Source organism: Amycolatopsis sp. NPDC057786 (assembly GCF_042797905.1).
Classification (GTDB): domain Bacteria; phylum Actinomycetota; class Actinomycetes; order Mycobacteriales; family Pseudonocardiaceae; genus Amycolatopsis.
This window is the reverse complement of record NZ_JBHVKW010000008.1, coordinates 1-112053: the sequence shown is the minus strand read 5'-3', so window position 1 is coordinate 112053 and position 112053 is coordinate 1. Positions and strand designations below refer to the sequence as shown.

Genomic DNA, 112053 nt, shown 5'->3' with positions numbered 1-112053 from the left:
CGGCGAGGTTCACCGCCGCGTAGTGGTTGATCGACAGCCCCGTGAACTGCTCGATCGTCCGGATCGTCAGTTTGGCGCCCGCCTCGTTGGCCTTGACCTCGAGCTGCGCGCCGGAGAGACCTTGCGCACGCAGCGAGCTCAAGGCGGCGTTCTTGCCACGGCTGTATGCCGAATTGATCTTGTGTTTGCCGAACCCGCCCGCGATGTCCACATAGGAATCGCGCGGGATCGAGATGGCCGTCGCGCCCGCTCCGCCCGCCGGGATGTGGACGACGATCATGGTGTCGGTGGTGTCACCGCCGTCGTCGCTGTCGCCGGCGTGCAACGCGTCGAGGACGTTCTGGGGCAACGGGTTCCCGTTCGCGTCGGTGCGGGAGTCGATTCCGACGAGAAGGATGTTCTGCGCCACCTTCAGCGGTTCGCCGGCCGGGCCCGCCGGCATCTGGGCGGAGGGCGCGATGACGTCGGCCGTGACGATCGCTTGGTCCAAACGGCTCAACTGGGTCCACGCGAAACCCGTGACACCCAGTACGGCCGTCGACACCAGGCCCAGTGCGACGCGGCCGCCGATCCGCCGTCCTCGCGACGTGAGCAGCACGACTTCTCCCCGCTTCCGTGGATGATCCCCCGCGATCGAGGATCACCGCGTTAGCTGGGAATTACCTGAGAAACGTGTCATAACCGGGTCTTAAAGCCCGTTCGGACCAGCCCGAGTGATCAAGGAGACAACCGGCCGCGACACCGCGTACCGGATCGACCGCGTAGCGCTCCCCTACCGGGGCATCCGGCGCCAGACCGCGCGTGGCACCACGCGCATCACCGAGAACACCAGCCTCAGAAGTCCCGGCACCCACACGGTTCCCTGCCGCTTCCGAAGCGCGGCGACGGTCGCGTCGGCGACCTGGTCCGGGGTGCTGGAGAACGGGGCGGGCGACATTCCCTCGGTCATCCGCCCGATGACGAACCCTGGCCGGACGAGGAGAAGATGCACGCCGGTGCCGGGCAGCGCGTCGGCCAGGCCGCTCGCGAAACCGTCTAGGCCCGCTTTCGCCGAGCCGTAGACGTAGTTCGCGCGCCGGACCCGCACCCCGGCGACCGACGAGAACACCACGAGGCTTCCGTTTCCTTGCTCACGAAGCACATTGGCCACGTGCGTCAGCACACTCACATGAGCCACATAGTCCGTGTGCACGATCGCGACGGCGTGGGCGGCGTCCGCTTCCGCGCGCGCCTGGTCGCCGAGGATCCCGAAAGCGGTGACGACGACGTCGAGCGGCCCGTGTTCCGAGACGACCTTCTCCAGGAACGGGCCGTGTCCGGCGAGGTCGTCGGCGTCGAACTCGACGGCTTCGACGGTTTCCGCCCCCGCGGCCAGTAGCCGCCGGGACTCCGCGCCGAGGTCCCCGCTCCTTCGCGCGGCCAGCACGATCCGGCGCGCCCCGCTCTTGGCGAGCCGTTCCGCGACCGCGAGGCCGATCTCGCTGCGTCCGCCCAGTACCAGCACCGTTCCGCTCACCCGCCGCAGTCTGCCAGGCGACCCGGTGCCGTACACCAGTGGCACGCTTCACAGACTGCAATTTTGCAGCATCTGCATCTTTGGGCGTATCGTGGTGCTCATGCCCGAACCCGTCAAAGGTCTCCGCGAGCGCAAGCGGCTGGAAACCCACCGCGCGCTGGCGACCACCGCCGTCCGGCTCGTCGCCGAACGCGGTCTCGACCAGGTGACGGTCGAGGACATCAGCGCGGCGGCGGGGGTTTCACCGCGCACCTTCTTCAACTACTTCGCGTCCAAAGAGGACGCTGTCGTCATCGCGCACGCCGACACCACCGAGCGGACCCAGCGCACCATCGACAAGTTCCTTGCCACACCGGAGGAAGTCAGCACTCCACGCGCTTTCGTCGACGCGTTGAAGGAAGACTTCGCCCAGGTCGACGAGAACCGCGAAGAGTGGCTCGGCCGCATGAAGGCCATTCAGGAGAACGCCACCCTGCATTCGCGTGCGGTGGCCACGAACCACGACAACATCGCGCCGCTGATCGAGGCGATCGCGCGCCGCACCGGCGCGGATCCCAAGACCGATCTGTACCCGGCGCTGCTGCTGTCCACGCTCGGCGGCGCGGTGAACGCCGTGCTCATGCACTGGTACCAGCACGACGGCCGGGTGTCCGCGCTCGACCTGCTGGACGACGCCGTCGAAACGCTTCTCGCCGGGCTCCCGGAGCCCGGCGGCCGCGCGCGCTGACGCGCCGGCACCACGGAACACGAAGGGGGACGACCATGTCCGTATCCATGACCGAACCACGGGAACCGGAGGCCCCGGCGGGCTCGATGGACCGCAAACAGGTCCTCGAAGCGATGTCGGGGCTGATGATGGGCATGTTCGTCGCCATCCTCGCCTCGACGGTGGTCGCGAACGCGTTGCCGCGGATCGTCTCCGAACTCGGCGGCTCGCAGGCCTCCTACACCTGGGTGGTCACCACCGAACTGCTCGCGATGACCGCGACGGTTCCGCTCTGGGGCAAACTTTCCGACCTGTACAACAAGAAACTGCTGATCCAGCTCTCGCTGGGCCTGTTCGTGGTCGGTTCGCTGGTCGCCGGGTTCGCGGGCAACATCGAGGTCCTGATCGGCAGCCGGGTCGCGCAGGGCATCGGCGCGGGCGGGCTCACCGCGCTCGCGCAGGTGATCATGGCCGCCATCGTCTCCCCGCGGGAACTCGGGAAGTACTCGGGCATCTTCGGTGCCGTGTTCGCCGTCGGGACCATCGCGGGCCCGCTGATCGGCGGCGTCATGGTGGACACCTCGTGGCTGGGCTGGCGCTGGTGCTTCTTCCTCGGTGTCCCGTTCGCGGTCGCGGCGATCCTGCTGCTGCAGCGCACCTTGAAGCTGCCGACGATCAAACGTGACGTGAAGGTCGACTACCTCGGCGCGTTCCTGATCATGGCGGGCGTTTCGACGCTGCTGGTCTGGTCGTCGCTGGCCGGGCACCAGTTCGCGTGGGGCTCCTGGTGGACGGTCGGCCTGGTGACCGCCGGCGTGGTCATCCTCGCCCTCGCGGTCTACGTCGAGTCGAAGGTGACCGAGCCGATCCTGCCGCTGGGCCTGTTCCGCAACCACACGGTCGCCCTGACCACCCTGGCGAGTTTCCTCGTCGGTGTCGCGATGTTCGGCGGCACGGTGTTCCTGTCGCAGTACTTCCAGCTGTCGCTCGGCAAGTCGCCGACGGTGGCCGGATTGCTGAGCCTGCCGATGATCTTCGGCATCCTCGTGTCCTCCACCGTCTCCGGCCAGCTGATCAGCCGGACCGGCAAGTGGAAGAGCCACCTGCTGCTCGGCGCGGCGCTGATGACCGCGGGCCTTGGCTTGCTGGGCACCATCGACGCGAAGACGAACCTCGTCGTCCTGGGCGCGTACATGGTGCTGCTGGGCGTGGGTGTCGGCATGCTGATGCAGAACCTGGTCCTGGTGTCCCAGAACGACGTCGACGCGCACGACCTCGGCACGGCGACCTCCACGCTGTCGTTCTTCCGCAGCCTCGGCGGCTCCATCGGGGTGAGCGCGCTGGGCGCGGTGCTCGCGAACCGGGTCCTCGCGCTGATGAGCGAGAAGCTCGGGCCGCTGCCCGGCGGCGGAGAAGGCGGCGCGGTGCCGAACATCGCCACGCTGCCCGAACCGTTCGCGAACGCCGTCCGCGAGGCCTACGGGGAGGCGACCAGCGAGCTGTTCCTGATCAGCGCGCCGATCGCGCTGCTGGTCATCGTCGCCGTCGCCTTCCTCAAGCACAAGCCGCTCAAGACCCAGTCGGGCAACGAGCGGCTGGCCGAGGAGACCGCCGCCGCCTGACCGCCACGACAGAGGGGCCCGGTTCACGGAACCGGACCCCTCTTTTTTCGCGCGCACGAAGAACACGTGGAAATTCGATAACACGATCGAACACATTCAGGCGGCAGAGCCGACGCGAATCACCTGGCGCCGCTCACTACCGGTCAGCCCGCCGAAAATTCCATGGGCCAACCCGTTTTCCACGGCGTGGGCCAGGCAGGCCGAAATGACCGGGCACCGTGCGCAGACGGCCTTCGCCCTGGCCGCCTGCCGCGCGCCGGGACCGGTTTCGGTGACCGGGAAGAACAGTTCGGGATCCTCACCGCGGCAAGCGGCCTCACCCAGGTCACCCGCCATCCTCGTTTCCATTTTCCTATCACCTCCTTTTTCCCGATTTTCCCTTCCTCGTCAAACGACTTCTCCCCGGCGCCGACCTTGACCCAATCGTTACACTCAGCGGCCCGCTCACTGCACCTGTCCTGTGAGGGCATTCGCGTCAGGCGGCTGAGAGCGGTGAGTGCGGGTGATGGGCCACGACGGGTTCGACGAGTTCTTCCACGCCGAATTTCCGCTGCTCACCGGCTTTCTTTGCAAGGCGGGCTTCGCGCTGGACCCGGCGCGGGACGCGGCGGCGGAGGCGATGCTCAACGCCTACGAGGGCTGGCCTGGCATCAGCCAGCCGAAGGCCTGGATCCGCCGGGTCGGGCACCGGCGGGCGAAGGAACAGACAGCGGTCCGGTCCGACTGGGCCTTCGACGACGCCGGCCGGGAGGACAAACTCACCATCCTCGCCGACGAGGCGTCGTCCGTCCTGACGATGCTGGGGAAGCTGCCGAAACGTCAGCAACTCGGCATGGCGTGGGCGCTGGACGGCTACTCGTCGCAGGAGATCGCCGGTGTCCTCGGCATCTCGGACGAGGCGGTCGGCACGACCCTTCGCCACGCGCGTGACCGTCTGGCGGAGCACGACTCCGGCTTCGTCGATCACCTGGACAGCGCCAACAGCGCCTTCATCGACGCACTGAGGATGGGTCTCGACGTCGACGACACGCTGTACCGGATCAAGAACCGCGCGATGATCAGGGAACTCGCGCTGGTGGCGCCGGGCGCCCCGGCGGAGTCGGAACCCGAACAGGTGACGCCGTCGCGCTGGTACACCCTCGACGAACCCGTCGCGGCCGCCGGACGAGGTGACCGGCGGGCCCTGAACCAGCTGCTGACCACCATCCGCCCGCTCGTGATCCGGTACTGCCGGTCGCGGATCGGCAGACAGGAACGGACCTACGCCTCGGCCGACGACGTCGCGCAGGAGGTCTGCGTGGCGATCCTCCGCGCGCTGCCGACCTATCGCGAACGGGGGCGGCCGTTCCTCGCGTTCGTCTACGGCATCGCCCACCACAAGGTCGCCGACGCCCGCCGCGCCGCCGCCCGCAACCGCACCGAACCCGTCGCCGAAGTCCCCGACGGGGTCTCGGAATCCGCCGGCCCGGAACAACAGGCGCTGCACAACGAACTGAGCGACCGGATGGGCGAACTGCTGCGGATCCTGCCGGACAAACAGCGGGAGATCGTCGTGTTGCGGATCGTCGTCGGCCTGTCCGCGGAGGAGACCGCCGGTGTGGTCGGCTCGACGGCCGGAGCCGTGCGAGTGGCGCAGCACCGGGCTTTGACGCGATTACGGAAAATCCTCACGGATACCTGATCGTTACGCTGTTTTCGTAACATCCGGCCGTTCCGATTCGCGCGAAAATCGCGAACGCCGGAACGTAACGCGGGAATACGTCACGCCGATCTCCACGCGAAGACATGCGAAAGGATCATCGTGACCACTCCCTCGCCGTACCCCCTATCAGGCACCTCCCGTCGCCACGCCTCCACGTAACGGATTGGGCACCGCGGGGTTCGTTCTCGGCCTCGTCGGCCTGTTGTTCTCCCCGATCCCGTTCGTCGGCGTCATCGCCTGGCCGCTCGTCATCGTCGGGCTCATCCTCGCCGGAATCGGTTTTTCTCGCGCGAAAAGCGGCGTCGCGACCAACAAGGGCCTCGCTCTCACCGGCATCATTCTGTCCGCGGTGGGCTTGGTCATCTGCATTCTCTGGACGGTCGTGTTCAGCAAGGCCGTCGTCGACGCGGCGAATTCGCTTCCGGCGGCGCCGATTTCCGCGCCCGGTGTCCCGCCGGGCAACGAAGCGGGAACTTCCGTGCCGGAACAGCCCGCCGAACAGCAGGCCACCGAGCGCACGGTGGTCTACCGGGTGACCGGGACCGGTGGGGCCAAGGCGGGCAACATCACCTACACGACCGACGGGATGACCACCAGCAACCAGGAAGCCAACGTCAAGCTCCCGTGGGAGAAGACGATCAAGCTGCCTGCCGGTGAGGCTCTGCAGATGGTCAGCATCCTGGCGCAGGGCAGCGGCAAGGGCTCGATCAAGGTCACCATCGAGGTCGACGGCAAGGTCATCAAGGAAGCCAGCGCCGAGGAGTACGGCATCGCGCACGCGAACGAGAACATCGGCTCGCTCGGCAACTGAGCCGGTCAGGCATCCGGCCGTCGGCCGGCGGGACTGCCCACCACCACGATCGCCGAACTGCTGCCCTGTATGGGTTCCGCGGGCGGGCGGCTCATCGCCGACTGCCCCGAGAACGCACGAGGCTCAAGGCCGCGATCGCCGAACTGACCACCGCCCGCAGCACTCTCGACCAGGTGATCGTCACCGCGCCGCCGTCCGCCGAGCACGAGGCCGCCCGGTTACGCGGCGTCGGCTAGACCGGGTTCACGGGCGGCAGCGTTCCGCGGTCGCCGCGGCCGTCTTCAGCTCGGGAGCCCCCAGGATCGCCGCGACCGGGTCGAGCGCGCCGTGCGTGTCCTTCTGGGCGGCGATGAGCCCGTCGACCGCACGGCCTTGCGCGGCGGTGTCGTTCTTTCCGGCCGCGTCCAGGTCCGCCTTCGCTTTCACGGTCCTGTCGCGCGCCGAGGTGTACTTCGCAAGGAAATCCTGCTTCGCCGCGTCTCCCGCGGGCACCGGCGCGGCGGGCAACGCGCCGAGGCCGTCGGCCGTCTTGGCCAGAATCGCCGCGTAATGCCCGAGCTGGTCACTCGTACTCTTCTTGATGGCCTCCACGGTCTCACCACTCGCCGACGGCATCCTGTTGTGGCCTTCGATGAAATCCTTGACCGCGCCGCAGAATCCGTTCATCCAGGCGACCGAGGCGGACGGCGCCGGATCGGGAGCGCAACCGGCCAGTACCGTCGCGGCCAGGGCGATTCCCGCGTTCCTGGCGAGTCTGTGGGCAGCGCACATGTCCGTTCCCCTCTCCGCCGGCCGGTGTTCCCGCCGGCGCGAGGACCTTGACATGGCGGAACACGCACGGTCTGCGTCATCTGACTCAGAACAATCGAGCTCGTAACGTTCGGAGCACGGCGTAACAAGGTGCCGACAGGGGACGAGTACCGCATTACCCCCGTTCGCATCGAGGGCACCCAGCCGAAGAGGTAGCACCATGGCCATCAAGATCATCGCGACGCGGCTCGAAGGTGGGAAGTTCCACGAGAACATCACGAAACTGCGGTGGGTCAACCCCGGCAGCGGCGAGACCGGGGAGAGCTTCGTTTCGGCGATCGTGGCGTGGATCGAGGACGACGACGGGAAAGCCTATGTGGACGAGGGCATCCGCCGGGTGGCCGTGGAGATCATCAAGCCGACCTTCGGCCCGGAGTTCCTCCGCACGCGCGCGGACGGGATCTGGAAGAACAACCTGCTGGAGCTTCCCCGCTTCTGAGACCCGGTAATTCCGATGACGTGGGCACGTGCGCTCTGTTAGCTTGGGCGAGCACTCCCGGTGCGCAGGTAGCGGCTACTTCCTCTTTCACCAGGTCATTTACGTCACCGTCACCGACTTTTTCTCGGGCCGCATCCGGAGCCGAAGCTCCCCTCGAACGAAAACGAGGGTCGAGGTGTCGAAGTTCAACACCGCCGGTACCCGCCCGGCGACCGGTTCACCGATCGCCGGTGAGCGTCGGCGAGAACACCTTCTACGAGCCGAGCGACGAGCGCGACGCGCGTTACGCCGACCTCGGCCGGAAGTGCCGCTGCCGGAGAACAACCAGTTCTCAGCGTGTCGACAGTGGACTTGCGGGCTACTCCCCTTCGGAACGAACCCGACGATCGCAGCCGCCATCGAGTTGCCGCAACCGTTTCCGTGTTCCCCGATTCGGCAAGAATCTCCTTGCGGGGCAAGGAAAACGGAAGATCGTCATGCCGAAAGCCATCGAATGGCGGCCCGCATAACTCCACTGCCTGCGTCAACGCCCTCTGCGCGCCCACGCCGGAGTCGCGCACTGAGGCGAGTCGGACCGTGGTCACCGGAATGGACCGCGCCGGCAAGTGCGACCGATCACACCCGGCCGGACGGCCGCCCAGTGACCGTGGAGTTGACCACGGCGAGCCTCTCCGGGCGCGCTGACTCAGTCCTCGACGGGGTAAGCCAGGCAGTCGCCAGCGACGCCGGCTATCAGCTGGGCACCCGGTTCCGGCAGGGTGTCGCCGGCGACGCGGGCGGTGATGCGCGGCCCGTCGGGCGCCACGCGGAGGCGAACCGATGCGTCGTGCCCGTAGAAGCTGATGTCTTCGACCACGACGGGGACCCCGTCTGCCGACGACGGCCCGCTGAGCAGGATTTGCTCGGGCCGTACGAGCAGTTGCGCTCGTCCGGGGCGGGCGTCCCGTACGGCCACAGAGCCGAGCGCGCAGCTCGCCCGGCCGTCGCGGACCTCGGCCGGGAGCAGGACGGCGTCGCCGACGAAGCGGGCGACGCCGGAGTCTCGCGGTGTGCGGTAGACCGCGGATGGCGTGTCCAGCTGGACGAGCCGCCCGGCCCGCATCACCGCGACCTGGTCGGCCAGCGACAACGCCTCCCCCTGGTCGTGAGTGACCAGGACGGCGGTCGCTCCGGTGGCGCGCAGGGCGGCCGCGACCGCGCGGCCGGTGCCTTCACGGAGGCCCGCGTCGAGCGACGAGAACGGTTCGTCGAGCAGGACGACCGCCGGGGACGGAGCCAGCGCGCGGGCGAGCGCGACGCGCTGCTGCTGGCCGCCGGACAGCTCATGCGGGTAGCGGCGGGCCACGGCGGCGTCCAGATCGACCAAGTCGAGCAGCTCCCGCAGCCGTGCGCCGTCCCGCCGGGCGGCCCGCGGCAGTCCGAAGACGATGTTCGCGGACACCGTTAGGTGCGGGAACAGCGCGCCTTCCTGGGGCACGAAGCCGACACGCCGGCGCTGCGGCGGCACCGGACGTCCACCACCGGCCACGACGGCGGTGCCGAACGCGATCGTGCCGCCGTCCGGGTCGGTGAACCCGGCGACCGTCCGCAACAGCGTGGTCTTGCCGCAGCCGGAAGGCCCCAGCACGGCGGTGATGCCGTGCGCGGGGACGTGCAGATCGATCCCGTCGAGCACGCGTGCGGCCCCGAACGCCTTGGTCAGCCCGGACACCGTGAGTGAGGTCATGGCGCGGAACTCCTCCGGATGTCGCGGGTCAGCAGGTAGGTCGCGGGCGCGGAGAGCAGCACCATCACCAGGGCGTAGGGTGCCGCCGCCGCGTAGGCGGCGCTGTCGCTGTCGGCCCAGAACTGGGTCGCCAGGGTCCGCGTGCCGATCGGGGAGAGCAGCAGCGTCGCGGTCAGCTCGGTCACGACCGCGATGAACACCAGCGCCCCGGCGGCGCCGAGCCCGGGAGCGGCCAGCGGGAGGGTGACCCGCAGCAGTGTGGGCAGCCTGCCCAGTCCCTGGCTGTGGGCGACATCTTCGAGCACCGGCGGTGCCTGGGCGAAAGCGGCGCGCACGTTCACCACGGCCCTGGGCAGGAAGAGGATCACGTAGGCGGCGACCAGCAGGACGATGGTCTGGTACCACATCGGCACCACCCGGATTCCCAGCGTGACCAGGGCGAGTGCCACGACGATGCCGGGCAGCGCGTTCCCGAAGTACGTGCTGCGTTCGAGCAGGGTGGCCAGCCTCCCGCGGTGGCGTTCGGCCAGCCAGGTCACCGGGACGGCCGCGATCACCGCGCAAAGGGCCGCGAGGGCGCCGAGGCCGAGCGACGTCCCGGTGGTCTCCAGCAGGAGATCCACCGTAACGCCGGACGATGTCCCGGTCACCAGCCAGTACGTCAAGCTGCCGAGCGGTACGCCCAGTGCCAGCACCGCGAGCGTGCCCAGCGCGACGAGGGCGGGCACCGTCCACGCGCCCAGCCGCACCCGGGCCGGCGGACGCGCGACGCCCGAACCGACCCTGGCGAACCGGGCGTTGCCCCGCAGCCGCGAGTCCCCCAGCAGCAACAGCAGACAGCACAGCACGAGTACGGCGGCGAGCATGTTCGCGGCCGGTCCGCTGAAGGACGACTGGTACTGGTCGTAGATCGCGGTCGTGAACGTCGGGAACCGCAGCAGCTGCAGGGCACCGAACTCCGCGAGCAGGTGCAGTGCGACCAGGAGGCACCCGCCGGCGAGTGCGGGACGCAACTGTGTCAGCACCACGCGCCGGAAGGTCCGGAATGGCCCGTCCCCCAGGCTGTAGGCCGTTTCCTCCAGCGCCGGATCCAGTCCGCGCAGCGCCGCGGCGACCGACAGGTAGACGAACGGGAAGTACGAAAGGGTCACGATGACCAGCGCGCCGCCGTATCCGCTCGCCGCGGGCATCAGCGACACCCACCCGTAGCTGTTCACGAACGCCGGGACCGCCAGCGGCGCCGCCATCAATACCGTCCACAAGCGGCGGCCCGGCAGCGTCGAGCGTTCGACCAGCCACGCCGCTCCGGTACCCAGTACCGCGCTCAGGAGGACGGCTCCGCCGGTGAGGCGCACCGTGTTCCACAGCAGTTCCAGGGTCCGCCCGCGCAGCACCAGCCGGCGTACTTCACCCCATCCAGCGTCCACTGTGGACCACACCACGAATCCGAGCGGGACCAGGGCGAGCAGGGCCACCCCGACGGCGGCCACGACCAGCCCGGCGGCAGGACGCCGGCGGCATACCCCTGTGGAGCGCGGTGCGGACACTCAGATCAGGCCCGCTTGCTGCATCAGTTCGACGACCTTGGGGCCGTTCAGCTTCGCCGGGTCGACCGACGGCGGATCCAGCTCGGTCAACGGCTTCAGCTTCGGGTTCGGCGTCACGTCCTTGCCGACCGCGTACTCCAGCGCCTTGCTGTCGGCCAGGATCTGCTGGCCGGAGCGGGCGGTCAGGTACGCGACGAACCGCTGCGCTTCGGCGGCGTGCTTGGCCCCCTTGAGCACACCCGCGCCGGAGATGCTCAGAAAACCGCCGGGATCCTTGCCACCGAAGAACTTCAGCTCGGTGTCCGCGCTGTTCGGTCCGGACGCCGCCCGGTCCTTGTACCAGTAGTAGTGGTAGATCACGCCGGCTTCGAGCTCGCCGGAGTTGACCGCCTTCATCACCGCGATGTTCCCAGGGTAGACCTTGCCGTTCGCCTTCAGGCCGGACAGCCATTGCCGCGTCACTTCCTCGCCCTTGACCGCCAGGACGGCGCTGACGATGGCCTGGAAGTCCGCGCCCGCCGCGGCGAACCCGATCTTGTCCTTCCACCGGGGTTGGGCCAGCTCCATCAGCGACGCGGGCAGCTGCTCGGCGGTGAGTTTCTTCGCGTTGTACGCCAGCACCGTCGATCGGGCGGCGAAGCCGATCCAGTTCCGGCTCGAGGGAATGAAATCGGCAGGCACCTGGCCTAGCGTCGGGTCGTCGATCTTGGCGAACAGCCCCTTGCCGTCCACCAGGCTCATCGCGGGAGAGTTCTCCGTGACGAAGACGTCCGCCGGACTCGCCGCGCCTTCCTGCACCAGCTGGTTCGCCAGCTCGAAGTCCTTGCCGTTGCGGATGTCGACCTTGATCCCGGTCTCGCGGGTGAACCCGTCCACCAGCGTCTTCACCAGATCCTCGTGCTGCGCGTTGTACAGCGTCAGCGAACCCCCGCCGGCCGCGTCATCGGCCCCGGCGCCGCACGCGCCCGCCGCGAGCGAAACGACAACGCCGACAACCGCCAGCGCCGAACGCCTGGTGAACCGCATGAAGACCACGCCTCCGAAAGTAAGCCTTAGCTTGGTTAGGACACCTTAAGCACACCAGGCCCGATCGGCAGCGTGATACCGGTTACTCCGAAGAAATGATCCTGAAAGCCGAGAAGTTCGTTGGTTTTCAACAGGAAAGTCTGGCCGAAATGAATCCATTTCGGATTTACCGTCCGCTAACCATCGTCTGTGGCGAAGACTACTTCACCCTTCGGTTTGGTTAGCCTATGCTTCGCCGAGGCCGCGCGCAGTCGCGTGGCCGTCGCGAGCGAGGACGAACAGAAATGACCCACGATTCGCTGATCTTGGCGCCGACACTGAAAAGTCTTCCCGAGCCGGCGTCCATAGTAGACAGTGAGGTGCGCTTCGCGCGGGATCTCGCCCGGCACGGAGACCGGCCCGCGATCGTCACCCCCGATGGCCGCGCGATCAGCTATCCCGACCTCGACCACCGCGTCGACAAGGTCGCCGAAGCACTCGGCGCCACCCGCCGTCTGGTGATGATCGAGGCCCGCAACAGCCTCGCGTCCGTGGTCGCCTATCTCGCCGCGTTGCGTGCTGGGCACGCGGCGCTGATCACCGCCGGCGACGCGCCGCGGGAACACACCGAAACGCTGCTCGCGCACTATGACCCCGATGTCGTGCTGAACGATTCTGGGCACGACATGCCGGAACAACGCTTCCGGCGCAACGGTTCCCGGCATGTCTTACACCCCGACCTCGCCCTCCTCCTGTCCACATCGGGCTCGACGGGGTCACCCAAGCTGGTCCGGATCGCCGCGGCCGGCGTACAGGCCAATGCCGACGCGATCGCCGGCTACCTCGGTATCAGGCCTACCGACCGCGCCGCGTTGTCGTTGCCGTTGCACTACTGCTATGGGCTTTCCATCGTCAACAGCAATCTCGCGGCAGGCGCCTCGCTCCTGCTGACCGAAGGATCGGTGACCGATCCCGGCTTCTGGGAGACGATGCGGCAGCAGCGTGCGACGAGCCTGCACGGCGTTCCGCACACGTTCGCGCTGCTGGATCAGGTCGGCTTCGACGAACACACTGTGCCGCACCTGCGCTACGTCACGCAGGCCGGAGGACGGCTCGCGCCCGAGACAGTGCGCCGCTACGCAAGAATGGGACGACGCGGCGGCTGGGACCTGTTCGTGATGTACGGCCAGACCGAAGCGACCGCCCGCATGGCTTATCTGCCCCCGGATCTGGCCGAATCACGGCCCGGTTCGATCGGGAGACCGATCGACGGCGGCAGCTTCACCATCGCCGATCCGGACGACTCCGGCGTCGGCGAACTCGTCTACCGGGGCCCGAACGTGATGATGGGATACGCCCGCACAACCGGCGATCTCGCGCTGGGGCGGACGATCGACGAGCTCCTTACCGGAGACCTCGGCCGCAGAACCGCCGACGGGCTCTACGAGGTGGTCGGACGACGCGGCCGGTTCGCGAAACCCTTCGGCAAGCGAATCTGCCTGGACGAGATCGAACTCCTCTTGTCGCGCAGCGGAATCGAGGGCGCCTGCACGGGCGGCGACGATATCCTCGATGTCCACGTCCCCGCGGACGCCGACCGCGCCCACAAGATCGTGTGCGCCGGGACCGGTCTGCCCGCGACCGGCGTCCGGGTGCACTCCGTCGCACGGATCCCCCGGCTCCCGACCGGAAAGACGGATTACCTCGCGCTCCGTCCGGCCGTCGCCGACGACCAGCCCGCGTCCTCCGTCCGCAAGGCGTTCCGGAAGATCTTGCCCCACCGCCGGATCACGGCCGACGACACCTTCGTCGGTCTGGGCGGAGACTCCCTCAGCTACGTGAAGATGTCGATCGCGCTCGGCGCGATCCTCGACCGCGTCCCGTCCACGTGGCCGACCATGTCCGTGCGCGAACTGGAATCGTTGCGCGTCCGAACGAACCGGCTGGCACATATCGACACCGGCATCGTCCTTCGCGCGGTCGCCATCCTGCTCGTGCTCGGCACGCACATCGGTCTCTTCGTCCTCCCCGGTGGCGCGCACCTGCTGCTGGCACTGTCCGGGTGGGCGTTCGCACGGTTCGCACTCGCGCCCTCGGACGGCACGAGCGGCCGGATCCTGCGCAGCGCTGCCGTCATCGCGGTACCAGCGATACTCTGGATCGGCTGGCGCGCCACGGCCAGCGACGCCGTCGGAATCGCCAACGTGCTGCTGGTCAACAACCTCGTGCACCGAGACGCCGCGATCGGTTATTGGTACGTCGAAGTCCTGGTATTGCTCCTGCTGGCCCTCGCCGCCGTCTTCGCCGTCCCCGCCATCCGCCGATTCGAACGCCGTCACGATTTCGCCACCGCGGCGGCGGCTCTCGCCCTCGCCCTGCTGATCGGCCTCGGCACGACCCGCACCGGTTCGTTCACCGATCTCGCGTTCAGCCTGCCCGGCACCGCCTGGTTCTTCGCCCTCGGCTGGCTGCTGCAACGAGCTTCGACGCCGGCCCACAAGGCGCTCGTCGTCGCCGCGATCGTCGCGTTGGTCCCGGGACAATTCGGTGACTTCGGCCGGGAAGCGATCATCATCGCCGGCCTGCTCCTGCTCCTCGCGATACCGCGGGTCGCGCTACCGAAAGCGCTCATCGCGCCCGCCGGCCTGATCGCCGACGCGTCGCTCTACATCTACCTCACCCACTACACGGTGTTCCCGGCCCTGCTGCACCACCTACCGCCGCTACCGACACTCCTGGCGTGCGTGGCCGTCGGAATCGCGGTGCGACAAGCAGTCCAGACCGGCCAGGAGCTCACTCGGAGGCAGCTTTCCGTCCGGACGAAGAAGACGACAGGCGCCGCCGGGTCAAGGGCGTCAGCGAGAAGCCATTAGGCCTCCGGTCGAGTCGCCGCCGGCCGTCTGAGAGGAGACAGTCCGGATGCCCCTCCACGAAGAAACCAGCGCGCCCGAAGCTTCCCGGCCACACCGACAGTGACCGATGACAGGCGAACTTGGCTGCTCGCGGTGACGAAACGTCTCGGTTCGCCCCGGCGGAGGGTGCAACGAACCCGGGGGCCGTGACGGCCTACGGGGCATGCAGCATTTCATCATCCCCGGTGCCGGCTTGAATGTGCCGCGAGGTCTGCGGCGGCACACTCAGCCCGGCTTCGTCGAGGCTGCGCAGGAAGTTGGGGTAGCGCCCCACATTTTCGCGCCCCGGCCCATCGTGTAGGCGGGGTGATGGTCGTCGTCGAACTTGTCGACCCCATCGGAAGCGGTCCGGTTGTCCACGACATCGTGCGTAGTACGCGGGGCTTCCACGTCCTACGACCTCAAACGCGCGACCGGCCGATCAGTGGGTTACTTCTGGACCTTCCACACGCGCAGTTGCACTCGGAGCCCAAACGGCTCGAGGAAGCCTGCCTCCTCGATCTCGACAAGGAGGACTCCGGACGTCGGCACAAGACGTGCTCGATCACCGTAACCGGCCTGAAAGTGCTGTGCGACTGGACGGCCGAGCCGGTCAACGAGCATTTCGAGACGTGGCGGAGATCAAGCTCTTCTTCGCTTGGGCATCCGATCCGGCGTGAGCGGGAACCGCGGGAACGAAACCGGCGCCGCTCTCACCCCGACCCGATGACAGCGACTTTCGCTCCGCTCACGGAGATTCGCCTTCTATGGCAAAGCCGACCCGTACCGAACCGAGTCCGGAGATTTCGGCCTGGAAGAAGTCGCCCGGCGCGGCGATGACCATCGGCCCGAGCGCGCCGGTCAACACGACGTCCCCCGCCCGTAGCGGGTCTCCTCGGCGGGCGAGCGTGGAGGCCAGCCAGAGCGCCGATTCGAGGGGGCTGCCGAGGCAGTCCGCGCCGCTGCCTTCCGAGACCACCGTGTCGTGGCGGGACAAGGTCATCCGTACTGTCCGCAGGTCCACTCGGTCGAGCGGCACTCGAGTACCGCCCAACACGAACAGGCCGGACGACGCGTTGTCCGCGACGGTGTCGACGATGGAGATGTCCCAGTCGCTGATCCGGCTGTCCACGATTTCCAGCGCGGCGACGGCGAACCCGGTGGCACGCACGAGTTCTGCCACGGTGCAGTCCGGGCCCGGAAGGTCGTCGGCCAGGACGAGTGCGACCTCGGCCTCGATCTTCGGCTGAATCAGCCGCCGGGCGGGCACCATCCCGCCGTCGGCCACCGCCATGTCAGTGAACAGTGCCCCGAAATCGGGCTGCGCGACACCGAGCTGGCGCTGGACGGCCGGCGAGGTCAAGCCGATCTTGCGGCCGGCGAGGCGTCGCCCTCCGGCCATCGCGCGCTCGGTGTTCAGCCTTTGCACCGAGTAGGCGGCTTCGATGTCGCCGAAGGTGAACAGGTCACGGACCGGCGGACACGGCTTACCGGTTTCGACGGCGTTCCGCAGCAGATCCGCGGCTTCGCGGACGGCGGCGCTCACGGCAGCCGCCGGAAGGGACGAGCGGGCATGGGACAACCTCCGGATTCAGGCGCTGGCAGGGAGGCCGAACGGGGTCAGGCAGAAGCCGGACCAGGCATCGGAATACTCCGAGTCGGCCGCCGGGCTCAGCAAATGACGGTAACGGCCGGCGTGGAACACGAGTGGCTCTCCAACGCTGTCGGTGAGGTGGCGCACCTCGCCGACGAACAACGTGTGGTCGCCCGCGGGGTGCGCGTCGACGATCTCGGCTCCCACCTGTGCCAGTGCACCCGCCACGAGGGGAACGTCGGCGTGGTCGTCGAACCGTGGCGCCAGGTCCGGGTCGGGCATACCACTGAAGTGCTTACTGATGGGCTCCTGATCCGCGGCGAGGACACTGACGCCGTAGACGCCGCTGGCCAGGAGGTAGTCGTGCATCTTCGCGCGTTTGGCGATGGACACCACGACGAGGGCGGGCTCGAGGGACACCGACATGAACCCGTTCGCGGTCATGCAGTGGGGTCCCGCCGGAGTCGGCGTGCTGAGGATCGTGATGCCGGTGGCGAACCGGCCCATGGCGTCGCGGAACCGCCGAGGGTCGACGCCGACCGCGGGAGCGGCGGTATCCATGAATACTCCTTGAGATTCTAGCGTCCACGTAAGGCGATGGGCACGGTGTCCGGCACCCGGCCCATCAGCTGGCGACCGCGCTCGAAGTCGCCAGCAACAGGTCCAGCAGCACCCCCTCGACGTTCGCGGTGACGACGGTGTCCACGAGACCGGAGAACCCGTCGGCCCAGGCGCCCGGGTCGACGACGACGATCCGGCCGGCGGCCTTGACCGCCTGGAGTGTGCCGAGGTCATGTCGCCCGAGTCCGAGGTAGACGGCGGGAGCGATACTGCGTGCCAGCGGCCCGATCTCGAGCTGCGGGGGCGCATCGCCCGCGGCCACGGCGGCCGACGTGGCGGCGAGCGCGATCCCCGGAGTCGCGGCGACGCGCTCGGCGACACGGCGTGCACCGGTGCCGAGGCCTGGCCCGAGGCCGATGACCATTCGGGCGGCCGCGAGCCGTGGGGCGTTCGGAACCTCGACCCGGCGCTCGACCGGGGTGCACAGGTCGCCGCCGATCCCCGCGCGGGTGGCGAACTCGACATCCGGTTCCCGTTGGTCACGAACGGCTCGCACCGCGAACGAACCGGGCCGCAGCGTACCCATCGACGGTGTGGAATGCGCGATCACCGGCGCGACCACAGCTGAGGACAGCGCCGGTTTGAGCCACAACAGGTCCGGCTCGTCGGTGTCCGCATCGCGGACCTCCAACGCGGTGAAGTCCCCTGTCAGACCGAGGCCGAGGCGCGCGGCGACACGCGGGGCGTAGTCGCGTCCCCGGGCGCTGAACGGCGCGATCACCGCGAACGGCGAATGCGTGGCGATTGCCGCGCTCAGCGCGTCGGTGACCAGGTCCGTGCGGTACTCCGCCGGTTCGGCTCCGCGCAGCACGAGCACCCGGTCGGCACCGTGCGCATAGAGCACGCGCGGCAGGTCGTGCGGCCGGTCGCACGGCAGCACCGCGACGATCGTGGCACGCAGGTCACCGGCGACCGACCGGGCGCAGGCCAGCGCCTCGAGACTCGCCGGATGCAGGCCGCCCCCTGGCAGCGGCTCGGCGACCGCCCAGATCTCGCGCGACGGTGTGGGCACGACGACTTCGGCTTCGTGCTCGACCGGCGAGAAAGCGGCCTCCAGCAGATCGGCGGCGTCAAAACCGGCGTCGACATACTTCGACGAGCGCTCGCGGGCGTCATGCCGGATCTCCGCGACGAAGGTCGGAGAGCCTCGAGTGCCGAAGTCCCGCGGTCCTCCCCCGAGTTCCTCGGCGGTGAGCATTTCGACGGCCGAGGGATCGGCCTCCGCCGTCGACGGCGGCTCGGCCCCCCGCCCCACGGAGACCACCGCGGGCAACGCCACGGTCCAGGCTTCGCGGCCGACGTCGGTTTCCACGTCCGCGGAGAGGACGCCGTCGCCGACCCTCAGGTTCGTGGCCTGGGTCAGCTGCGGCAAGGCGGCCAGCTCGGCGACCTGAGGGCCGACCTGCGCGGTGCCGCCGTCGAGCGTCCATCGGCCGGTGAGCACCAGGTCCGGGCGCTCCCGCGCCACGAGGCGGGCGAGCGCGCGGGCCGTCGCCAGGGTGTCCGCGCCGGCGAAGCGCCGGTCGACCAGGTGCACGGCGCGGTCGGCACCCCGGCGCAATGCGTCCAGCAGGGTCTCCTCGGCAGCCGGCGGCCCCATCGTCACGGCCACCACTTCCCAGCCGGTCTCCGCCCGCAGGGCCAGCGCCTGAGCCAGGGCATGCAGGTCCGGCGGATTGGTGACGGCCTGGTCGTCGTCACGGCGGAGGCGTTTGGTGCGTTCGTCGAAGGCACCCCGGCCCGGCGCCGGGATCTGCTTGAGACAGACGAGGATACGTCCCGGCGTGTTCAACCTTGGGCTCCCGCGTATGCGTCGTCCTCGACGTCGTACTCTTCACCCGGCGCGAGCATCCGGAACTCCTTCTTGCGCGCCCCGCACACCGGGCAGACCCAGTCTTCGGGGATGTCGTCGAACGGCGTACCGGGCTTGATGCCCCCTTCGGGGTCACCGAGGCGGGGGTCGTACACGTCCTGGCAGACATCGCAGATCCACAGTGCGGTGGCCGGTTCGGCCTGGGTCTCTTCGGTAGCCACCAGCGTCCTCATCGACGCCTCCTTTCAGGATGGAAAGGAGACGGCCTCGGAACCTCGGGGCTTCCGAGGCCGTCTCCCGCTTGGTGTGGTCGGGATCAGGGCTCGAGCCCCGCCATGCGCGTCATCCCGCGCACGCCGAGTCCGCCGTCGCTGTGGATGATCGTGCCGGTGACAGCGGGTGCGCGTTCCTTCGCGGCGAGGAACGCATAAGCCCAGGAGTGGTCGTCCGGCTCGGCGACGATGCCCAGCGGGTTGATCCCCTTGATCAGGCCCTCGATGTCCGGGACGTCCTTCAGCGACTGGCCTTCGCTGGCGAGCGCGGGGATGCCACGCAGATCCGTGATCGTGCCTCCGGGTGCCACCCCGTTGACCCTTACATGCGGCGAAAGTTCGTATGCCAGCTCGGTCACCAGGCCGCGGACGGCGAACTTCGACGACACGTAGAGCGGACCGCCGCCACCGGGATAGAACCCGGCGTTGGAGATGGTGAGGATGATCTGGCCGCGGTTCTCGATCAGCTGGTCCAGTGCTGCCTTCACAGTCAGCAGGTTGCTTTTCACGTTGACGGCGAAGAGCTGGTCGAACGCCTCGCCGATCTTGTCCTTCGGCAGCTGCGGAATCTCGGTGAAGTAGTCGAACACCCCCACCGCGCACACGAGTGTGGTCAGCGATCCGAACGCCTGCTTCACGTCCGCGACGGCGCGTTCGTTGTCCCACATCGAGGTCGCGTCGCCCTGCGTCACGACCACGGCGTCCTGGGGAAGTTTCTCCCGCAGATCCCGCGCCTTTTCCGGCGAGATCTCGAGGATCCCGACCTTGGCGCCCTCCCGTACGTACAGGTCGACCACGGCACGGCCGATACCCGATCCGCCGCCGGTGACCAGCGCCACTTTGCCGTCCAGGAATCCCAAGTGAATCAGTCCTTTCCGAGCAGGGCCGACAGCGGGCGCGCGTCGAGCTTCACGCCGGGGCCATAGGGGGTGTCGAGCAGCTTCGAATACATTTCCGGTGTCTGCCAGGTGAGGCTTTCCAGCTGCAGGGGGTCGAGCAGAGTTTGGAACCCGAGCCGGGGTGAACTGACCAGAAGGCGTTCGCGCTGGCCGGCGCTGGAGTAGCTGACCTGAATCACCGTGAACTCGTTGGCGATCTGGATGATCGGGTCCCGGCCCTCGTTGTGGATGATGGTCATCGAACTGCCTCCATCACATGATCAGGGCGAGGTTGTGAGTCATGACCGTGGTCTGGTCGAGCACGACCACCCGCTTGGCGAGCCGGTAGCCGCCCGTCACCCGGCGGAGCACGTCGTGGCGTTCGCCGGAAAGGATGTCGAACGTCGGGACGTCACCGCGGGTGCGGTAGAGCAGCAGATTCGACTTGACCGTCAGCTCGTCCTCCGAATCGCCGGCGGCGACCCGGATGTTGGTGACGAAATGCCGCGACCGCGACGGCGGGTCCTCCGCCCACGCGTACTCGGTCTCCAAACGCAGGACACGCATTTCCATCGAGTCCCAGTCGTCGTCCATGAGGGTCATTCCCTCGACGATGTCCGTTTCGGCCTCACGTTCGCGCGTGACGCGCAGCGGTACGACATACGACAGGTCCTCGGCTACCGATTCCAGCCATTCCCGGTACCTGCCCGCGTCGAGCAGTTCGGCTTCGGTGAAAAGCCACTCGGTGACTTCACGGACCGTGTTGTCGGTGATCTCCGTTGCGATGGTCATCGGCCCTACGCCTCCGCCCGCGTGAGCGCCTCGGTCGCGGCACCGTCGGCGACCTTGCCGTTACCGCTGTGCGGCGCCGGGTCCGTGACCATCAGCTGCATCCAGTACTCCATGAAGTTGCGCTGGTTGGCCTCGGCGTAGTCCATCGGGAACGCCTTGCCGGGACCGGGCCAGTCGGGGTCGGGCTCGTAGACGCCGCGGCCCATCTGATAGTTCAGCTCCATGGTCTTGGCGTACTGAGCACCCAGAACCCGCGTGATGCTGCGCCAGTTCTCGGCGTCATCCTGCTCGAAGGCACCGGAGATGCCGAAAGTGCGGACGTAGGCCTGGTAACTCTCTTCCTTGTACCAGTCCGGTGCTTCCTTTTCGACGAGGAAGAAGGACAAGATCTCCATCTTGTCCGGGCCGAGTGGGTGCCACAGTCGCAGCGTCAGGAACGACGTCGGCGGCGAGACGTGGTCCTTCGACATCAGGAAGTTGCCGATCGACAGGTTCGGGAACACGGTGCCGTGGATGAACGCGACCGGCCGGAAAACCTCGACCTGTTCCGGCGTAAGACGTCGCTGCAACTCCTCGACGATATTCTCCGGCATACCTAGGAATTCCGGCAGTGGGATACCCGGCGGCGGGCCGATGATGCCGAGACCATGCCCGTTCTCGGTGTGCACGTGCTCGCCGTACAGCGCGAACTGCGGGTCCGGCGGGGCGAGGCCCAGTTCCACCATGGACCTGTGCGTCATCATCGTGTGATAGGCGTCGCCGACGAAATTGTCCGCGCCGAGCTTCCAGTTCGCGTCCACGACCCAGCGCTGCGGGGCGCCGACGACCTCCAGACCGGCGTCACTGCGGTCCAGCACGATGTCGAGGTAGAACTTCATGTCGCCGAGATAGTCCTCGAGCGACTGGGCTTCCGGATCCAGGCAACCGAAGATCAAACCCTTGTAGGTTCCCAGTTTCGGAACCGGCTTCAGATGCCAAAGGGACTTGTCCAGCTTGTTGCCGTAGGCCTCTCGGCCGGCGGGCACGCCCACAAGGCTGCCCTTGTTGTTGTATGTCCAGCCGTGGTACGGGCAGCGGAAGTGCGACGTGTTCCCCATCTCGGCGCGACACACCTGCATACCGCGATGACGACAGCTGTTGAGATGACCTCGGACCTCACCGTCCTCGTCGCGGCAGACGATGAACTGATCCTCCGAGATGTACCGGACGACATAGTCGCCGCGTTCCGGGATTTCGCTTTCGTGGGCAAGGAAAACCCACGAACGGCCGAAAACGCGCTCACGCTCGGCATTGTGCATCTCGGGATCGTTGATGATCGCGGCCGGAACAGTCCAGTTTTCCTCTACTTCGTGCAAACCCTTCTCGAGAACCTGCCGGAGTTCGTCCCTCAACATGTGACCGCCTTGGCGTCAGACATCATTGTCTCCTCCGAAAGCGCGGGCCGGCGAGGAGCAGGACCGCGGTAACAGCTTGACTGGATTTCTAAGATACTAGTATCTTTACGGTCGTTGTCAAACCCCAGTCGCCTGCCACGCAAGCGAACCGAAGGAGAGCGCACCATGGGAACACCCGTCCTGTCGCCGGAGTGGATGAAGTCCTACGGCGAGATCTGGAACGCCACGGACGCGACGCGCGAGGGCCTCAAGAAGCTGAGCATGGTCGTCGAATACCGGCTCGCCGAGGACGAGAGGCGCGCAGGGCAGATCGAGGTCAACGCCGGGGAAGTCGTGCGCGCCGGCACTCCGGCCGAGGGCGTGAAGCCGGACTTCGTGCTGACAGCGAAGGTCGAGACCTGGCAACGCCTCGGCCAGGGCGAACTGCCCGCCGCCAAGGCGATGGTCACCCGAAAAGTCAAGTTCCGCGGGGCCATGTCGGTCGCCCTCGCCAACCTTCCCGGCCTCGAAGCCGCCATGCGGATGTTCGGCCAAGTCGACGACACCGATTGGTCGGTGGCCTGACCAAGGCCGAAGGGGCTCGCCTGGAGCCGGAGCCGGTCCGCCCCGGCTCCAGGACCGCCTTTCGCATGACCTCGCGGCCGCTGCGCGACCTGGCCGATAACGGCCGGGTTCACCCGCCTGCACCGGGAATCATCCTCAAGCGACACCTGGCACACTAGAATGGCTCTTCCCAGATGAGGGTGTAGGTCGGCCGGGCGCGTCGGTCCGCAGGTAGACGTCGAGGTCTCCCGACGATGGAGGTTCCTACGCCATCCATCCGAAAGACCTCGACGTGACCGACGCTACCCCGCCGGCCGGCTTCGGCCGCCCTGACCTGACCGCCTTCGCGGTCTCATCCCAATCGACCCTGATCGAGTCTGCTGACCCCCTCGACGAGAACGCAGCGACATCACAGCCACCCAACCCCGACCGTCCGGGAAGCCGGGACACGTCACATGGCCTGTGCTGCGGGCGTGTCGAGTGGGTCGTCCAGGGGCGACGCAGGAGCGTCGACGCGACGTGCTGAGAGGTGGTTCCAGTCGAGCACTAGGACACCGGCTACAGGCATGGCGATAGGTCAGGAACGGCGTCGCTCCCTACGCAGGAGGGAGCGCAGAGTCTCGGCGTTCGCGTAGCCGACCCGTAGCGCGATCTCGGCGGAGGTGAGGTCCGTGGTTGCTGAGAGGTGCCGAGCTCGTTCGATGCGAAGCCGTTGGACGAAGCCGAGCGGAGTGAGGTTGAGCGCCGCACGGACTCGTCGTTCGAGGGTGCGCCGGCTGGTGCCGAGCGACTGCGCGACGAAGGCGACGTTGAACGGTTCGTCCAGGCGGGCGCGCACGAAGCGTTCGAACTCGACGACGATCGGGTCCTCGTGCCGGAGATGTTCGTAGGCGACGAAGGCCGCCTGCGACGGACGCTCGTCGATGATGAGGAGCTTGGCGACATGTTGGGCCAGGTCGGGGCTGATCGATCGCACGAGTGAGAGCGCGAGGTCGATGTGGGCGAACGCGGCGCCGGCGGTGACGAGGTTCCCGTCGACCACGACCATGGTGTCGAGATCGAGGGCGACGGTCGGATAGCGCTTCAGGAACTCCGGCCCCAGGAACCAGCTGGTCGTCGCCCGCCGATGATGCATCCGTCCGGTCTCGGCGACAGCGAACACGCCGGTGCACGCCGCGGCGATCCGGGTGGTCGCGTCGTCGAGGCGCCCGAGCGAGGCGATGACCGAACGAGCATCTCGGCTCTGGAGGGCGTCGTTGGTAGCGGCAGCCGTGAGGGTTCCAAGCGCAGGGACGACGACCACGTCGAACTCTGCGGACTCCGACAGCGGGTGGTCCACCGACAGGGTCATCGATGCCGTCGTGGTCACTCTCCGTTTCGGTCCGAGGATGGCGAGTTCGATCGGGTCGATCCGCGGGTCGACATCGCCGCGGGCTCCGTCGGCCACCCGCACGATGTCGATGACCGATGCGACAGCCGAACCGAAGCAGCCGTCGATCGCGATCAGTCCGATACGCATGGCGCGAACAATAGCAATACTGCCGTATACGCCACTTCTCACATGCCCTTGCTCGTCATACGCTGAACTCGCTTCACCAAGAAACCTCGACACCTAGGAGAACCCCTCATGTCCACACCCGCATCACTTCCGTATGCCTTCGTCGCCAAGATCGTCGCGGCCGATGGACAGCACGACGCGCTCGCCGATCTGCTCGCCGGCGCTGTCGCGCTCGCCAACGAAGAAGTAGGAACGATTGTCTGGTTCGCGGTCAGGACCCACGCCGACACCTTCTGGATCTTCGATGCATTCCCCGACGAGGCCGCTCGCGACGCCCACGCCAACGGCGCCATCGTCGCAGCCCTGATGGCCAACCAGCACCTCCTCGGCGCAGCACCCGAGATCCTGGCGGCCGACGTCCTCGCGTCCAAGCTCCCGTAGTCCGCCAACGCACGAGACGATCGCGCCCGGCCGAGCCGTCGCCAGGTCGCGACGCAACGCCACGCTGCGTTGCCGAGCGGTGCGAGGCCTATCGGCACCCGGACAGGATGTCGGCCGCGAGCGCTCAGCCGGCGAGGGGTCCGTCGCAGAGGAGAGCGACGTCGGTGTCGGGCAGAGCCGTGAGGCCAGCGCATCGCGCGACCATCAGAACCGAACCGCCCCTGCCCTGCGTTTCCGCAGGTCAGGGGCTGTTCGCCGGAGCCGCCTGTCGGAATCGAACCGACGACCTAATCACGTCGGCTTTGCGTCTATCGCTTGATGCACCCACTGGGCGAACGAGCCGCTGACGTGCTCGCCTACTTCGAACGACCCGGCACCAGCAACGGGCCGACCGAGGCGCTCAACGGACGGCTCGAACACCTGCGCGGCTCCGCACTCGGGTTCCGCAACCTGACCAACTACATCGCCCGAAGCCTGCTCGAGACCGGCGGCTTCAGACCCCAACTCCTACACCCCCGATTGGGATGAGCCACTAGAATCTCTGCGTGATCACCACTACGCCAGCACCGACCTTCCCGCACCGAAGGGCCGGATAATCCCATGCCCATGATCGCGTCAGCGAACAAAACAGACCAGATCTACCTAGCACTGCTCTCTCAGCTTCTCGAGGGCCATTATCAGTTCGGAGAAATCCTCAGCACCTATGAACTGGCCGCCGAGTTCGGCGTGAGCCGGCGGCCGGTAATGGACGCGGTGATGCGGCTGGCCTCCGCCGGATTCATCTCGGTCATTCCGCAGGTCGGCTGCCAGGTGGCGATTCCGAACGAACGCAAGGTGCGCGACCACTTCGCGGTGGCGGGCATTCTCGAAGGGGCGAGCGCCCGGCTCGCGGCGATCAACGCCACGGACGCCCAACGAGCCGAGATCGACGACATGCTGGTGCGGGGCATCGGCCCGGCCAAGCGCAACGACGCACTCGCCTTCGCCGCGGCCAACCGGGACTTCCACTCGGCGGTCCTGGCGGCCAGCGGCAACCAGCGCCTGGCCGAACTGGCGATCGACACCTGGGACCTCAACGACTTCTACCTCCAGAAGAACCGGCTGAGCACCGACCTGGCGAAAGCACAGGCGGAGCACACAGAAATCGCGGAGGCGATCGAGCGCCGAGACGCGGACCGGGCGGGCACACTCATGGAGGAACACATTTCACGGTTCTGGAAGTTCGTGGAAGTGTAGCCTCTTACCTCACCCGATCGGATGTCATGCCCGACGGCGTGACATCCGATTTTCACATTCACCACATGGCGAAGACTTCGACGCAAAAGCGGGTTGCTCCTGAGATTCTAGTATGCCAATATGTGGGGACGGCGCAACAGAAAGGAACGTTGTGGAGCAGCACGTGAGTATCTGGGGCGACTTGGCCGACCTGGACCTTCGTCAGCGAACCGTGGACGCGGGCGGCATCGCCACCCGGGTGTTGGAGGCAGGAAGCGGGCCGGCACTGGTCATGGTGCACGGCACGGGCGGGCATCTGGAAGCGTATTCCCGCAATCTCCGCGACCTCGCCAGGGAATTCCGGGTCGTCCTCTACGACATGGCGGGACACGGGCATTCGGCCAAACCCGACCGCCCCTACACGATCGACTACCTCAGCGACCATTTGATCGCGACGCTGGACGCGCTGGAAATCGACAAAGCCCATCTCTCCGGAGAATCGCTGGGTGGCTGGGTGGCAGCGTGGGCCGCGGCGCACCATCCCGACCGGATCGATCGACTGGTGCTCAACACTCCCGGCAACGTGACCAACAAGCCGGACGTGATGGCACGGCTGAAGGAATCAAGCATGAAGGCGGTCCGCGAAGCGAGCCGTCAGACCGTGCGTACCAGAGTCGAATGGCTCTTCCATGACAAGAGCCTCGTCACCGACGAACTCGTTGAACTCCGGCTGCGAATCTACACCCAGCCGGGGTTCGAGGACGCGATGCGCAACATCCTCGCGGTGCAGGACTGGGAACATCGGCGTCCCTATGTCTGGTCCTCGCAGTGGTGCGGCCGAATCTCCGCGCCGACCCTGCTGCTGTGGACCGATCACGATCCGACGGCCTCCGTCGAGGAGGCCTCGCTACTCGAAGAGCTCATCCCCGGCAGCCGCCTCGAAGTCATCGAGGGCGCGGGCCATTGGCCGCAATGGGAGAAGCCGGACCAGTTCAACGAGACCCACATTAGGTTCCTGAAAGGAAAGTGATGACCGCACGAAACGGCGCCGCGTACCTCGACCGGTTGCGCGAACACAGCCCTGAGCTGTGGGTCGGGGCCGAGAAGATCACCGACGTGGCCGGACACAAGGCGACGTCCGGCGCCGCGGCCGAGATCGCCCGCCTCTACGACCTGCAGTTCAAGAACGACAGCCTGCTCTTCTCGCCCGACGGCGATGCCGCCAAGGCCGGTGTGCAGTTCCTGATGCCCCGCACCGCGGAGGACCTCGAACTCCGCCGTGTGATGCACAAGCAGTGGGCGGATTCCAGCCTCGGCATGATGGGCCGCAGCACGGATTTCGTCAGCGCGATGCTGGTGGCGTGGAACGCCAACGCCGAGTTCTTCGGGGAGGGCGCCGACCGGGTCCGCGCGTACTACAAGTATGTGCGGGACAACGACCTGTTCCTCTCGCACGCGCTGGCGGACCCACCGGTGGACCGCTCGAAGCCGCCGTCGCAGCAACCCGATCCCTACACCTACCTCGGCGTGAAACGCGAGACTCCGGACGGCATCATCGTGAGCGGCGCGAAGATGCTCGCTACTGCCGCACCGTACTCCGACGAGATCCTGGTCTGGCCGTTCTCACTCCGGAAGTACGCGGCCGAGGAAAAGCCCTACGCCATCGCGTTCGCCATCCCGACCGACGCGCCGGGTGTTCGGCTGATCTGTCGCGAACCGTTCGGTGGCGGGAACAGCTTCGACCATCCATTGTCCAGCCGGTTCGACGAGATGGACGCCGTCGTCGTGTTCGACGACGTGCTCGTCCCCTGGGAGCGGGTGTTCATCAACCAGGACTACGAGCGGGTCAACAACATCTGGGCGATCAACTCCAATGCCTTTACCGGTGTCCAGACCTCGGTCCGGCTGCTGGCGAAGCTCCAGTTCGTCGCCGGCATCGCCAAGCGCGCCACCGAGATCGTCAAGACCGACCAGTTCCCCCAGGTCCGAGACGCGCTCGGTGAGATCACGACGTACATCGAGCTGACGAGGGCGGCCGTTCTCGCCGCGGAGTCCGGCGCCCAGCACAACGACGAGGGCATTCTGTTCCCCGACGTGCGTCCGCTCTACGCGATCCGCAACTCCGGGAACCGCTGGTACCCGCGAGTCCGGGAGATCCTGCAGCAGATCCTCGCCGGCGGCCTGCTCTACCAGCCTGCCGACGTGAGCGCGTTCGGCTCGCCGATCGCCGAGGACATCGCCCGGTTCTACCGCGGCCCTGACACGAACAGCCTGGATCGCATCGCGATCTACAAGGTCGCCGCCGACCTCGCCGTCTCCGCTTTCGGTGGCCGCCACGAGCTCTACGAACGGTTCTACGCGGGCGACCCGCTGTTCCTCCGCGTCAACACCCAGTTCAACCAGTACGACTGGACCGAGCCGCTCGGCCTGATCGACGGGCTGCTGGCCACCTCGATCGGAGCGGCCGACGTTCTGCGCGGCAAGGCCGGGGAGGGTGCGGCGGCATGACGGCACACGGCCGCCGGGCGCTGGTGACCGCCGGGTCGAGCGGACTCGGCGCCGCGATCGCGACGTCGCTGCGCACCAGCGGGGCCGAGGTGTTCATCACGGGCACCGGCCCGCATACCGGCGAAGTCGCCCGCGAAATCGGCGCGGCGGGCTGGGCGATCGCGGACTTCACCGAGCCTGGGGCCGCGACCGCCGCGGCCGCCACCGCCCGCGAAACGCTCGGGGACATCGACATCCTGGTGTCCAACACCGGTGGCACCCGGGCGGCCGCGGCCGCCGATCTCTCGGTGCAAGACTGGGACTCGGCGTACCGGCTCCTGCTGGACAGCGCGATTTCCTTGACCCAGGCGGTGTTGCCCGCGATGTCGGCGGCCGGGTGGGGACGGCTGATCTACGTCACCTCGGTCGGCGTGGTGAAGCCGTTACCTCTGCTGCATCTGTCCAACGTGATGCGGGCCGGCGTGGCCGCACTGGCGCGGTCGCTGGCCGCCGAGGTGGCGCCACACGGGGTCACCACGCATGTCATAGCTCCCGCGCATGTCGACACCCCACGGCGGCGCTCCTTGGCCGCGGCGCGCGCGGCCGCCGCGGGTGTGCCGACCGAGGAATTGGAACGACAGCAGCTCGCGACCGAACTGCCCGTCGGCCGATGGGGACGCCCCGAGGAGATCGGCGAACTGGTGGCCCATCTCTGTTCCGAGCACGCCGGTTTCCAAACCGGGCAGACACACGTCATCGACGGCGGGATGACCTCGACCTAAGTGGAGAACCATGACGAATTTCGACCAGTGGATGCACAAACTCCACGAAATGAAGGACTACGACCCGGAACGGTCGATGCCGGAGCACATGGTCACCCGCTCGGAGAGCGCCCGGTGGCTCGAAGAGGACGTGACCGGCAACCCCAGCCGCGTCGGAGTGCTGGCCGATGTGCCGGCGAAATCGATGGAGTTCTACCTCCAGGAGATCCCGGCCGGTACCGCGACCGACCTCCAGCGCCATCTGCACGAGTCCGTGCACTGCGTGCTCGAGGGCGGCGGCTACTCCGAGATCGGGCCCGAAACCCTGCGGTGGTCCGCCGGGGACTTCGTTTACACCCCGCCGTGGGTCTGGCATCGGCATTACAACGACGGCACCGGGCTGGTCCGCATGATCCTGGTCGAGAACTCGCGCCAGCTCGACTCCCTCGGCATCAACCGGCGGGAAAGCGCCGGGAACATCCCGTACGACAAGATGGACAGGAGTTGACCCACCCATGGGTATTTCACAGGTGGCCCACGCCGAACTCGCCGTCGCCGATCTCGGTGAAGCGATCGGCTTCCACACTGACGTCCTCGGCATGCAGGAACTCGGCCGGTCCGGCGGTGCGGTGCGGCTCTCGGTCGGTATCGACGGCGGTTGCGATCTGGTGCTGACCGCCGGCGGGACCGGGGTCCGGAAGTTCGCGTTGCGTGTCGACGACATCGCCGACCTCGACCGCTACGCGAAACGGCTCGCCGAAGCCGGCGTCGCGACCGAGACCCGCACCGACGAACACCCCGGTGTGGTCCAGTCGCTGCAGTTCCAAGCGCCCTCCGGGCACGTCATGGAACTGGCACTGCTCTCGACCGGGCCGCAGTACCTCCACCCGTCGATGGCCCGCCACCGCGGCGGGATCCGCGCGCTGGACTTCGACCACATCACCGTGCAGGCACAGGACCCGAAGCCGCTGGTCGACTTCCTGGTCGAGCTGCTGGACTTCCAGGTCTCCGATGTTTTCGCCCCGGCCCCCGGGGTGATCGGAGCGGCCTGGTGCCGGGCCAGCACGTTGCACCACGACATCGCGATCATCTCCACACCAGAGGCCGGGAAGTCGCTGCACCACTACGCGCTCGGGATGGAGTCGTTCGACCACCTCAAGCTGGCCGCCGACGAGCTCGCCCGGCACGACGTGCCGATCGAGGTCGGGCCGGGCCGCCACGGCGTGGGCGGCAACGTCTACACCTATTTCTGGGCCGCGGGCAACCGCTACGAACTGTCGGCCGAGATGCCGCGGGTGCGCCGGGACGACCCCGTGGTGTGGGACGACTTCCCGAAGGCATTCAGCCCGTGGGGGCTGCAGCCGCCGGAGTCGTTCGGCCACGCGTCCTGAAGTTCCCCCAAGACCGATTCACCCGGCGTGTCAGGAAACCCCCCACCTGACCCGCCGGGTGAATCGCCTTTTCCCTGTGGACACGAAGGAGAGTCAAGTGGTGCAGAAATTCGGCGTCGACGACGTGCGCGGCGTCGTCGCCGTCGCCCCGACCCCGGCGCTCCCCGGTGCTGCCGGCCTCACCGCCCGCGACACCGTCGACCTCGGTGAGTCCGACCGGATGATCCGTGCGCTCGTCGCCGACGGCGTGGACGGGATCATCACCAACGGCACGCTCGGCGAGATGGCGACGCTGACACTCGACGAATGGAAGGCCTTCGCCGCCTGCGTCGCGGACGCCGTTTCGGACACCGCGCCGGACCTTCCGTTGTTCGTCGGGGCGACCACCCCGAACACCAGGGACACCCTCGACCGGATCCGGTTTTTGCGTGATCTCGGCGTACGCGGGGTGCTCCTCGGCCGTCCTATGTGGAGCGCGCTCGGCGCTGACGCCCTGCTCGCCTTCTACCGCGGTGTCGCGGACCTGTTCCCGGAAATGGCGATCGTCCTCTACGACAACCCTGAGGCGTTCAAGGGACCGATCCCGTCGGCGGTCTACGCCGAACTCGCCAAGTTGCCCCAGATCATCGGCGCGAAGTACATCGCGATCACCCCCAAATTCACCGCGGACGTGGCCGCGGTCGGCGGGCGGATCCGGTTGCTGCCGCTGGAGAGCGACTGGCTCGCGGCGCATACGCTCCACCCGGAAACGACACTCGGCTGTTGGAGCAGCAGCGCCCTCTGCGGACCACGACCCGTGCTCGCCCTGCGCGACGCGATCCGCTCCGGCGACGTCGACGCGGCACGGCACCTCACCCACCGTATTGAGTGGACCTACGAGCCTTTCCTCGCCAGGACGAACTTCCCTGAGTTCTCCAAATACAACATCAGCCTCGAGAAGCTCCGCTTCGACGAAGCCGGCTATGTCACCGCCGGCCCGGCGCGCCCGCCATACCACGTCGTTCCCGAGGCCTATGCCGAAGGCGCGCGGGAGAATGGTCGCCGCTGGCGCCTGCTCGTCGGCGAAGTCCGCCGTCCGGCCTCATGATCCTTGCCCGGACCACGCTTGGGTGTGGCTTGGCCCGGGCCCGCGGAACTGATGGTGCCGCCCCAACCAGCCGGGGCGGCACCATCAGTTCGTACACCGAGTTTCAGAGCGTGCGCAGGATTCCCCCCACTGTCTGCCCGACGGTCGTGACCACACCATCCAGTGGCGCGGGCACGCTGACCGGCGGTCCTGCGATCGGGCCGGGAACAGGACCAGGCGCCGGCGGCTCGGCGGGTTTGACGGGCTCGGCGGGTTCGGCGGGCTTGGGCCTCGATGGCACGGGCTCAGCCGCGCCACCGCCCGCTGCCGGCGCCGGGCGGGCCGCGGCGCGCTCGGCACTTCCGTCGCGTACCGGATCTTGATCGGCGTTTCCGGGCGCGTCCGGGACGGCGAACGATCCGGCGGAATACGCCCTCATCCAAGCCATGACCTTGTTCAAGTAATCCTCGGAGTTGTTGTAGCTGAGGATCGCACCGCGAAGTCCGTTCCCGGTATTCAGATCACGGCCGCCCGCGCAGAGATACCGGCCGGCCGACTCCGCGGAATCGTAGACGTTCTGCACATTCGCCCTGCCGTCACCGGATCCGTCCGCAGCCCACTTTTCCCAGGTCGACGGAATGAACTGCATCGGGCCGGCCGCACGAGCCCACTGCCCGCTCCGCCGGTCGACGATACTGGCGAATCCCGGCGAACCGTCGAGGGCGGGCCCGTAAATCGGGCGGACCAGCGTTCCCTGCGTGTCCACGTCACCACGGCGGGCGTGATTCGACTCGATCTTGCCGATGCCCGCGAGCAGTGCCCAGGTCAGGTGGCAACCTGGCTTCGCACCACCGAGCGAGGTCTCGGCCCGGCGGTAGGCATCGAGAACCGTGGCCGGGATACCCGAGGTCCCACCAAGTCCGGTCGCATCACCGAGCCGGTGGTCCACCGGTGCCGCGAGTGGCACCGGTGTTGGCGCCCCGGGAAGCATGGCGGGGAGCCCGGCCCCAGGCGCAGGGGTCCACACCGGTTCCGCCGGCGAAGCCGCCCTTGCTCGGTCTGTCGCGGTGGAGGGAAGAGTCCGCCCGTCGGCGACGGGTTCGACCACTACCCCGCCGACGACGACCGCGCTCGTCAGCGCGACCGCGGCGTACGCGGCGGTGCCGATCCGATGGCGTTTTCTCGCCGCCCTTCCCTTTCTCCGAGCGGCCCTGTGACTGCCTACGCTGCGATTCCCGATCGGCGCTGCCATGCCAGGTCCCTTTCTGTTGCATCATCGAAACCAGGGGGTTGGTATGCTAAGATTCTAGCATGTTTGTTGGCCGGAACAATGATGACAACGAAAGGATGGTGGGTCGATGCCCGTTGCCGTGTGCGCCCTGTCCCATTCGCCGCTGATCGGGTTCAACCAGCCACAGAAAGCCGTTGAACGGCGAGTCGAGTCGGCTTTCGAACAGGCGCGGAATTTCATCGCCGGATTCGACCCTGATCTCGTCGTACTCTTCGCGCCCGATCACTACAATGGCTTTTTTTACGACATGATGCCCCCATTCTGCATCGGAACACGGGCCATCGCGCTCGGAGACTACGACACCCCGGCGGGCGAGCTCTCGGTCGCGAAGTCCGCGCGGACACTGGCCAAAGACGTGCTGGCGGCCGGGATGGATATCGCGGTGTCCGAACGAATGTACGTCGACCACGGGTTTTCCCAGCCGCTGCAGATCCTTTTCGGCGGCCTCGACAAGGTCCCCGTCGTCCCTGTCTTCATCAACTCGGTCGCCGCGCCGCTCTGCCCCGTCGCCCGAGTCCGACAGCTCGGCACTGCGATCGGCCACGCGAGCACGCACCTCGACGAGCAGCGCGTGCTGTTCCTCGGCTCCGGTGGACTCTCGCACGATCCCCCTGTGCCGCAACTGAAAGACGCCACCGATGAGGTCGCCGCCCGACTGATCGACGGCCGCAACCCGACGCCCGAAGAGCGTGCCCGGCGGCAGGCCCGGGTGATCGCTTCGGGTCTGGATCTGGCCGCGGGTACGTCGTCGATGCGACCGATCAACCCGGAGTGGGACGGGCAGTTCCTCGACCTCATTTCGGCGGGCGAACTCCAGCGCGCCGACTCCTGGGACAACTCGTGGTTCGCCGAGCAGGCCGGGAACTCCTCGCACGAGGTGCGAACCTGGATCGCCGCGTATGCCGCGATGGCGGCTCGCGGGAGTTACGTGATGAATTACCGGTTCTACGAGCCGGTGCCGGAGTGGGTCGCGGGTTTCGCCGTCACCACTGCCATCTCCACCGACGCCTGATCCTCCGGGCACTGCTCGCCGGGCGCGTTCGAAGACGCGGTCGCCGAACGCGTCCGGCGACCGCGTGTCTCGTCCCGGCTTGAGAGGAAACCATGAAGTCGACGTTGACTCCGCCTCGGCTCGGCCGCGGGCACCGTATTCCCAAAGTCGTCCTGCGCGAGATCCGGATGGTCGCCGAACGAGCCCGCAAACTGTTCGGCGGTGACCCGGACACGGAAGTGACGGATGATTTCTCTGCCGCACAGGAGGTTCTGGCCGAAATCGCCGAACGCGTCGGCGAACTCGCCGCGGCCGGGCGAACCGGCGAGGTCCTCGATCTGTTCATCGACGTCTCCGACGTCCGAGAACGCCTGCGCCAGGCCCAGCTCGAGCTCCGAGTGAGCGTCCACACTCAGGTCCAGGAGACCTTGGCCCGGCTACAGGACGCGCCCTCGGTGGCCCGGCTCGTGGAGCGTGTGCCGGAGGCGGCGTGCCAGCTCGGCTTCGACCGAGCCCTGTTCTCAGAGATCCACGAATCCGTGTGGGTGCCCCAGTCCTGCATCGTGCTGGGTGACCCCACCTGGGCCGCGGAGATCCTGCGGATCGGCCGCGCTGAATCCCCAGTGCTGGACCGCACCGTCGTCGAAACCGAAGCGGTGCGGCGACGGCGTGCGCTGCTGGTCACGGACGCGCGGCGCGAAGCGCGTGGACTCACCTGCCTGGTCGAGGCCGCTCGGCTGGAGTCCTATGTGGTCGCCCCAGTGCTCGGCGACGACGGCGTTGTCGGGTTGGTCCACGCGGACCGCTACGTCCAGGGGCGTCAGGTCGACGAGTTCGACCGCGAGGTGTTCGGAACCTTCGCCCAGGGGCTCGGGATCGCGTTCCGGCGCACCGTGCTGGTCGAACGCGTCCAGTCGCTGCGAACCGAGGTCGGCCAGTTCACGACGAGCATCGCCAACGCCATGGACCGGATCCTGAGCACCGGCCTCCCGACAGCACCAATCATCGGTGACCCCGTGGTGCCGCCGCCCGGGCCGGTACCGGTTCGATCCTTTGTGGAGTCGGCGCTCACTCCGCGTCAGCTGGAAGTCCTTCGGCTCATGGGCGACGGGAAGACAAACGCGGGGATAGCCACCCGGTTGACCATCTCCGAGGACACCGCCAAGTCCCATGTCAAGCAGATCTTACGCAAGCTCGGCGCCGCGAACCGCGCTGAAGCGGTCTCACTCTTCCTGCGGACGCAGCAGGCCCGGAGTGCGCTCGATCTCTCCTGATCCTCACCAAAGGCTCCACACCGCGGCGAGCACGAACACGACACCCACGACCTGGAGCGCGTATCCACTCCGTCGCAGCTTCCCGATCCGCCTCAGACGCTCCGCTTTCGGCAGGGTCGGGCTGGTCCTTTCCGCCGCCGCACGGCAGCCCCACCGTCCGATCGCCACCAGTGCGGCACCCGCCGCCGCGAGCACGGCGAAGTCCGCGATCATCGCGACGGCCGGGGCTGTGCGGGCGCCTGTCCTGGCGCCTGGCCGGGCACCGACCAGCCGGGCGCTTGCTGCGGCGGTGCGGTCGGGTCGGCCGGACGGTATGCGTCGGCGTACCGGACATTCGCACCGGCGAGTTGCGACCCTAGCCATTCGCGCCATGTGGCGAGCGCCTTCTCCAGTACCAGCTGTTGCTTCAGCCGGTCTTTGACCTGGTCGAGGACGGCGGGCTGTGGCGGTAGGACCTGGCGGACCCAGCCTACGTTCCAGCCATTCTTGGTCTGTGTGGGACCGAACCGACCGCCGGCGGGTACCGCGAACGCCGCCTTCCCGTACTCGTCTTCCAGTTGCGCCGCCGTCACCTGGCCGAGGTCACCGCCTTTGCCGCGCGTGGCGCCGTCCAGACTCCGCTGGGCGACGAGGGTTTCGAACGGCGTTCCGGCGTTGAGGTCGGCGAGCACCCGGTCGGCGTCCTCCTTCGTCCGTACCACGATGTTGGCGATCTGCCGCCGTTCCGGATTGTCCAGTTGTGCCTTTCGCTGGGCGAACGCGTCCGCGACCTCGGCATCACTCACCGAGCTCCCCTTGGTGACCGAATCGAACAACTGCGAAACCGCGAGCTGGCGCTTGATCTCGTCGATCACCGCGTCCTCGGACGTCCCTGTGGTCCCGAGCGCCTGCACGAACTTGCTCCTCGCGTCCGGCCCTTCACCGATCTGCTGGGAGATGAACCGGGTCAGCACGTCACGCGCAGCCTTGTCCGCGATGACGATCCCGCGATCGCGCGCCGCGCCGTCGAGCACCATGCCCACTGCGACCGCCTTGGCCGTGTCCCGGCGAAACGTGTCCGATTTGGCGGTGTCCTGCGTGTCCGGCGGCTGTACCCCGTACAGCGCCTTCAGCGTCTGGATCCGGTCCTGCAACTGCTCGACCGTCTCGGTCTGATCGCCGTACGCGAAGACCACGCCGTCCGGCAGCTCGCCGGCGCGCGACGACCACCATCCGATCCCCGCGCCGCCGAGCAGCGCCACGAGCACCAACATGGTCAGGATTCGTCCGCGTCGGCTGCGGGGCAGCCGGACCTTGCCTGGCAGTGCGGTGAGTTTCATGAGGTGACTCCCACGAGTGGATCGGACGCTGGGGTGGTCTCGGACCCGGGTCCGGCCCGGGTGCGGCCGGGCGCGAGCCAGACCACGAGCCGCGCGGCGGCGATGGACAGCAGGACGGCGGCGGCGAGCAGCAATCCGAACTGCCGGATCGCGTCGAGCCGCGAGAGCGAGAGAACGAGGTAGCCGGCGGTCGAGACCGCGGCGACCAGCAGCACGGATCTGCGCAACGCGTGATCGCGACGGCGTTCTGCCTCGGCAAGCAGCACCGCGAACTCGCAGCCGACGGCGGCGATGAGGGACCCCAGCGCCATCGTGATCGGCGTCAAGGAAATCCCGGTCATCCAGATTCCGAGCAGGCCCACCCCGGTGGCGAGCAGCGCGGTCGCGACCGCGCGCAGCGCGTCCTTCCGCCGGGCGAGCACCACCGCGAGCACCAGCCCGGCGACGGCGATGCCGAGCCCGTTGGTCCAGAACCGGTTGCCGGACACAAGTTCGTACCCGCGCGCGGCGACGACCGGCAGTCCCGTCAATTCGGCGTGGTACCCCGGTGGCGCCGGCGGGAGCAGGCGCAGCAGGTCGTCGCGCAGGGCGACCAGGCCCTCGACGTCGTTGAGCCGGACTCCGAACGAGAGCACGGTTTGCCGCGAGTCGGCCCGTAGTACCGATCCGGTCAGGTAGGGCGGCAGCAGCCGGATGGCCGCGGTGATCTCGTCCTTGGTGGGCGTTGGCCCGAGAAAGTTCAGCAGCGTCGGCAGTGAAACGACCGGACGGAGGCTGTCCCCGTGCCGCGCGATGGCCACGTCCTGGGCCTGGCGCAGCCAGGCCAGCGCTTGCGGGGACGTGACGTCCGGGCCGTGCAGGACTACGTCGACCTCGCCCGAGGAGCCGATGACCTGCTCGACCCGCTTCGCGTCGTCGAACGCCGGTAGCCCGTGCACAAAGCTCTGGATATCGCTCTGCAGGGACAGCCTCGGCAACATCGCCCAGCCGCCCACCGCGAGTCCCACCACCACCAGCCCGACACCCAGTCGCACCGGGAGGCTCGTTGTGCGTCCACTTCGGACTGCGGCGGATTCGGGCTCCACGGCGGCGGGCCGGAACGACAAGCCGATGGCGAAGGCGACCAGCACACCGATTCCGAGCGCGATACCGAGATCCCGTACGAACGGCAACGGCGCGAAGGCCAGCGCACCGAACGCGGCCGCGGTGGCGGCCGCGACCGCGAAGACCACCCGCCGGTCGGCCCGCCGAGCCAGGTAGGTCGGGAAATCGCTGCCGACGCCGAGCAATACCGGCAGGAAGGCCACCACGCCGAGTGACAACGGACGACCGAGCCAACCGAACACCGCCACCGTCACCGCGGCGGCGGCCAGCGAACCGGCCAGCGGGAGCAACCGCCGCCGGCGCCGGTGCCACGGCACGAGCAGGAAACACAGGGCGACCGCGAGCAGAGCGGCACCACCGAGGAGGGGCAACTCCGCACGCACCTCGTCGGCAAGCGCGCCGGCTATCGCGGGCACGCCGGACACGGTCACCTTCGCCCCATCGACACGGGCCGCGTCGACGGCGTCCCGTACGCCCTGGACGAGCCGCTCGGTCCCGGCCTGGTCGAGGTTCTGCCGCGGCCGCACCAGGATCGCGGCCGCCTTCGCCGATGGCACCACGAAATGCCACTGCGGCCGCGGGTTCCCGTCCGCTCCGAACACGACGGAGTTGACGAACGCCTGGTTCTTCAACGTCGGCAGCCCGGCGGGCAGCGCCTGCACGAGCAGCTTGCCGTACCGCTGGTCGAATCCGGTCAGCGCGGCGTCGGCGGCCTTGGCGGCGTCCGCATCGGACGCCCCGCGCTCCTTGGCCTGTGCCTGAGCCTGCGCACGCAGGCGGTCGCGGCGGCCAGCCAGCTCCGCCATCAGGTCCTGCGCCCGGCCCGCGGCCTGGTTCAGCACGGTCCCAGGCCCGTAGACGGCGGCGACGTCGGGCAGCTTCGTGAACTCGCCCTCCAGCTTGACCAGCGACGGCAGGTGCGGCTGGTCCAGTAACAGCCCTGGCTGCTCCGCCTCGAGCAGCACGACCACCGGGTCGCCGCCGAAGGACCGGCTCAGCTCCTCGAACCGGGTGACGGCGGGGTCGTCGCCCGGCAGGAAAGAGCCGATCCCGGTCTCGATGCGCGTCTTCGCCATGCCGATGCCCACGAACCCGGCGAGGACGAGGAGGGCGGCGGCCAGCGCCAGGGCTTTGCGGGACGGCCTCCTCAGCTCGAGGCGCTTCACTTCGGCGGGTCCTTCTCGACATGCGGGTACGTACCGTTGAACGCGCCCGGATTCGCCGACTGTCCCGGTGCCGGGAACGGATTGTTCTTCTTGAGCGGACCGACGTCGATGTTCGCCGGCACACCCTTGACGCTCTGCTCGTTGAAGACCATGAACAGCCGGATCGCGTTGCCGTTGGCGTCACCCCGCGCGGTCACCTGGCCGATGTTGGTGAAGAAGGCGGCGACATCGCGGCCGTAGGGCACGAGGTAGGACAGCATCGGGTTCACGTCGCCCAGCGCCACGTTCAGGGTCGGCAGGAACTTCGACGCGTCGGCGGCCACCGCGGGCACCCTCTGCAGCGTACCGGGAGCCGCGTCGAGCACGCCGTTGAGCGAGGGCAACAGGCCGCGCAGATCCGCGGACGCGGCAGGCAGGTCCCGCAGCGCGGAGTCGAGATCGGGCGCCGCCGTGTTCAGGCCGCTCGCGACCGGGGCGAGCGCGGGTGACAGCCGGCTCAGCCCGCCACTCGCGTTCTTCGCAGTGTCCAGCAGACCGGGCAGCCGTTGCATGACCTCACGGAGCTCGGTGTCGCTGCCCGCGGTCGCCTGGGTCAGCTTGTCCGCGTCCGAGACGAGGTCGGCGATCTGCCCCTGCCGGGTGTCCAGCGCCGTGAGCAGCTTGGCGGTGTTCCCGGTGAGCTGCCGCAGATCCTCGGACTGGGCCGCCAGCGCGTCGACAGCGCCGTGACCTTCGCGTCCGAGATCGCCGAGCCCCTGCAGCGCCTGGGAAACGCCCTCCTTGGTGTCCTTCGTGCCGGCACCGAGCGAGCGGACGAGCGAACCCAGCGACTCCTTCGTCGGCTTGTCGAGGCTCGTGAGTACGTCGTCGAGTTCGACGGCCTCCTTGCCCGCCGTCGGCGGCAGCGCGACGCCGTTGGGGAGCGCGGGCCCGTTGCCGTCGGTGATCTCGAGGTACGTCTCCTCGATCAGCGTCTTGTTCCTGACCTTGACGGTCACTCCTTCGTGCAGCGGAGCGTTCCGGTCGAGCCGCATCGTGACGTGTGCGAGGTCGCCTTCGGTGCGCAACGCCTGGACCTTGCCGACCTTGACCCCCGCGATGGTGATGTCGGAGTCGTAGACCAGGTTCGACGCCGTGCGGAACTGCACCTCGGCCGTGTAACCCGCCTGGGAGATGCCGGGCAACCGCCCACCGGAGTTCAGCCACAGGTATCCGAACAGGCCGGCGCACGCGGCGATGAACACGGCGAGCACAAGGGTCCGGATGTGCGGGACATGCCTACTGGGAATCCTCATTGGACACTCCCTAACGCACGGCGGCGGCTTGCAGGGCGGGCAACAGCGGCAGCAGGCCCGTGATGCTGTCCGGCGACAGCTGGGCGATGGCGCGGTACGCGCCGCCGGTCCCGTCGCGCAGACTCGTGATCGACCGGGAATTCGTGATGAACGCGGCGAGATCGTCCAGGTACGGCAGCACCGCCGTCGTGATCGGGCCCAGCCGTCCGGTCACGGCGTGCAGATCACCGAACGAGGCGTTGAGGTCACCGACGAACGGCCTCAGGTCCCGGACGACGGGTGCCGCCTTGTCGACGACCGGCCGTGCGGAGTCGACGGTCTGCCCGAGCTTGTCGACCGTGCCGGTGAACTTCTCGAGCGAACCGGGGAGAGTCCCACTCGCCTCCCGCAGCTTGTCCAGGACCGGGTCCAGCTGGGAACTCAAGGCGCCGACGCTCCCGGTGGCCTGGTGCAGCTGATGGGTGAAGTCCGGCAGCTGGGCGAGCGCGGCATCGAGGTCCCCGTTGCGCTGTCCCACCGTCGCCAGGGTCTTCTGGAGTGACTCGGCCAAGGCACCGAGCCGCTCGTCGTCGCCACCGGTCGCCGACGCGATCTGCCCCAACGCAGTGACCAGGTTCTGCAACTTCTCCTTGCGTGTCTGCAGAGCGGTGACGACGGGTCGCAGGTCCCGTACCACCTGGTCGGTCGCGTCCAGGCCCTGCGGGAGGTTGCCGGGTGCTCCGGCCAGCGCGACGTCCGATTCGGCCAGCAGGGTGGTGAGTGCGTCCCGGGTATTGGCGTCCAGGTGCCCGAGTGCTTCGTCGACCTGCACCGGACGCACCGAGTTGGCGACGGGCAGTACCCCACCCTCCGGTAGCGGTTTCCCGGGCGGGCCGCCGGGATTCAGCTCGACGTACATCTCGTTCAGCGGACTTTTGGGTCGCAACAGGACACGGGCGTTGTCGTAGATCCGGTGTTCCTCGTCGATCGCCAGCTCGAGCCGCGCCTGCCCGCGGTCGTCGACGCTCGCTTCGCGGATGTCGCCGACGGCCACCCCCGCGATCCGCACCTCCTGCCTGCTCGAAGGGTTGATCGCCGGTGCCGACGCGAACGTGACCGAGATGCGGGTCTTGCCGTCCCAGGGCACGCGGACCTGCTGCATCGTCAGGATGTAACCGCCGGTCACCAGCCCTGCGGTCACGAGCGCGACCACCGCGAAGACGTTGCGCTTGAGCCGCGGTTCACTCGAGATCCGCTGCCAGGTACGCCGGATCCGGCCCGGGTGCGCGTTCATCGGCCGCTCCTGTTCTCCGGTGTGGCGCCCTGCAGGTGGGCGAGCGTGTTCATCAGCTGCTCGAAGTTGATCGGGGTGCCCGCGATGCTGCCGCCACCGAAACCCGGTTGGAGGCCGACGGCCACACCGTTCGGATCGGTGAGCGAGGAGGCGCGATCCATGGTCGCGAACATGTAGCCGATCTCCTTGTAGAGCGGATGGTCCGAGCCACCGCCGGCGTAGATGCCGGTGCCTTTGAAGGGCGACAGCACCCGGTTCATGATCGGGCCATTGACGCGGTCGAGCACCGGCCCGCGGACGTCGTCGAATACCTTCGTGGTGTCCCGCGCGGTGGGTACGAGCTGCTCGACCAGCGGCCGCACGTCGGTGAGCAGGCCGCGCACGTCCGACAGCAGCGGCCGGGTCCTGGCGAGCACCGGATCGGCGTGCCTGAGGAACGAGTCGAGCTCACGCGCGACCGGACGCGCGGGGTCGGCGGTGTCCCGCAGCTTGCCGAGCGTGACGCCGAGGTGGGCGAGCCCGTCGTCCGCGCTGTCCAGCGTCCTCGGTAGGTCGGCGATCGCGGAGGCGATGTCGGTTCGCCGGTTGTCCAACGTGGCGGTGACCTGATGCAGGTTTTGCACGATCGCGTCGAGCTGTCCCGGCTTTTCGGTCAGCACGCGTGCGGTCGACTCGAACCCGTGCACAAGGTTCGTCAGGTCCGTGCGGGGGTCCTTGCCCTGCAAGCCCTGCAGAACCGGTGTCGCCGCGTCGAGTGTGTCCGGCGCGTCGGCGAGCAGCCGTTCGATCGCCGCTCCCCCGCCGGCACGCAGGGTGCCGTCGAGGTTCCGCGTCGCGGATCGGATGCCCTTCACGGCATCGGGTTGGAGGGCGTCCGCAAGCTGTTGAAGCTCGACTGGGATCCGGGTCCGGTCGACCGGGATCGTGCCGGTGAACGTGGTCCGGTCACCGCCGGGGACGAGCTCGACGTAGTACTTGCCGCCGAGAACGGTGGTCGGGCGCAGGGCCGCGCGCGGTGCGGCACCGAGTTTGCCGGTGACACCGCCGTCGACCTTGACCTCGACCAGTGCCGAACCGTCGCCTGCCCGGCTGACCGAGGAGACCACGCCCACGGGGACACCGGCGATCTTGACCTGGGACACGAACGGCTGCAGATGGTAGTCCTGCGCGAACTGGACACGGACGATGTCACCGGGCCGCAGGGCTGTCGCGACGCGGTCCTTCTCGACCAGTGCATACCCGGCCAGTAACGTCACCACCAGGACGATGACGCCGAGTTTGAACGCCGTCACCGGACGCCGTTTCTCCTTGTGAGAACGCAATGACAACGCCTTCACCGGTTTCCTCCTGGGATTTTCCGGGCGTCTTGGGCCGCCTCACCCGGCGCGGGATAGGGATTCCTGGCGACCAGCGGATCCCGCACACCGCCCTGGCCGAGCACGGACTCCTCGCTGAACAACAGGTACAGCCGCAGAAAGTGACCGTTGGCGTCACCGTGGGAGAGTGCGGCGGCCCAGTTCGTGAACCACCCGCTGACTTCCGGCGCATACGGGGCCAGCACTCGCAGGAACTGGTCGGCACTGGCGAGGGTCTGCGTCAGCCGTGGCGCCAGTGGTCGCGCATCGGCGATGGTCTTCGTCAGGTCGGAGAGCGCGGGCTCGGCCTGCTTGCCGACTTCCGGCACCTTTCCCAGCGGCGGCACCGCTTCCCGCAGCACACCCCGGAGGTCAGGGGTCGCCTGGCCGAGTGCCCGTGCCCCGGGCGCCAGCTGTGACATGCCGGCGTGCAGGTCCTTGAGCGGTGCTTGCAGCGACCGCAGGCCGGACCGAGCCGCCTGCAGTGTGCCCGGCGCTCGCCTGACGACGTCGTCGAGCGGTTTCCCGTCATCGACCGCGACGGCCCGCATCGTCGTGTCGAGCCGTCCGAGGAGTTCCGGCAGCTGCTGCTGCCTGCCCGCGAACCTGGCCGAGAGCCGGTCGGTCGCGGTGAGCAGTGCTGTCAGGTCCGCGCCCTCGTTGCCCGACAAGGCCTTCGACACGGTCGCGAGGTCCGGCAGCAGCTCCGGTGCGGCCTTGAGCGCGTCTCGCAGATCCTGTGCGTGTCCGCCCGCCCCGCCGCCCGCTTCCCGGACGGTCGAGCCGAGCGCGTCCCGGGTGGGTGCGTCAAGGACGTCCAGCAGTTCGCTCAGTTCCTGCGATCCCGCTGTCCGCTTCGACGGGATGACGTCGGCCGGGCCGAGAGCACCCGCGCCGGGCGTGCCCGGGGTCAGCGCGATGTACTTCTGCCCCAGGGCGGACCGTGATGCCACCGTGACGGTCTTGGCCTCCGCGGCTGCGTCCCGGTAGATCGCCCGCCTGCCGTCGAGCTGGAGCGTCACCCTCGGCGTGCCGTCGACGAGCCGGACGTCCTTGACCCGGCCGACCCGGACGCTGGCGACGCGGACGTCGTCACCGGGGCGGAGCGCGCCCACGTCGGAGACGTCGGCGTCCACGAGGGTGTACCTCGCACCCGGCAGTCCCTGGTCCGCGGTGAGCGCGAGCTGCAGTGCGAGGGCGAACACCACCAGGACGACAGCGCCCGTGGACACCGAGCGGAAATTGCGCGACCGGCGCTTGGCCATCAGGAACCTCCGAGCAGGAAGTTGAGAACGCCACTCTCCTGGCGTTCGTTGAGCCCGGTCACGCCACCGTCGGGCGCGGTGAGGGAATTCTGGTCGAGCAGGCCTGACGAACCGAGCGGGCCGGGCAACCCGGGCAGCGGTGACGAAGCCGGTGGCTTGCCGGAACCCGGAATCGCCGGCGGCGGCGGGGTCCCGGTCAGTGAGGGCAGCAATCCGGTGATCTCCTCGGGATGGATGATCGCCTGACCCCGGAAGTAGTGCGAGAGGCCGTCCCAGCCGTTTGTCGACATCGCCCAGAACCGGAAGAAGTTCAGGACGTTCTCGATGTTGCCGGTCAGCTGCGCGGTGAGCGGGTTCGCCCCGGCGGCGGTGCCGCGCAGGGCCGGGCCTGCCTTCCGGAGTTCCTCGACGACCGGCCGTGCCGCGTCCATCAGCTTCTCGGCACGCTCGAGAACAGGTTTCGCACTCGTCAACGCCGGGTCGGCGGACTCGCTGAACTTCCGCAGCTCGTCGCTGATGGCGGTGAGGTCGTCGGTCGCCGGCCTCATCCCCTCGAGCACCGGGGTGGTGGACTTGGCGGTACCGGCGAGCTCGGAGAGGGTGTCACGGGCCGCGGCGAGGGTGCTCGGCAGCTCGGCGAGTGTGGCGTCCAGTCCTTGCTGGTTCTTCGCCGTGACGTCGAGCACCTGTCGAGAAGAGTCGACGAGGTCACCCAGTGTCTTGCCGCCGTCGGCAGCCAGCGCGCTCGCGACCGGCTGCACGTTGTCGACGACGTCGGCGAGCAACTGGTTCTGCTGGCCGAGGATCTTGACCAGCCCGTCGGTGTCCCGCATGGAAGACGCGAGTGCCTTGATCGAGGCCTGTGCGTTAGCGCCGTTGCCCTGCATGCCCTGGCCCAGCATCGTGACCAACGCGGCGAGCGACTGGCCCGTCGGGTCGTCGATCGTGTTGAGCACCTGGTCGAGGTCGGTGGCTTGCCCGGTCTGCGCGACCGGCAGTACGTGACCGTCGTTCAGCAGGGGCGCGGACGCGGTGCCACGGTCGAGATCGACGTAGCGCTCCCCCAGCAGGCTTACCGGCCGCACCGTGGCGCGGGCGTCCTTGTGCAAGGGTAGTGCCGCCCCGTCGATTTTGAGGGTGACGATCGCTTTCGCGTCGCGGATATCCATGTCGGCCACCTCACCGACGGTGACTCCCTTGACTTTCACGTCGTTGCCGACGACCAGCGGGCTCGCGTCGGCGAACTCTGCGGCGATGGTCAGTTTTTCCGGCTGTGCGCCGGATTTCGTGTTGGTGATCGCGGCGCCCGTTACGGCTACCGCCACCGCGGCCGTGACCAGCGCGGCCTGGATCTTCCGCGAAGGCTTCACCGGACACCACTCCCGAACGCGTCGGTCCACGGCTGCCCTGCGATCGCGCCGGGCTCCGGGAAGGGGTCGCTGACCATCCCGGGTGGCATCACCCCGGGGTTGTTGTCGAAACTCGAAATCCCCGCCGGGATGTTGACGCGCATGTAGTGGCCGTTGCTGTCGTAGTTGGCGGCCGAGGAGCCCCAATTCGACAACCACCCGACGACTTCGGGTGTGTAGGGCCGCAGGAAGTTCAGGGCGGGGGTCAGCGAAGCAACCGCGGAGTCCGTTCCAGGTAGCGCGCCGTGGGCACTGTCGAGCAATCCCGGGGTGAACTGCAGCAGGGTCCCGAGCGAACCCAGGGTCGGCCGCAGCTGCGCGACGGTCGGCCGGAGGTCCGCCAGCACCGGACGCAGGTTGCGGGCCACGGCGGGCAAGCGATCGGTGGCCGGGCGGAGGTCGTCCAGCAGCGGCACCGCCTTGTCGACCGTGCCGGGCACGGCTGCCAGCGTCCGGTCCGCCGTGGCGAGAGTGGCCGGCAGCTTCCGCAGCGCGGCGCGCAGCTGGTCCCGCTGCCCCGCGACCGCGTCGGTCGCGCCGGACAGTCCGGAGATGATGCCGCGCACCTGCTGGTCCCGGTTCACCAACGTCGTGACCATACCGTTCATCCGTCCGGCCAGATCCTTGATCGCCGGCCCATCCGAGCCGACCGCTCGCAGCACCTCACCGAGCGCCTGCACCGTCGGTCCCGCCTTCCGGACGGTCTGCTGGAGATCCGCCTCGTTGCCCGTAACGGTGCTATCGAGTCCGCGCACCAGCGAGCTGAGATGGGCGCGGGTGGCGGGGTCGAGCGCGTCCAGGACCTTGTCCATCTCGACCGGGTCGGACACCTTGCCGTCCAGGGTGCCCCCCGCCGGGATCACCGGGTTCGTCTTCGCGCCGTCGCGGACGTCGAGTTGCCGTTCGCCGAGTACCGCCTTCCACACGATGCTCGCCGACGCCCCGGAATGCAGCGGCGCGAAGTCCCGGTCCAGCCTCAGAGCGACCAGAGCCTGTCCGTCCTTGATGGACACACTGGACACCTGCCCGGCCTCGAACCCGTTCATCAGGACCTTGCTGCCGGCGATCAGCCCGGTCGCTGACGGCAGCACCACGTTCGCCGGGTATTCGTCGTCGCCAGGCGCGATCAGCAACGCGGCGGCGGCCACCGCCGCCACTCCCAGCACGAGGAAAGGAATTCTGCGCATCATTTCAGTCCATTCCCAGCGGTCCGGCGGAGTCGCCGGAGAGGAACTGGCGGACGAACGGGTCCGGGGAGTTGAAGGCCTCCTCGGTCGGTCCGTAGTGCACGACCTGCCCCTTCCAGATGACCCCGACGTAGTCGCTGACCTTGCGCGCGGTACGGATGTCGTGGGTCACCAGCAGGTAGGTACCGCGGTACTCCTGGTGCATGTCGAGGATCAAGTCGTTGAGCAGGCTGGTCCGGACCGGGTCGAGCCCCGAATCCGGTTCGTCGAACAGGACGATGTCGGGGTTCATCACCAGCGCCCGGGCGAAGCCGGCACGTTTGCGCATACCGCCGGAAACCTCGTTGGGGTACTTGTAGGACGAGCGCTCGAGGCCGACCTCCTTGAGCCGCTGGTTGACGATCGCCTCGATCTCGTCTTCGCTCATGTCGGTGTGCTTGCGCAGCGGGAACGCGGTGTTGTCATAGATGTTCATGGACCCGAACAGGGCGCCGTCCTGGAACAGGACGCCGAACCGCTTCCGCAGTTCGTAGCGCTCATGTTCGTCGATCTTCCAGATATCGCGGCCGAAGATCATCACCTCGCCCTGATCTGGTTCCAGCAGGCCGACGAGATGTTTGATCAGCACGCTCTTCCCGGTACCCGATGGGCCGAGAATGGTGGTGATCGCGTTGTCGGCGAATTCCAGGTTGAGCCCCTTCAGAACCTCGAAGCTGCCGAAGGATTTGTGGACGTTCCGCACCTCCATCGTGTGCACCCGCCCCGGTGAGCCGATCGTGTCGACGGCCGTACCGTTCACCCCGGTGACCATGAATTCTCCTTGTCAGTTTCCGATCGGCATGTTCGGGTAGGAGCCCCAGAAGAACCAGGTGCCGAGCAACCCGACGACATGGATGAGCACCATGTTCAGCATCATCGACTTCGCGGTGTTTCTCCCGACCCCCACCGGTCCACCGGAGGCGGTGTATCCGTAGTAGCAGCCGACGAAAATGATGATCGTGCCCATCGCGACCATCTTCGACATCGCGGCCATCAGATCGTAGGGATTCTGAAAGAGCCAGAAAACGAAGGAATATCCACCGCTGGACACGGTGCCCAACTGGTACACCGTGACCAGGTGCATAGAAATGAACATCAGCCCTAGCCCGACGATGTAGAGGAAGGGCATGCAGAGCCATGCCGCGGCGATCCTGGTACCGACGAGATAACTGCGCGACTTGATGCCCAGCACCTCCAGCGCGTCGATCTCCTCGGCGATACGCATCGACCCGATCTCCGCGACGAGCCCGCAGCCGACTTTCGCCGCGAAGATGTACGCCCACATGTAGACCGACATCTCTCGCAGCCCGCAGACGTCGTTGAACACCGCCGAATAGATCGGGGCGCCGATCTGTTTGAGGGTGTAGCTGGCTTCGGTCGCACACATGGTGCCGACGACGAACTGCATCAACCAGATGATGATGCCACTGGAGAGAATCAGAATCCCGGCCTGCGCGAACACTTCGGTGACGTGGTGACGCAGCTCTGGCAGGGCACGCACCGTGCGGCCGGCGAACTTCATGATGTCGCCGCCGACCGCGACCGCGTCCCGCAGTTTCGCCGCGATCCCGCTGAACGTGATCTCGACGTCGGGTGCCGCCGTCCGGCCCGTCGGCTTTTCCCCGGGCCCGCGCCGAACCTTTCCGGTCATTCCGTATTCCTCACTTGAAGACCTGCATGTCGGGGTTCAATCCGAGCAGCACGGACGTGTAGACGTAGTTGAAGATCCAGATTGAGGCGAACGAGATGACCACCGCCTGGTTGACCGCGCGGCCGACGCCGATCGGGCCGCCCTGGGCGTTCAATCCCTTGTAACAGCAGACAACCGAAAGAATCAGTCCGAACGCGAGGGTCTTCACGATGCTGCCCCACATGTCCGTCGTGGTCGCGTTGGACCAGAAGTTCCCGATGAACGCCGCCCCGGTGGCGCCGAAGATCGGCACCGCCGCGATGTAACCGCCGATGACGCCGCACACCAGCGCGAAAACCTCGAGGAGGCCTGTCATCAGCGTGACCGCGATGATCCGGGGCAGTACGAGAGTCCGGACCGGGTCGACCCCAAGGACCTCCATGGCGTCGATTTCTTCGCGGATCCGCCGAGCGCCGAGGTCGGCGGCGATGGCGGTACCCATCACGCCGGCGACGATCATCGCGTCGATCCACGGCGCGAATTCCCGAACACTCGCCATCAGCAGGAACGAACCGAGCCGGTCGGGGATGCCGAGCACGCTGTAGAGGCTGCCGCCCTGCATACCCGGGCCGGCGAAACCCAGAGCGGTCGTGGAAATGACGACCGGAAGCCAGCACCTGCGCAGTGTTTCGAACATCAGGTCGCGGACTTCGCCCCAGTAACCGAACGGATGACGGACCGCCAGCCAGAGCACACGGCCGAGCAGATGGACGATTTCCCCTGCCTCGACCAGCGGTCGCTGCACGGCGGCGGCCCATCGCCGGGTGGGCGCGGTTTTTGTTGCTGTCATTCCTTTTCGCCCTGCTTCCGGCGAGTACGAACGAAGTGACCGGCGAGGCCCGCAAGCCCACCGGCGGCGACGCCGAGGCCGGCGGTGGCCAGCACCTGCTGCGGTCCGACCGGCACCGAGGTGAGAAAGACCAAGGGCAGCACGAGAACGTAGCTGCCGACCGCGGTCACCGCGCCGTGCAGGATCGGAGACGTCGCGCCACCGGTGCGGAACCCGGCGATCGCGAAGGCGACGACCGCGGTGATCAGCAGGAAACTCGCACCGACGACAGGTGCGACGGCTGCGGCCACCGGCTGAAGCAGCGCGCCGATCACCAGAACGGCGAAACCGCGCCAGATACCGTGACCGCAGGCCACGAAATCGATCCCCCGGGAAACCGGGGGCCGAATGCCCGGCCGCGCATCCACTCCGACTCGCGATCGGCTCACCATTCCACCCAACTCCTTCTCCGAGCGGGACCGTCCACATCGGTCATCCGCGTCGCGGGACTGCGATGGTGGGTAATGATGCGGCGCACGTAACGGTGATCGCATCACCATCTGGCGGCAAATGGCCTACCCATTGGGGTAGTAGCGTTCACGGCACGCCCAAGCCCGGCGGCGCCGCGAGGAAGGCACCGTGGCACATCTGGGTGTCTACTCTGGACGGTTGTCTTCGCCGTGGTCGAGCAGGCCGTACGCACCAGCCAGACCGGCTGCCTCGACCCGGTTGGCCGCGCCGATCCGGTTCAGCAGCGAGGCGACCATGCGCTTGGCCGTGCGCTCGGAGACCAGCATCCGGTTGGCGATGTCCTGGGTCTCCATACCGCGGGCGAGCAGCGCCCACAACCGCAGGTCCTGGGAGTCGAGGGCGTCCAGCAGCGTTTCCGGCGGCTTACGGGCCGTCGTGAGCAGCAGATCGAGCAGCTCGCCTTCGAGGACCCGGAATCCGGCGGCGACGGTGAGCAGCGGCGCGACGAGGACATTCGGGTCGGCCGACTTGGTGAGATACCCGTCGGCGCCTGCGCGCAGCGCCTGCTCGGCAAGCTCGAGATCGTCCGAACCGGACAGCGCGAGGACGCGGGTGGCCGGGTGGCGCCGCTTGATCTGGCGGATCGCGGCCGCCCCACCGAGCGGCGGCATGGCCAGGTCGACGACGGCGAGGTCGGCCGCACAGGACTCGGCGAGAGCGGCCGCCTCTTCGACGTACGTGGTGGTTCCACCTACCTCGAAGCGGTCACCGGCGTTGGTCGTCAGCAGCAGCGCCAGTCCTCTCGCGAAGAGATCGTGATCATCCACGATCACGATCACCAGGCGCCGGTCAGCCACCGGCCTAGTATGACACTACTTTTCGCCACCGTGTGAACCATGGCGATAACAGTGAGTCACGAGGAGAGCGACATGCCGGCCAGCGCGCAAGCAACACCGGGCGCGTTCGTGGTCGCCCGGGTGATGGTGACCGTGCGGCTGGCGGTCGCGCTCTCGACGGCCCTGCTGCTGATCACCGGCGGCGAGGATGTCCGGCGACACCTGCCGCTGATCATTGCGACACTGTCCCTCGCGTCCGGCTACGCCATCGTCGTCGCGGCGAATCCGCACTGGGAGCTGAGCGCCCGGCCGGCGGCCTGGCTGCTCACCGCCCTCGACTCGGCCTTCGCGATGGCCACGGTCGCCTTGACCGGTGCGGCGGTCAGTCCGGCGGTGGCCATCCTGCTGCTCGTGGTCACGGCCGCGGCGATCCGCCTGCCCCTCGGACCGACCGTGTCGCTCGCCTTCGGGCTCAGCGTCCTCTACCTCGCGGTGGCGCTCCTGGTCGACCCCAGGTTCACGCCATGGGGCCAGCGATGGCTCGCGGGCCTCTGGTGGTCGAGCTACCTGATCTTCACCGGAGTGCTCGGAGCGAGCCTGTCCCGGCAGGTCGAGCGTGAGCGGGAAGCCGGGATCGCCGCCCGGGTCGAGGCGATGGCCGGGCACTCCGCGGCCGAGGAGGAACGCGATCTGCGGCGGCGGCTGCTCGAGTCCTACCAGTCCCAGCAGGAGGGTCTAGCGGTCCTGCTGCACGAGTTCCGCACCCCGGTGACCTCGCTGTGCGCGCTGGCCCGAAGTCTCTCCGCCGGCCACCCGGTCGCACCGGCCGACCGCGAAACCGGCACTCGCCTGATCTCCGAGCACGCCGACCACCTCTCCGACATGCTCGACGCCCTCGCCGATGTCGCGACCAGCCGCCGTCCCGAGTTCGGCACCGGCAGAGTCCGAACGGTGGCGCTGCGCGTGCTGGTGCTGGCCTCCGCGGACGCCGCCGGACTTCGGCCACCGCAGCTGCGGCTGGACCTGGACGACACGCTGAGCGTCACCACCGACCCCCAGCGGTTCCGCCGCGTGCTGACGAACCTGTTGGAGAACGCCGCCCGCCATGGTGAGGGCAAACCCGTCGACGTCGAAGCGGAGGTCACGGGCGGCAGACTCCGGCTCCAGGTACACGACCGTGGTCCAGGCATCGGCAGTAGCGGCCTCGGCAGGCTGACCGGCAAGTTCACCGCGTCCGGCTCGAACCGCGGCACGGCCGGGCTCGGCCTGTGGATCGTCGAGCAGATCGTGCAGGCGCTCGGCGGCCGCGTCGACTTCCGGAACCGTCCGGGTGGCGGACTGACCGTCGAGGTCGAGGTACCGGCGGACTGACCCCACCGGAAGTTGGCCCGTACGGGCCAACCCTGGCGCGCCCGGACCATTCCCTGGCCAGACCGGACGGGTGATCCTGGCGGCGCCGGTCCCCCGAACATCTGGAGTGGTCATGTCCCTCACCCGTGAGATCGAGCCCGGCCACCACCATGAGCCGGGCGGAAATTCGCGTGCCGGTCAGCGGCCCGACACGGTCCCACGGCGGCTATTTCGCGATGGTAACGCGGGGTTCTGGAACCCAGACGACATCGACCTTACCCAGGACGAGGCCGACTTCGCGATGCTGCCCGCCGACGAACGACGCCTGATCCGCGTTCTCATCGCGAACCTGCTGGCCGCCAGCGAATCGGTGCACCAGGACCTTCAGCCGTTCGTGACCGCGGTAGCCGCCGAGGGCCGACGAGACGACGAGGCCTACCTCACGCAGCTTCTGTTCGAGGAGGCCAAGCACGCGCAAGCGATCCGCACGTGGTTCGAGGCGGTCGGGATCGGCGACGACCTGCCCTGGTTCGCCGAGAGCGGGGCCTTCCGGCGCCGCATTTTCCTGGAAGAGCTGTCCTGGTCGCTGTACGCCCTCACCGACGACCACTCGCCGGCCGCCCAGATCCGGGCCTCTGTGACCCACAACCACATCGTCGAGGGCAGTCTTGCCCTGACGTGCTACGCCGCGTGGGGAAAGATCTGCCAGAGCCACGGGATCTTCCCCGGCCTCGGAAAAATCATCCAGCACATCGCAACCGACGAACGCCGTCACGTCGCCTGGGGCACGTTCACCTGCCGCCGCCACGTCGCCGCCGACGACGACAACTGGACGATCGTCACGCTGCGGACGCAGGAACTGCTCCCACTCGCCACCGCTCTGATCACAGACATGCTGACCCCGGTCGAGTCGGGCACACCATTCGGCATCAACACGGAGGCGTTAACCACGCGGGTGCTGGCCAGGGCCACCCGTCGCCTCCGATCGATCGCGCAGGCGCGGGGCCGCCGGGTCGAGGAAATCGACCGCGACCACTCGCCCATGCGCGTTGAGGACGAAAACGTAACGGCCCGCCCTGGCGGCGATACCGTCAGCCAGACCGTCGCGCCGATCAAGCCTCAGCGCTGGCCGCCGCCACCTACCACTTCGTCGAACAGCCGTTACGAGCCTCCAGCGTGGGAGACCGGACTCACTGGGGCGCCTACCGGTTCGGAGTGATCGCGCTGATTCCAGTCCCGCTGGTCGCCGGAACCTGGCAGTTGGTGAGTATCAAGAAGGCCGACTTCTCGATCGCGCTCGACGACGACCACCATCCCGGTGCGATGGCCCGCGATCCGGAGACACCGAAGAAACCTCTGCCAGGCAAGGACTTCGTGCCGCCGATGATCGCGGTCCCGAACGACTGGGGCGGCATCCCCGGTGCGGATTGCGGCCGTCCCGGTTCGACAAGATCCTCGAGGTCTGCACATCCGGCCCGGAGGGCGCCCCGGCGAAGACGATCGTCGCGGTCGGCGACTCGCACATGCAGCAGTACCTCGCCGCGCTCAAACCCTTGGCGGAGAAGAACGGCTACCGGATCACGTTCATGCTCAAAGGCGCGTGCCCGTTCTCCACCACCTCGGACGCGATGCCGGGCGACCCCGGCTGCCTCGCGTGGAACTCCGCTGCACAGAAGGAAATCCTGGCACTCCGCCCTGATGCCGTGCTCACCCTCTCCACTCGCGACGTCCGCCCGGGCCTGACCGAGCAGACTCCGCAAGGCTTCATCGACCAGTGGAAGGTCCTCGACCGCGCGGGCATCCCGGTCATGGCCATCCGCGACAGCCCCCGCCCAGGCTTCTCTCCTCCGGCCTGCATCGACGCCCACGGAGCCAAAGCCGCCGAGTGCAGCGTGCCCCGCAACAAATTACTCGCCGAACCGCCGCCGTACGCCTCCCGCGACATCCCGGGGAACGTGATGTTGCTCGATTTCAGCGACTACTTCTGCGGACGCAGCCTATGCCGCCCTGTCGTCGGGAACGTCCTGGTCTACATGGACGACAACCACGTCACCGCCACCTTCATGACCACACTCTCCCCCGTCCTGGAAAGAGCCATGATCACCGCACTCGGCCGGTGACGGCTCACCAGTGCCCCGCTGACGGCATCCAGGTGTTCTCCTCGTGGTCAAGCTCGCTCTGCAGGATCCGCGAGCTCGCATCGGGCAAGCGGCCCGCAGGACCGGCGGGCCACTGATCCCGGTACGGATACCAGAGCCCGTCCTTACCCAGCCTCACCTGCACGCCGGTTCCGTGGACGGTGCAGTGGTCGCGTTCGACGTCCAGCCCCGGGCCGGGATCGTCCACGACCTCGGCGAACGCTGTCCGTGCCCGCCCCATCGCCTGCGGCGGCGGGGTCCACCCGGTCTCCAGGACGTCGAGACCGGCCCGGCCACCGTGCCGCCATCACGCCAGCGGAGAAGCTCCCCGCACTGGCCTCGATGACGCTGCCCGGGCATGGACAGCCGACCTGATAGCGCCCGCTGCTGGGAGCGTGGTCACCCCGCGCGTACCCACCCAGCTCAGCCCACGACGTCTCTGCCCGTCGAATCCGGTCCGGCATTTCCTTCAACCGTCCGGCTCGTCGTCCGTCCCGTCTTCGACATGACGGACGGCTGGAACGGAAAGCTTCCGAGGGCTGGGCTCCCCGAGGCGCCGTTCATTTCGTCGACGGCATCGAGGCGGTCATGGCCAAGGCACAGAAAGCTCGCGGGTGACCGCCGTCAGGATGTCCGGGCGTCAGCCTCGGCTGCGGCGGCAAGGGCGGCGGCGACGCCTTCGGCTGCTTGTGCGGCGTCGTCCTCGGCTTTCACGGCTGGATCGTCGGCGGGTGCCACGTCTTTGGTGGCCGGGGACCGGGGGAGGTTCTCGGCGAAGGCGCGGGAGACGCTCTGGAGGGCGGTGGTGACTTCGCTGGGTATGACGAAGAAGGTGTTCCCTTCTCCTTGGGCGAGTTGGGGCAGGGTTTGCAGGTACTGATAGGCGAGCAGTTTCGGGTCGGGGTCGTTGCGGTGGACGGCTTGGAAGACCTGGTCGATGGCGCGTGCCTCGCCTTCGGCTTTGAGGATCTCGGCGGTCCGGTTGCCCTCGGCGCGCAGCACGGCGGCTTGCTTGTCCCCCTCGGCGGTGAGGATCTGGGACTGCCGCTGCCCTTCGGCCGCGAGGATCGCGGCGCGCTTGGCGCGTTCGGCGCGCATCTGCTTCTCCATGGCGTCCTTGATGGTCGCCGGCGGATCGATGGCCTTGATTTCCACCCGGTTCACTCGCAGCCCCCATTTGCCGGTGGCGTCGTCGAGGACGCCCCGCAGTTGGCTATTGATGGTGTCGCGGGAGGTCAGCGTGCGCTCGAGGTCCATGGAGCCGACGACGTTGCGCAGGGTCGTCACGGTGAGCTGTTCGACGGCCTGCAGGAAACTGGCGATCTCGTAGGCTGCGGCGCGCGGGTCGGTGACCTGGAAGTAGAGCACGGTGTCGATCTCGACGACGAGGTTGTCCTCGGTGATCACCGGCTGGGGCTGGAACGACACGACCTGCTCGCGAAGATCGATCTTCGGGTAGACGCGGTCGATGTAAGGGATGACGAAGCTGAGCCCCGGCGCCAGGGTCCGGTGGTAGCGGCCGAGCCGTTCCACGTTGCGGGCACGCGCTTGCGGAACGATGCGCACGGCGCGGAACACGGTGATCACGGCGAGCAGAGCGACCAGCAGCATCGCGATCAAGGCGGCGGAGATTTCCATGGTTCCTCCCTGGGGTAGACGAGGACTGTGCTTCCTTTGACCTCCATGACGTCCACGATCGCCCCCGCGGGAATCACGAGCGTCGGGTCGTAGGCACGGGCGGTCCATTCCTCGCCGGCAAGCCGGACCCGTCCCTCCATCTCGGACACTTCCTGGAGGACGGTCGCCGATTGTCCGATCAAGGCGTCGAAGCCGAATTGGGCATGTTGAGGGCGTTGCAAGTGACGCAAGGCGATCGGGCGGATCAGGACCACACCGATGGTGGAGACGACAGTGAACACCAGAAGCTGGAGGGTCAGCGGCAGCCCAGCGACGGCCGCTCCCGCGGTGACGAGCGCGGCGCCGCCGAGCACCCCGAGCGCGGCGGTCACACTGAAGATCTCCGCGACCCCGAGAATCACGGCGAAGATCAGCCAGATGACCCATTCGTCCACGAGTGACCTCCGTTCACGGTTCGATGAGCCCCGCGCGGATGGCGTATCGGGTGAGCTCGAGCCGGTCCTTCAGCCCGAGTTTGTGCAGGAGATTGGCCCGGTGCCGTTCGACGGTCTTGACGCTGATGACAAGGAGATCGGCGATTTCCTTGGAGGAGTGGCCTTCCGCGACGAGTTTGAGAATCTCCTCTTCCCGGTCGGTGATGGCCTTAGCGGGCAGCTCGGAGCCGTCGCGGGCACGGTCGAGGTAGTTACGGATGAGGGCGTTGACCGCACCGGGGTACAGGAACGGTTCGCCGCGCATGGCGGCCCGGCAGGCCTCCACCAGGTCCCGGTCCGCAACCGACTTGAGCACGTAGCCCGACGCACCTGCTTTGAGCGCCTCGAAGAAGTACTGCTCGTTGTCATACATGGTCAGGATCAGGATCCGTAGGTCTGGCTGTAGTCGAGAGAGCTCCCGCGCCGCCTGGAGACCGGTCAGCCGTGGCATCGCGATGTCCAGAATCGCCAGGTCGGGCCGGTCGGCACGGGCCCGCTCGATCGCCTCGGCACCATCGCCCGCCTCGGCGACCACGATCAGATCCGGCTCGCTGTCGAGGATCAGCCGGACTCCCCGTCTGACCAGGGAGTGGTCGTCGGCCAGCAGCACTCGGGTGGGCGATGGCATGGTCAGCGACTCCTGGTGGGTACATGCAGGCGGACCTCGGCGCCGCCCTGCGGGCTGGAGCCGACGGCGAGCTCGGCACCGATCAGCAGGGCGCGTTCACGCATGCCACGGATCCCGGCCCCCTCCGACATCGTGCCGAATCCCCGGCCGTCGTCGCGGATGCGCAGGTGCACGCCAGTCGGGGTCCGGCTGAGGACGAGTTCGAGATGCCTGGCGCCGGCGTGGCGCGCGGTGTTGGTGATGGCCTCCTGTGCGACCCGGTACACGACCAGTTCGGCCTCCTCCCCCAGTGCGGGCAGGTCGGAGTCGAACCGGCGACGCACGGTGAGACCGCTGTGTCCGGAGATCTCCGTGGTCAGCGCCTTCAGCGCGCTGATCAGTCCGAGCTGTTCCAGGTCGCCGGGGCGCAGCCGCCGGGCGATCCGCCGGATCTCGTCGAGACTGCCTCGGGTGGTCTCCTGCACTTGCCGTAATTCGTCGCGCACCGGTGCGGGTGCGTGGTCGGCGACTCGTTTGAGTTCCAGCAGGACCGCGGTGAGGGTCTGGCCCACTTCGTCGTGCAGTTCCTGGGCGACTCGGCGTCGCTCGTCCTCCTGTGCGGTGAGGGCGCGGGCGGCGCTGAGGCCCCGTTCGGCCTCCAACCGGTCAAGCATGCTGTTGAACGTCTCGATCAGATCGGCGATCCCACCGTGCCCGGTCACCGCGGTCCGTGGGCCGGGACGCAGTAGATCCGTAGTGGTCATGGCCCGGGTGAGCCGCTTCAGCGGGGCGAGCCCGACTCTGAGCAGCACGGCGTTGGCGATCAGCATGGCGACGAGCCCTCCGGTCACGATCACCGCCTCGGTGAACAGCACCGGGGTCGACACGGTGACCGGGCCTAGCAGGAGCAGCACCATCGCGGCCAGTAGAACAACAGCGTTGAGCAGGAAGATCCGCCAGAACAGGGACATGGTGTTCCGTCCTCCCCGCTCGTCGTCGATCCGTATCAGCCAGATTGCCTGGCCGCTGAGGGCGTGTCCATCCGGGCCAGCACCCAACTCGGCGTACATGTCGCCCCCCACCCCAAATGGGTGCTGAGCCCGATAGTGCCGGGCGGGGTTTCCGCAAAGACTATGGCCGTCAACGCACCGACGACTCAGGAAACCGAGGTGAGACCCGTGGTTGCCGGCCCTCAGACCTGTGGAACGCCGACAGACGGTGTCAGCACCGGAACCGACGGCGAACGGGTGGATTCCATGCGCGCCAGCGATATCGCGATCACCGTGCCGACGGTCACCGCGGACGATCCGGTGGCACAGGCGATCCGGGTGATGGCGGTCAGCAGACTGCCGGGTCTGATCGTCGTCGACCACCTGTCCCGCCCCCGGATGGTGCTGCCGGGCACCCAGGTGCTCCGTCTCGCGGTACCCGGGTCCTATCAGGACGATCCCGCCCTCGTCCGCGCCGTCGACGAAGAACACGCCGACCAGTTCTGGCAGGAGCTGGGCAACCTGACCGTGGGCGACTGCGCCCCCGCCCGCGCGGTCAAACCGGTGATCGTGCGTGCTGACGCCACCTTGCTGGAGATCGCTGCTCTCATGGCCCGCCAGCACAGCCCCCTCGTCGCTGTCGTCGACCACCACGGCGTCCTGCTCGGCGCCGTCACCCTCGAGCGACTGGTCACCAGCCTCGCAGTCTTCGGCATCGGCGACTAGCCAGGCCGCCCTCCATCCCCGAACTTCCCGGCCCAGGTGGCTCAGTCCGTCTCCCTGTGAAAGGTCGATCCAGTGCGCCCGCTTGTCGCCTGTTCGTCATCACCGGCTCGCCACTCGGGCACGTGCCATGTCACCACCGGCCAGGCCGGGCCACCGGGATACGGCCGATGAGCGCCATTCTCGCCCTCGCGATCTTCCTGGTCGCCTTCTACTTCATCGCCACCGAGAAGGCCGACAAGGTCAAGGTCGTGCTGATCGCCTCGGCACTGATGGCCGTCCTGCAGCTCGCGCCCGGTGCCGAGGTGTTCTACTCCGAACACGCCGGGATCGACTGGAACGTCATCTTCCTGCTGTTCGGCATGATGATCATCGTCGGCATAGTCAAACAGACCGGAATCTTCGACTACCTCGCCATCTGGTCGGCCAAGAAGGCCCGCGGCAAGCCCTACCGCCTGATGGTGATGTTGATGGGCATCACCGCGATCGCATCGCCATTCCTGGACAACGTCACCACGATCATGCTCGTCGCGCCGGTGACCATCGTGCTGTGCAACCGGCTGCGGATCCCCGCCCAGCCCTATCTGATCGCCGAAGTGCTGGCCTCCAACATCGGGGGCGCCGCCACCCTCATCGGTGACCCGCCCAACATCATCATCGGCAGTCGCGCCGGTCTCACCTTCACCGACTTCCTCGTCCACATGACCCCGATCGTGGTCATCGTCTTCGCGGTCTTCGTGTTGATGACGCGCGTGCTTTTCCGCAAATCGTTCCAGTACAACCCCGAACGCGTCGCCGCGGTGATGGCATTGCAGGAACGCCGCGCCATCACCGACCCCGCCATGCTCCGCCGCTGCCTGGCGGTATTCACCCTCGTCGTGGCGGGTTTCAGCCTGCACGCCGTCCTCCACCTCGACCCTGCGGTCATCGCCCTCGTCGGGGCCGGCCTGATGCTCCTGGTCACCAAGGCCGACGTCGGCGATGTCCTGCGCGAAGTCGAATGGCGCACTCTGGTGTTCTTCATGGGGCTGTTCGTGATGGTCGCCGGCCTCGTGCACACCGGCGTCATCGAAACCATCGGCACCTGGGCTGTACAGAGCTTCGCGGGCAACTACTTCCTTGCCGCCACCGCACTTCTGTTCGGCTCCAGTGTCCTGGGCGCCTTCTTCGACAACATTCCTTACGTGGCGACAATGACCCCGATCGTCGAAGGGATGGTCACCGACATCCCCGATCCGCAGACCGGTCAAGCCCTCTGGTGGTCCTTCGCCCTCGGCGCGGACTTCGGCGGCAACGGAACCGCCGTCGCGGCCAGCGCCAACGTCGTCGCACTCGGCATCGCCGCGAGGTCGGGTCATCGCATCACCTTCTGGCAGTTCACCAAGTACGGCATCGTCGTCACCGTGCTCAGCACCGCGATGGCCTGGGTGTACGTGTGGCTGCGCTACTTCGCCTGAGGGACGGTCGCTCGGACTGACGCTTGATGGATTGATGAGCCATCAATCCGGGAGGTCGTCGTGCCCGCAACATCCCGTGCCACCGAACCGCTCTATCGGTTCAGGTCCGACTTGTTCAAATGCCTGGCGCATCGGGATTCCGGCATCCCTGGTGGCTGTCGCCGTGACGACCGTCGTCGCCGAAGTCCTCCCGGCTTCGCACTGATTCCCAAGCGAGGGCCGACCCGCGGAAATCGGGACAGGAGACCTGCTTCCAGAAGAAGGCCGACTTCTTCGATCGCGCTCGACGACGACCACCATCCCGGTGCCATGGCCCGCGACCCGGAAACGCCTAAGAAATCTCTGCCAGGCAAGGACTTCGTGCCGCCGATGATCGCGGTCCCGAACGACTGGGGCGGCATCCCCGGGAACGTATCGTTGCGTCTTGGTCTCCATGGACGACAACCACGTCACCGCCACCTTCATGACCACACTCTCCCCCGTCCGGGAAAGCCAGGATCACCGCACTCGGGTGGTGACGCTCACGAATGCCCCGAGGACGGCAGCAAAGTGTTCTCCTCGTGGTCAAGCTCGCTCTGCAGGATCCGCAAGCTCGCATCGGGCAGACGGCCCGCGTCACGCCAGCGGAGAAGCTCCTCGCGCTGGGCCTCGATAACGCTGTGCCGGGCATGGACGGCGGCCTCGTACTCCGGCGACCGCGGCCCCTCCGGATTATCCTCGAGGTAGGCGAGCCGCACCTGATAGCGCCGCTGCCTGGTCTCAAGGTTCTTCCGCAGCGCCGCGGCCGGCTCGGGCGGTAGTTCATCTTCTTCGACGAGCTGATCCAGACGCGCGAGCGCGGCGTCCACCGCGGCGCTGCGCGCCTGGTTACGGAGCCGGGCCTGGTCCTGGACATCGGCGCGCAGGCCGAGCCGTTTCAGCAGCGGCCCGAATGTCACGCCCTGGCCCACCAAGGTCACCAGAACCACCAGGAACGCCGAGAACAGCAGCAGGTCACGCGCGGGGAACGGAGTCCCGTCGGCGGTCACGACCGGGATCGCGAAGGCGGCCGCAAGCGTGATGACCCCACGCGTCCCCGCCCAGCTCAGCCCCACGACCTCCCTTCCCGTCAGTGCCCGGTCCGGCATTTCCTGGGAACCGTCCGGCTCGTCGGCCGCGCTGCCGAGACGCGCGTGCAACCGGCGGGGGACGTGCTGAGTGACCAGCAACCACAGCGGCCGGACCAGCAGGACCGCGCCGACGGTGATGGCCGCGGTCGCGATCACCGACGAGACCGGGTAGCTGCCGAGCCCGGCGATCACTGCGGGCAACTGCTGGCCGATGAGCAGGAAGACGAAGCCTTCGAGCAGGAAATTGACCAAACTCCACACCGCACCGGTCTGCAGCCTGCTCGCCCCGGTCTGCAGGCGGGGGTTCTGGTGTCCGACGATCAGGCCGGCCACGACGACGGCGAGTACGCCCGAGCCGTGGATCGTCTCGCCGAGCACGTATGCGGCGAACGGGGTCGCCAGCGACACCGCGTTCGTCGACAGCGGGTCGGTGAGGACCCGGCGGGACAGCCGGACAAGGAACGCCACGACCACACCGACCAGTAACCCGCCGAAAGTGGCGAGAGCGAACTCGCCCGTCGCGGCACCGAACGAGAAACTGCCTCCGATCGCGACGGCGAGCGCCATCTTGTAGACGGTCAGCGCCGTGGCGTCGTTGAGCAGCCCCTCCCCCTCGATCAGCGTGGACAGCTTCGCAGGCAAACCGACCCGGCGGCCGACGGCCAAAGCCGCGACAGGATCCGGCGGCGCGACGGCGGCCCCCAGCGCCACCGCCGCCGCGAGCGGGATCACCGGAACCAGCCAAGTCAGCAAACCGCCGACAGCGAACGCCGTCACCAGCACAAGCAGCACCGACAAGCTCACGACCGACCGCAACCGGCTGCGGATCGCCAGCAGGCTCGAACCGAGCGCCGCGTTGTACAACAACGGCGGCAGGATCACGTCGAGCACGAACTCCGGCTCCAAATGCAGGTTGGGACCAGGCAACAAGGCGTAGACGAGACCGACCACGGTCAGTAACACCGGATCCGGCAAGCCCAGCCGGTGACTGATCGCACCGACCACCACGATGACACCCAGCATGGCCAGAACGAACCCGATTACTCCCAGCATGCCCTGTTTCTACCCGATCACCGCCGGTCCCTGGACTGCTTCGACCGGATTGTCGGCTATCGCTCATCCGCACAGGCCGTCGGACTCAGCAGCCAACAGCTGTGCGATCTTCGCTAGCAGGGCAGCAGGGTCTCGCGGTCCGGCCGTGTTCAGCAGGAGGGTGGCAAGGACCAAGCTGCCGATCGCCCAGACGAGGGTCGGCGATGATTCCGGCAGCATCCCCGATCTGGTCGCGGGCGACGTCCGGTTCTCGATCTCCCTGGGCGACGGTGAACTGGACCCGCGAGACATACCCACCCCCAGCCGTGGACCGTCCTTCGACGGTCCACAAAGGACATCGATGCTCATCCGAGTGCGCGGGTGACTTGTTCGGCGGCGGCGAGCAGGGGGCGAGTGAAGCGTGTGGACGCGGAGATGCCGGTGCGGCCGGTGACGCCGAGGGCTCCGACGAGGGTCCCGTCGGGGCTGCGCAGATGAACGGCGAGGCAACTGTAGCCGGGTCGTGTTTGCTCATGCTCGACGGCGATGCCGGTGTCGCGGACGACTTGGACGGCGGTGGCGAGGCGAGGGCAGGTCCCCCGGTGTGGTTCGGCGAGCTCGGGGCGATCGGTGAGCAGAATGCGTCCGAGGGCGGAGTTGACAAACGCACGGCTGCGGAAGTCGGTGGGCCAGGGATTCTGACGGATCTCGGCAGCGCACTGGGGAGCGAACGCAAGATCGAGGAGTGTGAAGGCCGTTGGAGTGAGCATGAAGGTCCAGCTGATCTGCCCGGTCCGAGTGTGCAGGTCGTGCACGTGCGGGACCGTTGCCAGTCTGATATTGCGCTGGTCGGCGGCGCGCACGCCGAGTGAGATGAGCCGGTCCCCCAGCTGATAGCCGCCTTGAACACGTCGCAGCAGGCCTCGAATGACCAGATCGGCGGCGATGCGGCGGGCGGTCGGCTTGGGGATGCCGGTGTCGCGGGCCAGGCCGGCCAAGGATGTGCGCTCGCGGGCGGCCACGGCGTCCAGAACGGCGAGGACGCGCCCAGTAACGGTGTGGTCGTCCATGCCGTGTGAGTCGCCGCTGACCGGGTGAACGTTTCCGAGCGAGTCACTCAGTGACTCGCTCCTCTGGGCCTGGCAGTCGGGGGCTGCCACGGTGGTGCCTGCTCAGGGTCATCAGAGGGAGGAGCACGATGCGGAGAATTCTTTCGGTACTGGCAGTGGTGATCGCGGTCTGCGCGTGGGGTGCACCGCAGGCATCGGCGAAGTCGGTCGGACCGGGGCCGTACACCATCCAGAACGACTTCAGCCACCTGTGCGTCGACGTGGCCTACGGGAGTCTGTCGTCGGGGGCGCGGGTGCAGCAGTGGAATTGCTACAACGGCACCCCCGAGCGGTGGCGGTTCGAGTACTACGGCTGGTCCACAGCGTGGTCCACGGCGGGCGAATCCTACTACCGGGTGGTCAACGTCAACAGCGGCAAATGCTTGGAGGTGCGTGACGGCTACACCGGGCCAGGCGGGATCATCCAGCAGTACGACTGCTGGAACGGGCCGATGCAGTTGTGGACGCCGAGGCAGGTCGGGGCCACGGACATGGTGCAGCTGGTGAACTTCAGGAGCGGTAAGTGCCTGGATGACACTGACTGGAGCACGTGGCCGGGAACGTCCCTGCAACAGATCGACTGCGGCGCCTGGCGAGCGCAGTACTGGCACCTGTACCCACAGAGCTAAATGACAGATTCCGTGAAGATCACCTGGGGGAAGGTTTCGACCCATTCAGGGCGACGGAGGCGCAGGCATTGATGGCCGTGCCGGGCCACGGCATCGCCGCGTGGCCCGGCAGCGCCCACCCGGACGCAGCAACTTGCTCGTGCGAGGGGATCGTCAGGCACGCGGTCGCCGCGTGTATTCCCGGGTCGGCTCCGGCGTCGCACGTTCTCCGGCCTCGGGCGTCAGGCGGACGATGCCCCCGGCCGCCTCGAGCTTCCGCTTGGCCTCGTCGGCGGTTCGCCGGGACACCTGCTTCAGTACTGCCGTGGGGACCGCGTTGACGAGGTCCGTGGCTGCGCGCAGGTCAAGCCCGAGGCCGAGGTCCTGGTAGACGACCTTGATGACCTGGATCTTCTTGCGGCCGGCGTGCTGCGGGACGACGTCGAACTCATCCTGCTCGGGCATCGGCCCCGACCCCTGCCCGGCCAGCAGCGCGGTGGCCTGCGCGATGGTCAACCGCAGGCAGGGATCCTTGACGGTGAGGCCCGGTCGCTTTCCGTCATCGTGCCGCGGCCCCGCACACGAAACCGGCCGCCGCTCGCGTTCGGGGGCGCGAGCGACGGCCGGTGAGGTCCCGTCAGCTGGCTTCGGCCAGCGGCGGAGGGACACTACAGGTGGTGAAACAGTTGAAGACCTGCCCACCCTGCCGGTTGGACCAGTTGTCGAACCGGTCGATCACCAGCTCGACCTGGCGCCCGGCGGAAGCGGTGTCGATCCCCCGGACGGCGAAGAGCGAACGGACGTTGTCGGTCACAGCGTTCTTCATCGAAAGGCTCCCAGGCTGGTCGGGTTTCTCGTTCACTGAGGAAATCGTGCCTGAGCGCCCAGTTCACAACCAGTGTCGTGCATCATCGCGCAAATGTGCGTTTTACCTACCCCGGAAGGTTCTTCCGACTACGCCATTCCCGCGATCGACGCCCATCGAATGAAGTAACGCGTACTGCCACTGGTGACGGTGCGCGGTGAATCAATCCCATTGCGCGACGATCACCGAAAGTCACGGAATACCCCGACAGACCAATCGGTACGTCCACGATCACCAAGTATCACTTCAACGCCGAGTGGAAGTCTCCGTGACGGGATCGGACAGCGTCAGCGCGACTTCAGAGTGACCCGGACTAGTCACGCCTCGCTCAGGGCGAACTGAGCCTGCGCCCGATCCCGTCGAGGCCTCGGTCACCGCGTCCCGCAGTGCCGTCTCCGCATCGCGCCCTTCACGAACCAGGCGCTTGGTCAACAGGATCGTGCTCGGCTCGCTCAGCGCGCTGCCGAGCACGTAGGTGAACACGGTCGCGGCGGCCCCGAGGACACACCTGGCCGGGATGCGGGCGCCGCGGCCGGCGAAGAACACCCCGACCACACCTGGCCATCGATCGCCATCAAAACCCTGGAAACCTCAACACCGCCGCCCACAACGCACGCGACGCCGGCGACCTTGGATCTGGCCGAGGCGCTCATCGCGACGCTGCTGGATGGCGGGATATCACCCCGTGAGGCCGCGTGGACAGGCTGGGGCATGATCTACTTCATCCTCTGGCCGACCCAGGAGGAACAGGCGCTGCCGGACCGATCCGGGACAGATGACCTGGCTGTCGGGGAGCGGCTGCGCTGAAAATCGTGCTCCTGTTTCTCGCCGAGCGGTCCTTCGACGAACGCTTCGAGTTCGGGGTCGCGAAGATGCCGGCATAGGACGGTCCACAAAGGACTGAGTTCGAAGCGCGATCCAGTGCACGAGCTGACCAGCGCCGCACAGGGCACTTGAACGTCACCTGTCTCTGACGCCACACTGTCGCTGTCACCGTCGTGCCAGCCTCCATGCCACCAGCACCGCGCCCGCGCAGCAAGCCGTCAACAGAATCCACACCCAGACCGGCGGCTCGGGCGAACCGACCGTGAACCGGTACTGGCCGGTCACGACGCGATTGTCCATCGGCTTCACGCTGTACTCGACCGTATACTCGCCGGCGGACAGCTTTCGTAAGGGAGCCGTCACGACCTTCTCGTCGACCGCGATCATTGACTCCGTCACCACCTCCCCGCTGCCGTTCGTCACGACGATCTCGTACGGGCCGCCACCGGAGACCCGGCGGTCGAAGGTCAGCCGGACGTATTGAGGGGCAACAGCCACTCGTGAGCCGACCGGCGGGCTCGCGTCCTTCAGCACTGGAGTCGCCACCGCGGTGGGCGATCCGAGGCAGAACAGGACGAACACGAAAGCCAGCAGACGTTTCACGGGATCTCCCTGCGCCGGACGAGGATCACGCCGCCGGCGATCAGCAGGAGTGCGGCGGCCAGCAATGCCGCAGGGATCAGCCAGGAGACGGAGGAGGTGGAAGCGGTGCGGGAGCTGTGGTGACCGCGTGCGGATGGCTCTGCCAGCGGGACCTCCGGGGCCGGACTGTCCGGCTGACCAGCCCATGCCACCGTGCCACCGTCGGCCAGGAACTGCGTCGTGGGCAGGGTCAGCGATGGCGCCTCAGAGGGCAATGGGCCCAGTGTCAGGCCGAAGTCCTCGTAGTGCTCGTCTCCTCCGGCGATCTCGGATCCAGGGCGTGCGGTCCACACGACACCGATCACCACACCTCCGTCGCCGCGCCGGATCGAGGCGTCCCAGCCGGCCACGGGGCGCGTGCGCGCGGTCGTGATGCCGTACGAGAGTTCGAGCGCGACCTCCAGCCGTACCGTGGCAGCGCTTTCCTCGTTGGGGACGCGGAGGACGATGGTGCCGTGACCGCCCTTCTCCGGCGGGGTGTCAGGGATGTGCGCGGTCACGTGGGCATGTGCCGTTCCCGCTCCGAGCAGCAATGCGGCAACCGTGACCGCCAAGGTTCTGATGAACACGTGAAGCCTTTCCAGGGAAGTAGGGGCCTCCGGCGCCGAGGGAGGGAGCGCCGGAGGCCCGAGCCGTCATGAAGTCAGCAGTTCGCCTTGACCTGCCTGGCGGTCGTGTGCCACGGCTGTCCCTTGGTCTGGCCCGTGACAGACCCGTTCACAAACCAGTAGTAGTGGCCGTAATAGCGGCTGCCGAAGTGGATCTCCCACTGGCCGTCCACCCGTGTCTGCTGCTTCTGGGCGTAGATGTCGACTCGGGACTTCTTGCCCACGTCCTGGCGGATCTCGTCCGCCTTGGTGTCCGTCCAACTCCACTCGCGCTGGAAGCTCGACTTGATCGACAACTCGAAGATCTCACCGAGTGTGACACCGGCGCTGATCTCCACGCCGAACGTGTTCGTGGTGCCGCTCGTCGACTCCCAGCGGATAACCCTGGTCTGGTTGAAGTTGGTGCAGTTCGTCGAGCTGCCCGCGAGCATGTTGGGGCCGCCGAACACCTGCATGCCGCCCTGGGGTTTGAACTCGCAGTAGTCAGCTCCGGCACATTTGTTCATTAGTTGCTGGCGCGTCGGCTGGCCGGCGTGGTTGGCGGAGGCGACACCCGTCAGGGTGGTCAGCGATGCCGAGATCGCCAGTGCGAGCGCGGCGAGGATTGTGGCCCTCGTGGACATGATGCTCATCTGGTGCTCCTTCAGCTCAAGCCGATCTTCATGGTGTAGTTGCCCACGTAAGTGACGTCGGGGTCGTTGCCCTTGTAGGGGCCCTCCCGGTGCGTCTCAGTGGTGTAGAGCCACGCCCAGCAGTTGCCCCAGGCCTGCACCGAGCGGACCTTGTTCTGCCAGGCGGTGCCCTTGATCGAGATGAACCAGTTGACGTTGCCGTCGTCCGGACACGGCCGCGGAACCCAGATCGTCATCGAGTCGCGCGTGTAGTCGGTGCCGGTGAAGAGCTTGACGCCGATGACGTCGCTGTCACCCCGGATACCGTCGGAGCCGTTGCATCCCCACTTGTTCGTCGCCGCTGCCAAATGGCAGTGCTGGGCGGCACTCGCGATACCTGCCGGTGTCAGCACCACGGCCAGCGCCGCAGCCGCCAGCACCGCCAGGACCTGACGTCCTGATTTGAGCATTCTGGTTTTTCTCACTTGAAGCGAACCCTCCATTCGACCACTCGGCGGTGGGTTGCGGCAAAAATATTGGGCACCGCGCTCGAGAGTCCATCCGCATTTTATGAAAAATCAGCCGAAGGACCGATCGGAAGGTGGCTCGCAAAACGCCTCGGCGATCAGTGCAATGGCGAGCTGCTGAAGGCCGCGCCCGGTCAACGGATCAACGCCCGTGATCTCGGCGATCTTGCCCAGTCGATAGTCGATGGTGCTGCGATGCACGAACAGAAGCTTGGCCGCCTGATTCCGGTTGTGGTCCGCATCGACCAGCGCCACCAGTGTCTCCCGCAGGACCGGGTACTGGCGCAGTGGCTTGATCATGCTCACCAACTGCTCGGCCACCTCCTGCTCGCGGGTGACCGCGTACTCCACCAGCACGTCCGTCATCTGATACGTCCCACCCGGCCTGCGTCCCGCTTCCAGCAGGCGAACGATGTCGAGCGCCTCGCGGTAACCATCGACTATCCGATCGGCCGGCCGCCGTGAGAGGGCCAGCCACCCGCCCGCCGGCAGGCACGAGCCCAGTTTCCTGATCGCTGATCGAGTCGTCGCAGGGTCGACATCAGGCACAAGGGCGATGCCCACCCCATCGCGGCCCGTCAGCAGGACTCCAGAACAGAACGAACCGCGGCAGCAAGGCCGGTCGAGCCGTCCTCCCGCAAGTGTCAGCACCGCGACGACATACTGCCCAGCAAGCCCGCAGAACACGTCCGGTTCGATCTCACCGCCGTCGATCAATCGATCGGCCAGGGTGTCGCCCGTAGTTGGGAACGCGAGGCCGACCACGCGACTGCCACCTTTCCCCATGCCCATTGGCCGTGCATCAGTTACAGAAGCCCATATGGGCCACCATCACCGCGATTCGGCACCCGCTCGAGTGGACGGTGCCGACGCGGCCCTGACCTGTTCGGTGAGCGAACCTGTCGGCGATGCGGACTGGGGTTCTCCGTCCGCGGCGATGTCAGGCCGGGGCGCACCGGGGCAGGTCGCTCCGGCGACAGGCAGGACGCCGTTGATCAGGTAGTCGTCGACTCGCTTGGTGGCACAGGAGTTCCGCCCGTACATGCCGTGGCCACCCTCGTCTGTCACGGTGAGCAGGCGGGCGGAGAGCCTGCGCGCCATCGCCGGACCCCCGGCGTACTGGGTCTTCGGATCGTATTCAGCCTGCACGACGAGCCCCGCGGGGTACCCGGATCGCTTGAGCGGCACCAGCTTCTCCGTCGGCCGGGACGAGCTGAACGTGCAGTGCTTCGGTGCGGCCGCCATCGCACCGGGTCCATAGGGGTAGCGCTCGCGGAAGATCCGCATCTGCCGGTAGTAGACGTTGAGGTCGGTATGCCAGTTCGCTTCGCACGTCACCGCGTACCAGACACCGTTGACACGGACGGTTTCCCTCTGCGCGATCAGAGTTCCGAGTGCCGAGGCGGCGTCCGCCGACAGCGCACCGGTGCCGGCCGACTCACGAATGGCTTTGATCATCAAGGCGGTGACGTGCCAGCTGGGGCGCGCCACGGTGTCCAAGCCGAGCATCTGGTCCAGCACGTCCCTGGTGACCAACGGCGCGTGCTGCGGCCCGCCCGGCACAGGCTTGAGAGCGAGCCGCTCCCCCAGCGCCTCCATCGCCGCGTGCACGTCGCGCCCCGTTCGCCCGAGGCCATACGTGTTGTCACGTTGCGAGACCCATGCCGCCCAGGCGTCGAAGTTCTGCTTGGAGGCGACAGCCTGGGTCTTGAAAGCCTCGTAGTAGAACCAGTCCGGGTGCATCGACGAGTCCAGGACGCTGCGGTTGAGGTGCTGGGGGAACAGGCTGCCGTAGACGGCGCCCAGGTAGGTGCCGTAGGAGAAGCCCAGGTAGTTGATCTTCTTCTCACCGATGGCCGCGCGGATCACATCCATGTCCCTGGCGGTGTTGGCGGTGGTGATGTGTTCGCGCAGTTCGCCACCTGTGTGTGCGCACTGTTCCTCGAGCCTGCGGGCTTCGGCGGTGATCGCGGCGAACTGTTCGTCGGTCGGCCTGGTCGGCGTGGTGCCGGTTCCGCTGTCCACCGCGCACCACAGGTTGGTGGAAAATCCGGTTCCCCTGGGCGAGAAGCCGATCAGGTCGAACGCCTGCGCGATGGCCTGGTTGCCGAACTGGCCGGGCATGAGGATGCCGTCGCCGCCGGGCCCTCCGGGGTTGAGCATCAGCACGCCCTGGCGCTGGGCGGGGTCCTTGGCCTTGCGCCGGTGCACCGCGATGCTCAGGGTGCCCGCCTGGGGCCGCCGGTAGTCCCTCGGCACCACGATCGCCGCGCACTCGGGGAGTTCCACAGGAGCCCCGGCCACCGCGGGGTCAGGGAAGAGGACGTTGCAGTCCTTCCATTCGGCGGACTGCGCGTAGAACGGGTCAAGCGCCCGGTCGTACGCGAGAGCCACCGGACTTGCCGCTGTGACAACGCTTGCCGCCACCAACGCCGTGACGAGCAGGGTGACGCCTCGTGGGGTTCTCATGGTGTGAAGGTCTACCGGCGGCCGCGTTTCCACGTGGTTTCCGCGGTCAGGTCGCCGCGAGAGCCACCGTCGGCGCCAGTGCCGCGGCTCGCCCGGCCGGCACCCAACCCGCCACCACGCCGACGAGGACGGACGATGCGACACCACCCGCGATCGCCTCGACAGGCAACGCGAGCAGCCAGCTGTTGCTCACCGCGTAGCCGACGCTCGCCACGAGGCCGAGCAGCACACCCGCCACTCCGCCGAACCCGGACATCAGCACGGCCTCGGCGAGGAACTGTGCCCTGATCTGACTGCGGCGTGCTCCCAGCGCACGTCGCAGCCCGATCTCGGAGCGCCGTTCCAGCACGGAGATCACCATCGTGTTGGCCACCCCGACACCGCCGGCGAGCAATGCCACCGCTCCGAGCCCGAGGAACGATGCCGTGAACGTCGCCTTGGCCTGGAGCTGGGCAGCCAGCGCGTCGGAGGGCCTGCTCACCGCGACCTCCTCCGGGTGCTCCGGGTTCACCGTCACCGGCAGCACCGCGCGCACCTCGTCCACTCTGGACGGATCCGACCGTTCGTAAACCGTGGTGGGATGCCCGTCGAAGCCGAGGTAGCGCTGTGCCGCGGCCCAGCCGACCATGGCGGATCTGTCCAACTCGGCCGCGAGCGGCACGGGTTCGAGCACACCGAGCACGGTGAACCACCTGTCGCCCAGATAGATCTGGTCTCCTGCGGTGTCGATCGCGAGCCGTTTCGCCGCCTCGCTGCCGAGCACCACCACGGGGTAGCGCGAGGTGGCGTCGTTGAGCCACGATCCGGTGCGCACGACGGCTTCGAGGGTGCCGAGCAGGTCCGTCTCGACCGCTTCGACGGTGATGCCGCCGGTGGCCAGCGGGTCCACCTCGTCGTTGCGCAGCACCGGTACTCGCTCGACCGTGCCGGCAGCCGCAACGCGGTGCACCGACTCGATCCGGTTCACCATGGCCGAGGCGTTCTCCGGCAGCTTCGCGGGCTTGCCCTGCACGGTGTTCCCCGCTCCGACGCGCAACAGGTTCGTACCCAGCGCGTCCAGCCGCGCCTGCAGCTCCGCCTGGCTCGACGCAGAGATGCCGAGCACGGCGACCATCGCGGCCACACCGATCGCGATACCCAATGCCGACAACACCGCCCTGGCAGGGCGCCCTGCCACGCCACCGAGTCCCTCCCGCACCAGATCCGCGACGGTCGTTCTGGCGGGCTGGGGCAGGTCCGTCATGCCGATCCCCTCACGCTGTCGTGGCGCACCGCGCCGTCGAGCACCTCCACCCGGCGAGGCAACGACCGCGCGACGGCGAGATCGTGCGTGATCACCGCGATCGTCGTTCCTTCCGTGTTCAGCTCGTGCAACAGGTCCAGCACCACCCGTCCCGACGACGAGTCGAGCGCACCGGTCGGTTCGTCGGCCAGCACGATCGCCGGACGGCCCACCAGGGCGCGGGCGATCGCCACCCGCTGCCGCTCACCACCGGACAGCTCCGACGGCAGGTGGTCGACCCGGTGACCGAGGCCGACCCGGTGCAACGCTTCCTTCGCACGACGGCCCCGTTCCGTTCTCCCCGCTCCCTGGTACAGCAGGCCGTTCGCCACATTCCACAACGCGGTCAGGTGCGGAGTGAGGAAGAAGCGCTGGAACACAAACCCGACCCAGTGCGCGCGAACCGCCGACAGCGCCCGGTCGTCCAGCGCCGCCACGTCGTGCCCCAGCAACCGGACCGTGCCCGACGTGGGACGGTCGAGCGTTCCCATCAGCTGCAGCAGCGTCGACTTGCCCGAGCCCGACGGGCCGACCACGGCGAGCAGTTCGCCTGCGTGCACGCTCAGGTCCACCGCGCGCAGCGCGTGAACATCGCCCGCATACACCTTCGACACGCCACTCAGTTCGATGACCTGGGTCATACACCAGCCACCTTCACTTGCACACCCTCGCGCAGCTCCGGTCCGCTGACCTCGACCTGCCCCGCGGCGAACATGCCGAGTTCGACCGCGACCTTCCTGGCGCCGGTGCCGTCGACAACCTCGACGGCGTGTCCGCCCTCAGGAAGCGCGAGCAGAGCACCCACCGGCACGACCAGCACGTCCTTCCTGCTTTCACCGGCGAACTCGACCTGCACGGGCGCCGCGTCCAGCGCACCGACCGCGGCCGGATCGGTGAGCACGACCTCCGTCTCGATCACCGATCCCTTGCCCTCGCGGGCGACGGCGACCTTGCCGACCGCGCCGACACGTCCCCTGGTCCGCGCACCGCCGGGCAGCACGACGTTCACCTCGGCGTCCGCGACGACCAAGGCCTGCCTGTCGGCGGGCACATCGACAACGACCAGCCGCATCGTGCCCGTTCCGGACAGGACCTTGCCCTGCGCTGGCCCGCCGGCCCGCACCGTCAGTTCGGACACCCGCAGCGGACCCGGCGTGATCACCACCGCACCGACCGCGATCGTGCCGGTCCGAGGGTGCCCGATCTTCTTCTGCCAGCTCCGCACCGCGGCCGCGGTGGCGCCGTCGAACCGGTCGTCCACGGTGAACCCTCCATACCCCAGCGCCTTCAGGTTCTCCTCAAGCAGGCGGACATCCGCACCCGCGGTCATCCCCTGCCTCAGCTCACGCCAGAGGGGCTTGTCCCCGAACAACAGCGGAACAGCGACGTCGTTCACGAAGTACACGGCCGCACCACGATCGACCACATCACCGATCTTCGGCAACGCCGTCACGACACCGACGTCTCCGGAAGCGAACACGTCGTACTTGCCCGCGTATCCCAGACGTCCTGGTAGCGACTCATGCTCGACGAGAGTCTGCCTGCGCACCTCGGTGGTCTTGCCAGGCCGCGTCTGCTGTCGCTGCCCGGCATCATCGCCGCCGTTCAGCACGAGTGTCGCGGTCACACCGGCCGCCACCGCGACCGCGGCGAGCGTCGCGAGCATCGTCGATCTCCTTCGCCCCATCGGGCCCTCCTCGACTCGGTAATGCCTCCGATCTACTCGAACGGGTGTTTCCGGAGGGTCTCCGCGTCCCTGGAAACGCTCTGGAAACCTCGCGTACCCCATACTCGGCACATGCGGGTTCTGGTGGCCGAGGACGAGGTGGCACTCGCCGAACTGGTGGCGGCAGGCCTGCGCCGCGAAGCGATGGCGGTCGACGTCGTGCACGACGGGCTCTCCGCTCAGCAACAGCTGGCCGTGCACGACTACGACGTGCTCGTCCTCGACCGCGATCTGCCGGGCAGGCACGGTGACGAGGTGTGCGCCGAACTGGTCGCCGCGGGCAGCCGGACCAGAGTGCTCATGCTCACCGCCGCGGGTTCGCTGGAGGACAAGGTGGACGGCCTGCGGCGGGGAGCCGACGACTACCTCACCAAGCCGTTCGAGTACCCCGAACTGCTCGCTCGGATACACGCTCTGGGCCGACGGTGCCAGCCCGGCCTGCCCCCGGTGCTGGAGCGCAAAGGAGTGCGCCTGGACGTGGCAAACCGCGCGGTGACCCGCGACGGTGCGCCGATCAACCTCACACCCAAAGAGTTCGCGGTGCTCGCGGTGCTCCTACGCGCACAGGGCGCGGTGGTGAGCACCGAACGGCTCCTCGAACTCGCGTGGGACGAGCACGCCGATCCGTTCACCAACGCGGTCAAGGTCGCCATGTCGAAGCTGCGCACCAAGCTTGGCGCGCCATCCCTGATCGAGACGGTGCCCGGTGCCGGCTACCGGATCTGACCCCAGACCCACCCGGTTCACCGTCCGCGTGCGGCTGACCGCACTGTACGGAGGCCTGTTCCTCGGCTCTGGCGCGGTCCTGCTAACCGCGATCTACCTGCTGATGCGCGGTCGCTTCCCAGTCCTGCTGCGCCGCGCCACCGGTCCTGACGACGGTGGGCTGAGCGTTCCCGCCGTCGCACCGAAACCACCGATCGACGGCGGCTCAGGTGACACCGTCGCGAACCGGATCCAGGCACTGACCCTCGACACCCTCATGCTGTTCTCCGGAGTGTGCCTGGTCGTCGTAGCGGCGCTGGCCGCGCTGGCATGCTGGTGGCTCTCAGGCCGGGTACTGCGCCCGCTGCACACGATCACCACGACCGCACGACGGCTCTCATCGTCGAACCTGCACGAACGCCTTGCGCTACAAGGGCCCCGCGACGAGCTCACCGACCTGGCCGAGACGCTCGACGATATGCTCGACCGGCTCGAGTCAGCCTTCGACAGCCAGAAGCGGTTCGTCGCGAACGCCTCACACGAACTGCGCACACCGCTCGCGGTGCAGCGGGCCGCCGCACAGATCGGCCTGGCCGGCGAGCCCACACCGGCCGAGACTGCGCGGACCCGCGATCAGATCCTCACCGCCAACCGTCAGATCGAACGGCTCATCGACGGCCTGCTGGTGCTCGCCCGCAGCGACCGCGGCCTGGACACCCGCGTGCCGCTCCAACTGGACGAGATCGTGACACGAGCAGTCGAACAGCACCGCGCGGAAGCAGTGGCACGCGGCGTCGAGGTGAGAACCGAGCTCGACTCGTCGACCGTGCTCGGGGACAGCGCCCTGCTGCAGCAACTCGCCACCAACCTGATCACCAACGCCATCAGGCACAACTCACCCGGCGGCACGGTATGGGTCGGCACCGGCTACGACGGGCTCGTCGTAGCCAACACTGGCCAGGACATCGCCGAGGACGAGATTCCCCTGCTGTTCGAACCGTTCCGCCGCGGCCAGGCACGCGACACCGCCGACGGCGGCAGCGGCCTCGGACTATCCATTGTGGACTCGATCGTCCGCGCCCACGACGGCACGGTCACCGCGTCAGCCCGACCCGGAGGAGGACTCCGCGTCACCGTCGCGATTCCCCTCGCCTGCGAAACGATCCGGAAACCCTCGAGCAGGTAGACCTGAACGGCCGGATCCCCCGGCTCGACATCAGGAGGCTCAATGAGGGTGTTCGCAGGACTGGGCAAGGTGGCGGCCGCGATCGCGGTGATGGCGGTGTTGACCGCCTGCACGACCGACCCGTCGAATCGCGTCGACCCGCTGCCCAACCCCGACGAGATGGCGGTGAAGTGGGCACAGTGCATGCGCGAGCACGGGGCCGACGTACCCGATCCCGACCCGAACGTCGGTGGCCGCGGAGAGCCCGCCCAGGCCCCGCCGCAGGAAGATCCCGCGAAGCTGGAGGCAGCTCAACAACAGTGCAAGCAGTTCGCTGGAGGCGGCAAGGTGAAGACCACCGACCCCGCCGAAGCGGACCGGCAGGCGAAGTACGACCAGTGTCTGCGTGACCACGGCATCGTGGTGCGGGAGGACCCCAGCGGCGCGACGGTCGTCGAGGAGACCGACAAGGCCAAGCTGGAGAAGGCAGCACGCGAGTGTGGGAGCGGGCAGTGAGGCGGCAGGCATCGACTTCCGCGGTACTGACGTGACGACGTAGGGGTCGCTCGGCGATGTGGTGCTCGACGCTCGGCAAGCCGAAGCGCTGGCGTCGGCACTGCAGGCCATCCTCACGCTGCATCGACCCGATTTCCCTGAAGCTCAACATCTTGTCGCTCCGCAGCCAGCAGCGCCAGACGAGCACAAAGTCCTCGCCAGGCATCTGAAATCCAGTTTGTCGGGCATTAACGTATTCGCGCGGAAAACACGCAAGCAAGCCAACGTAAGAGCTGCGCAAGCAGCGCAGGCCGAGCTGGCAACCCTTCGCGAGAAGAATTGTCTGCTCCACGACCAGTGGCAGGCCGAACTCGACGGACTCTGGCAACGGTTGGTCGATAACGATCCGGATATCGTCCTCGGTACGCTGGCCGAAGCCTTCGAGGATAACGACGCCGCGGCCGCGCCAATCGGAGTGGAAGCCGGCGAAGCCTCCATTGCCGTCCTGGTACCGAACATGTCCGCAATACCCGAGCGTCGTCCCACGACGACGGCGGCAGGCTGATGGTCTGCGGCTAGGTTTTGACAACGGCGAGGGAAGCCTTTGCGGCCGCACCCGGGTTACACAGCCAACGCATCATCGCGGTGCGCAACACTGACCCCGACGCCTACGGACACATACACCGAAGCGATCCTCGCAGCTCGGTTCTCCCGAGAGTCTTTGCATGGCGTCCGATGGGAAGTCGCCGACGCAGCAACGATCGTCAACGACGCCTGCGATGAACTCCAGGTTCAGATGACTGGCCCGAGCCAGCAACTCACCGCTCTGTCCATGTCCGCCGAGCCAGACCTTGCCGTCGTAATCTCCGCCATCGATCACGACGCACTCCAAGAGCAGCGAGGCCCAATAGACGACATCGGCAACTTTGAAGTCATCCTCGCCGACCCCGGCAAGAGAAAGATCCAAGTGATCAAACTGGTTCGCGTGTGTGTGGACGGACTAGGGATCAAAGAGGTGAAAGAACTCGTCGAATCGGCGCCACGTCCGCTGCTCAGTCACGTCAGCCAAGCGCGAGCGGAAGGCGTCAAGTAGTGCTCGATGGCCACATCCGAACACAGGTCGCCACCACCACAGCCACTGAACATCGCGTACATGCTATCGCTGTCGTGGTTGCAGTCGATCATATCGGGCACGGCCAAGTAGATGTTGTCCGCCTGGGCGTGGATCCGCTGCTGTAATTGGCGGAGGCCAGCCTCCTCCACCAAGGTGATCATGGCCCGCTCAGCATCCGAGTCATAGCCGACCCACCTGCCTAGCCGCGCTGGGTCCAGGTACCTGGAGTTGCTGCGGTCATCTGGCTCGCGGGGCGCACGTTGTGGCCCGTCGACCGGAAACGCCACAGCGACTATGCCACTTCCTGCAGGCCACGACGCGCCATCTATTACCTTCGCGAGCTTGCCGAGCTCGCGTTCGGCACGCTCCCGCTCAGCGCGTTCTGGCACACGTTCGGCTTCGAGGCTCCGAACCCGCAGTTCGAGGCCGGCCACCTCGTCCTCCAGAAAGCCGCAAAGCCCCGCGACCAGCCGTAGAACCGAGCGCCTCGGCGCAGCGGGAACGACTGATTCGACGAACGAGAGCAGAAGCCGCGTGTCGAGCTGGCCATCTTCGGCGCACAACGCCTTCCGAAGAACGCCATGAACGTGGTCCCACGATCGGAAGACCGCGCCCCGGCGAAGACGTGACGGCAGCTCTTCGCAGCCCGCGGACCTCCCGCTGCCGGATCCGTTCACCGCTGACCTCGAAGTACTCACCGATTGAGGACAGAGTCACAGACTCACCGTCGAGGCCCATGCGCCTCAGGAGGATGTCCCTGTCACCGACGGGTACTTTAACCAGCGCTGCTCGGAGCAGCTCGGCACCGATCCACGGCACTTCGTCCGACCCGTCGATGATCTGCTCCGGAGTGAGGGTCAGTCGCTCGACGTCGAGCCAATCACAATCGAGCACCCAGTCAGAAAGCTCCAGCGTCCCATACCGCTGGAACAATCGGATGCCCACTGCCTCGAGCGCGGTCGCATCATGCCGGACCAGCACCGATAGCTCTGGGCCGTCGGCCAGGCGTTCCGAAGGCAATCCGGTGATCGAAGGCCACAGTAAGGCTACTTACGACTGTCCCATCGAAGGTGCTTGCCGTGGCCGCGATTGCGATCGTCGCGCAAGGCTCCCGGACGTGGAACGTGGCGGAGGTGGTGTCCACTCAGCGGCCGCCGAAGTGATCCTGTCGAGCATGGAGGCCATGCTGCCTGCCAGCTGCTCGCCCCGCAACAGGATCGAAACCACCGAGCGCTGATGTGCGGCCGCGATCGCCCCGGGCTCTTCCTGATCGAACAGCTTGCACAGAAGGTGATCTTCTTTCTCCTCGGTCCACCTGTCACCACGCCGTGCTGCCTCCATCCCACCCCTCCCGGTGATCATTCACCTTATCCACGGGAGCAGATCCGGTCGCAGCTACGGGCACCACTTCTCCAACTATCGGCACACCGGAGCAAACGGAGACATAACGGAGCCCAGTCGCGATTAACGCCGAGGCGAAATTGCCGTCGAAGGGCAACATTCCCGCAGGTCGGCAGCGGTATCGATGTGGTGGGCCGGGTCGGGCTCGAACCGACGGCCAAGGGATTATGAGTCCCCTGCTCTAACCAACTGAGCTACCGGCCCCAACGGTGCCCTGACACCTCCACGGGAGCCGTCCCAGCCCGAACAGCGGGTTTGCGAACGCACAGAGGTCCCAGTTCGCTCCAAGTTATCACAGCGCTCACCTGCCACGATCGCCTAGGCCGATCAGCTGGTTTCCGGCTCCAGACGAGGCCGTCTCGTCTAGGTTGCAGGGACCAGCGCCGGGTGGCACGCCGCCCGGGCCCATCGGGGCAGGGAGGCGCTCGTGGCGAATCCGGTCGCCATCGGGCTCGGTGTCATAGCCGCCCTCGGCCTCGTGGTGTCACTGAGGGCGAGCATCCGGGTACTGCGGCGAGCCGGTCTCCGTGTCGACGCGATTCTCGCCGACGAGCTGGACGACCGGCCGCCGTCGCGGTAGTCGATTACCGGTCCTCTTTGGACAGTCAGCTGCCCAGGCCGGAGCCACCACCCGGAGGCGTAGTGGTGGTCTCAGGAGGTGCTGTGGTCGGCGTCGGCGTTGCGCTGGTCGGCCGCGTCGGCGTAGTCGGCGTAGTCGGCGGCAAGGTCGTCGATGGCGGCTTCGGCGTGGTGGTCACCGGGGCACCGCCATAGGCCGCGAAGCTGAACCAGATCGCCCCACCGGCCTTCGGCGTGGTCTGGTTGAACATCGCCCGCACCTGGAACGTGGTCGCCGTGTACGAACCCTGCACCGTGTTCAGCATGTACGCGTTGAACTGTCCTGGCGTGTTCGCGGAGACGACCACCACCGCCGGGACCGCGCCCAGCGCGTGGTGCACGGTGCACATCCCGGCGCCGTCGGTCACGCACGACGTCTCCGCGGCCTGCACGCTCGGCGCAGGCGACGGGCCGACGGCGCCGGAAGTCCCGGCGAACACGGTGCCCCCGGCCGCGGCGGTGGCCAGCCCCGCCACGGCGAGCGCGGCCTTCTCTCTGATCCTCATGTTCGATCTCCCTCGCTCGGAACCCGAAAGCAAGGGTCGGCCGCCGCGCCGCGATCGTTACGCCACGCCGAGCCGCCGCAGCGCCGGCCGCCACCGGTTCCCGCCGGTGGCCAGCCCCAGCGCCACCAGGCCCGCGCAGTATTTGCTCACCGACTGCTCCCGGATCCGCAGTTTCGCCAGCGCCTCGGTGACGCTGGTGCGCTCGGACGCCGACTTCACCTCCAGCAGCACCAGGTCGCCCCCGGCGGCGAGGCTCCGCGAACCCGAACGCCAGACCAGCGACGTGTCGCAGGTGATCCGCGCGTCGGCGGCGACGAGGGTGGTCCGCCGGTAGTCGGTGATCAGCGCGGGGGTCAGCGGCCGGGGTGCCGGGCGGCCGTAAGCGGCGGTCAGGGCGTCGTCGAGGAACGTCAGCGCGGGCGCGGTCAGGCCGTGCGCCGCCTCGGCCGGATGCGGGCGGCGGACCTTGACCGTCTCGTCGCGCCGCCCGCTCACCTTGAGCTCGCAGTAGGTGTCGGCCGAATCGGTGTAGGTCCGGGTGCGGATCTTGAACCGGCGCCGCCGGTCCTGCCGGTGCGCCCGGTAGATCGCGAGGTCCGGGGTGTCGAAATACGTCGACGAGTAGCCGAACACGCGTTGCCCGTCGATCTCCAGGCAGCGTAGCGACAATGCCTCGGTGACGGCCAGGAAGTCGTTGAGCGGCAGGACGTATTTGCGGTCCGTGCGGCTCATCAGCCCGCTCGTGGCGACGACTTCGGCCAGCGACAGCGACGGAAGTCCTTTCGCCACCGCCGCGACGGTGGCCGTTCCGCGCCCGCTCACCGGTGCCCCGCCGGGGCGCCGTGGACGACGGCGGCGGCGTCCGGGCGGAACCGGACGTCGACGACGGTCACCTCACGGACATAGTCCACTTCGGACACACTGTGCCGCACGACCGTTCCGCCGAGCCGCGCCCGCAGTTCCATCAGCATCGTCTGTTCGTCGGGGTACACGGTGTCGAGCACGACCGTGCGCCGCTGCGGGCCGCGCGTGCGCGACGGGTGGTCCGCGACGTACATGACGGCGAGCAGCAGGACGTTGAAGACCGCGACGATCCGCCAGTCCGCGGACGGCAGCCCGTTCACCAGGCCCAGCACCAGTGCGACGAAGTAGTACGCGACCTCCTGCTGGCTGATCGAATCGGACCGCAGCCGGATGATCGACAGCACGCCGAACAGGCCGAGTCCCAGCGCGCTCGCGGTCGACACGGAAAGCAGCACGGCGACCGAGACGCAGACACCGACGTTCAGCGCGAGATAAGCGCAGGCGAGGTCACCGCGGTGGTGACGACGGGCGTAGATTCCGTACGCGAGGATGACGGCGGCGACGAGGTCGACGGCGAGATGAAGCAGTGTCGTGGTCATGAAAACCACTGTGGCGGAAGAAGAAGAGACCGCTGTGAGAGCCGGATGAGAACCGTCTCATCCGGACTCACCGAGCCGATAGCCCATGCCCCGCACGGTTTCGATCCGCTCGGCACCGATCTTCCCGCGCAGGTAACGGATGTAGACGTCCACCACGTTCGATCCCGGGTCGAAGTCGAAACCCCAGACCCCGCCGAGCAGCTGCTCGCGCGACAGCACCTGGCCGCGATTCCGCAGCAACGTCTCCAGCAGCGCGAACTCGCGGGCGGTGAGGTCCTTCTCCTCCCCCGCCACCGAAACCTTCCGTGTGCGCAGGTCGAGCGAGAGCTCCCCGGCACGCAACACCGCCGGCTCGGCTTCGGGATTGCCCCTTAACCGCAAGCGGATCCGGGCCAGCAGTTCTTCGAAGGCGAAGGGTTTGGCCAGATAGTCGTCGGCGCCGCCGGACAGCCCGGCGACGCGGTCGACGACGCTGTCCCGCGCGGTCAAGATGATCACCGGCACCGTCCGGCCCGCCGCCCGCAGAGCCCGCAGCAGATCCGAGCCGTCGAGGTCCGGGAGACCGAGGTCGAGGACGACCAGGTCGTGCGCGCCGGTCAGCGCCTCCGTCAGCCCTTCGGAGCCGGTCTTGACCCAGCGGGTCGCGAATCCCTGCGCCCGCAGTCCTTTCTCGACGAACGCGCCGATCCGGGCGGAGTCCTCCACCACCAGCACACTGGTCACACGTCCGCACCTTCCGCGACGGGGATCTCCATGGTGAACCGCGCGCCTTCGCCGGGCACGGTGTCGAGCAGGACGCGGCCACCGTGCGCTTCGGCGATAGCGGCGACGATCGCCAGCCCGAGCCCGGCGCCGTCGTCGCCGTTCGAGTTGCTGCCGCGTTTGAATCGCTCGAAGATCCGGCTTCTCGAATCCGGCGGGACCCCCTCGCCGGTGTCGCGGACCCACAGCCGCGCCGTCGTCGCGGTCACCTCGGAGCCGAGGGCGATCTCCTGGCCCGGCGAGGTGTGCCGGACGGCGTTGGAGACCAACTGCAGCAACGCCTGCGCGAGCCGCTGGCCGTCCGCGCGGACCTTCACCTCGGCGACCGCGTCGAGCCGCCAGACGCGGTCGGCCAGCGGACGGGATTTGGCGAGGGTCTCGACGGTGAGGTCGGCGAGGTCGGTCTCACCGAGTGTGAGGAAGCCGGGGTTGCCGGACTTCGCGAGGACCAGCAGATCGTCCACGATCCGTTGCATACGCCCGAGTTCGTCGAGGACCAGATGCCGCGTGGCGGCGTTCTCCTCGGGATCGTCACCCATCAGCTCGAGATGGCCGCGGACGATGGTGATCGGCGTGCGCAGTTCGTGCCCGGCGTCGTCGATGAACTCGCGCTGCCCGGCGAAGGCGCTTTCGAGCCGGTCCAGCATCGTGTTGAAGGTGCGCCCGAGCGCGGCCACGTCGTCCGAGCCGCGGACCTCGATCCGGCGCGAAAGATCGGTCTCGCCGATCTGCTCGGCGGCCAGCCGGACCTCCCGCACCGGCGCGAGGATACGGCCCGCGACCAGCCAGCCGATCAGCCCGGCCAGCACGAGCGCGGCCCCGGACATCGCGGCCATCACGCCGACGACGTCGTTGATCTCGCCGGCGGCGTGGTCGACGAATTCGACGATCACCAGCGCGCCGCGGCCCGGCGAGCCTTCGATGGTCACCGGGACCACGCCGTACCGCGCGGATCCGACCGCGGTGGTGACCGTCCCGTACGCCGGGCTCGTCGCCCGGGACAGTTCCGCGACGAACTTCGGGTCGGTGTCGAGCCGGACCGGCGGCTCGATCGCGCTCCGCCTCGACGCGGCGCCGTCGCTGATCGAGAAGAACGTCTCGTACTTCTCGGGCAGGTTCCGTTCCAGGTGACGGCCGAGGACCGCCTCGACGGTGGCGGGCCGCCCGGCGGGACGGGCGTCGGACGACGCCAGGAAGGCCCTGAGCTTGCCGGTCTCGTGCGCGATCTCGTTGTCGAGGCGCTGGTCGAGCTGGTTGTGCAGGACGGTGCGGGTGGCCAGCAGCGATCCGGCGAGGGCGAGCAGGACGACCAGCAGGACCCACGCGAGGATCCGGGCGCGGGCGCTCATCGGCCCGGCTCAGTCGTCGAGGTCGAAGTCGAAATGGTCGTCACCGTCGTGGTCGTCACCGTCATGGTCAACGCCATCATCGAGGTCGTCGTCGTGTCCGGCCAGCCGGGGCGGGACGACGGCGGGCGGGGCACCCGCTTCTCCCGGCCCGGTGACGGCCCGCCCGGCCGGCGCGACGACCGCCGGGCCGAGATCGGGTGGCGAGGCCGCGGTGGCCGCGATGACGGCGAACGTGCCGGTGGCCGCCACCACGACGGCGGCGGCCCCGGCCAGGACGATCATTCGGACTCGCATACCACCCAGGCTGCCCGCCGCGGGTGAGTCACCGATGAGGGCTCGATGAGAACTTTCTCATCCGCGGGCTCGCCGGTGCGTGTGCGGATACTCCGGCGAGCGGTGCTGGAAGGCCAGGATGTCGGGATTCCGGATCGTGCCTTCGCTGATCTCGATCGCCCGGTCGAGCGTCGGGTCGGCGGCCCACGCGGAGCGTCCCGCCAGCACCTGCTCCAGATGCGGCAGCAGGGCGCCGCTGATCTCCCAGGTCGCCGAGTCCCAGAGGTAGGACGGGCTGTGGTCGACGGCGTAGTAGGTGACACCGCGGACCTGGAAGGTCGGCTCCGTGAACGTCGTCGGCTTGGCCCAGCTGAACCCCATCGCCTCGTCGCAGGAAACGTCGACGACGAGACTTCCGTGCCGGAACACGGCGAGGTCTTCCTCGACGAGGAACGTCAACGGCGCCTTCGGGTCCTGCAGTACACAGTTGACGACGACGTCGTGCCCGGCGAGGAACTCCGCCAGCGGCACGCGACCGTCCTCGGTGATCGCGTGACTGCGGCGGAGGTCCGCCGGGCCCTTCAGATCGTGGTCGAGATGCACGATGTTCGCCGAGTGGATCGGCGAACCCACCGCGGTGACGCCGCGGTGGGTGAGGACGTGCACGTCGTGGATCCCGTGCGCGTTCAACGCCGTCACCGAACCGCGCGCGGTCGCGCCGAAGCCGATCACGACCGCGCGGAGACGGCGGCCGTAGTCACCCGTCGAGCCGGTCAGCTGCAGCGCGTGCAGCACCGAACAATAACCGGCCAATTCGTTGTTCTTGTGGAAGACGTGCAGGCCGAAAGAACCGTCACCGCGCCAATGATTCATCGCTTCGAAAGCGATGAGGGTCAGTTTCCGGTCGATGGCGAGCTGGGTGAGCTTGTCGTCCTGGACGCAGTGCGGCCAGCCCCAAAGCGTCTGTCCCGGCCGGAGTTCGGCCAGATCTTCCGCGAGCGGTTTGGCGAGGAGAATGACGTCGCAGTCCGCGATCAGCCGTTCACGGGAACGCATACCCCCGACCAGGGGCGCGAGATCCTCGTCCGGGATGCCGAAGCGTTCGCCGTAGCCGTCTTCGAGAAAAATGCGCTTACGCAGACCGGGTTCGATCCGCTCGAGATGTCGCGGATGGATCGGAAGCCGCCACTCGTTTTCTTTTCGCGAGTGACAAATGACGCCGAGAGTGAGTTGGTCCACTTGGGGCCCCTTAAATAGACCTCCAGTCTAGGCGGTGTCCGGTAAGTCTGTTCGATGGGCTTCGTGATCCAGGCGGTTCCTGACGGTGCGGGCGGTTCGGCCTCGTACCAGGTCGTACTCGGCTGGACCGCCCGTGCCGTCAGGGGCCGCCTGGGCGCGGAGACCGCGAACAGACTTACCGGACACCGCCTAAACGCAGGGGCCCCGCCGAGGTGAGCCGAGTGTCACTTGAACGCCGCGGCGTTCCGCGCCGCCCAATCGGCGAAGGTGCGCCCCGGTCGTCCGAGCACCTTCTCGACGTCGAGGCTGACCCGCCGCTCTTCCTCCGTCGGCTTGCCGAGGATCGAGAGCGTGGCCTCCACGACCACCGGCGGCATGAACTCCGACATCGCGGCGCGCGCCTCGGCTTCGCTCAGTTCGGCGAACCGCAGCGGTTCGCCGAGCGCGTCGCCGAGATCCGCCGCCTGCCGCCGGGGCGTGATCGGCTCGGGTCCGGTGAGCACATAGGTCCGGCCGTTGTGGCCGGGTTCGGTCAGCACGGCCGCCGCGACGTCGGCGATGTCCGCCGGGTCGATGACGGGCAGCGCGACGTCGCCGAACGGCGCGGCGACGACCCGATCGGCCCGGATCGCCGGTGCCCACTGGAAAGCGTTGGACGCGAAGCCGCCCGGCTGCAACACCGTCCACTTCGGACTCGCCGCCTTGACCGCCTCCTCGAACGCGGGCGCGTGCCGTCCGGTCGCGACCCCCTGGGAGGACAGGAGAACGATCTCGGCTTCACCGGCCGCCGCGACGACCTCCGCGACATCTCCGCCCGCCCCCAGGAATTCTCCCGACGTCAGAAGGAAAACCCGGTCCGCTCCGGCGAAAACCTCCTTCAGCCCTTCGACATGGGCGAGATCGGCCCGCACGGTCCGCACGCCGTCCGGCACGTCCGACGGCGAGATCCGGCGCGACACCGCCGTCACTTCTTCTCCCGCGGCGACAAGGTTTTCCACCAGCAGCCGTCCTACGTTCCCGGTCGCTCCGGTCACTACGATCATGGTCACTCCTCGGTTCGCGTTTCGTTGACGCGACCGAAGCTACCTTCCCGGAGATAGTAGGTACCTAGAGGAAAGTAATGGGTTCGTGAGCGCGATCACAACTCCGCGGGCGCGAGCGTCCGCTTAAGGTCGGGCCATGCCCGAAACCGCACTCGGCCCGCTGCGCGTCCTCGACTTCTCGCGGGTGCTCGCCGGCCCGTTCGCCACGATGCTGCTGGCCGACCTCGGCGCGACGGTGATCAAGGTCGAGCGGCCGGGTACCGGCGACGACACCCGCAGCTGGGGACCGCCCTACGACACCGCAGGTCAGGCGACGTACTTCCAGTCGGTGAACCGGAACAAGACGAGCGTGGCGCTGGACCTCGGCGACCAGGACGATCTCGCGAAGGCCAGGGCACTCGCGCTGGAGGCCGACGTCGTGGTCGAGAACTTCCGGCCCGGCGTGATGGAGCGGCTCGGGCTCGGCCCGGAGGTCCTGCTGGCGGCGAATCCCGGCCTCGTCCTGTGCTCCGTCACGGGTTTCGGCTCCGGCGGCGGCGCCGCGCTGCCCGGTTACGACCTGCTGATCCAGGCCGTCGGCGGGCTGATGAGCATCACCGGCGACCCGGCGGGCGAGCCGCAGAAGGTCGGCGTCGCGCTCGTCGACGTCCTTGCCGGGCTGTTCGCGAGCGTCGGCATCCTCGCCGCCCTGCGCCATCGCGACCGGACCGGGCAGGGACAGCGGGTCGAGATCGACCTGCTGTCCAGCCTGCTCGCGGCGCTGGTCAACCAGGGCAGCGCCTACACCTCCGGCGGGACGGTCCCGGCACGGATGGGCAACCGGCATCCCAGCATCGCCCCCTACGAACTCGTCCCCTGCGCCGACCACGAACTCGCGCTCGCCGTCGGCAACGACCGGCAGTTCGCGGCGTTGTGCGAGGTCATCGGACTGCCGGAACTCGAGGACGACCCCCGGTTCGCGACCAATCCGGCGCGGGTCGAGCACCGGGCCGAACTCCGCGCGCTGCTCGAAGAGCATCTCGGCAAGCGTCCGGCGGCCGAGTGGGCGGCGGAGTTGAGCGCGGCCGGGGTGCCCGCCGGGGAGGTCAACGACATCGCGGGCGCGTTCGCGCTGGCCGAACGGCTCGGCCTGAACCCGACGGTCGATCTCCCGCGGCCCGACGGCACGTCGGTGCGGCTGACCCGCAACCCGATCGGGTTGTCGGCGACACCTGCGCGCTACGAGACCGCGCCACCGGACGCCCCCGGACAACTCACTCTTCCGCTGCCCGGCTGGAGCTGACGGGAGTCGTCAGCGGGCTGTCAGCGCTTCGTCAACGTCGGCCGCGAAGCTCCCGCCATGACGAACAGGACAGTCCTCATCTCAGGCGCCGGCATCGCCGGCCCTGCCCTAGCGTTCTGGCTCTCCCGCCAGGGCTACGCGGTCACCGTCGTCGAGCGGTCGCGGGAACTCCGCGGCGGCGGACAGGCGGTCGACTTCAAGGGCGCCACCCACCGTTTCGTGCTGGAGCGGATGGGCATCCTCGACGAGATCCGCGAGCACCAGACCGGCGGGCTCGACCAGACCATCGTCGACGCCGAGGGACGGCCGCTCGCCGTCCTGCCCGGCGAGTTCACCGGTGGCGACGTCGAGATCGGGCGCGGCGACCTGGCCCGGATCCTCCACGCACGGACCGAGCGGGACTGCGAGTACGTCTTCGGCGACTCGATCGCTTCGCTGACCGAGACCGCCGACGGCGTCGACGTCACCTTCGAGCGCGGTGCCCCGAGGCGCTTCGGCCTCGTCTTCGGCGCCGACGGCATCCACTCCACCGTGCGACGGCTGGCGTTCGGCCCCGAAGCCGATTACGTGAAACACCTCGGTCACTACTACGCCCTGGTCGAAACCGAAGAGACCGACGGCGGCCCGGCGGTGATGTACAACGAGCCCGGACGCATGGCGGCCACCGGCGGGCCCAAGGCGAGCGCGTTCTTCGTGTTCGCTTCCCCCGAAATCGCCTACGACCGGTACGACATCGGGCAGCAGAAGGAGATCCTGGCCGCCGCGTTCGACGGCGGCGGCTGGCGGCTGCCCGAACTGCTGGCGATGGTGAAGCGCTCGGACGACGTCTACCTCGACTCGATCGCCCGTGTCGCGATGGACGGATACTCCACCGGACGCGTCGCGCTCCTCGGTGACGCGGCCTACGGCAACACCCTCGGCGGCTTCGGCACCGGGCTCGCGATCGTGGCCGCGTACGTCATCGCCGGCGAACTCGCCGCGGCGGACGGCGACCACGAGCTCGCTTTCCGCCGCTACGACGAGAAGTTCCGCGGCTACGCCAAGGTGGCCCGCAGCGCCAACGCCGGTCCGTTCCTCGCGCCACCCACGAACCTGCGGATCAAGCTGCGCGACCTGATGTTCCGGCGGCGGATTCTGCTGCGCTCGATGCTGTGGGTGACCGACCGGCTGGCCACCGACATCACCCTCGACGAGTACCCCGCCCTCGCCCGGCTGGGCTGATCAGAGTGGTGGCGCGGCACCGTGGCCGCGTTCGCCCCCGGCTCCGTGCTCGGCGACCTGGAGCAGCAACCCCGCCGCTACGCGCACGATCTCCCGTTCGGCGGGGGTCAGCGCTTCGCCGAGCGCACTGGCCAGCCAGCGGTTGCCGTCCCGCACATGCTCTCGCAGCGCTTCGCGGCCGAGGTCGGTGATCGCGATCCGCTGCGCCCGCCGGTCGTGCTCGTCGGGGCGCCTGGCCACGCGGCCTTCCGCTTCGAGCGCGTTCAGCACCCTGGTCAGCGACTGCGGCTGGAGTCCCTCGATCGCGGCGAGCGCGCTGACGGTCAGCGGCCCGCTGTGCCGCAGGTTCGCCAGCACCGACGCGGCCAGTCTGCTCAGGCTCCGGTCTTCGCCGGGTTGCTCGGCCCGGAGACGGGACGACAACCGCGAAACGGCCCAGCGCACCGCTTCGGCGGTCTGCGTGGCTTCACTCACAGTACAACTCTAACACTTGCCTTTTTGGGAAGAAGACCAAGGTCGGATACTTCAATAGGCAAGCGTACGCTTCATATATGACTCCGAGTCCGTGGCGAGTGTTCTGGGGTCTGCTGGAACACGATCTGCTCATCACCCGGAAGCAGCTCGGCGGGGTGCTGGCGCAGGTGCTCATGCAACCCCTGCTGATGCTCCTGGTGTTCGGGAAGGTCCTGGGTGCGCTCGGCTACACCCCGCCCGGCTACGCGCGGCTGCTCCTGCCCGGCCTCGTCGCGCTGAACGCCTTCTTCGCCGCCGCCCAGAACGCGTCCTTCCCGCTCGCCATGGAATTCGCCACCCGCACCATCGAGAACAGGCTGCGGGCACCCGTACCGCTCGCCTGGATCGTCGTCGAGCGGATCTTCGCGGCGGCGTCGCGAGGGCTGGTCACGGCCGTTCTCATGGTCCCGGTCGGCGCGCTCGTACTCGGTGAGCTGTCCTGGCGAGCGGCAGGCCTCCCGGCGGCACTGGGGTACACCGTGCTCGGCGCGCTGGCCGGCGGCGCGGCCGGGGTGACGATCGGCTCACTCGTCTCGCCTGCCCGGATCGGGATCACCTTTTCGCTCGTGATGCCGCCACTGCTGTTCACCGGCTCCGCCCAGTTCCCCTTCCCGGAACTCGCCGCGGTCCCCTGGTTCCGGGCGTTGTGCGCGCTGAACCCCATGACCTACGTCAGCGAAGGCCTGCGTGGCGCGCTCACGCCGCAGATCGCTCATCTGCCCGGGTGGCTCTGCGTGCTCGCGCTGGCCTTGGCGCTGGTCGTGTTCACCCCCGCGGGTCTCTGGGCGTTCCGACGGCGGGCGATCACGTGACTTCGGCGTGCGCGATCCGCGGTGCCGTGGTCGGCTGGGTTTCCCGCGTGACGTTTCCGGGGAAGCCGTGTCTTACCTGGTGAGGTGAAGGGAGCTTCGGCATGACGGCGCTGCACAGGTGCGCTCGATGACGACTTCGGAGAGAACCGAACCGCTCGCGGCGGGCGAAACCGTGTTGGACGACGCGACGTTGGTCGCGCGCGCCCGCGACGGCGAGGTCCGCGCGTATGAGCAGCTCGTCCTGCGGTTCCAGGGGCCGATGTACCGGCTGGCGCTGCGGATGCTCGGGAACAAAGGGGACGCCGAGGACGTCGTCCAGGAGGTGTTCCTCGTCGCCTGGCGACGGCTCGGCCAGTTGCAGGAGGACGCGGCGTTCGTCGGCTGGCTCTACCGGATGACGACCAACCGGTGCCTGAACGTGATCCGCGCCAGGAAGCCGGTGGCCGACGTCGAGCTGGATCAGCAGGAGTCCGCCGGTTCGGTCGGGCGGCCCGAACGCGCGGCGGAGACGAGCGCGCAGATGACGGCGCTGACCGGGGCGTTGGACCAGCTGACCGCCGAGCAACGCGCCTGCTGGTTGTTACGCGAGGTCCACGGGCGCTCCTACGAGGAGATCGCGAAGGCGATCGGGGCGACCACCACCGCGGTGCGCGGACGCATCGCGCGAGCACGAGCACAGTTGGCGGAGGTGATGGCGCCATGGCGATGAACCACGCGACCCGCGACTACCTGCTGCCGTGCGGCCGTGATGTGGAACAGATCTGGGACCGGCTCGACGAGGTCGACGCCGGCCGGGCGGATACGCACGAACTCGACTGCCCGCACTGCCGGGCGACCCGCGAAAGCCTCCGGGTGCTGCGCGGGCTGACCAGGCAACTGGCCGAAGACGACGCCGAGCCGTCGCCGGATCTCACCAGCCGGATCATGTCCGCGATCCGCGCCGAGGTGCGGCGCCGTGACCTGGTGCCGCTGGCCAGCCCGGAACCGGGTGACGTACAGGTGAGCGATCAGGCGGTCGCGGCGGTGCTGCGGTTCGCCGCGGACTCCGTCGACGGTGTCCGCGCGCGGCGTTGCCGGGTCCACCGGTCGGGCGAAGACACCGACGCGCTGGCCGTGGACGTGGAGCTGAGCCTGGCGATCGCGCATGATTTCGACGGTGACTCGCTGGACCTGGTCCGTGAGCGGGTCACGGCGGCGGCCGGCGCCAGGGTGGGTCTCCGGCTGGCCCGGCTCGATCTGGTGGTGGAGGACATCTATGACGCGTGAGCAGGCCCCGGCCAGGCCACTGGTCGAGACGGTGATCTCCCCTCCGGTGATCGCGGCCGTCGCCGCGCACGCCGCGACCCAGGTCCCCGGCGTGGTCCGCCTGGAACCCGGCTTGCGCGGGCTCGCCGGATCATTGACCCGGATCGCGCGGCAGCGGATCAAGGGCCTCGAACCGGCGCCGACGGAAGGCGTCCGCGCGTTCGTCGAGCACGATCCGCCGGACGTCCGGGTGGAGATCGACCTCTCCCTCTCCGGGCTGGACCAGGCGGCGGCGACGGCGCAGGCGGTGCAGCGTGCCGTCGGCAAGGCGGTCACCGAGGCGACCGGGCTCACCCCGTCGGCCGTCTCCGTGTCCATTTTGGACATCGAAATCCGTGGAGGACTGTTGTGACCGCACGTTCCGAATTGACCGCGTCGCTGCTGAGCACGCTCCGCGAGGTGCCGGGGCTCCGCGCGGCGACCCCGTCCACCACGGCCGCCGCTTCGGCGGTGCCGTGGGACCTCGACGTGATGGCCGTCGACATCTCGGAGAACGTCGTCGAGATCCGCGTGGTCGCGCTGGAGGTGCCGATACCGCCGCTCACGGAGGCCGCCGGGGCCGCCTTGCGCGCGGTGCTCACCGGAACCCCGTGGGAGAACGCGAGCCTGCGGATCGTCGTGACCGACGTGGACGCCGCGGCGCTCGTTCCCTGACAGGAAAATCGCGGTGGCCACGCCCGGAAGCGTGGCCACCGCGATCAGGGGTGGGGACCTAGTTCTTGTTGGTGCCAGGGGTCAGCACCTTGTCGATGACGAAGACGGTGGCGTTCTTGGTGGGGATGTTGCCGCACAGCACCTTCGCGCCGTTGACGGTCATGTTCTCGCCGGAGCCCTCGATCTTGACCGGGCCGCCCGCGGTGTTCAGGCTCTCCACGGATTTGGCGGACTCCAGGCCCTTGGCGTCGTAACGCTTGCCGACGACGTGGTACTGCAGGATCGGGGCCAGCTGGTCCGGCTTGCCCGCCAGCTCGGTGAACTTGGCGTCGCCGAGGGCCTGGAAGGCCGGGTCCGCCGGGGCGAACACGGTGATGGCCTGCTGGCTGTTGAGGGTGTCCACCAGGTTGGTGGCCTTCACCGCGGCGACCAGCTTGGTCAGCAGCGGGTTGGTCGACGCGGCGCTGGCCACCGGCTGCGGGCCCATCGAGTCGAGCGAACCGGGCGCACTGCCCTGCGGCAGCTGCGAACACGCCGGGCCGAACACGTCGGCGTTGGTGGTGACCCCGTCACCGGTAGCGGCGCTGGACATCGGGGCCGACATGGACGAGGACGGGGCGGGCGCGGGGGCGCTGCTGGAGCTGCCGGACGAAGCGCTGTCGTTGCTGCTGCAGGCGGCCAGTGCCAGCGCGGTGACCGCGGTGAAACCGATTCCTGCGACGCGAAGCTTGCTCACGGAAAATCACTCCATTTGTTTTTCGGACTCTTACCGGGTATTCGGAACCACCGCGAAATCGGATTGCCACACTTTCGAGTGACGCCGATCACCGTGCGGTGAAACTGATGACGTGCCTGCCCGTCGCGCCGTCCGGAACGGTTCCGGCGCGGGCGTCGGTCTGGGTGTAGCCGGATTTGTCGACGGCCCGGACGGTGACCTGGTGACTGCCGGGCGGGACGTCGAATTCGGTCCACCACATCCGCCAGGTGTCGACGCTGACCTCTCGGGAAAGTGTTGCGGGCCGCCAGTTCCCGCTCGGGCCGAGGCGGACTTCGACCCGCTCGACGCCGGTGTGCTGCGCCCACGCCACGCCGGAGATCCGGACCTTGCCCGCGGGCACTGTTTCGAAGCCTTTCGGACTGTCGATCCTGGACTGCGTTTTGATCGGGGCCTGTTCACCCCAGCCGCGATCGAGCCAGTAGGCGCGGCGCGCTTTCCAAGTGGTGATCTCCAGGTCCTTGACCCATTTCGTCGCCGAAACGTAGCCGTAGAGACCGGGGATCACCATTCGCGCGGGAAAACCGTGTTCGACCGGGAGCGGTTCGCCGTTCATCCCGATCGCCAGCATCGCACCGCGTTCCGGGTCGAGCGCGGCCACGACCGGGCTGCCCGCCGTCCAGCCGTCGGCGCTGGTCGAGAAGATCTGCTCGGCACCGGGCAGGACTTCGGCCTCCCGCAGCAGATCCCCGAGGTCGACGCCGATGAAGTTCGCCGTGGACACATAGGTCCCGCCGACCTCGTTGGACACGCAGGTCATCGTGATGGTGCGCTCGATCAGCGGCCGGTCGCGGATGTCGGCGTAGCTGAACCGTTTTTCGTCGCGCACCATGCCATGCAGCCGGAGACTCCAGTCCTCGGCGCGGACCTGCGGCACCGACAGCGCGGTGTCGACGCGGTAGAAGTCGCGGTTCGAGGTGAGGAACGTCGGCGTGCCCAGTTTGGCGAAATCCGCGTCGGCCGGGATCGGCGGCGCCGGCTCGGCGGGCACGAGCCGTCCGACGGCCGCCCGGGAAGACTCCGCGTCCCTGGTCCCGGAGAGAAGCTGCCCTCCGGCCCCCGCCGCACCCGCGGCGACGACGGCACCGGCTCCGGCCAGCAGCACCGACCTGCGTGACGGCGCGGTGCCCGAGGCTTCGACCTGGGGCTTGACCGAGGCCAGGCGATGCAACCAGAGGAACACGCCGACCCCGGTGATCAGGCTGGCCAGCGGGGCGAGCAGCGCGACCAGCGAGAGGTCGGGGCGCTGCGACACGGCGAGTCCGCCCAGCAAACCGAAGGCGGCGATCAGCACGACCCCCGGAACGGGTGACCGGCGCGAGACGATCCCCGCCACGGCGGCGGCGAGCACCATCACGACGGCCATCCCGCCGAGCAGCACGAGCTTGTCGTAGACACCGAACGTCCGGACCGCGAAATCCTTCAGCTCCACCGGCGTCAGGTCGATCGCCCCGTTGCCGACCGCGAGGTACGGCGAGGCGTTGACGCTGATGAACCCGGCCACCAGATGACCCGCCGCCAGCGCCGCGGCGAGGGCCACGACACCGATCAGCGCCGCGCCGAAGCAAGGGAGGCGTGGTTCCCGGTCCGCCCGCGAAGTCTTCATGCCCGGTATTCGGCGCGACCGGGCGCACGGACAGGTCGCAAGTGGCGATTCGTGTCAGGGCAAAGCGCGTCTTAGGCACCTACTGGGTTTTGGCGACGGCTGATCGTGGGTCAGGTCGTAAAGGCCTCCTTGCCTACCCTGACGGTAGTGAAGGAGGCCTACACGACCTTGGTGACCGCCAGGTTCGCTTCACACCTTGCGAAGTACATAAAGGCCCCCATCCTTGCGCCTAGGTACAGGAAGGGGTCCTTCATGTACTTCAGGCGGCTCACGCCCCACGCGGCCACCCACCCGAGTTGCCCTGCTCACCCCGGCTTGCATGGTCATACACTCCTATGCATATACTTCCATCATGTCCAAGGTACTCACCTCTCTGCCTGTCGGCGAACGCGTCGGGATCGCCTTCTCCGGCGGCCTCGACACCTCGGTAGCGGTCGCGTGGATGCGCGAGAAGGGTGCAGTGCCGTGCACCTACACCGCTGACATCGGCCAGTACGACGAACCCGACATCGCGTCGGTCCCTGGCCGGGCGAAGGCCTACGGCGCCGAGATCGCGCGCGCCGTCGACTGCAAGGCCGCACTGGTCGAGGAAGGGCTCGCGGCGCTGGCCTGCGGCGCCTTCCACATCCGCAACGGCGGCCGCACCTACTTCAACACGACCCCGCTCGGCCGCGCGGTCACCGGCACGCTGCTGGTGCGCGCGATGCTCGAGGACGACGTCCAGATCTGGGGCGACGGGTCCACCTTCAAGGGCAACGACATCGAGCGGTTCTACCGTTACGGGCTGCTCGCGAACCCGTCCCTGCGGATCTACAAGCCGTGGCTGGACGCCGCGTTCGTCAGCGAGCTCGGCGGCCGCAAGGAGATGTCCGAGTGGCTGCAGGCCCACGGCCTGCCGTACCGGGACAGCACCGAGAAGGCCTACTCCACCGACGCGAACATCTGGGGCGCGACGCACGAGGCCAAGTCGCTGGAGCACCTCGACACCGGCATCGAGATCGTGAACCCGATCATGGGCGTCCGGTTCTGGGACCCCGAGGTCGAGATCGCGCCGGAGGACGTCACGATCGGCTTCGAGCAGGGCCGCCCGGTGACGATCAACGGCAAGGAGTTCGCCACCGCGGTCGACCTGGTCCTGGAGGCCAACGCCATCGGCGGGCGGCACGGGCTCGGCATGTCCGACCAGATCGAGAACCGGATCATCGAGGCCAAGAGCCGCGGGATCTACGAGGCGCCTGGCATGGCGCTGCTGCACGCGGCGTACGAGCGGCTCGTCAACGCGATCCACAACGAGGACACCCTCGCCAGCTACCACAACGAAGGCCGTCGTCTCGGCAGGCTCATGTACGAAGGCCGCTGGCTGGACCCGCAGGCGATGATGCTGCGCGAATCGCTGCAGCGGTGGGTCGGCGCGGCCGTCACCGGCGAGGTCACCCTGCGGCTGCGGCGCGGCGAGGACTACTCGATCCTCGACACCACCGGCCCGTTCTTCAGCTACCACCCGGACAAGCTGTCCATGGAGCGCACCGAGGACTCGGCGTTCGGCCCGGTGGACCGGATCGGCCAGCTCACCATGCGGAACCTCGACATCGCGGACTCGCGCGCCAAGCTGGAGCAGTACGCCGGGCTCGGCATGGTCGGCGGCGGGCACCCGACGCTGATCGGCGCCGCGCAGGCCGCGTCGACCGGCCTGATCGGGGCCATGGACGCGGGCGGCGCGCAGGCGATCGCCTCGCGCGGCAAGGCTTCGGCCGAGGACGAACTGCTGGACCACGCCGCGATCGAATCCGGCACGGACTGACCCGGACGAACGGGACGCGAAAGCGCCGGGCGCGCGGCATCGAAGCCGTTCGCCCGGCGCTGTTCTGTATCCGGTCAGCCGCCGAGCTTCGACCGCCGTTCCGTCAACTCGTCGACCAGACGGGTGATCTCGACCTGCCCGATCGCTTCGGCCAGCACGGCGACCGACGCGATGCTCTCGATCCGGTACTGGACCGGCACGCCGCCGGAGGCGCGCGATCGCGCTTCGGCGTCCGCCTTCTTCTCCGCTTCGACGGACGAGAAGACGCTCCCGGCCCCGCCGTTGACACAGGTGATCGAAGCCGAGCCGTTCAACGGCAGGCCGGCGGTTTCCCGGCAACTGCCCGCCGGGCGGCCACCGATGGTCACGTTCGCGGTCATCGTGGCGTTGACCTGGCCGCTGACCTTCCCGCCGCTGCTCGCCGAGGCGGAGTTGGACACGTTCGCCGTCACCGTGCAGCCCGACGAGCTGCACGCGACCGTGGCCGCGCCGTTCATGTCGAACCGCACACTGGTGTCGACGGCACCGGACAGCTTCTTGGTGTTCGTCGTCAGGTCTTCGTAGACGGCGTCGGTCTCCTGCGGGGACAAAGCGTCCACATCGGACTCACCGAGGCCGGCGCCGGACGGCATCGGCGGCTGTGACTCCGAGCCGGGCATGGACGGTATCCCGCCGGGCATTTTCAGGGAGTAGCGGAGAAGGCGGCGCGGCGCCTCCTTCGAGACGTACAGGTCACCCGCCGGCGTGCTCGCCTTCAGCGCAGGAACGTCCCGGACGTTCTCGTTCTGGTCCGCGGGGATCTCGTCCGCCCGGTCCAGCGCCGCGCGCAGCCGGGCGGCGAGTTTCTCCGGGGATTCGAACTGCTGCAGAGCCGGGCCGAACAGCGCGTCCTCGCCGGTGATCCACCGGTCCTTGAGCTCGTCGGTCCCGCCCGCGTCCGCCACCGACCCGGGCAGCATGCCGTCCGGCGCCTTGAAGTAGACCTTGCCGCCGACGACCAGGATGTCGATCTTCTTGCCCCGGAAGGACATCGTGCCCGACGTCTCGCCGTGCGCGGTGGTCTTGACGTCCGTCTTGATCATCCCGCCGACCCCGGAGGTGCTGTTCCGGACGGCGGGCGCGGAGGAAAGCCCGGCGAGTGCCTGCTCGAAGGGTTCGCGGTCCCCTTTCGACGGCCACAGGAGCCAGGTCGTCAGACCCGCGAGGAGCACCACCACCAGTCCGGCGATCCCGCCGAACAGCAGCCACCGGGGTTTCCGGGCGGGCGGCCCCGGTACCGGTTGCGGGACCCAGCCCTGCGGCGGCGGCCACTGCGCGCCTCCGGGTGGGAATGTTTGCTCCACGTCGCCCTCCATCACTGTTTTCACCGGACGACCCCACGCTAGGGAGCGATGATGAAAACTTGATGAAACGCGATCGGGTGCCCCGGCCGCGCCGGGCGGACGCGGCCGGGGCGGGCCTCTATCCCTTGCGCCCGAACGAGATCCGGTGGAGTCCACCGGGGGTTTCGTCGGCGAGGTACAGTTCGCCGTGCTGATCGGTGCCGAACGTGGTGGCGTCGAGCGGGAACTCGCCGATCCGGGCGCTTTCGTAGGTGCCGTCGGTCTTCTTGCGGACGGCCCAGGCCGTTCCCTGGCAGAAGTCGGTGGCGAGGTAGGTCCCGCCTGCCAGTGCCGCGTACTTCCTGCCGCGGTAGACGTGCCCGCCGATCACCGCGCAGCCTTCCGCGCCGGAGATGTAGTGGAAGACCGGATCGGTGTAGGTCGCGCCGTCCTCGCAGCGCGTCTCGTCGAAGACGACCGGTCCCTCTTTGCAGGACCAGCCGAAGTTCGCGCCGCCCTTGCCCCTGGCGAGGTGGTCGACCTCCTCGAACCGCCCTTGGCCGACGTCGCCGATCCACAGCGAACCGTCCGCCGGGTCGAAGGAGAACCGCCACGGATTGCGGAGCCCGTACGACCAGATCTCCGGACGCGCGCCCGCGACGCCGACGAACGGATTGCCCGCCGGAACGCAGTACTTCAGCGGACGGCACGCGCGGTTGACGTCGACACGCAGGATCTTGCCCAGCAAGGTGTCCAGGCGCTGCCCACTGGCCAGCGGATCGCCGCCTCCGCCGCCGTCACCGATCCCCCAGTACAGATACCCGTCCGGACCGAACGCCAGCTGGCCGCCGTTGTGGTTGGGGAACTCGGAATGCGGCTGGGTGATCAGTTCGGTGAGCTCTCCGGTGTCCAGCCGGACGCGGGACAGCGTCACCGCGCTGTCGGACTTGCGGGTGTACGCGACGTAAGCCCGCCCGTCCCTGGCGATCGCCAGCCCGAGCAGCCCGCGCTCGACGTCCGCGCCGTTCACCTTGTCGCTGATGTCCAGGACCGGCTTGGCGGCGAGCCCGGTCCGGGGATGGTAGGCCCGGACGACGCCTCTCTTCTCCACGATGAGGATCCGGCCGCTCCCGTCGTTCAGCGCCGTGATCGCGGTCGGATTGACCAGCCCGGACGCGACCTTGGTCGCCGTGGCCGTCAGCTCGCCGAGCGGAACACCCCGCGCTTCCAGGGTTTCCGCACTGCTCGCGGCCGGGAGCAGTGCGCCGGCCAACGCGAGCCCGGCCACCAGGGACAACCCCCGGCGGAGGTGCCGTCGCGTCATGAGGACTCCAATCGCCAGTGAATGGTCTGGTCCAATTCAACAGCGACCGGAGGAGCGGCGGTACCTCCATTCGCGAGGTTCCGGTCGGTTTCTTTCCCCCGAAGCGACTACGCCGAAGCGCTCGAATTCTCACGAAGCAAGCCTGGAATGGACATCATGCCCCCGCGAGTTGTCGGCGACACGCCGACGCAGCACACCACGTCCAGGTGGAATTACTCGGTCAGCGGTATGGAAACAGGCCTTCGTGCCCTTGGCTGGAAGGTCGGAATGAAGCTTGGACCGCAAGGGTCCTCGCATCGGATGACCATCGAGCTGCGCGGGGCGGCGATGATCTGATGACCGAGGAAGACGACAGCGCCGGGGACCATACCGACGCAGGTTCGCTGTACGCCGAACTCGTCCGCCGCTACAACGACGGCGAGACGATCGAAAACCTGGCGGAACGTCACGCGCTGAGCTACCGCAAGGTCAGAACCGTCCTACTGGCCGCCGGCGTCACGCTCCGGCCGCCGAAGATCCCGCTCCCGCCCACGCCACCGGGGCTCGTCAACGCGTACCTGGCGGGGCGAAGCATTCGCCAGCTGGCGGCCATCCACGGTATGAGCTACGACCAGACCCGCCGGGTCCTCCTAGCGGAAGGTGTCGTCCTTCGCCCGCGGGGCCGACAGTAGCCACAGGCGCCGATTGCCTGCCGAAGCCTGGTTCTCCGGGCGGGCGTCGCCATGCCCGGAGAACCAGGGTCCTACTTACAGCGCATGACGTCGACCGTCACGCAAAGTACACGATCCAAATGTAACGCTTGAACACCGTCGCACGGTTCCTCTCATCTGCAAAACGGGTATAGGGTGAGCCGGATGAGGTCACGTCTTTAAGTTCACTAGGCGCTCTTTCACATTCCGAGCGGGTTCCGGCCGACGTCTCCACAGGGCGACTGAGGGAAGAGTACAGATGCCGAGAATGGGCCTGAAAGCGCCCCATCACACTTCCACGCAGATGACGGTAACGACACGTCACACGAACGCCTGAACTGCGGTTTCTCTCTGCGACGACGCAAGTCGGCAAGCGTCGAATGCCGCAGACGTGATCCGCGAGGGACCCGCGAGCGAGCGGCATCCCACTCACACCACTCGAAACTACTTCAGAGTAGCCACAACTCGGTCGTATTTGCGAAAATTATTCAGCTCAAACGAGCTGGTCAAACCATCCACAACCAGCTCTGAGTGGTCTTAATGAAGGGTTCGTTCACTCTTTCCGGTGACTACTCAGCGGTAGGGCGGCGGGCCTTCAGGAACGGTGGCCGCAGGTGATCCAGGAGATGCGGCGGGGGCATCGCCACGGTGTCTCCGTCACCTTTACGGGCCGCCGGGACGAGCGGTCCGTACGCGTCCAGTTCGGCCAGCAGCGCCTCGATCGCGGCCGCCTTCGCCAGCCGAGCCCGCCCGCGGTAGAGCTCTGCGGCCTCCTGCCACAGCTCCCGCGCGTCCTCGGGATCGCCGTGCTCCCAGATGACGGCGGCCAGGGCGGAAAGGGCCCGCGCCCGCCCCGTCGCGTGCCGGGTCCGGTTCGCCAGGGCGACCGCCAGATGCGCGTGCCGCAGCGCCGCCCGGGCGTCACCCTCCGCGTGCCGAAGCTGAGCGAGCACCGTGTTGAGCTTCATGGCCGTCGGAAGATCTTGACTCGCCTCGACCAGCGCCTGCCCAGCCGTGCACTCCACGGACGCTTCGGCGAGCCTGCCGAGGCGGACCAGCAACGCACCGAGGGCGGCGTGAGCCCGCATCAGTTCAGTGGCATCGCCGACGTCGCGCCGATGCCTCAAGGCCTCCCGGTACAGAGCGAGCGCTTCCTCGTCGTGACCGCCCATCTCGAGCAGCGCGTCGGCGAAGCGGTGCTCCGCTCTGGCGCACAGCATCGGCTCGCCCAGCGCACGAACGGACGGCAACACCTTCCGGTACCTTTCGACCGCTTCGGCTGCGCGACCGGCGTGGAAATGCACTCGGGCCAGGTTCAGCCTGACCGTCACCCCGCCGATCGCGATCCCGTGGGAGTCCGCCAGTTCGAGCGCGCGCAGGAGACACTGCTCGGCCGCGTCGTCGGCGCCGCTGAGCATGTGCACCACCCCCAGGTCGTTCAGGCACGAAGCCAACGAGCCCACGTCGCCTTGCGCCGTCGCGGCGCGGACTGCGATGGTCAGTCCCTCGATCGCGTCGGCGTACCTCCCCTGCAAGATGAAGAATTCCGAGGCCATCGCGGGCAGGAGGTACGAAATACCGTTGAGAACACCTTCCGACGCCGCGCTGATCGCCATGATCGACGTTCGTTCCCGCAACACCCACTGCCGTGCTTCGGCGACGTTCCGGAACCCTGGTGTGGGCGCCGCCCGCACCATCGGAGGCAGGTTCAGCAGTTCCTTGTGCGGGAACTGCAAGCGATACGCGTCGATGACCACGCGTAGGTAGAACTCGAACATCTTCCTCCGCGCGAGGTCCACATCGGACAACTGGGCGGCCAGGGACGCGGCGTACAGATGCAGAAGGTCGTGCACCCGGTAGCGGTCGAGGTCGGCGGGATGCTCGATCAGGTGCGCGGCGACCAGTATGTCGAGCGAGCGCCGTACCTCCGACGCCGGGCGCCGGTCCGCCGCGGCGATCACCGCGGTGGTCATCTCGGCGCTCGGATGCAGGCCGATCAGGGCGAACACACGCCGCTCGGCGGGCTCGAGGTCCTGATACGAAAGGGCGAAGGCGGACCTCAGGCTCATCCCCGGCCAGTCGCCCTCGTCGCCGAGGTCCAGCAACAGTTCGGCGTCGCGCAACTGGGTCGCCAAGGTCCGCATCCGTGTGCCTGCCCGGGAAACGGCGCGTTCGGCCACCAGGGTCAGCGCCAGCGGGTTGCCCCGGCACAACCGCACCAGCTCTTCGATCCCTTCCGCGTCGTCTCGCGCGCGGTGACCGATTCGCCGGGTCAACAGGGCGGAGGAATACCGGTCGCCGAGCGGGGAGACCGTGATCACCGGCGGGGTCAGCTTCGCCGACAAGGACTTCAGGCGCCACCTCGAAACGATCAGTACGGTGCACGACGACAGGACTCCCAGCAGCGGCGCCACCTGATCGGAACTGCGCACGTTGTCGAGGATCACGAGCATCGAGCGCCGGGCGAGCAACGCCGACAGTTTCGCGGCGCGGGCGATCGGATTGACCACTTGATCCACGGGAAAATCAAGCAACGACAGGAGTGTGTCGACTATTTCGGGGGCGTCGGCCTTCGCTGCTTGACTGTCCCCGCGAAGATCCAGCATGACCGCGCCATGCCGGTACCGTCGTTCCGCACGATGGGCCCATTTGGCCGTCAAGGTCGTCTTCCCGACCCCGGGTCCTCCGGTCACCACCACCGTGGCACGTTTCGGCGCGCCCGCGGAATCGGTCGTGTAAGCGTCGAGCAGCGCGATCAGATCGGCCCTTCCCGCGACGTCGTCGACATCCGGCGGCAAATGCCGGATCACGTGCTCGTTTTGGCCGGCGGAATCGAGCGAAGCCGGTTTGCGGCGGGGAATCACCCGTTCCGGCCTGATCAGTACCTTGTCGTTGACGGCCCGCAGTTCTTCCGCGGCCCTTGTCTCCCCCGCCTCACGGTAACGGGCATACGTCGCCCGAAAGAAGTCGGCGGCTTCGGCGGGCTGATCGGCTTCGGCCAGCGCCCGTATTCGCAGTTTCTCGAAGCTCAGTTCCCTCGGATGAACCTGTTCGAGTTCCACCAGTTTCCGCACCGCGGCGTCGGCTTGTCCGGTCGCCAAGTGCTCCGCCACGACGAACGCGTTGGCGGGGATCCACTCACTACGCTCCCATAAGGCGCGCCATCCATCGGCACGCTCGGTCCGGAGATCGGCCAAGGCTTCGTCACGGCACAACCGGACGGCCGCAAGCGCCTCGACCAGCGCGCGGTCGTGCTGACCGAGTTCACGGAACCGGCGGGCCTTGTCCATCGTGGCCTGGAAGGCGAAGTGATCGATCAGCGCCGGCTCGATCTCCAGCAGGCAACCCCCTTTACCCACACTCACGTTCGCGGGCACGGATTTTTCGTGGAACGCCCGGCGCAGCTTGGTCGCGTTCTGGTGAAGCGTCGAGTGGGCGTCCTGTGGCGCCTTCTCGTGTTCTTCCCATACCCAGTCCACGACGGCATCCAGTGACAATCGACGGTTCGGCGCCGTCAGCAACGCGGTCAGCACCTGTCTCGGCCGAGGACCCGCCCAGTTCACATCCACATTCCCGTGCATTAGCATGGCCGTCTGCCCGAGAATTCCGAAAGCGATTTCCACGAGTGCGCCCCTTCCCCATGGCGAACCCGGGTTCGCCACCCCTGTCCCGCCGGATCATTTTTCCACCAGTCCGCGCATAAGGCCAGGTCATCGGCTTAATTGTCAAACTTCGGCGATCACCGTTGATCATCTGTCAATGAACTGACAACCGGCCGAAGCCGTTTTCTCCACGATCACTCCCATGCTGACTGCGGATACCGGAGTTCGAGCGAGGGGAATTTCATGACCGAGTTATCGTGGGTCCACAGCCCGGTGAATGGCTCCGATCAGCACTGGGCGACACGCAAGGGCGTCAAATCCGTGCTGGTGATGATCCCGCACATCGTCGCCGGAAACCGGCTCCTCGATCTGCTTCCGCTCTTCGAGGCCGACCACCGTGTCCAGTCGACCTTCACCGTCCCGGAGTGGGAATCCTGGCGCGCCACTCACGACTTCGTGGAGGCCCAAGGGGGAATAGTCCTGCCCTGGGCGCAGGCCAAGCGCGGTGAATACGACCTCGTGCTCGCCGCCAGCCAGCGCGGCATCGACGAGGTCGCGGGGCCGGTATTGCTCGTCCCGCACGGCGGCGGATTCGGCCAGTACCGGCCGTGGCGGCCCCCGGACGCCGGGCCCGGCTGGACTCCCCAGGTCGGGCTCGACGCGGGCCAGCTGATGCGGGAAGGACGGGTGCGCGCCGACTCGCTCGTGCTCGTCCACGACCGCGAGATGGACATCCTCGCCGAGACCTGCCCCGGCGCGGTCCCCGCCGCTGTGGTCGCGGGTGACATCGCGCTGGATCGGCTCGTCGCCAGCCTTCCCTTCCGCGATCACTACCGGAGAGGTCTCGGCGTGACCGATGACCGGCGGCTGGTGGTCGTCACCTCGACCTGGTCAGACAGGTCGGCGTTCGGACGTCACCATGACCTGTTCGAACGGGTGCTCAGCGAGCTTCCCCCCGAACACTTCCGGGTGCTCGGCGTCCTTCACCCGCAGATCTGGTCGCACCACAGCCTTTGGCAGATCCGCAGCTGGCTGGCCGACAGTCTGCGGTCCGGGCTCGAGCTTTTGCGTCCCGAAGGGAGCTGGCGGGCCGCCCTGATCGCCGCCGATCACGTCATCGGCGACTACGGCTCGGTGACCGGCTACGCGGCGGCCATCGGCAAACCGGTGCTCTTGGCCGTGGACGGCACCGAGCCGTTGTTGCCGGGCACGCCCAGCGCGGTCGTCGCGGAACGCGCACCCCGCTGGATACCCGGCAGTACTCTTCTCCCCCTGCTGCGCGAGGCGGAGTCCGCCGGCATGGCCGAGCGCGTCCGCGGCTTGTTGTCGTCGCGGCCGGGCCGCGCCGGAGCGATCCTGCGCACCGAGATGTACCGGCTTCTCGGTCTGCCCGAACCCACCAGAGCCGTCCCGGTCTCGCCCGTCCCGATGGCGGAGGTGCTCCCGTGCTGGCCCTTGTAGCGCGGTTGCGCGTCACGGCCGGGAGCTGTCGTATAGACGCCGCAGGAACGTCGTTCCTCCTGTCCGGCGCGAACGGCGGAACTCGCACCTCCCTGGCCGACGTGCTCGTCCATTCAGGGCCGCACCTGGTCGCGGACGCCCGTGACGTGATCGCGAGCGACTTCGACCGGCTGCCCGGTCTCACGATCGTCGCCGTCGCGTGTTCCCCTGGGCGCTGTCTTGTCGGCGACCGCACGGGAGACAGGGTCGTCATCCCGTGCGAGTCCGCCGAACTGGCGGGCGCGGGGGCCTTTCTGTGGTCACTCGCCGGACGCCGGCTCCGGCTGCTGCGGCTGATCGCGCCGTGTGTCCAAGGCGTCCAACCGAGCACGGGCCCGTTCGACCCGCAGCCCGCCGATCGGACCGCAGAGGTCCAGCGCCTTGATCAGATGGCCACGAGCGGCGCCGAGATCACCCTCGAGCTCAGCGACCTCGGCGAACGCCACCCACACATCGGATTGATAGACGGCCGAACCTGACTTGTCGAGCACCGCGGCGGCGCGTTCGAGCTCGCGTTTCGCCGCGGTGATCTCGCCGGCCCGCGCGTCGATCCGCGCGAGCGCCAGGGTGGTCAAGGCCTCGGCCTTCCCATCGCCGATTTCGCCGAACATCTCTTGAGCGAGGCGCAGCTGCCGGGCGGCGTCGGCGAGCCGGCCCGCCTGCAACAAGGCCTCGCCGATCCGCCGGTGCCGCTGGGCGACGCCGCGGCCGATCCCGAGTTCCCCTTCGATCACGAGACTTTCGCCGAAAAACCCGACCGCCCGCTCGAAGTCGCCACGACCTTGCGCCGCCACGCCCAGCTGGTCCAAGGCCACGGACTCGTTGTGCCTGCTCCCGGCTCTCCTTGCCAGTTCCACGGCCCGCGAGCATTCGAGTTCAGCGGCTTCGAACCGGCCCAGATCCAGATAGGCACGACCGAGTTGGCAGCGCAACCGAGCCTCGGCGACCGCGTCCCCACACCGGTGTGCGGCGGTGATGCCGACTTCATGCGTCCGGATCCACAGCTGATAGTGCTTGCGGTAGAGAAAGAGCTCCCATAAGGCTTCGCACAGTTGCCACGTGAGTTCGTCGTGCCGCAGAGCCGAGGTCTCGTCGAGCAACTCGACGATGTCCGCGAGGCGTTCGTCCAGCCAGGCAAGCGCTTCGGCGCCCGTGGCGAACAACGCCGGTGAATCCTCGTATCGGGCGTGCACGGTACCGACCCTCCAGCGCATCGGGATCACCACCATGTTCGCCCGCGTCATCCGGTGCAGATACCACTCCGCGATACGCGGAACGACTTCGAGCCGTTCGTCGTCGGCCAACGCGCGTGCGTGCAGCCGCACCAGATCATGGAATCTGTAGCCGTCTTCGCCGACTTCCTCGAGGAGGCTGGCGTCCGCCAGCTCTTGAAGCCCGTTCGCGGCCTCGGTCTCGGAAACCCGTGCCGCCGCGGCCGCCGCTCCCACTTCGACCGTCAGCCCCGGGTACTCACTGACCAGCCGGTAGAGCCTGGCCGCATGCGGCGACAACGCCGCATAGGACGAATCGAACGTAGCCGTCAACGACGCCTCCCCCACCGGCGACAGCTTCGTCAAACGCACCCGTTCGTCACGGAGCTCCGCCACCATCCTGGCCACCGGCCACTTCGGCCGCGACGCCAACCTGGCGCCTGCCACCCGGAGCGCGATCGGCAGGCGGCCGCACAGGGCCGCCAATGTCGTCACGTCCGGGAGTTCGCCGGCGACCCTCGACTCGCCCACCGAGCGCGTCAACAACTCGACGGCGTGCTCTTCCGGCAGGGGCGCCATGTCGACGAACCGAGCACCGTCCGCGTGCAGGCCGTCCAGCCTCAGCCTGCTGGTGACCACCACGACGCAGCCCGACGAAGCCGGGATCAGCGGCCGCACCTGGGCGGCCGAGATCGCGTTGTCCACCACCAGCAGCAGTCGCATCCCCGCGGTGGTGGTCCGGAACAACGCCGCTTGTTCGGCCAGTTCGACCGGAACCCGCTCCGGAGGGACCCCGAGCGCACGTAAGAACGCACCGAGCGCGTCCTCGGGCGGCACGGCCGTCTCCGGCGAGAATCCGCGTAGATCCGCATACAGTTGCCCCGACGGGTAGCGCCTGGCGTTCCGGACCGCCCAGGTGACCGCGAGCGCGGTCTTGCCCACCCCGCCCGGCCCGACCACCACCGTCACCGCGGGCGACCGGTCGACCGAGTCGTCCTCCCGCCCGGCCGCGGCGGAGTCGAGCGCTTCGAGTTCAGCGGTCCTGCTGGTGAAATGCGCGGGGACGGGCGGCAACTGCCGGGGAATCGGGGCGCCGTCATCTCCCATGACCGCACCCCGACCGGCGGCAATTCGAGCATGAATTGCGCAGGCGCGATTCTTCACTTTCGAGAACAGAGTTCCACGACGAAGAAAGTCGCGGGTCACGTGCCAAAGATCGCATGCTCGTGTCTCCCCACACGGCCATATTCTTTTATCCGCGCAATAACCGGGCACGGATCCTCGTAGTGCCACACTGCCACGTCCGCCCCGGGAATCCCCGAACCTCCCTGTCTACCTCGCCGAGCTTGATCCCTCCCGGCAAGGCAGGGACATCTACCCGAAAGAACCAAGGTGGCCACCCACCCCGAACGCTTGATACACCTGAACGCAGGAGGATCGGGATACATCGCCACATACTGTGACCTCCGACACCCCATCCGGCGGTGACCACTTCCACGCCCGCGGACAAGCGATAGAGCGAACACAACGAAAAGGAGATCCGGCGGTAAAGGAAAAGGGTACCGGAATCGATTCGACAAGCCGCTCAATGACCTGCCGGACAATTCCGTTTCGAGCGACCCTCTCCGATCGGCCACGCCTCCGGCAGAGCCCGGACCGCACGTCGCGACCGCGGAGCCCGCTCACAGCAGGTCACCCACTCGCCCAAGATCGTTTTCTTGCCGTTCACCCTTCTCAGTGGGCAAATCGGACATGAGCCATACCCCTGAGTAGCCACTTGTGAGACCTCTGTATGCTCCGCTCTCGCTCGATGGGATTAGTCATCCCCCGATCGGGCGAGCCGTTGCGGTCGGGGCCTGTGGTCGCATGCGGCGCTGGCATTCGTGGTCCGTATCCGGATGGGAGACACATGCACGGCAGGTCAGTTCTGGTTCGCGGCGGGATCGCGGTGGCCACCGCGGCCGTCGCGCTGACGATGGCCGCTCCGGCCGCCCTCGCCGACGATGGCGCGGCGCGGGGCCGGGTCGTCCAAAAAGAGGGCAACGGCGGGTTCGGCGTCAACTTCGAGAACGGCAAGCCCGCCGACACGGTGCTGTTCACGCTGAAGCTGTCGGACGGCAGCAAGCTCAAGATGTACTGCGTGCAGGTCGAGGTCGGCATGCGCACCGATCAGGACATGATCGAACGTCCGTGGAACAAGTACCCGGACACCAAGTCGCCGTTCAACAAGAACAGCGCGAAGCTCAACTGGGTGCTGCACCACGGCTACCCGGCGGCGTCGGTCAAGGCGCTCGAGGGCACCCTCGGCAAGAGTGACGTCAAGCTCAACGGCGGCCTCTCCGTCAAGGAGGCCATCACCGCGACGCAGGCCGCGGTCTGGCACTTCAGCGACGGCAAGGACCTGAAGCGCACCGACCCGATTTCGGGCGGCGCGGCGGAAGACGCCGCCGACGTGCTGGCCGTCTACGACTACCTCGTCGGCAAGGACAACGTCGGCATCGGCCAGCAGCCGAAGCCGACCCTCAACGTCGACCCGGCCAAGGCCGACGGCGCCCCCGGCACCCGGATCGGCCCGTTCAGCGTCGCCACGAGCGGTGACATCACCGAGCTGACGAGCAAGCTGCCCGAGGGCGTCAAGGTCACCGACGCCGACGGCAAGGCGATCAAGGCCGCCGACGTCAAGGACGGCACCAAGATCTACATCGACGTCCCCAAGGACGCCAAGGACGGCTCCGGCTCGTTCTCGCTGAAGGTCAGCGGCCACCTCGACACCGGCCGTCTGTTCGTGGGCGAGAACTACGACAAGGTGCCCGCCCAGTCCCTGATCGTCGCGGAGTCCGAGAAGACCTCGGTCGTCGCGAACGCGACCGCGAGCTGGAAGCAGGGCGGCGCGCCCGTCACCGAAACCCCGGCCCCCACCACCCCCGGTGGCGCCGAATCGGGTGGCGGCGACGAGCTGGCCAACACCGGTGCTTCCGCGACCATGCCGCTGATCATCGGTGGCGCGCTCCTCGGCGCGGGTGTGCTGATGGTGCTGCTGGTGCGCCGTCGCCGTAGCGAGGCGTAAGAACCGGACGAAGAGCGGGGCCGGTCCTTTGTGGACCGGCCCCGTTTTCGCGTTCACCGGCCGTGGTGCGTGCCCGGCGTATGCCCGAAGGCGCGGCGGAAGACGTCGATGAACGCACTGGCGGACGACCAGCCGCAAGCGTGCGCCACCGCGGTCACGGGTGTGTCCTCCGCCAAAAGGACCAAAGCGCGGTAGAGCCGCAGTTGCGTGCGCCATTGCGGGAAGGTCATGCCGAGGTCGGCTTTGAAGAGCCGGGCCAGGGTGCGGTCACTCGCCCCCACCCGCGCACCGAGAGCGGCCAGCGTCCGGTTGTCGGCCGGATCGGCGCTGAGGATCTCGCACAGTGCGCGAAGCCGCGGGTCGGCTGGCGTCGGCAAGTGCAGCGGTCGCTGCGGCGAAACGCGAAGCCGATCGAGCAGTACCGCGCGCAGCCGCCGTCGTTCCGGGGTGTCGTCGTGCGGCGGATCGGTGTAGGCGCGGATGAGTTCACGCAGGAGGGGTCCGACGGCCAGCACGCTCGGTTCGTTCAGCCGCAACGGGTTCACGGTGGCGGGCAGGCCGACGAGACGGAGTTCGAGGTCGCCGTGCGCCTGATGGGCGTGCACGGTCCCGGCGGGCACCCAGACGGCCCTCGTCGCGGGCGCGACCCAGGAACCCCTGTCGGTGGTGATGGCCAGTACGCCACGAGCGGCGTAGGCGACCTGGTGATCGTCGTGGCGATGCGCGTCGATCGTCGCGCCGGAGGCCAGGGATCGCACCTGGGTCGGCGCCGCGGGCATGTGGCGGATTTCCGTCATTCATTGTCAATTTATCGGAAGCGCGACACGACCGCCCGCCACGAGCATGACGACGTGTCGAAGAACAAAGCGATCGTCCTGCTGTCGGCCGGGCACGCGTGCGTGGACGTGTACCAAGGTTCGGTCGCCGCTCTGGTGCCGTTCTTCGCCGGCGAGCGTGCCTACGGCTACGCGGCGGTGTCCGGCATCGTGCTCGCCGCTTCGTTGCTGTCGTCGGTGGCGCAGCCGTTGTTCGGCGCGCTGACCGATCGATGGGCGATGCCGTGGTTGCTGCCGTCCGCCACGCTTCTCGGCGGGCTCGGCATCGCCCTCGGCGGGCTGGTCGGCTCCTACGCGCTGACGCTGACTTTCGTCGCCGTGTCCGGAATCGGGGTGGCCGCCTACCACCCCGAGGCCGCGCGGGTCGCGAGGATCGCCGGCGGTGGCAGGCATACGGCCATGGGCTGGTTCTCCCTCGGCGGGAACATCGGCTTCGCCACCGCCCCCGTCCTCGTCGCCGCGGTCATGACGCTCGGCGGGCTGCGGATGTCACCGCTGCTCGTTCTACCGGCGCTGGCCGGTTCCGTGCTGTGCCTGCCCGTACTGCGTGCCCTCGCCAGGACCACGCGCACCGCCGGCTCCTCGGCGGAGGCGACGGGCGTTGACGACTGGCGGTCGTTCACGAAGCTGTCGGCGGCCGTCGTCTTCCGCTCGATCGTGTTCGTCGGCCTGAGCACCTTCGTCTCGCTCTACGCGCAGCAACGGGTCGGAGGCGGCACGGCGACGGGCAGCACCGCGCTGTTCCTGCTCTACCTCGGCGGCGCCGCGGGCACGGTGCTCGGCAGCAGGCTGGCCGGGCGCAGGGACCGCGTCACCGTGGTGCGCCGGTCGTATCTGGCGACCGTCGGCGCGGTAGCGGGTGTCGTGTTCGTGCCGGGGCCGGCGTTCTTCCCGTTCGTCCTGCTGGCCGCGGTGGGCCTGTACATCCCGTTCTCCTTGCAGATCACGCTCGCCCAGGACTACCTCCCCACGCGTGTCGGCACCGCCAGCGGCGTCACCCTCGGCCTGACGGTCAGCATCGGCGGTCTGGCGAGCCCCGTCATCGGGACGGTCGCCGACCACACCTCCTTGCAAACGGCCTTGGTCCCGTTGATCGCCCTGCCGCTTTTGTGCTGGATCACAACGCGCACCCTGTCCGAGCCGTGCTCCGTCCAAACGGGAGCGGAAGAAGTGTCAACGTCGCGCAATTAATCATGTACGAGCCTGTACATCATCAGTTACCGACTGGTAGGTTCCGGGCATCCAAACGTGATCCACTTCATGATTCAAAGGGGAGTCATGACCCGAAAGCCCGCTCGTCTGCTGGCCGTCGCGATCGCCCTCATCGTCGGTTTCGCCGCCGCGCCCGCCGCCTCCGCCGCCCCCGCCACCGATCCGTTCTACAGTTACGACGGCAGCGAACCGTTGTCGTCGTACAGCCCCGGGACCGTGCTGAAGACCCGGACGCTCAATTACCACGTCATCGGCATTGCCACGCCGCTCAAGGTGACCCAGTTGCTGTACCGGTCCACCGACGCGCAGGGGAAGCCGTCCGCCAACGTCACTTCGGTGTTGCGGAGCCTCACCGGCGACAGCACCAAAGCCGTTTCGTACCAATCGTTCTACGATTCGCTCAACCCCGAGCACGGCCCGTCGAGGGCGATCGCCGGTGACGTCTCGCTCGGCGGCCTGATCGCCAACGCGGAGTCGTTGTTCATCGCGCCCGCCCTGCTACTGGGTTACAACGTCGTCATTCCCGACACCGAAGGCCAGAAGGCGAACTTCGCCGCCGGGCCGGAATACGGGACGAACACCCTGGATTCGATCCGTGCCGCGACGCGGGCTCCGGGAACGGGCATGAACGACAAGACCCGGTTCGGTCTCATCGGGTATTCGGGCGGGGCCATCGCGACGGGGTGGGCCGCCGCGCTCGCGCCGGATTACGCGCCGGAGGTCAACAAGAACCTGGTCGGTTTCACCGAAGGCGGAGTGCTCGTCAAGCCGTCGCACAATCTCAAGTACGTCAACGGCAGCGTTGCGTGGACCGGCGTCATTCCGATGGCGCTCATCGGCGTCTCGCGGTCCTTCGGCATCGATCTCAAACCGTACGCGAATTCTTACGGCCTTCAGGTGCTCAAGGACATGGAAAAGGCGTCGATCGTCGACGCGCTCGGCCGGTATCCCGGGCTGACGTGGGAGAAATTCGTCAAGCCCGAGTACGTCAACCCGAACAAGGTGCTGCCGTACGTCGAGGCCGTCAACAAGATCAACCTCGGTTCCGCGCCGACGCCCACCGTGCCCGGCTTCATCGCGCAGGGCAACAACGGTGTCGTGGAAGGCACTTTCGGCAATCCGCCGGGGATCGGGACCGGCGACGGGGTGATGGTCGCCGGTGACGTGCGCTCGCTCGCGCGGCAGTACTGCGACACCGGCAACAAGTCGATCAAGTACCACCAGTACAACACGCTGAGCCACGTCGGGGCGGCCGTCGCCTGGGCGCCGCAGGCCATCGGCTGGCTCAACGACCGGTTCGCGGGCAAGACCGCGCCGTCCAGCTGCGGGAAGATCGCGCCCGGCAACTCCCTTGCCCCGGAGGTGCCGGTCAGCTGATCCCGCGTGTCCGTGAAGGCCTCCTTGAGGGACTCTGGATCCCTTAAGGAGGCTCGGAGTCATGGGGTTGTTGCAACACCGTCTGATGGAGGGGCGGGGTTGTGCGGGTTTATCGGTGGTTGCCGCGGTCGGTGCGGGTGGAGTTTTGGGAGCGGGTCCGGGCCGGGGTGGCGGCGAAGCCGGCGGCCCGGCTGGTGGGGCTGTCCCCGACGTCGGGGGTCCGGTTGTTCCGGCAGGCTGGCGGGGTGATCGGTAACGCACCTCGCCGGCCCGGCCCGGTCCGGTTGAGCCTGGCCGAGCGGGAGGAGATCGCCTGCCTGACCGCCGCGGGCCAGGGGCCCCGCGCGATCGGGCGGGCGATCGGCCGCCCGGCCTCGACGGTGTCACGCGAGCTGGCCCGCAACACCGGCCGGTCCGGTGTCTATCGGGCCGTCAGCGCCCAGCACGCTGCCGAGGAACGCGCGACACGCCCGAAAGTGGCGAAGCTGGCCGCCGACCCGGTACTGCGGGACGTGGTGCAGGACCGCCTGGACCGCACGTGGTCCCCGCGCCAGATCTCGCGGAGACTGGTGCTGGAGTTCCCCGACCGGCCGGAGATGCGGGTGTCCCACGAGACGATCTACCAAGCCCTGTATGTCCAGGGCAGGGGCGCGCTGCGCCGCGAACTCACCCAGGCGTTACGGACCGGGCGGGCACTGCGGATGCCGCGCCGGCAGGCCCAGGCCCGGCGGGAACGCACCCCCGGCGGAATCAAGGACATGGTCAACATCAGCGAACGCCCCGCCGAGGCCGCCGACCGCGCCGTCCC

At 67.9% G+C, this 112053-nt stretch carries 112 protein-coding genes, 1 tRNA gene and 1 pseudogene (1 of these 114 only partly in view); 46 read left to right on the top strand and 68 right to left on the bottom strand.

The window, feature by feature from the left end; all coding sequences use genetic code 11:
• Both ACFVM3_RS08315 and ACFVM3_RS08310 read right to left on the bottom strand, forming a co-directional pair.
• Nucleotides 1–598: the start of an LCP family protein gene (locus tag ACFVM3_RS08315; RefSeq protein WP_378436798.1), read on the bottom strand. The gene continues 602 nt to the left of window position 1, outside the view; 598 of the gene's 1200 nt are visible here — the first part of the coding sequence; its start codon is at nt 596–598; the stop codon falls past the left edge of the window.
• Between the two features lie 174 nt (nt 599–772).
• Nucleotides 773–1516 (bottom strand): SDR family NAD(P)-dependent oxidoreductase, encoded by a 744-nt coding sequence (locus ACFVM3_RS08310; RefSeq protein ID WP_378436796.1) that lies wholly within the window; start codon nt 1514–1516, stop codon nt 773–775.
• Between the two features lie 100 nt (nt 1517–1616).
• Here ACFVM3_RS08310 and ACFVM3_RS08305 point away from each other — a divergent pair, with 100 nt between their 5' ends.
• Both ACFVM3_RS08305 and ACFVM3_RS08300 read left to right on the top strand, forming a co-directional pair.
• A complete protein-coding gene (locus ACFVM3_RS08305; RefSeq protein WP_378436795.1) occupies nt 1617–2243 on the top strand; it encodes a TetR/AcrR family transcriptional regulator in 627 nt (208 codons plus the stop codon).
• A 35-nt stretch (nt 2244–2278) separates the two neighbouring features.
• Nucleotides 2279–3844, top strand: coding sequence for an MDR family MFS transporter (locus ACFVM3_RS08300; RefSeq protein WP_378436793.1), 1566 nt, complete (start codon nt 2279–2281; stop codon nt 3842–3844).
• 96 nt (nt 3845–3940) lie between these two features.
• Here ACFVM3_RS08300 and ACFVM3_RS08295 read toward each other — a convergent pair whose 3' ends face one another.
• Complete coding sequence (locus ACFVM3_RS08295; RefSeq protein ID WP_378436791.1) at nt 3941–4192, bottom strand: WhiB family transcriptional regulator; 252 nt, start codon at nt 4190–4192, stop codon at nt 3941–3943.
• Nucleotides 4193–4349: 157 nt separating this feature from the next.
• Here ACFVM3_RS08295 and shbA point away from each other — a divergent pair, with 157 nt between their 5' ends.
• Both shbA and ACFVM3_RS08285 read left to right on the top strand, forming a co-directional pair.
• The gene (shbA, locus tag ACFVM3_RS08290) at nt 4350–5525 is read left to right on the top strand and encodes an RNA polymerase sigma factor ShbA (RefSeq protein WP_378436851.1); all 1176 of its coding nucleotides are present in this window, start codon (nt 4350–4352) and stop codon (nt 5523–5525) included.
• A 184-nt stretch (nt 5526–5709) separates the two neighbouring features.
• Nucleotides 5710–6357 carry a DUF4190 domain-containing protein gene (locus ACFVM3_RS08285; protein ID WP_378436790.1) on the top strand — a complete coding sequence of 216 codons (648 nt, stop codon included), beginning with the start codon at nt 5710–5712 and terminating at the stop codon, nt 6355–6357.
• Nucleotides 6358–6600: 243 nt separating this feature from the next.
• Here ACFVM3_RS08285 and ACFVM3_RS08280 read toward each other — a convergent pair whose 3' ends face one another.
• The gene (locus ACFVM3_RS08280) at nt 6601–7128 is read right to left on the bottom strand and encodes a hypothetical protein (protein WP_378436788.1); all 528 of its coding nucleotides are present in this window, start codon (nt 7126–7128) and stop codon (nt 6601–6603) included.
• Between the two features lie 199 nt (nt 7129–7327).
• On the opposite strand from ACFVM3_RS08280, the gene ACFVM3_RS08275 reads away from it, so the two are divergent.
• Complete coding sequence (locus ACFVM3_RS08275) at nt 7328–7606, top strand: DUF3892 domain-containing protein (protein WP_378436787.1); 279 nt, start codon at nt 7328–7330, stop codon at nt 7604–7606.
• Between the two features lie 685 nt (nt 7607–8291).
• Here the strand turns inward: ACFVM3_RS08275 and ACFVM3_RS08270 are convergent.
• Genes ACFVM3_RS08270 through ACFVM3_RS08260 form a run of 3 tightly spaced genes read right to left on the bottom strand, consistent with a single transcriptional unit; the run spans nt 8292 to nt 11905 of the window.
• Nucleotides 8292–9332 (bottom strand): ABC transporter ATP-binding protein, encoded by a 1041-nt coding sequence (locus ACFVM3_RS08270; protein WP_378436785.1) that lies wholly within the window; start codon nt 9330–9332, stop codon nt 8292–8294.
• The gene (locus ACFVM3_RS08265) at nt 9329–10879 is read right to left on the bottom strand and encodes an ABC transporter permease (protein ID WP_378436783.1); all 1551 of its coding nucleotides are present in this window, start codon (nt 10877–10879) and stop codon (nt 9329–9331) included. The genes ACFVM3_RS08270 and ACFVM3_RS08265 overlap by 4 nt, the downstream gene beginning before the upstream one ends.
• Nucleotides 10880–11905: an iron ABC transporter substrate-binding protein gene (locus tag ACFVM3_RS08260; protein WP_378436849.1), complete on the bottom strand. Its 1026-nt coding sequence runs from the start codon at nt 11903–11905 to the stop codon at nt 10880–10882.
• A 284-nt stretch (nt 11906–12189) separates the two neighbouring features.
• Here ACFVM3_RS08260 and ACFVM3_RS08255 point away from each other — a divergent pair, with 284 nt between their 5' ends.
• A complete protein-coding gene (locus tag ACFVM3_RS08255) occupies nt 12190–14757 on the top strand; it encodes an AMP-binding protein (RefSeq protein WP_378436781.1) in 2568 nt (855 codons plus the stop codon).
• Nucleotides 14758–15523: 766 nt separating this feature from the next.
• Here ACFVM3_RS08255 and ACFVM3_RS08250 read toward each other — a convergent pair.
• From ACFVM3_RS08250 to ACFVM3_RS08215, 8 genes are all read right to left on the bottom strand, one after another.
• The gene (locus ACFVM3_RS08250; RefSeq protein WP_378436780.1) at nt 15524–16321 is read right to left on the bottom strand and encodes a 2-keto-4-pentenoate hydratase; all 798 of its coding nucleotides are present in this window, start codon (nt 16319–16321) and stop codon (nt 15524–15526) included.
• A 45-nt stretch (nt 16322–16366) separates the two neighbouring features.
• Nucleotides 16367–16930, bottom strand: coding sequence for a flavin reductase family protein (locus ACFVM3_RS08245; protein WP_378436778.1), 564 nt, complete (start codon nt 16928–16930; stop codon nt 16367–16369).
• 64 nt (nt 16931–16994) lie between these two features.
• Entirely contained in the window at nt 16995–18782 is a 1788-nt protein-coding gene (locus ACFVM3_RS08240) for an electron transfer flavoprotein (protein WP_378436776.1), read from the bottom strand.
• Entirely contained in the window at nt 18779–19036 is a 258-nt protein-coding gene (locus ACFVM3_RS08235; protein ID WP_378436775.1) for a rubredoxin, read from the bottom strand. The genes ACFVM3_RS08240 and ACFVM3_RS08235 overlap by 4 nt, the downstream gene beginning before the upstream one ends.
• An 83-nt stretch (nt 19037–19119) precedes the next feature.
• Entirely contained in the window at nt 19120–19935 is an 816-nt protein-coding gene (hcaB, locus tag ACFVM3_RS08230) for a 3-(cis-5,6-dihydroxycyclohexa-1,3-dien-1-yl)propanoate dehydrogenase (protein WP_378436773.1), read from the bottom strand.
• 5 nt (nt 19936–19940) lie between these two features.
• Entirely contained in the window at nt 19941–20213 is a 273-nt protein-coding gene (locus ACFVM3_RS08225) for a dihydrodiol dehydrogenase (RefSeq protein ID WP_378436772.1), read from the bottom strand.
• A 13-nt stretch (nt 20214–20226) separates the two neighbouring features.
• On the bottom strand, nt 20227–20745 hold the full coding sequence (locus ACFVM3_RS08220) for an aromatic-ring-hydroxylating dioxygenase subunit beta (protein ID WP_378436770.1): 519 nt from the start codon (nt 20743–20745) through the stop codon (nt 20227–20229).
• Between the two features lie 5 nt (nt 20746–20750).
• Complete coding sequence (locus ACFVM3_RS08215) at nt 20751–21977, bottom strand: aromatic ring-hydroxylating dioxygenase subunit alpha (RefSeq protein ID WP_378436848.1); 1227 nt, start codon at nt 21975–21977, stop codon at nt 20751–20753.
• Here ACFVM3_RS08215 and ACFVM3_RS08210 point away from each other — a divergent pair.
• Together ACFVM3_RS08210 and ACFVM3_RS08205 are read left to right on the top strand one after the other, a co-directional pair.
• Nucleotides 21888–22211: a hypothetical protein gene (locus ACFVM3_RS08210; RefSeq protein WP_378436858.1), complete on the top strand. Its 324-nt coding sequence runs from the start codon at nt 21888–21890 to the stop codon at nt 22209–22211. The two genes, ACFVM3_RS08215 and ACFVM3_RS08210, sit on opposite strands and share 90 nt — an antisense overlap.
• A 93-nt stretch (nt 22212–22304) precedes the next feature.
• Nucleotides 22305–22703 (top strand): SCP2 sterol-binding domain-containing protein, encoded by a 399-nt coding sequence (locus ACFVM3_RS08205; RefSeq protein WP_378436769.1) that lies wholly within the window; start codon nt 22305–22307, stop codon nt 22701–22703.
• A 556-nt stretch (nt 22704–23259) separates the two neighbouring features.
• Here ACFVM3_RS08205 and ACFVM3_RS08200 read toward each other — a convergent pair.
• Nucleotides 23260–24201 carry a GlxA family transcriptional regulator gene (locus ACFVM3_RS08200; RefSeq protein ID WP_003941078.1) on the bottom strand — a complete coding sequence of 314 codons (942 nt, stop codon included), beginning with the start codon at nt 24199–24201 and terminating at the stop codon, nt 23260–23262.
• Nucleotides 24202–24309: 108 nt separating this feature from the next.
• Between ACFVM3_RS08200 and ACFVM3_RS08195 the strand changes: the two genes are divergently transcribed.
• The 9 genes and pseudogenes from ACFVM3_RS08195 (at nt 24310) to ACFVM3_RS08155 (ending at nt 31562) form a co-directional block, all read left to right on the top strand.
• Nucleotides 24310–24621 carry a putative quinol monooxygenase gene (locus ACFVM3_RS08195; RefSeq protein WP_003941073.1) on the top strand — a complete coding sequence of 104 codons (312 nt, stop codon included), beginning with the start codon at nt 24310–24312 and terminating at the stop codon, nt 24619–24621.
• 327 nt (nt 24622–24948) lie between these two features.
• A pseudogene (locus tag ACFVM3_RS08190) lies at nt 24949–25149 on the top strand (transposase); the annotation flags it as partial.
• A gap of 72 nt (nt 25150–25221) precedes the next feature.
• Nucleotides 25222–25857, top strand: coding sequence for a GntR family transcriptional regulator (locus ACFVM3_RS08185; protein WP_378436766.1), 636 nt, complete (start codon nt 25222–25224; stop codon nt 25855–25857).
• 163 nt (nt 25858–26020) lie between these two features.
• Nucleotides 26021–26866, top strand: coding sequence for an alpha/beta fold hydrolase (locus tag ACFVM3_RS08180; protein WP_378436765.1), 846 nt, complete (start codon nt 26021–26023; stop codon nt 26864–26866).
• Complete coding sequence (locus ACFVM3_RS08175; protein WP_378436763.1) at nt 26866–28344, top strand: 4-hydroxyphenylacetate 3-hydroxylase family protein; 1479 nt, start codon at nt 26866–26868, stop codon at nt 28342–28344. Before ACFVM3_RS08180 ends, ACFVM3_RS08175 begins: the two co-directional genes overlap by 1 nt.
• On the top strand, nt 28341–29105 hold the full coding sequence (locus ACFVM3_RS08170; RefSeq protein ID WP_378436761.1) for an SDR family oxidoreductase: 765 nt from the start codon (nt 28341–28343) through the stop codon (nt 29103–29105). The genes ACFVM3_RS08175 and ACFVM3_RS08170 overlap by 4 nt, the downstream gene beginning before the upstream one ends.
• A gap of 10 nt (nt 29106–29115) precedes the next feature.
• Nucleotides 29116–29592, top strand: a complete 477-nt coding sequence (locus ACFVM3_RS08165) for a cupin domain-containing protein (protein WP_378436759.1) — start codon at nt 29116–29118, stop codon at nt 29590–29592.
• 7 nt (nt 29593–29599) lie between these two features.
• Nucleotides 29600–30475, top strand: coding sequence for a VOC family protein (locus tag ACFVM3_RS08160; RefSeq protein ID WP_378436757.1), 876 nt, complete (start codon nt 29600–29602; stop codon nt 30473–30475).
• A gap of 97 nt (nt 30476–30572) precedes the next feature.
• Nucleotides 30573–31562 (top strand): dihydrodipicolinate synthase family protein, encoded by a 990-nt coding sequence (locus tag ACFVM3_RS08155; protein WP_378436755.1) that lies wholly within the window; start codon nt 30573–30575, stop codon nt 31560–31562.
• Between the two features lie 103 nt (nt 31563–31665).
• On the opposite strand, the gene ACFVM3_RS08150 is transcribed toward ACFVM3_RS08155, so the two are convergent.
• Nucleotides 31666–32508 carry a lytic transglycosylase domain-containing protein gene (locus tag ACFVM3_RS08150; RefSeq protein ID WP_378436753.1) on the bottom strand — a complete coding sequence of 281 codons (843 nt, stop codon included), beginning with the start codon at nt 32506–32508 and terminating at the stop codon, nt 31666–31668.
• 391 nt (nt 32509–32899) lie between these two features.
• Between ACFVM3_RS08150 and ACFVM3_RS08145 the strand changes: the two genes are divergently transcribed.
• Nucleotides 32900–33844 carry a 3-carboxyethylcatechol 2,3-dioxygenase gene (locus ACFVM3_RS08145; RefSeq protein WP_378436751.1) on the top strand — a complete coding sequence of 315 codons (945 nt, stop codon included), beginning with the start codon at nt 32900–32902 and terminating at the stop codon, nt 33842–33844.
• Between the two features lie 92 nt (nt 33845–33936).
• A complete protein-coding gene (locus ACFVM3_RS08140; protein ID WP_378436749.1) occupies nt 33937–35097 on the top strand; it encodes a LuxR C-terminal-related transcriptional regulator in 1161 nt (386 codons plus the stop codon).
• A 3-nt stretch (nt 35098–35100) separates the two neighbouring features.
• Here the strand turns inward: ACFVM3_RS08140 and ACFVM3_RS08135 are convergent, their stop codons facing one another.
• From ACFVM3_RS08135 to ACFVM3_RS08070, 14 genes are all read right to left on the bottom strand, one after another.
• Nucleotides 35101–35310: a hypothetical protein gene (locus ACFVM3_RS08135; protein WP_378436747.1), complete on the bottom strand. Its 210-nt coding sequence runs from the start codon at nt 35308–35310 to the stop codon at nt 35101–35103.
• Nucleotides 35307–36416 carry a peptidyl-prolyl cis-trans isomerase gene (locus tag ACFVM3_RS08130; protein WP_378436745.1) on the bottom strand — a complete coding sequence of 370 codons (1110 nt, stop codon included), beginning with the start codon at nt 36414–36416 and terminating at the stop codon, nt 35307–35309. Before ACFVM3_RS08130 ends, ACFVM3_RS08135 begins: the two co-directional genes overlap by 4 nt.
• The gene (locus ACFVM3_RS08125; protein ID WP_378436743.1) at nt 36413–38686 is read right to left on the bottom strand and encodes an MMPL family transporter; all 2274 of its coding nucleotides are present in this window, start codon (nt 38684–38686) and stop codon (nt 36413–36415) included. The genes ACFVM3_RS08130 and ACFVM3_RS08125 overlap by 4 nt, the downstream gene beginning before the upstream one ends.
• The gene (locus ACFVM3_RS08120; protein WP_378436741.1) at nt 38683–39981 is read right to left on the bottom strand and encodes an MlaD family protein; all 1299 of its coding nucleotides are present in this window, start codon (nt 39979–39981) and stop codon (nt 38683–38685) included. The genes ACFVM3_RS08125 and ACFVM3_RS08120 overlap by 4 nt, the downstream gene beginning before the upstream one ends.
• A gap of 10 nt (nt 39982–39991) precedes the next feature.
• A complete protein-coding gene (locus ACFVM3_RS08115) occupies nt 39992–41254 on the bottom strand; it encodes an MlaD family protein (protein ID WP_378436739.1) in 1263 nt (420 codons plus the stop codon).
• Nucleotides 41251–42546, bottom strand: coding sequence for an MlaD family protein (locus ACFVM3_RS08110; RefSeq protein ID WP_378436737.1), 1296 nt, complete (start codon nt 42544–42546; stop codon nt 41251–41253). The genes ACFVM3_RS08115 and ACFVM3_RS08110 overlap by 4 nt, the downstream gene beginning before the upstream one ends.
• 41 nt (nt 42547–42587) lie before the next feature.
• Complete coding sequence (locus ACFVM3_RS08105) at nt 42588–43874, bottom strand: MlaD family protein (RefSeq protein ID WP_378436735.1); 1287 nt, start codon at nt 43872–43874, stop codon at nt 42588–42590.
• On the bottom strand, nt 43874–45244 hold the full coding sequence (locus tag ACFVM3_RS08100) for an MlaD family protein (protein WP_378436733.1): 1371 nt from the start codon (nt 45242–45244) through the stop codon (nt 43874–43876). Before ACFVM3_RS08100 ends, ACFVM3_RS08105 begins: the two co-directional genes overlap by 1 nt.
• Entirely contained in the window at nt 45241–46473 is a 1233-nt protein-coding gene (locus tag ACFVM3_RS08095) for an MlaD family protein (RefSeq protein ID WP_378436731.1), read from the bottom strand. Before ACFVM3_RS08095 ends, ACFVM3_RS08100 begins: the two co-directional genes overlap by 4 nt.
• A 1-nt stretch (nt 46474) precedes the next feature.
• Complete coding sequence (locus ACFVM3_RS08090; RefSeq protein ID WP_378436730.1) at nt 46475–47281, bottom strand: ABC transporter ATP-binding protein; 807 nt, start codon at nt 47279–47281, stop codon at nt 46475–46477.
• 12 nt (nt 47282–47293) lie between these two features.
• Entirely contained in the window at nt 47294–48160 is an 867-nt protein-coding gene (locus ACFVM3_RS08085; RefSeq protein ID WP_378436728.1) for an ABC transporter permease, read from the bottom strand.
• A 10-nt stretch (nt 48161–48170) separates the two neighbouring features.
• Complete coding sequence (locus tag ACFVM3_RS08080; protein ID WP_378436726.1) at nt 48171–48989, bottom strand: MlaE family ABC transporter permease; 819 nt, start codon at nt 48987–48989, stop codon at nt 48171–48173.
• Nucleotides 48986–49345: a hypothetical protein gene (locus ACFVM3_RS08075; RefSeq protein WP_378436724.1), complete on the bottom strand. Its 360-nt coding sequence runs from the start codon at nt 49343–49345 to the stop codon at nt 48986–48988. The genes ACFVM3_RS08080 and ACFVM3_RS08075 overlap by 4 nt, the downstream gene beginning before the upstream one ends.
• A gap of 279 nt (nt 49346–49624) precedes the next feature.
• Nucleotides 49625–50296, bottom strand: coding sequence for a response regulator (locus tag ACFVM3_RS08070; protein ID WP_378436722.1), 672 nt, complete (start codon nt 50294–50296; stop codon nt 49625–49627).
• Between the two features lie 39 nt (nt 50297–50335).
• Here ACFVM3_RS08070 and ACFVM3_RS08065 point away from each other — a divergent pair, with 39 nt between their 5' ends.
• The 3 genes from ACFVM3_RS08065 to ACFVM3_RS08055 all read left to right on the top strand — a co-directional run bounded on the left by ACFVM3_RS08065 (nt 50336) and on the right by ACFVM3_RS08055 (nt 53745).
• Nucleotides 50336–51646 carry an ATP-binding protein gene (locus ACFVM3_RS08065; RefSeq protein WP_378436721.1) on the top strand — a complete coding sequence of 437 codons (1311 nt, stop codon included), beginning with the start codon at nt 50336–50338 and terminating at the stop codon, nt 51644–51646.
• Between the two features lie 112 nt (nt 51647–51758).
• Complete coding sequence (locus ACFVM3_RS08060) at nt 51759–52844, top strand: R2-like ligand-binding oxidase (protein WP_378436719.1); 1086 nt, start codon at nt 51759–51761, stop codon at nt 52842–52844.
• 208 nt (nt 52845–53052) lie between these two features.
• Entirely contained in the window at nt 53053–53745 is a 693-nt protein-coding gene (locus ACFVM3_RS08055) for an SGNH hydrolase domain-containing protein (RefSeq protein ID WP_378436718.1), read from the top strand.
• A gap of 4 nt (nt 53746–53749) precedes the next feature.
• Here the strand turns inward: ACFVM3_RS08055 and ACFVM3_RS08050 are convergent, their stop codons facing one another.
• The 5 genes from ACFVM3_RS08050 to ACFVM3_RS08030 all read right to left on the bottom strand — a co-directional run bounded on the left by ACFVM3_RS08050 (nt 53750) and on the right by ACFVM3_RS08030 (nt 57452).
• Nucleotides 53750–54004 (bottom strand): hypothetical protein, encoded by a 255-nt coding sequence (locus tag ACFVM3_RS08050; RefSeq protein WP_378436716.1) that lies wholly within the window; start codon nt 54002–54004, stop codon nt 53750–53752.
• 383 nt (nt 54005–54387) lie between these two features.
• On the bottom strand, nt 54388–55374 hold the full coding sequence (locus ACFVM3_RS08045; protein WP_378436846.1) for an SPFH domain-containing protein: 987 nt from the start codon (nt 55372–55374) through the stop codon (nt 54388–54390).
• Between the two features lie 5 nt (nt 55375–55379).
• Nucleotides 55380–55835 (bottom strand): NfeD family protein, encoded by a 456-nt coding sequence (locus ACFVM3_RS08040; RefSeq protein ID WP_378436714.1) that lies wholly within the window; start codon nt 55833–55835, stop codon nt 55380–55382.
• 13 nt (nt 55836–55848) lie between these two features.
• Nucleotides 55849–56502 (bottom strand): response regulator, encoded by a 654-nt coding sequence (locus ACFVM3_RS08035; RefSeq protein ID WP_378436713.1) that lies wholly within the window; start codon nt 56500–56502, stop codon nt 55849–55851.
• Nucleotides 56503–56504: 2 nt separating this feature from the next.
• A complete protein-coding gene (locus tag ACFVM3_RS08030; protein WP_378436711.1) occupies nt 56505–57452 on the bottom strand; it encodes a HAMP domain-containing sensor histidine kinase in 948 nt (315 codons plus the stop codon).
• Nucleotides 57453–57737: 285 nt separating this feature from the next.
• Between ACFVM3_RS08030 and ACFVM3_RS08025 the strand changes: the two genes are divergently transcribed.
• The gene (locus tag ACFVM3_RS08025) at nt 57738–58196 is read left to right on the top strand and encodes a CBS domain-containing protein (RefSeq protein ID WP_378436710.1); all 459 of its coding nucleotides are present in this window, start codon (nt 57738–57740) and stop codon (nt 58194–58196) included.
• 167 nt (nt 58197–58363) lie between these two features.
• Nucleotides 58364–59650 (top strand): SLC13 family permease, encoded by a 1287-nt coding sequence (locus tag ACFVM3_RS08020; protein WP_378436708.1) that lies wholly within the window; start codon nt 58364–58366, stop codon nt 59648–59650.
• Between the two features lie 521 nt (nt 59651–60171).
• Here ACFVM3_RS08020 and ACFVM3_RS08015 read toward each other — a convergent pair.
• Both ACFVM3_RS08015 and ACFVM3_RS08010 read right to left on the bottom strand, forming a co-directional pair.
• Complete coding sequence (locus ACFVM3_RS08015; RefSeq protein ID WP_378436706.1) at nt 60172–61812, bottom strand: Na+/H+ antiporter; 1641 nt, start codon at nt 61810–61812, stop codon at nt 60172–60174.
• 344 nt (nt 61813–62156) lie between these two features.
• Nucleotides 62157–62861, bottom strand: coding sequence for a helix-turn-helix domain-containing protein (locus ACFVM3_RS08010; protein WP_378436704.1), 705 nt, complete (start codon nt 62859–62861; stop codon nt 62157–62159).
• 128 nt (nt 62862–62989) lie between these two features.
• Here ACFVM3_RS08010 and ACFVM3_RS08005 point away from each other — a divergent pair, with 128 nt between their 5' ends.
• A complete protein-coding gene (locus ACFVM3_RS08005; protein WP_378436702.1) occupies nt 62990–63529 on the top strand; it encodes an RICIN domain-containing protein in 540 nt (179 codons plus the stop codon).
• 153 nt (nt 63530–63682) lie between these two features.
• On the opposite strand, the gene ACFVM3_RS08000 is transcribed toward ACFVM3_RS08005, so the two are convergent.
• The 3 genes from ACFVM3_RS08000 to ACFVM3_RS07990 all read right to left on the bottom strand — a co-directional run bounded on the left by ACFVM3_RS08000 (nt 63683) and on the right by ACFVM3_RS07990 (nt 64919).
• The gene (locus tag ACFVM3_RS08000) at nt 63683–64024 is read right to left on the bottom strand and encodes a ribosomal protein bL12 (protein ID WP_378436700.1); all 342 of its coding nucleotides are present in this window, start codon (nt 64022–64024) and stop codon (nt 63683–63685) included.
• Nucleotides 64025–64145: 121 nt separating this feature from the next.
• Nucleotides 64146–64334, bottom strand: a complete 189-nt coding sequence (locus ACFVM3_RS07995; RefSeq protein ID WP_378436698.1) for a hypothetical protein — start codon at nt 64332–64334, stop codon at nt 64146–64148.
• A gap of 285 nt (nt 64335–64619) precedes the next feature.
• Nucleotides 64620–64919, bottom strand: a complete 300-nt coding sequence (locus ACFVM3_RS07990) for a hypothetical protein (RefSeq protein ID WP_378436696.1) — start codon at nt 64917–64919, stop codon at nt 64620–64622.
• Between the two features lie 84 nt (nt 64920–65003).
• Here ACFVM3_RS07990 and ACFVM3_RS07985 point away from each other — a divergent pair, with 84 nt between their 5' ends.
• Nucleotides 65004–65180, top strand: a complete 177-nt coding sequence (locus ACFVM3_RS07985; RefSeq protein WP_378436694.1) for a hypothetical protein — start codon at nt 65004–65006, stop codon at nt 65178–65180.
• Between the two features lie 183 nt (nt 65181–65363).
• Here the strand turns inward: ACFVM3_RS07985 and ACFVM3_RS07980 are convergent, their stop codons facing one another.
• From ACFVM3_RS07980 to ACFVM3_RS07940, 9 genes are all read right to left on the bottom strand, one after another.
• Complete coding sequence (locus ACFVM3_RS07980; RefSeq protein ID WP_378436692.1) at nt 65364–65801, bottom strand: copper resistance protein CopC; 438 nt, start codon at nt 65799–65801, stop codon at nt 65364–65366.
• Nucleotides 65798–66394, bottom strand: a complete 597-nt coding sequence (locus tag ACFVM3_RS07975) for a DUF1775 domain-containing protein (protein ID WP_378436690.1) — start codon at nt 66392–66394, stop codon at nt 65798–65800. The genes ACFVM3_RS07980 and ACFVM3_RS07975 overlap by 4 nt, the downstream gene beginning before the upstream one ends.
• A gap of 89 nt (nt 66395–66483) precedes the next feature.
• Entirely contained in the window at nt 66484–67080 is a 597-nt protein-coding gene (locus tag ACFVM3_RS07970) for a hypothetical protein (RefSeq protein WP_378436689.1), read from the bottom strand.
• A gap of 11 nt (nt 67081–67091) precedes the next feature.
• Entirely contained in the window at nt 67092–67529 is a 438-nt protein-coding gene (locus tag ACFVM3_RS07965; RefSeq protein WP_378436687.1) for a hypothetical protein, read from the bottom strand.
• Between the two features lie 108 nt (nt 67530–67637).
• Complete coding sequence (locus ACFVM3_RS07960; RefSeq protein ID WP_378436685.1) at nt 67638–68351, bottom strand: PucR family transcriptional regulator; 714 nt, start codon at nt 68349–68351, stop codon at nt 67638–67640.
• Between the two features lie 66 nt (nt 68352–68417).
• Nucleotides 68418–70055, bottom strand: coding sequence for an alpha/beta fold hydrolase (locus tag ACFVM3_RS07955; protein ID WP_378436683.1), 1638 nt, complete (start codon nt 70053–70055; stop codon nt 68418–68420).
• Nucleotides 70056–70101: 46 nt separating this feature from the next.
• On the bottom strand, nt 70102–71298 hold the full coding sequence (locus ACFVM3_RS07950) for an ABC transporter permease (RefSeq protein WP_378436681.1): 1197 nt from the start codon (nt 71296–71298) through the stop codon (nt 70102–70104).
• Nucleotides 71295–71978: an ABC transporter ATP-binding protein gene (locus ACFVM3_RS07945; protein ID WP_378436679.1), complete on the bottom strand. Its 684-nt coding sequence runs from the start codon at nt 71976–71978 to the stop codon at nt 71295–71297. The genes ACFVM3_RS07950 and ACFVM3_RS07945 overlap by 4 nt, the downstream gene beginning before the upstream one ends.
• Nucleotides 71975–73024: a peptidoglycan-binding protein gene (locus tag ACFVM3_RS07940; RefSeq protein ID WP_378436677.1), complete on the bottom strand. Its 1050-nt coding sequence runs from the start codon at nt 73022–73024 to the stop codon at nt 71975–71977. The genes ACFVM3_RS07945 and ACFVM3_RS07940 overlap by 4 nt, the downstream gene beginning before the upstream one ends.
• 111 nt (nt 73025–73135) lie before the next feature.
• Here ACFVM3_RS07940 and ACFVM3_RS07935 point away from each other — a divergent pair, with 111 nt between their 5' ends.
• The 5 genes from ACFVM3_RS07935 (at nt 73136) to ACFVM3_RS07915 (ending at nt 76521) form a co-directional block, all read left to right on the top strand.
• Nucleotides 73136–73789: a response regulator transcription factor gene (locus ACFVM3_RS07935; RefSeq protein WP_378436675.1), complete on the top strand. Its 654-nt coding sequence runs from the start codon at nt 73136–73138 to the stop codon at nt 73787–73789.
• Between the two features lie 28 nt (nt 73790–73817).
• Nucleotides 73818–74954, top strand: a complete 1137-nt coding sequence (locus ACFVM3_RS07930; RefSeq protein WP_378436673.1) for a sensor histidine kinase — start codon at nt 73818–73820, stop codon at nt 74952–74954.
• A gap of 42 nt (nt 74955–74996) precedes the next feature.
• Nucleotides 74997–75449: a hypothetical protein gene (locus tag ACFVM3_RS07925; protein ID WP_378436671.1), complete on the top strand. Its 453-nt coding sequence runs from the start codon at nt 74997–74999 to the stop codon at nt 75447–75449.
• 58 nt (nt 75450–75507) lie between these two features.
• Nucleotides 75508–75993, top strand: a complete 486-nt coding sequence (locus ACFVM3_RS07920; RefSeq protein ID WP_378436669.1) for a hypothetical protein — start codon at nt 75508–75510, stop codon at nt 75991–75993.
• A 156-nt stretch (nt 75994–76149) separates the two neighbouring features.
• Complete coding sequence (locus ACFVM3_RS07915) at nt 76150–76521, top strand: ribosomal protein L7/L12 (protein ID WP_378436667.1); 372 nt, start codon at nt 76150–76152, stop codon at nt 76519–76521.
• On the opposite strand, the gene ACFVM3_RS07910 is transcribed toward ACFVM3_RS07915, so the two are convergent.
• Nucleotides 76485–77219 (bottom strand): hypothetical protein, encoded by a 735-nt coding sequence (locus ACFVM3_RS07910; RefSeq protein ID WP_378436856.1) that lies wholly within the window; start codon nt 77217–77219, stop codon nt 76485–76487. The two genes, ACFVM3_RS07915 and ACFVM3_RS07910, sit on opposite strands and share 37 nt — an antisense overlap.
• Before the next feature lie 851 nt (nt 77220–78070).
• A tRNA-Ile gene (locus tag ACFVM3_RS07905) sits at nt 78071–78147 on the bottom strand.
• A 223-nt stretch (nt 78148–78370) separates the two neighbouring features.
• Between ACFVM3_RS07905 and ACFVM3_RS07900 the strand changes: the two genes are divergently transcribed.
• Nucleotides 78371–78523, top strand: a complete 153-nt coding sequence (locus ACFVM3_RS07900) for a hypothetical protein (RefSeq protein ID WP_378436665.1) — start codon at nt 78371–78373, stop codon at nt 78521–78523.
• A gap of 25 nt (nt 78524–78548) precedes the next feature.
• Here ACFVM3_RS07900 and ACFVM3_RS07895 read toward each other — a convergent pair whose 3' ends face one another.
• From ACFVM3_RS07895 to ACFVM3_RS07860, 8 genes are all read right to left on the bottom strand, one after another.
• Nucleotides 78549–79067, bottom strand: a complete 519-nt coding sequence (locus tag ACFVM3_RS07895; RefSeq protein ID WP_378436663.1) for a hypothetical protein — start codon at nt 79065–79067, stop codon at nt 78549–78551.
• 57 nt (nt 79068–79124) lie between these two features.
• On the bottom strand, nt 79125–79889 hold the full coding sequence (locus tag ACFVM3_RS07890) for a polyphosphate polymerase domain-containing protein (RefSeq protein WP_378436662.1): 765 nt from the start codon (nt 79887–79889) through the stop codon (nt 79125–79127).
• Nucleotides 79886–80470, bottom strand: a complete 585-nt coding sequence (locus tag ACFVM3_RS07885) for a DUF4956 domain-containing protein (protein WP_034321767.1) — start codon at nt 80468–80470, stop codon at nt 79886–79888. The genes ACFVM3_RS07890 and ACFVM3_RS07885 overlap by 4 nt, the downstream gene beginning before the upstream one ends.
• A 57-nt stretch (nt 80471–80527) precedes the next feature.
• Nucleotides 80528–81193 (bottom strand): response regulator transcription factor, encoded by a 666-nt coding sequence (locus ACFVM3_RS07880; protein WP_126729373.1) that lies wholly within the window; start codon nt 81191–81193, stop codon nt 80528–80530.
• Nucleotides 81190–82581: a sensor histidine kinase gene (locus ACFVM3_RS07875; RefSeq protein ID WP_378436659.1), complete on the bottom strand. Its 1392-nt coding sequence runs from the start codon at nt 82579–82581 to the stop codon at nt 81190–81192. The genes ACFVM3_RS07880 and ACFVM3_RS07875 overlap by 4 nt, the downstream gene beginning before the upstream one ends.
• A 9-nt stretch (nt 82582–82590) precedes the next feature.
• Nucleotides 82591–82875 carry a hypothetical protein gene (locus ACFVM3_RS07870; RefSeq protein ID WP_378436657.1) on the bottom strand — a complete coding sequence of 95 codons (285 nt, stop codon included), beginning with the start codon at nt 82873–82875 and terminating at the stop codon, nt 82591–82593.
• A 57-nt stretch (nt 82876–82932) separates the two neighbouring features.
• Nucleotides 82933–84093 (bottom strand): N(5)-(carboxyethyl)ornithine synthase, encoded by a 1161-nt coding sequence (locus ACFVM3_RS07865; protein WP_378436655.1) that lies wholly within the window; start codon nt 84091–84093, stop codon nt 82933–82935.
• Nucleotides 84094–84317: 224 nt separating this feature from the next.
• Nucleotides 84318–85136: an NAD(P)H-binding protein gene (locus ACFVM3_RS07860; RefSeq protein ID WP_378436654.1), complete on the bottom strand. Its 819-nt coding sequence runs from the start codon at nt 85134–85136 to the stop codon at nt 84318–84320.
• 136 nt (nt 85137–85272) lie between these two features.
• Between ACFVM3_RS07860 and ACFVM3_RS07855 the strand changes: the two genes are divergently transcribed.
• Nucleotides 85273–86418: a CaiB/BaiF CoA transferase family protein gene (locus ACFVM3_RS07855; RefSeq protein WP_378436652.1), complete on the top strand. Its 1146-nt coding sequence runs from the start codon at nt 85273–85275 to the stop codon at nt 86416–86418.
• A gap of 57 nt (nt 86419–86475) precedes the next feature.
• Entirely contained in the window at nt 86476–87639 is a 1164-nt protein-coding gene (locus ACFVM3_RS07850) for an FAD-dependent monooxygenase (RefSeq protein ID WP_378436650.1), read from the top strand.
• Here the strand turns inward: ACFVM3_RS07850 and ACFVM3_RS07845 are convergent, their stop codons facing one another.
• Nucleotides 87640–88113, bottom strand: a complete 474-nt coding sequence (locus ACFVM3_RS07845) for a MarR family winged helix-turn-helix transcriptional regulator (RefSeq protein WP_378436649.1) — start codon at nt 88111–88113, stop codon at nt 87640–87642.
• Nucleotides 88114–88190: 77 nt separating this feature from the next.
• Between ACFVM3_RS07845 and ACFVM3_RS07840 the strand changes: the two genes are divergently transcribed.
• The 5 genes from ACFVM3_RS07840 to ACFVM3_RS07820 all read left to right on the top strand — a co-directional run bounded on the left by ACFVM3_RS07840 (nt 88191) and on the right by ACFVM3_RS07820 (nt 90923).
• Nucleotides 88191–88964: an ABC transporter permease gene (locus ACFVM3_RS07840; protein WP_378436647.1), complete on the top strand. Its 774-nt coding sequence runs from the start codon at nt 88191–88193 to the stop codon at nt 88962–88964.
• A gap of 127 nt (nt 88965–89091) precedes the next feature.
• Nucleotides 89092–89673, top strand: a complete 582-nt coding sequence (locus ACFVM3_RS07835) for an RNA polymerase sigma factor (protein WP_378436645.1) — start codon at nt 89092–89094, stop codon at nt 89671–89673.
• The gene (locus ACFVM3_RS07830) at nt 89664–90230 is read left to right on the top strand and encodes an Asp23/Gls24 family envelope stress response protein (RefSeq protein ID WP_378436643.1); all 567 of its coding nucleotides are present in this window, start codon (nt 89664–89666) and stop codon (nt 90228–90230) included. The genes ACFVM3_RS07835 and ACFVM3_RS07830 overlap by 10 nt, the downstream gene beginning before the upstream one ends.
• A complete protein-coding gene (locus tag ACFVM3_RS07825; protein WP_378436641.1) occupies nt 90220–90621 on the top strand; it encodes an Asp23/Gls24 family envelope stress response protein in 402 nt (133 codons plus the stop codon). The genes ACFVM3_RS07830 and ACFVM3_RS07825 overlap by 11 nt, the downstream gene beginning before the upstream one ends.
• Nucleotides 90618–90923: a hypothetical protein gene (locus ACFVM3_RS07820; RefSeq protein WP_378436639.1), complete on the top strand. Its 306-nt coding sequence runs from the start codon at nt 90618–90620 to the stop codon at nt 90921–90923. The genes ACFVM3_RS07825 and ACFVM3_RS07820 overlap by 4 nt, the downstream gene beginning before the upstream one ends.
• Nucleotides 90924–90981: 58 nt before the next feature.
• On the opposite strand, the gene ACFVM3_RS07815 is transcribed toward ACFVM3_RS07820, so the two are convergent.
• Together ACFVM3_RS07815 and ACFVM3_RS07810 are read right to left on the bottom strand one after the other, a co-directional pair.
• The gene (locus ACFVM3_RS07815; protein ID WP_378436638.1) at nt 90982–91659 is read right to left on the bottom strand and encodes a fasciclin domain-containing protein; all 678 of its coding nucleotides are present in this window, start codon (nt 91657–91659) and stop codon (nt 90982–90984) included.
• Between the two features lie 88 nt (nt 91660–91747).
• Complete coding sequence (locus ACFVM3_RS07810) at nt 91748–93304, bottom strand: molybdopterin-dependent oxidoreductase (RefSeq protein ID WP_378436636.1); 1557 nt, start codon at nt 93302–93304, stop codon at nt 91748–91750.
• A 352-nt stretch (nt 93305–93656) separates the two neighbouring features.
• Here ACFVM3_RS07810 and argG point away from each other — a divergent pair, with 352 nt between their 5' ends.
• Complete coding sequence (gene argG / locus ACFVM3_RS07805) at nt 93657–95105, top strand: argininosuccinate synthase (RefSeq protein WP_378436634.1); 1449 nt, start codon at nt 93657–93659, stop codon at nt 95103–95105.
• 74 nt (nt 95106–95179) lie between these two features.
• Here the strand turns inward: argG and ACFVM3_RS07800 are convergent, their stop codons facing one another.
• Nucleotides 95180–96448, bottom strand: a complete 1269-nt coding sequence (locus tag ACFVM3_RS07800; protein WP_378436632.1) for an SON protein — start codon at nt 96446–96448, stop codon at nt 95180–95182.
• Between the two features lie 118 nt (nt 96449–96566).
• Nucleotides 96567–97751, bottom strand: coding sequence for a PQQ-dependent sugar dehydrogenase (locus ACFVM3_RS07795; RefSeq protein ID WP_378436630.1), 1185 nt, complete (start codon nt 97749–97751; stop codon nt 96567–96569).
• 335 nt (nt 97752–98086) lie between these two features.
• On the opposite strand from ACFVM3_RS07795, the gene ACFVM3_RS07790 reads away from it, so the two are divergent.
• On the top strand, nt 98087–98422 hold the full coding sequence (locus ACFVM3_RS07790) for a helix-turn-helix domain-containing protein (RefSeq protein WP_378436628.1): 336 nt from the start codon (nt 98087–98089) through the stop codon (nt 98420–98422).
• Between the two features lie 587 nt (nt 98423–99009).
• Here ACFVM3_RS07790 and ACFVM3_RS07785 read toward each other — a convergent pair.
• Entirely contained in the window at nt 99010–101919 is a 2910-nt protein-coding gene (locus ACFVM3_RS07785; protein WP_378436626.1) for a tetratricopeptide repeat protein, read from the bottom strand.
• A 366-nt stretch (nt 101920–102285) separates the two neighbouring features.
• On the opposite strand from ACFVM3_RS07785, the gene ACFVM3_RS07780 reads away from it, so the two are divergent.
• On the top strand, nt 102286–103503 hold the full coding sequence (locus ACFVM3_RS07780) for a hypothetical protein (protein ID WP_378436625.1): 1218 nt from the start codon (nt 102286–102288) through the stop codon (nt 103501–103503).
• A 299-nt stretch (nt 103504–103802) separates the two neighbouring features.
• Here ACFVM3_RS07780 and ACFVM3_RS07775 read toward each other — a convergent pair whose 3' ends face one another.
• Entirely contained in the window at nt 103803–105860 is a 2058-nt protein-coding gene (locus tag ACFVM3_RS07775; protein WP_378436623.1) for a tetratricopeptide repeat protein, read from the bottom strand.
• 802 nt (nt 105861–106662) lie between these two features.
• Here ACFVM3_RS07775 and ACFVM3_RS07770 point away from each other — a divergent pair.
• Complete coding sequence (locus ACFVM3_RS07770) at nt 106663–107820, top strand: Cys-Gln thioester bond-forming surface protein (RefSeq protein WP_378436621.1); 1158 nt, start codon at nt 106663–106665, stop codon at nt 107818–107820.
• Between the two features lie 53 nt (nt 107821–107873).
• Here the strand turns inward: ACFVM3_RS07770 and ACFVM3_RS07765 are convergent, their stop codons facing one another.
• Nucleotides 107874–108617 (bottom strand): AraC family transcriptional regulator, encoded by a 744-nt coding sequence (locus ACFVM3_RS07765; RefSeq protein ID WP_378436620.1) that lies wholly within the window; start codon nt 108615–108617, stop codon nt 107874–107876.
• A 54-nt stretch (nt 108618–108671) separates the two neighbouring features.
• On the opposite strand from ACFVM3_RS07765, the gene ACFVM3_RS07760 reads away from it, so the two are divergent.
• The 3 genes from ACFVM3_RS07760 to ACFVM3_RS07750 form a co-directional block, all read left to right on the top strand.
• The gene (locus ACFVM3_RS07760) at nt 108672–109847 is read left to right on the top strand and encodes an MFS transporter (RefSeq protein ID WP_378436618.1); all 1176 of its coding nucleotides are present in this window, start codon (nt 108672–108674) and stop codon (nt 109845–109847) included.
• A gap of 87 nt (nt 109848–109934) precedes the next feature.
• Nucleotides 109935–111245 carry a lipase family protein gene (locus ACFVM3_RS07755; RefSeq protein ID WP_378436617.1) on the top strand — a complete coding sequence of 437 codons (1311 nt, stop codon included), beginning with the start codon at nt 109935–109937 and terminating at the stop codon, nt 111243–111245.
• A 245-nt stretch (nt 111246–111490) separates the two neighbouring features.
• The coding region (locus ACFVM3_RS07750) for an IS30 family transposase (RefSeq protein ID WP_378436844.1) at nt 111491–112053 on the top strand (563 nt) is incomplete at its 3' end.

What these genes read in the sequence shown, in the direction of transcription:
- ACFVM3_RS07860 (WP_378436654.1), bottom strand. Translation starts at nt 85,136, where the DNA reads ATGATCGTAGTGACCGGAGCGACCGGGAACGTAGGACGGCTGCTGGTG.
- ACFVM3_RS08105 (WP_378436735.1), bottom strand. Translation starts at nt 43,874, where the DNA reads ATGGCCAAGCGCCGGTCGCGCAATTTCCGCTCGGTGTCCACGGGCGCT.
- ACFVM3_RS08095 (WP_378436731.1), bottom strand. Translation starts at nt 46,473, where the DNA reads ATGATGCGCAGAATTCCTTTCCTCGTGCTGGGAGTGGCGGCGGTGGCC.
- ACFVM3_RS08270 (WP_378436785.1), bottom strand. Translation starts at nt 9,332, where the DNA reads ATGACCTCACTCACGGTGTCCGGGCTGACCAAGGCGTTCGGGGCCGCA.
- ACFVM3_RS08220 (WP_378436770.1), bottom strand. Translation starts at nt 20,745, where the DNA reads ATGACCATCGCAACGGAGATCACCGACAACACGGTCCGTGAAGTCACC.
- ACFVM3_RS08050 (WP_378436716.1), bottom strand. Translation starts at nt 54,004, where the DNA reads ATGGGGCGGGCACGGACAGCGTTCGCCGAGGTCGTGGACGATCCCGGC.
- ACFVM3_RS07925 (WP_378436671.1), top strand. Translation starts at nt 74,997, where the DNA reads ATGAGGGTGTTCGCAGGACTGGGCAAGGTGGCGGCCGCGATCGCGGTG.
- ACFVM3_RS08130 (WP_378436745.1), bottom strand. Translation starts at nt 36,416, where the DNA reads ATGAAACTCACCGCACTGCCAGGCAAGGTCCGGCTGCCCCGCAGCCGA.
- ACFVM3_RS08280 (WP_378436788.1), bottom strand. Translation starts at nt 7,128, where the DNA reads ATGTGCGCTGCCCACAGACTCGCCAGGAACGCGGGAATCGCCCTGGCC.
- ACFVM3_RS07810 (WP_378436636.1), bottom strand. Translation starts at nt 93,304, where the DNA reads ATGAAGACTTCGCGGGCGGACCGGGAACCACGCCTCCCTTGCTTCGGC.
- shbA (WP_378436851.1), top strand. Translation starts at nt 4,350, where the DNA reads ATGGGCCACGACGGGTTCGACGAGTTCTTCCACGCCGAATTTCCGCTG.
- ACFVM3_RS07770 (WP_378436621.1), top strand. Translation starts at nt 106,663, where the DNA reads ATGCACGGCAGGTCAGTTCTGGTTCGCGGCGGGATCGCGGTGGCCACC.
- ACFVM3_RS08160 (WP_378436757.1), top strand. Translation starts at nt 29,600, where the DNA reads ATGGGTATTTCACAGGTGGCCCACGCCGAACTCGCCGTCGCCGATCTC.
- ACFVM3_RS08205 (WP_378436769.1), top strand. Translation starts at nt 22,305, where the DNA reads ATGGGAACACCCGTCCTGTCGCCGGAGTGGATGAAGTCCTACGGCGAG.
- ACFVM3_RS08045 (WP_378436846.1), bottom strand. Translation starts at nt 55,374, where the DNA reads ATGCTGCTGGTCGCTCTGCTCGCCGTGATCACCGTGTTCCGCGCCGTG.
- ACFVM3_RS07970 (WP_378436689.1), bottom strand. Translation starts at nt 67,080, where the DNA reads ATGAGCATCATGTCCACGAGGGCCACAATCCTCGCCGCGCTCGCACTG.
- ACFVM3_RS07955 (WP_378436683.1), bottom strand. Translation starts at nt 70,055, where the DNA reads ATGAGAACCCCACGAGGCGTCACCCTGCTCGTCACGGCGTTGGTGGCG.
- argG (WP_378436634.1), top strand. Translation starts at nt 93,657, where the DNA reads ATGTCCAAGGTACTCACCTCTCTGCCTGTCGGCGAACGCGTCGGGATC.
- ACFVM3_RS07755 (WP_378436617.1), top strand. Translation starts at nt 109,935, where the DNA reads ATGACCCGAAAGCCCGCTCGTCTGCTGGCCGTCGCGATCGCCCTCATC.
- ACFVM3_RS08275 (WP_378436787.1), top strand. Translation starts at nt 7,328, where the DNA reads ATGGCCATCAAGATCATCGCGACGCGGCTCGAAGGTGGGAAGTTCCAC.
- ACFVM3_RS08090 (WP_378436730.1), bottom strand. Translation starts at nt 47,281, where the DNA reads ATGGTCACCGGGGTGAACGGTACGGCCGTCGACACGATCGGCTCACCG.
- ACFVM3_RS08060 (WP_378436719.1), top strand. Translation starts at nt 51,759, where the DNA reads ATGTCCCTCACCCGTGAGATCGAGCCCGGCCACCACCATGAGCCGGGC.
- ACFVM3_RS08025 (WP_378436710.1), top strand. Translation starts at nt 57,738, where the DNA reads ATGCGCGCCAGCGATATCGCGATCACCGTGCCGACGGTCACCGCGGAC.
- ACFVM3_RS08245 (WP_378436778.1), bottom strand. Translation starts at nt 16,930, where the DNA reads ATGGATACCGCCGCTCCCGCGGTCGGCGTCGACCCTCGGCGGTTCCGC.
- ACFVM3_RS07775 (WP_378436623.1), bottom strand. Translation starts at nt 105,860, where the DNA reads ATGGGAGATGACGGCGCCCCGATTCCCCGGCAGTTGCCGCCCGTCCCC.
- ACFVM3_RS07945 (WP_378436679.1), bottom strand. Translation starts at nt 71,978, where the DNA reads ATGACCCAGGTCATCGAACTGAGTGGCGTGTCGAAGGTGTATGCGGGC.
- ACFVM3_RS08235 (WP_378436775.1), bottom strand. Translation starts at nt 19,036, where the DNA reads ATGAGGACGCTGGTGGCTACCGAAGAGACCCAGGCCGAACCGGCCACC.
- ACFVM3_RS08300 (WP_378436793.1), top strand. Translation starts at nt 2,279, where the DNA reads ATGTCCGTATCCATGACCGAACCACGGGAACCGGAGGCCCCGGCGGGC.
- ACFVM3_RS08295 (WP_378436791.1), bottom strand. Translation starts at nt 4,192, where the DNA reads ATGGAAACGAGGATGGCGGGTGACCTGGGTGAGGCCGCTTGCCGCGGT.
- ACFVM3_RS08210 (WP_378436858.1), top strand. Translation starts at nt 21,888, where the DNA reads ATGACCTCGGACCTCACCGTCCTCGTCGCGGCAGACGATGAACTGATC.
- ACFVM3_RS07950 (WP_378436681.1), bottom strand. Translation starts at nt 71,298, where the DNA reads ATGACGGACCTGCCCCAGCCCGCCAGAACGACCGTCGCGGATCTGGTG.
- ACFVM3_RS07840 (WP_378436647.1), top strand. Translation starts at nt 88,191, where the DNA reads ATGACTCCGAGTCCGTGGCGAGTGTTCTGGGGTCTGCTGGAACACGAT.
- ACFVM3_RS07765 (WP_378436620.1), bottom strand. Translation starts at nt 108,617, where the DNA reads ATGACGGAAATCCGCCACATGCCCGCGGCGCCGACCCAGGTGCGATCC.
- ACFVM3_RS08260 (WP_378436849.1), bottom strand. Translation starts at nt 11,905, where the DNA reads ATGCGGTTCACCAGGCGTTCGGCGCTGGCGGTTGTCGGCGTTGTCGTT.
- ACFVM3_RS08255 (WP_378436781.1), top strand. Translation starts at nt 12,190, where the DNA reads ATGACCCACGATTCGCTGATCTTGGCGCCGACACTGAAAAGTCTTCCC.
- ACFVM3_RS08010 (WP_378436704.1), bottom strand. Translation starts at nt 62,861, where the DNA reads ATGGACGACCACACCGTTACTGGGCGCGTCCTCGCCGTTCTGGACGCC.
- ACFVM3_RS07995 (WP_378436698.1), bottom strand. Translation starts at nt 64,334, where the DNA reads ATGAAGAACGCTGTGACCGACAACGTCCGTTCGCTCTTCGCCGTCCGG.
- ACFVM3_RS08145 (WP_378436751.1), top strand. Translation starts at nt 32,900, where the DNA reads ATGCCCGTTGCCGTGTGCGCCCTGTCCCATTCGCCGCTGATCGGGTTC.
- ACFVM3_RS08015 (WP_378436706.1), bottom strand. Translation starts at nt 61,812, where the DNA reads ATGCTGGGAGTAATCGGGTTCGTTCTGGCCATGCTGGGTGTCATCGTG.
- ACFVM3_RS07780 (WP_378436625.1), top strand. Translation starts at nt 102,286, where the DNA reads ATGACCGAGTTATCGTGGGTCCACAGCCCGGTGAATGGCTCCGATCAG.
- ACFVM3_RS07835 (WP_378436645.1), top strand. Translation starts at nt 89,092, where the DNA reads ATGACGACTTCGGAGAGAACCGAACCGCTCGCGGCGGGCGAAACCGTG.
- ACFVM3_RS08140 (WP_378436749.1), top strand. Translation starts at nt 33,937, where the DNA reads ATGAAGTCGACGTTGACTCCGCCTCGGCTCGGCCGCGGGCACCGTATT.
- ACFVM3_RS07870 (WP_378436657.1), bottom strand. Translation starts at nt 82,875, where the DNA reads ATGCGAGTCCGAATGATCGTCCTGGCCGGGGCCGCCGCCGTCGTGGTG.
- ACFVM3_RS08225 (WP_378436772.1), bottom strand. Translation starts at nt 20,213, where the DNA reads ATGACCATCATCCACAACGAGGGCCGGGACCCGATCATCCAGATCGCC.
- ACFVM3_RS07895 (WP_378436663.1), bottom strand. Translation starts at nt 79,067, where the DNA reads ATGAGGATCAGAGAGAAGGCCGCGCTCGCCGTGGCGGGGCTGGCCACC.
- ACFVM3_RS08170 (WP_378436761.1), top strand. Translation starts at nt 28,341, where the DNA reads ATGACGGCACACGGCCGCCGGGCGCTGGTGACCGCCGGGTCGAGCGGA.
- ACFVM3_RS08165 (WP_378436759.1), top strand. Translation starts at nt 29,116, where the DNA reads ATGACGAATTTCGACCAGTGGATGCACAAACTCCACGAAATGAAGGAC.
- ACFVM3_RS07885 (WP_034321767.1), bottom strand. Translation starts at nt 80,470, where the DNA reads ATGACCACGACACTGCTTCATCTCGCCGTCGACCTCGTCGCCGCCGTC.
- ACFVM3_RS08065 (WP_378436721.1), top strand. Translation starts at nt 50,336, where the DNA reads ATGGCGATAACAGTGAGTCACGAGGAGAGCGACATGCCGGCCAGCGCG.
- ACFVM3_RS08135 (WP_378436747.1), bottom strand. Translation starts at nt 35,310, where the DNA reads ATGATCGCGGACTTCGCCGTGCTCGCGGCGGCGGGTGCCGCACTGGTG.
- ACFVM3_RS08085 (WP_378436728.1), bottom strand. Translation starts at nt 48,160, where the DNA reads ATGACCGGAAAGGTTCGGCGCGGGCCCGGGGAAAAGCCGACGGGCCGG.
- ACFVM3_RS08030 (WP_378436711.1), bottom strand. Translation starts at nt 57,452, where the DNA reads ATGTCCCTGTTCTGGCGGATCTTCCTGCTCAACGCTGTTGTTCTACTG.
- ACFVM3_RS07825 (WP_378436641.1), top strand. Translation starts at nt 90,220, where the DNA reads ATGACGCGTGAGCAGGCCCCGGCCAGGCCACTGGTCGAGACGGTGATC.
- ACFVM3_RS07940 (WP_378436677.1), bottom strand. Translation starts at nt 73,024, where the DNA reads ATGGGGCGAAGGAGATCGACGATGCTCGCGACGCTCGCCGCGGTCGCG.
- ACFVM3_RS08195 (WP_003941073.1), top strand. Translation starts at nt 24,310, where the DNA reads ATGTCCACACCCGCATCACTTCCGTATGCCTTCGTCGCCAAGATCGTC.
- ACFVM3_RS07790 (WP_378436628.1), top strand. Translation starts at nt 98,087, where the DNA reads ATGACCGAGGAAGACGACAGCGCCGGGGACCATACCGACGCAGGTTCG.
- ACFVM3_RS07875 (WP_378436659.1), bottom strand. Translation starts at nt 82,581, where the DNA reads ATGAGCGCCCGCGCCCGGATCCTCGCGTGGGTCCTGCTGGTCGTCCTG.
- ACFVM3_RS08120 (WP_378436741.1), bottom strand. Translation starts at nt 39,981, where the DNA reads ATGAGGATTCCCAGTAGGCATGTCCCGCACATCCGGACCCTTGTGCTC.
- ACFVM3_RS07965 (WP_378436687.1), bottom strand. Translation starts at nt 67,529, where the DNA reads ATGCTCAAATCAGGACGTCAGGTCCTGGCGGTGCTGGCGGCTGCGGCG.
- ACFVM3_RS07855 (WP_378436652.1), top strand. Translation starts at nt 85,273, where the DNA reads ATGCCCGAAACCGCACTCGGCCCGCTGCGCGTCCTCGACTTCTCGCGG.
- ACFVM3_RS08035 (WP_378436713.1), bottom strand. Translation starts at nt 56,502, where the DNA reads ATGCCATCGCCCACCCGAGTGCTGCTGGCCGACGACCACTCCCTGGTC.
- ACFVM3_RS07935 (WP_378436675.1), top strand. Translation starts at nt 73,136, where the DNA reads ATGCGGGTTCTGGTGGCCGAGGACGAGGTGGCACTCGCCGAACTGGTG.
- ACFVM3_RS08305 (WP_378436795.1), top strand. Translation starts at nt 1,617, where the DNA reads ATGCCCGAACCCGTCAAAGGTCTCCGCGAGCGCAAGCGGCTGGAAACC.
- ACFVM3_RS08005 (WP_378436702.1), top strand. Translation starts at nt 62,990, where the DNA reads ATGCGGAGAATTCTTTCGGTACTGGCAGTGGTGATCGCGGTCTGCGCG.
- ACFVM3_RS08175 (WP_378436763.1), top strand. Translation starts at nt 26,866, where the DNA reads ATGACCGCACGAAACGGCGCCGCGTACCTCGACCGGTTGCGCGAACAC.
- ACFVM3_RS08185 (WP_378436766.1), top strand. Translation starts at nt 25,222, where the DNA reads ATGCCCATGATCGCGTCAGCGAACAAAACAGACCAGATCTACCTAGCA.
- ACFVM3_RS07850 (WP_378436650.1), top strand. Translation starts at nt 86,476, where the DNA reads ATGACGAACAGGACAGTCCTCATCTCAGGCGCCGGCATCGCCGGCCCT.
- ACFVM3_RS08020 (WP_378436708.1), top strand. Translation starts at nt 58,364, where the DNA reads ATGAGCGCCATTCTCGCCCTCGCGATCTTCCTGGTCGCCTTCTACTTC.
- ACFVM3_RS08115 (WP_378436739.1), bottom strand. Translation starts at nt 41,254, where the DNA reads ATGAACGCGCACCCGGGCCGGATCCGGCGTACCTGGCAGCGGATCTCG.
- ACFVM3_RS07795 (WP_378436630.1), bottom strand. Translation starts at nt 97,751, where the DNA reads ATGACGCGACGGCACCTCCGCCGGGGGTTGTCCCTGGTGGCCGGGCTC.
- ACFVM3_RS08080 (WP_378436726.1), bottom strand. Translation starts at nt 48,989, where the DNA reads ATGACAGCAACAAAAACCGCGCCCACCCGGCGATGGGCCGCCGCCGTG.
- ACFVM3_RS07830 (WP_378436643.1), top strand. Translation starts at nt 89,664, where the DNA reads ATGGCGATGAACCACGCGACCCGCGACTACCTGCTGCCGTGCGGCCGT.
- ACFVM3_RS08200 (WP_003941078.1), bottom strand. Translation starts at nt 24,201, where the DNA reads ATGCGTATCGGACTGATCGCGATCGACGGCTGCTTCGGTTCGGCTGTC.